Genomic DNA, 115,343 nt, shown 5'->3' with positions numbered 1-115,343 from the left:
TCGGCTACAACGTTGCCCTCCCCGGCGACCGTAACCGCGACCGCGAGCCCATCTGGTTCGCAGGCTCCACCCTGGCCCCCGACCTCTCACTCCCGAAGATCCGCAGCCGCCTGTCCAACGGCACCCTCGATCAGACGGCGCCCTCGATCGCCACCGGCGGCCGACCGGAATGGTCCCCGCCTGCCCGAGAACGACGCAACGCCACCGGCATTGCCGAGCGCGCCGCTACCCTGCTCGACAGCGACGACGACCAAGCCGCCGCTCAACTCGTAGGGGTCGGAGAACTCCTGGACGCGGTCGCACAGACCTCTTCGGCCGTCACCCGCGCTGAGCTGGGTGCCGCCGCCCGTGCCTTCGAGCGCGCCACTCGCAGCCACGTCCGAGCGGAGCGTGCTGACACCCGGGCGGTCCGCTCGGCGGCCCGGGGCATCATCCAGGCCGGCAGTGCCCTCGGCCGTGGCGAGGATGGCGGCACCACCGCCATGCTCGTCTCCACCCTGGTCCTCGTCGCCCTGGCCGCCGCCCGCTGGCACTCCGCCCGTGGCCATGCCCAGCAGGCCCATGCCTCCCGACAGGCCGCCGAGCACCTGCGAGCCGCTTACCGCCTGGCCGCCGCCACGCCCATGCAGGCACTGCGCGACCAAGGCCGCGCCCTGCCGGAAGCCGAACGACGAACCCACGAGGCCACCATCCGCGCAGCCCTGCCCGAAGAGGGGCTGCGAGCAGACCACTCGTCGACGAAGACCGATGCCCTGACCGCCACCCTTGCCCAGGCCGAGAAGGCAGGTCATGACCCCAAGGCCCTTCTGCAGCAAGCCATCGACATGCGCGAACTCGACACCGCCGAGGACGTGAACGACGTCCTGGTCTGGCGACTACGCCGTCTCGCCCAGCTCCCCGCTCACCCGGGCGCGACCCATCGACCGCAGGCCGGCGCCGGCCAGTCCAAGTCCCCGGCGAAGCACACCAGCAACCGGACGACACCCACGGCAGCAGCTCGACCCGCTGCCTCCGATCCGCGTAACCGCACACCGCGCCGCTGACCGGCGTCCGGCAGGCCATCCGCCGGACTTGGCGAAACCCCTGGACACCGGTGACACCGGTTGTTACGGATGGAAAACAGAAGGACCTCGACCGGGAGATGACGCTCGTGCTCAGAACCACCGACCGCCCCGCAGAGTCGACCATACTGCCCGTCCTCTCCATCGGTACCGATCCGCTGCTGCAACTCGCATACGAGACACAGCCGCCCAGCGGCCCCGGCACGCCGCGCTGCCTCAGCCACCCGCGCGAGTTGGCCCTCCGCGGGATCCCGGTGATGTGCACGGCCTGCCGTGCACGGCGCGACTGGCTGCTCATCAACCACGGCCGCAACGTCTGGATCGTCTGCCGTTGCAGCAACCAGTGGCTCGAACCCGAAATCAGGCGGGCTGACTTCGACGCCCTGATCGCCATCCCGGACGGGACGACGTACCCCAGCGTCGAGCAGGGGCTCACCGCGCTCGGCTTCGACGGGGCCTTTGCCGGCACCTACCTGGACTAGCGGGTCGAATTCCTGCTGTTGCAGCCCCTTCGTAAACGGCGTGAGAACGGAGCGAACAACGGCGGCGTCATGATGCGGTCACGCTTCAAGTCAGCGGATGATGATGCCTGCCCCGTCCATATCTCTCTGGCCAGTCGAAGTCCTCGCCGATTTGCAGCATGACCTCTACCAGGGTGCCCAGCCGTCTGCTTACAGCCATAGAGAATTCCTCTAGCCAGTCATGGCCGTTGTAGTCCTCGCCTTGGCCATCGAGGATGAAGTAGGTCTCCACGTCGTAGACGGTGACGAAGAGATTTACCCAGTCTCCAGATGCCACCCTGGCCCCGTTGTAGGTCGCGCGTCCCATCGCTTCGATGACCTCGTCGAAGCCAAAGGGGTGCGGCCAGAATCCGTTGGAGAAATCCTCCCAAGTCTGCTGAACGGCTTCAGCGACGCGGTCGTGGTCAGGAGGTGCCGCTTCCTGCCGCGCCTTTTCCCAGAGTCTGGCTATCTGGCGGTCGATCCGGTCTTCCTGTTCATCGACGTCAACGTCTGCATCCCAGCGGATCCGCTCCGCGAGCGCCAGCGCGAGACGGACAGCTGTGTCCTTACTCGGGAGCTTGGCCTTGGTCATGGAGTCGCTGAGGGTGGTGGGTGAGACGCCCATGATGCGCGCAAGTGAGCGCATCGACGGGTAGTTAGCCCGGCTGTGCAACTCGTGCAGTTCGTCGTTGAGCTGACGGTGCGCGCCGGGCAGCAGGTCCGGCTTAGGGAGGGGGCTTCCCATCGGGGGCTCCAGACAAAAGATGGCGGACGTGACGAGGAACGCTCCATGTCGGTGCCACCACCTAACAAAGCAGCGTGCGCACCCCAGGAACAGGGCCACCAGGAGCCCTGCCACTACGTTCTCGACAAGGTTCATGCTTCGAGGGTTCCAGCGGCGTGGAGCTGAATGGACGGTTCTGGACACGGGGATACCGAAGGCTTGGCTCTGCCTCAGTGGTAGTGCACGTCGGCCATGTCCAACCCAAACGCCGAGGAGCGCCACCGACATGTTGGTGGCGCTCCTCGGCGTGCAGGATGGTCAGCCGTGGTTGCCGTTCTTCGGCAGCCCACCTCGGAAGTCGCAGCCGGGGCACTTGTCCTCGCCCTGGATATGACCCTCGTACCAGCCGTGGACGGCGGCGTGCAGGATCGCATCTTCCACCGAGGCTTCGCCGTTGCGGACTGATGCGATGGCGTTGCCGACAACCGTCCGGAGCGCAGCGTTGTCAGGCGAAGGGAACGGCGGAGACGGCGTCGGCGAGTCGGACGTCATGGCGGCAGCCCACGGGCGGGTATGAGCACCGGTCAGCCGGATGGCGTGTTCCCGCGCGAGGAGGAGCCGTGCAGATCGCTCCGGAATCCTCGGCCGACCGGCTTCCAGTCTTGGAACGTGGATGGTCTCCAGCGGGGCCGATCCGGCACGGTGGTGTCATCGGGCGCGGGCAGGCTGCCCCGGCTCTTGCGGCTGCGGGCGGCGCGGACGCTGATGCCCAGGTGGGCAGCGACCTCCGGGTACCCCCAGAGTTGCTGGTCGTCGGCCATCGTGTCCTCCTCGCTCGTCGGTGATGAGCGTACGCAACACGCGGCAGGGCGTACGGCAAGGCCGCCCCTTGCCTGATCGGCGTGGGGCGGCCTTCTGCGGTTTCCGTCAGACCTGGGCGAGGCGATTCGAGAGGTCGAGGGCGGCGGTCGCGACCGCGAGGGCGGCGCACAGGCCGAGCACCTCGTGGATGGTCGGGCGGATCAGGCGCGGCCAGTCGTCCGGGGCGGCAGGCCAGGAGGCGAGATGCACCTCGTTGGTGGCCAGGCCAAGGTGGGCGGTTACGTCCCAGCCTGCGAGGGAGCCTGGCTCCCAGTGAAGGCGAATGCGGCCAAGGGGGAGTCTTGGGGTTTCGACGGGGATCCAGGTGACGTCGAGCGGTCCGTCGGGCAGGGCGGAGACGCGCTGGACCAGTGCGCCGCGTACGTCGCTCGGCATGGGGTGTACGGCGAGGCTATGCAGCGGAAGGAGGTGCGAAGGGCGGGATCGCGACGAGATAAGAGCCTCCGGGGAGTGTCGGTGGGACGGGTCAGGCCCAGGCGAGGGCGTCGCTGACCGCCCTCGGGAGGTAGTCCTCCTGGCCGTCGTCGGCGATGAACGCCTTGCCGTCCCGGACGACGACCTCTGCCCCCAGGTAGTGGGTGAAGGGGAAGTCAGGGTTGATGGCGAGGCGGATCGGCAGGTTGGGGTCAAGGTCCTGGAGCTGGCGGAGCAGGTGGCCGACGGTCAGGTAGCGGGGCACGGGAACCTCCGAGAGCGGTACGGGATGACAAGGGCGAGCTGGTGGTGGAGAGTCAGGGACCGTCGATGCGGGGCAGATCGCAAAGGACCTTCGGCCCCTGGGTGTGGCTGGCGAGATGCCGCTTGAGGCTCTCGTTGACGTAGCCCTTGCCGGACTGCTTCATCTCCCAGTCGCCGCACGAGCAGATGGCCTGCGTGTACGCGCGACCGGGGCAGTCGGGGTTGAGCGGCTTACCGGAGCTGGTGTGCTTATGGTCCACCGGGCAGAGAGTCCCGTCGGCGTGGTGGTTGGTGAGCGGGGCGCGGTGTGCCATGAGGTCCTCCGAGACAGGGGTCGGTAGCGAGGTCAGCGGCTGGGAGTGGCGATGAGCGCAGCGAGGAAACCGGCAACGGCCTCGGAGGGGGTGTAGAGGCCGAACTCCTGGACCCACGGGTCACCCTCGGTGGGCTGCACCCGGACATGCCAGACGATGCCGCGCTTCCAGGCGGCGGTGTCTTCGGGAAGCCAGCCGACGTAGACACGGCCGTCCGGGCTCGTCGCGTGGACGTTGGCCTCCGGGGTGTCGACGATTGCCCAGCCGAGCGCGTCGAGGAGGTCGAGCACCGGGCCCGCGCAGTGGTCCGAGGAGAGCCAGCAGCGGTCTTCCACGGCCGGGCGGACGGCGGCGGGCAGGAGGGTGGCGGAGGCGTTCACGGTTGGACGATACCTTCGTTGACCTGCGGTTTTTCTCAACACCCGTACGTTGACATGCGGTGTGCCGAAGTACGTAGTCGTTTGCCGGGAAGCGGCGTCTGCCGTGGGCGAACTGGCGGTCGTCAGCAGATGGTCTGCGGCCAGGGAATGGATCGGCGGACGCGGTTGTCCTAACTGGGTTGCGGCAACGGGCCGTACGGGACCGAAGGGGGAGCAGGGATGGCGGAGCCGGGCAGACACTGGGACGGAGCCGGGCTGGAGCGCAAGATCCGCGCCGCTGGGCGGCCGTGGACGGTGGGCGACATCGCGATGATCGCCGACGGCCAGTGGGCTGTCGGTGCGCAGTCCGACGGGCGGCGGGACGAGGGGGCGGTGGTGGAGGACCGTATCGCGGATGAGCGTCGCGTCGAGTTGACGGTGGAGGAACTGGCCCGCGCGGTGGGCTCCCGCATCGGGGATGCCCACCGCGACGAGGATCTCGCCTGATCGATCACCGGTGCGGCCCTGGTCCGGCCCCGGCGGGCCGACAGCGGCCGAAGGAGCGGGCTGATCGGGTGGCTGGCCCAGGGTGCGTGGGGCGTGCCCGGAGCGGGTGACAGCGGCCTGGGCCAGCCGGACTGCCGGGGCCCGGTCCGCGGTCGCGGCGGCCTCACGTGCTTCGATCACGTGGCTGATGGCCTGCAGGAAAGTACGGCTCTCCGCCTGAGCGACGCGAAGGTCCGCCGCTGAGCTGGTAATCCGTTCGAGGTCGTAGAAGGCCGGCACATAGCCGGGCCGGGTAAGGGCGTGCAAACGGTCCTGGTGCACGACCACGGCGTTGTCGGTGATGACCAGGGCCGAGCGGATGTGCATGGCCGAGCGCAGTAGCGGGTCGTCGTTCGGGCGGCGGACCGCGAGGGATTCCAGAGCTTCGATAGGGCGGCCCCAGGCTTTCTCGATCATGGCCGTGGCTTGATCGAGTGCGGTGGCGCCGGGCATGGCGGAACTCCTGGCATTCGGAGATGGTGCTTCGGTCAGGGGGACGTCCCGGAAGGGCCGGAGCCGGGGGTCAGCGGCTACGGCGTGGGGCCGTCGGGCTGGCCAGCGGCTTGGCCCCGAGGGCGGGAGCGGGATTGCTCGACCGGTTCTGTGCCGAAGGCGCCGTGCGGCTGCGGGCGGCCATGACTCGGAGGTCGGCGGCTGTCTGAGGGAAGCGTGTGGCGCGTTGGACGGCCTGGACGACAGCAGTGCGGCGCACGTCGAGCGGGGTCGGAGCCCGAGGAATCTGGGGCGCGGTCGGGCCAACGGGAGTGAGCGTGACCAGGTTTTCCATCTTGCGATCGAGTTGGTGCCGCTCACGCATCACCGGGGCTGGATCGGTCATGGCGGCTGCCGTCGCGGCGATCAGGTGGGACGGGGTGCGGGCTGTGAAGAACGCCTCCGCGCGAGTGCGCCAGCCCGGTGGACCGGCCCACAGCGTGACGGTTTCGTCGTCCCAGTTAGAGAGACGGTTGTCGATCAGGATGCCTGCTTGTCCGTCAGGGGCGATGATTTCGACGGTGCCGCGCTCGGCCCCGCCATCGCGGGTCCAGCCGGCATCGGTCAGTGGCCGGACTGCGTCAGCCCAGTACATCGACGGGTTCGCTAGATAGCGCCCGTCGCCGTCGTAGGCGTCGGCTTCGGCGTAGTCGTGTTCCAGGGCGTTGGTGAGACCGGCGACGATCTCGGCCGGGGTGACGTGGTTGAAGGTTGCCGTCCAGCGGGGTGCGGAGACAGCGTCCTCGGCTGCGGTGATCTTCCAGAGCGCGAAGTCGTCGCCGAACCAGCCGATACGGATCCTCTGGTCGGGTGAGGTGACGAGGAGCTGGCAGGGGCCCTCGTCGAGGTAGTGGTGCGGCCAGTGAGCGACGGGGGCGAAGCCAGCGTCTGCGGTCCCGTTGGAGCCGGCCAGGTACATGGGGCTGACCAGTACCTCTTGGTATGGATCCTGGTCGTAGGACTGCTGGGTGTTCATAGTCGAGGCTCCGGGGGCGTAGGAGGGGGACGCGCCCACGTGCGCGGAACGAGCTGCTCAAGTGCACGCGGGCGCCGTGGCAACGGGGAGACGCGGCTGGCTCTCAGCGGCACCCGGATCACCGGCCTCGCGAGGGGGCAGACTGGGCGGTGATGGCCGCCGGTACCCGCGGTTGAGGCCGCGGTGCGTGGCTGAACAGGGTGCTCGGCGCGGCGGCGCTCCGGCGCAGGGCCGCTGCGGTTCGGATGCCGTCCGACCCCGGCGGGACTCCGGTGTGGGTCCGGGTGGCTGCCGTGACGGGGGCTGCGGGTGCCGAGCGCCCCTGCGTGGCGACGGGGTTACTCCAGTGCTCGACGGCTGCGTAGACGGGGCCCAGCGCCCGCCCGGCATCGGTCAGGACGTAGGGGTCGCCGTGGCGCGGCCCGGTACGGGCGACCAGACCATCGACCTGAAGCCGGTTGAGCCGCTGCCGGGTGAAGCCGTTGTCCAAGCCGGCCTCCTCGGCGATGTGGACGAACCGCATGGGGCCGCCCGCGTCGAGGACCTGGATCACGGCGGTCGAATGCCGCAGGTGCAGACGGCGCACGGCGTCCTCGACGCGTTCGGCACCGGCTACCTTGCCGAGCGACAGGTTGGTCTGGGACCAGTCCGACAGGGCACGGTGCACCCGAGACAGCGATTCACCGAAGGCGCTGAGCTGGTACGGGGCCCCGTGGCGGCCGTCAGCTCGGGTGACCAGCCCATCAGCGTGCATCTGCGCCAGCCGCTTACCGACAAGCTGCTCGCTGACGAAGGGGAGCCTGGCGGCGACGTCACGAACACGCATGGGGCGACCCTGCTGCGCCAGGGTCTGCGCCGACCAGGTGGTCCACTTCGGTGCTATCAGGGAAAGCGCGTCCTCGACACGCTGGGCATCGACCGAGCCGATCGAGGCAGCGGAGGATTGTACAGGGATGGACATGGGGCGAACTCCGTTAGGGGAAAGAGGGGTTGCGGATATGTGGAGAGACCGAGTGGTCAGTGGGAGGCGCTCTCGGCTCGGAGCTTCTGGAGCACCGCGCCAAGGCGGCGGTTGCTGACGTGGATGCCGCGGTCGCGCAGTCCCCGGCGCAGCGCCTCACGGTTGAGGCGGTGCAGGCCGGCGGCGACCTCCCGGGCACTGGTCAACAGGTCCTCATCGTCAGGAGCAGGGGCCGCTCGATGGGCCAAGGGCGGCTGATCAGAAGGACGGTCCAGCAGGAGGCGGACATCCAGCAGATCCCAGACGGCTTCCGCCTCGGTCTGCTCCTGGCGTTCGAGATCGACGACATCGGTCGCGTACAGCAGCACGAGGTCGTCGAGGACGTGTTCGCCGGAGCGGCACCGCTGCCAGGCCGCGTCGAGGTTGCGGCGAGCGGAACGGGCATCGGCGTCGGTCTGGGCGAGGCCGCCGAGCCGTCGCAGCAGGATCGGCAGGACAGGGTCGTCGGAGCGGCCGGAGGCGTTGCTCCGCCGCAGTTCTTCCAGCGGGCGGCCGTATCGGTGCTCGACCAGGCGGCGGGTGTAGATCGCGGTGGACATAGGGGACGTCCTTTCTGCAGGAATCAGCGGGAACGGGAAGGCTTGGTGGCCGGGTTTGTCGCGGGTGCGGTAGACGGATCGGCAGCGCCGGAGATCGCCGCGGAGTTGCTGCGGCTGAGGGCGGCGGACACGCGCGGCGTGGCCGTACGTGCGGCACGCAGGACCGTCTCGCCCTGTGGCGTGAGCGAGAGGAGCTGTCCAGGTCGGTACAGTCCCTCGCTGGTGTCCTGGTCCAGTAGCCCGTCGGCGACCAGCCGTTGGACGGTCTCGGGCCAAACCTCTGGGTTGGGGCGCATGCCCCGCCCGTCGGAGAGGTAGATGTAGCCGTAGACCCCGCTCTGGTGAAATCGCAGTCCGCCGGCCTCGACGGCTTCGAGGGCTCCGAGCTGGCGATCATCCGAGATGGCCCAGTCATCGTCCCGGCCAGGGGTTTGTTCGCTTTTCAGTCCGTGGACCGATGCCTTCGGGGGTTGGACAACATCCGACTCGGACAGGAGATGGCGGTACGCGGAAATGGACTGGGTGAGCTGCTCGTAGGCTGCATCCTGCCGTGCGACGAGTAGCCCGATCTGCGGGACTGCGGTCCGCAGCAGCGCGTACGAGACGCGCGTGCCGCTGAGTTCGCCGCGCTCGACGGGTTCGAGCAGCCCGATGGCGGACTGGGCAGCATGAGTTACCTGGCTTTGCAGCTCGTCGAGATCACGGGCGGCCTCGGCGACCACCGTCCCGGCGCGGCCGAGCGGTTCACTCGGGCGATGCCTACTGGTCAGCGCCCAGGGATCCTCGACGCCGAGCGCGTCGGCGACGAGGTGCGCGCCAGGCCGCTTGGCCGGGTCGTGGGGGTTCATTCAGCCGTCTCCATCCGGGCGAGCAGCGAACGGACCAGAGTGGGCAGGCTGTCGGGGCCATCGCCGATCCAGACGTGGTCGGTCGCGTCGCCGAGGACGTACGCGGAGTCTTCGAGGAGACCGCTGGAGATCTCCATGCAGGCGTCGGTGATCCGGGAGGCTGCGAGCAGGGACTCGGAGAGCACCTCGACGTAGTCGCCCGGTGTGAGACCGGCGGCCTTGGCCGCGGTCCGGATCGCCGCCAACTCCAGTGCGCTGAAGGCGAAGTCGAACTCGCTGTCCTGCTCCACGCTGGCGGGCGCGGCGAAGGCCGGGTCCGGCGGCTCCCTGGGGATGCCGACGCGTGTGCAGATCTGGTCCACCGAGGAGGTCAGCTCGGCGAGGGACTCGGTGAGCCATCCCAGCGCGGATGCGTAGGAGGCCAGGGTGAAGAGACCGGCCGGCGTCGCGGGGAGCGGCTCGTCGGCTACGAAGCCTTCGAGCCGTTCGTTCAGCTCGCAGACCACCCGAGGCCCGGCCGAGAGCGGACCAAGTACCGGGTGCAGGTAGGAACGGCTGGCGGCCGTCGGGTACTCGGCAGTGAGGATGCTGGAAACGCTCTGCGCGGCATTGGTGAGGAGGCCCGCCAGTTCGGCACGGGCCAGGGAGGCGCGGTTGGTGGTCATCGCTGGGGAGCCTTCCGGGAAGCGGCGGCAGTGGGCTGGGCTGCTGCTGGAGGAGTTGCCCGGACAGCCGCCGGCTGGTCGACCGCGCGGGGGGAGCGGGATCGAGCGGCCTGTACGCGCGCCTCGGTGGCAGAGGCTGTCTCGGTGTCCTCGCGGGGGCTGGTGCGGAGGTGTGCCGAACGGTAGACCGCGTAGTCCTTCCGGCTGCCGGCGGCGACGAGATAGATCTCGCGCTTGTGGTGCGAGGTGGGCGGGGCCGGGCGGAACTGGATGACCATTCGGTAGGAGACCGCTGGGTCGACGTAGACCTTGTGGAAGCCCGCGAGGCGGCCCTCCAGCGGCAGGCAGTCGTCGCTTCCGTGGACCAAGTTCTGCAGCTCAAGCAGCGCCAAGTCACGTATTTCGGCGGGAAGCTCCCGTAGATCCGCGATGGCGTCCGGGTGTGCGGCGAAGGCGAAGCGGGCGCGGCTCACAGTGACTTCCCCCGGTTCGGTCGCTGGTTCGTCCCCGTCGACAGCGAGTGGCAGGGGCCGGCCTTCGGGATCGCGGAGGTACCGGCCGACCGGTAGAGGGCGGCGCGTGCCAGCCGGGCGGCAGCCTCACCGCGGTAATCCGGCGGCTGTGGCAGTGGACTGCCGCGGTGGGCCAGCCAGTGCCGGGCGGCGGCCTCGTCGGCGAAGGCGCCCTCGCGGATCGTGTAGGTATGGGCCTCGTGGTCTCCCTCTTCGAGGAAGACACGAATCGGTGCCTGCGCGGCGCTGGAGTCGCGGGTCAACGTCCACGTCTCACGTGGGTCGAAGTCCGAGGTCCAACTGTCGATGACCTCGTACCGAGCCCCCGACTCCCGGATCTGCCGGTCCAGCCACAGAGTGAGGTCGTCGGTGGGCGTCATGAAGTCCCCGCGGACCAGGGTGATCCGCTTGTGCGGGCAGCCGTGCTCAATCAGCCAGTTCTGGGCGAAGGACACGGTGGAGTGATAGGTCGACTCGAACGTGAAGGTGTTCTGGTTGAGGTCCCGTGCGACCTTGATCGCGACTATCTGCGGTGCGCCGGGTATGCCCAAGGTGGCCGACCTGTCGTGGGCGACGACGAAGCTGTGGGAGCCGTTGGGGGTGGTGTGGTGCTCGGCCAGGACGGTGAGGTCACTGGCCCAGAACCGCTGCTCCGCGTGCTCGGAGTCCGCGTCGGCAGGCTCGAAGTCGTCAAGATGGAAGTCGAGTTCGTCGCTCATGCCGCCAGCCCCAACTGATCGGGCGCGGGGGTGGCCAGCACGCGATGGTTGGGCCGGGTCGGGCTCGTCGTGCACGCGGCGAAGGGGCCGTCGGGAGCACGGAGATGAACCAGGGCTTGGTCCAGGTGGTCGCGGTGCCACGTTGAAGGACCGGACAGGCCGGCCTCGGCGTCGGTGAGCTGCTGCCACGCGAGCCAGAGGGCGTGCAGCCGGGCGACGGCCTCGGGGTGTTCATGCCATTGCGCGCACCACGGGCGGGTCGTGCTGATCTCTCGGCCGTACACCGGCAGGAAGAGGTTGTTCACCCAGTCGCTGAGGGCGGCGAGTTCGACGGCGTATGCCTCGCCGCCCAAGGCGAGGATGAACACCGAGGTGGGGCCATCCTCCTGCGCGGAGTCGGTCGCCGCTGCGGCCGGAACGTCGTCGGTCGGCTGGAGTGCGGCGGAGGCGGCAGCGGGCTCGGAGCCGAGGCGGTCGAGGATGACGCCGTGCTGCCTGACCTCGGCCATGGTCTTGGCGAGAGTGCTTGCGAGGTCGTCGAGGTCCCCGTCGGGGACGCGGAACGGCTCGGAGTCGGGGGCGGTCTTGCTGGTGTCGGACATGGGGGCGTGCTCCATCTGTGAGACGGCGACATGGGGGAGAGGATCCGGAGAAACCGCGATTTGGCCCGGCCGGGAAAACCCGGTAGTGAGGCGCTACGCCGCCGTGCAGCGAGGGCAACGTGGGAAGGGCGGAGCCAACAACTGCACGGCCCTGGCGGCTTGTTGAGGCACGACGCCGTTGCCGAGCGTGGTGAGCTGAGCCGGTCGGCCGAGCCCCGGAGTGGCGGTGACCCAGCCGGGCTCCAGGCCCTGCATCCACTCCACGAAGTCGGCACGGAGCCGCCCGGCCGCGTCGGTGGGCGGCGGCGCGGGGCGGGTGAGCGTCTCCCATCGGGTGATGGCGGCTGCGTACGCACCCCATCGCCGGTCTGCTCCCCGGCTTCCGGAGCCGATTCCGTCCAGAGCGGTAGAACCACTGCTGACAGGGGAGGACGCGACGCCTTGCACGGTCGGCGTCCCGGGGTGCCCGTGTCGCTGGTCCGCAATGTGGGCAGCAGCGAGGCCGCCGCACTCGGCAAGGTCATGTCCCCGTTGACGTGTCGCTGGTTGGGCGAGCCCTTGATTCCGTCCGACGCCTTCGGGGTAGGCAGGAGCCACTCCACCTCGTCGGCCAGGTTCGGACCGTGGCCCCCGCTCTTCCTCTTGGCGGGGTGTTGAGAGCCACCGTTCTTCGCGATGTTGCTGGTCGGCGTCTTGAGCAGGGTGTTCGGCTGGCCAGGCGGCGAGGAAGGTCCGCTCGCGGCGGTGCGGTGCTCCGATATCGGAGGCACGAAGCACGAGCCACCTCGCGTCGTACCGGAGGTCGGCCAGGGATCCGAGTACGGCACCAAGTGCTCGCAGAGGAGGCTGGGTTGGTTCGTCTCCCAGACACCACGGGCAGAGTTCCAGGTCGCCAGGGGAGCCGGCGGGTGAGGTGAGGAGGCCGCGCACATTCTCGATCACCACCAAACAGGGTCGGAGGGCCTCGACCGCACGGGCGACGTGCAGCCACAGCCCGGAACGGGTCTGGGAGTTGAGTCCGGCCCGTCGGCCGGCGACCGAGACGTCTTTGACAGGGGAAGCCCGCCGTCAGGACGCACACCCGGGGGACGGTGGACCAGTCGACGGTCGTGATGTCGCCCAGGTTGGGCACCCCGGGCCAGTGCCGGGCGAGGATGCGCGAAGCGTCGGCATTGACCTCTGCGTGCCAGGCCAGAGTGCCGCCGAGGGCGCACTGCACCCCCAGGTCGAGGCCGCCGTACCCCGAGCAGAGCGAGCCGATCAGTGGAGGGCGCGCGATGGTGGTCTGCATGTCACCGGCTCCGAGTGATTCGGTCCGCAGGAGCTGCTCGGAGATGGGGGTGTTGTTCACGGTGAATTCCATTGGAGAGAACACGTGGCGGGCTGGGGGAGGTTTCAGCTGTGGCCGCGGGAGGGCGGTCGCGCGGCGGTCGAGGTGGGCGCAGAGCTGGGCCGGGACGAGGGCGGTGAGACTGGGCGCGGCGTGCTGCGGGCGAGGGCGGCGTGCACCCGCCCAGCGGGAGGCCCGTTCGGCGAAGGAGCCGGGGCCGTCGGCGTCGGAGCGGGGTGGCCGTTCGCGGACTGCCAACGGGTCCGTACTTCGTCGAGTGGACCGAGCGCGTGCAGGGCGTGATTGATGAGCCGCCCGGGGGCCAGAGCCTCGTTCTCCGCCAGGGCTCGGATGGCACGCGCAGAGGTGGCCGCTGTGCGGGTGACAGAGGAACGCATCACCAGCTCGCCGAGCCATTCGGCGCTGCCAGGACCCACGCCGTCGCAGATAGCGGTGAGCTGGTTGCTAGACAGCGTGCCGTCGGCCAGCAGGCCGCGCCGCTGGGCCTCCCAGAGCAGGGTGATCCGGTCGATGGGCTCGCCCCGGTGGTGCAGCGCGCCGAGGCAGCGGTAGAGCTGCCCGTGGGCGGGGTCGGCGAAGTCGCCCGGCCGCAGCCAGCCCACCACCTCGTCCATGGCCTTCGGCTGCTCAGCTAGGACGGCCAGAAGGAACCGCTCGTCCTCTGCTACCTGGTCGGCCCGGACCGGCGGCGGCGCGGCCGGGGCGGTGGCCGGCGGAGTAGCAGGCGCGACCGGGCGCGGTTCGGTTCCCCACCGCTGTGCGAGATCGTTGAGCACTCCGGTCAGAACGTCCGCGTAGCGCAGGGCTCCCTCGACTTCGCCCTGCAGGGCGTCGGCGCGAGCCGCTTGGTGAAGACGGATCGCGTGTTCCGTGATGCTGCGATGGATCGCACCCTCCAGCACCATGCGGCCGTACACCGGAGCGTGCGCGGGACGCGGGCAGGCCGAGATCAGGGTGTGGGCGTACATCGCGGTCAGCCCTCGTACGTGGCGGCTGGTCTCGTTGACAGCATCGGTCACCCAGGACAGCGGTACGGACTTCTCGACCAGCGCGGGGTGGCCGTCGTTTCGGAGCTTGCGCAGTGCGGCGAACAGCGCTTGGTGGACCGGCCGGTAGAAGTGATCCGGCGCGAGCCAGTCAAGATGTGAGAGTTGGCCCGGGTCAAGCAGAACGGAACCGAGTACCGCCTGCTCGGCTCCCAGCAGCGGGTTCATCGCTGACCCCCTGCGTCGGAAGCGGGAGGTTCGCTCTGCCGGGAGCGAAGGTCGGCGACCGCCTGGTCGGCAGCGGCCATCGCCTGGGCGAAGCCGTCCAGCACGCTGGTGAACGTGGGATCGGTGGCGAGAATCGAGCCGGCCCCGCTGACCAACCACCACTGGCCGCCGTGCAGAACGACCGGCGAGCGTACGAGCCGCCCGGAACGCGGCGTGGGCGTGCTCATGCCGACAGCCCGAAGTCATCGCGGCCGAGGGTCTTCGCGAGGGCCCGTTCGGTGATGGCCTTCGTCGCGCGGGCGGATGCCGGGCCGACCACCTTGGCGGAGGGCTCCTTGTACCAGGGCCGGAGGTCGAGCATGGCAACCCGGATGCCGGTGGCCAGGAGCAACGCCTTGCCCTTGGGCAGGGCACGGATCGCATCGGGCGGCAGGATCCGCTCGGTGCGCATGCTGACCGAGGTGGACTTGCCACCGTCGCTGGTCGACACCGAGGTGGTCTGGACGTCGTGGTCACCGACCTGCCTGCTGAGTCGGTCCGCGAAGTCGGCGTCGTCAATGCCGCTACCGACGATCTTGATGGTGGCGGCGGACCAGAGGGCGTCCATGCCTGCTTCGCCCCAGCACCGCTGGCCCTGCCGGTACGACTGCAGAATCGTCATCGGGATGACGCCGCGGCTGCCCAAATGGCTGTACAGGTCCGGGAGATCCGAGATTTTGCAGACGTTCGCGGCCTCGTCGAGGACGCACAGGGCGGGCGGATCGAGCCGTCCGCCGGAGCGCTCGGCGACGACCACGGCCGCGCGCATCACGGCGTCGGCCGCTGCGGCGATGATCGCGCTCGCGCTGCCGCCGCCGTCCTTGCTGAGGAGGTACAAGGTGTCGCGGGACGTGGCGAAGGTGAAGGGCTTGAACTCGGGGAGGTCCTTGCTGGGCGTGACCCAGGCTGCGACGTCGGGGTCGAGCAGGCAGCTCGCGTACTGCCTCGCCGTCTCGTAAATGCCGTCGCGGGTCTCGGTCGCGCCGGAGACGGTGCCCTGGAGCTGGGCGGCGACCGCGTCGTGGCCTGCATCGGTGAGCAGGTCGACCGGGGTCCGGTCGGCGGGGGAGGCGAGCCAGGCCAGGACATCGGTGACCGGCCGCCGGTGGCTGGCAGCAGCGAGGAACAGCGCACCGAGCGTGTTGCTCGCGGCGGTGGACCAGAAGTCGGAGCCATTCGACTCGTCCACGCTGGCGGCGACGAAGTGTCCGGCCAAACGTTTCGCCCCGGCCAGGTCGCGGGCGTCGGCCAGGATGTCCCACCACATCTCGCGCGGGTGGTGGGCGATCTGCTGGGGGTCCAGGGTCCAGATCGTGCCGACCTCGGCACGAGCGTCCACCGTGGCGGTGAAGGCGTCGTTGGCCGCCTTGTTCGAGGTCAGCAGTACCGGGCCGGGCGCCGCGAGAATCGCGGGGATCGCCAGTCCGGAAGTCTTGCCGCTTCGCGGAGCCATGATCGCGACGATCACGTCCTCCCAGGACGCGCGGACATTGGCTCGCCCCGGGGAGAGGGTGCCGAGCAGGATGCCGCGGTCAGCAGGAGCGACCTCTTTTACACTCCCGGCCGCTCAGGGACGGCCGCAGGCTCCTGGCCTTGGCGGTGATCTCCTTGTCCAGCAGCGGGGCGAGGTCGGCCTTCCGGGCGAGGCCGTTCTTCGCGCCGCCGCGCAGCCGCATCCACAGCACCAGGCCGAGGACGGTGAGGCAGGCGGACAGCAGGCCGGGGATGATCCGTGCGCCGACCAGCAGGGCGGTGGGGCTCAGGTGCGGCCACAGCACATTGGGGTGAAGCAGCGCGTCAGTGGCCCTGAAGGGTGCCCAAGGTCCGGCGCCGAAGAGGGAGTTGCTGACATTGCCGGTCAGCCACGCCAGCGAACCGAAGGCGAGCGCGATGCCGAGTATGCCGAAGAGGAGGTAGAGGAGCGCGTCCGACCCGGTGGTGGTCGAGGGCGCGCTGGTACGCGGTGCGGGCATGGTGGGTCCTGGGAATGAGCGCAGGTGAGTGATGGGGCGGGGCGCGGGGCCCTCTTCTGCTGGTCATCGGGGCAGCTCCCGTTCGGGAAGGGAGTTGGTGGTCGGGGCTATCGGGTGCGGGGGGCGCGGGGCGGCGGAGTGCCCGTCGACGTCTCTGCGGAATTGGCCGTGGACGTCGTGCGTTGGGCGGCGGCATTCGGGGAGGAGGCATGGGCAGCGCGCTGCCGGTTCGCATCCGGTTCGCCATCGGCGGGTGTCGGGGCTGCGGCGATCGCGCCGGTACCGAGGATGTCGCTGAGCAGTTCCCTGGTACGCAGGACGTTGACCATCTCGTGGTGCCTGGGGTCGGTAAGTTCGGCAGGGCACGCGGCGATCCCGTCCTCGGCGATCTCCAACTGCTCCTGGACGTCCCGGAGCATGCGGTGGGCGGCGGCAAGCCGCGTCCAGGTTTCGAAGGTGGGGTTGTGGCGCGGGTCGTCGAACGCCAGGCGGACGCGGGTCCAGTCGGCGGCAGCGGCGACGAGTTCGGTCAGCTGCGGCAGGGTCCCGACCAGTGCACCGTTGACCTCCTCGATGATTCCGGCAACCTCGTCGGGCGTTGCGGTCTCGGTGAGCCGGGCGATCATCCCGGGGACGGAGTACGGGTCGGAGGAAGGATGGGGCAGGTAGCGGACCTGCAGCGGTTTGCCGGAGCCCGACGTCTCGCTGCTTTGGGCGAGCCGGATGTTGTGCTGCATCGCGGCGCCGACGGCCTCGCCGATGCTCGGGTAGAACTCGGGCACGCTTGCTCCTTGGTCGTTGTGCTGGATTTCCGGGCTGGGTGGGGGCACGCGGCAGCGGTGCTCCCCAACCCGATGGACAGACTCGGGTCCGGGGAACGGTCTGGTGGTGGCGGAAGGCGGCGGCAGGTTCACGGTGTGACCGACAGGGTCAGACCGTTGGCGAGGGACGAGATCCAGTCCCGGGCTGCTTCGGGGCTGTCGGCGGTGACGATGAGGAAGCCGACCCGACCGGTGTCGAGTTTGCCCGTCGGCGGCAGCACGACCCGCTCTCCGACGTCGCGGAGCCAGGTCACCTGGTGCAGCCACGGATACTTCGGGCCAGGGACGATCGCCAGGTCCTGTGCGGAGAGGATGCCGGTGGCCGGGGGATACAGCATCTTGATCGCGGCGGTGGCGTGCGCTGTGGGCGTCAGGTCGGGAATCTGTCCGCAGGCGATGTCGGCAGCGATCCGGGGCAGGTCGAGGCCGGTGGCGAGGCGGACGAGCTTACCGATCAGGTCGCCGCCGATCCGGGCGTTGACCTCAATGATCCGCGGGCCGGACGCGGTGAGTCGCATCTCCACGTGCTGGACGCCGTCGGTGACGCCCAGTGCCTGGACGGCCTGGACGGCGAGGGGGGGGCGACCTCGAGCAGGAGCGGGTCGCCGGCATCCACGGTATGGCCGACCTCTTCGAAGTACGGAGGAAAGGCGACCTCCTTGCGGGTGACGGCCAGAGCGGTGGTGACGCCGTGCTGGGTGACGCACTCCACCGATATCTCCGGGCCGGACAGGTACTCCTCGACCAGCACGCCGCTGCCTTCCGGGCCCTGCTCACCGGCTCCGGCGGCAGCGAACTCCCAGGCGGCGGGCAGCCCCTCGGGGGTATCGACACGGACCACACCGATGCTGGCCGCGTGGGAGGAAGGCTTGAGGACGACCGGGAAGCCGGTGCGGAGCGCGGCGACTGTCGCCTCGGCCAGCGTGCCGACGCGGGTCGACGTGGCCGAGGGCACGCTGTGCTCGGCGAACAGGCGGCGGCTGGTCGCCTTGTCCCGGCAGGCGGTCATCGCCGCCGCGCTGTTGCCGGGCACGCCGAGACGGGCGGCGAGTTCAGCGGTCGGCACGAGCGTGTACTCGTCCCAGGTGACGACTCCGGCGATGGGGTGGCGAGTGGCCAGGGCCAGGCCGGCAGCGACCACGGCCTCCGGATCGTAGGTGTCGGCTACCTCATGGTCGACAACCAGGTGCTGCTGCCAGGACGGCGGCTTGGTGTCGATCAACGCAATCGGGTACGCGGCGGCGGCCTGCTTGACGCAGTAGCCGCGATAGACACGATCGGTTCCCCCGACGACGATCAGCAGCGGGCGAGTGGATTGGGACATGAGAAAGCCTCCATAGTGCGGTGGCGGGTAGAAGAGGAGAAAGGGCAAAGTGCCGGGCCGTTCAACGGCCCTTCAGAGGGCATCCGCTGGCCGGGCGGGCTCCTTGTGGAGTGCAGGAACCTGCTGGGGGCAGTTCGCAGGCGGTCCGGTTCCGCCGCAGACCGGCGAAACATGCGCTCAGCGCCAGGCCCTGAAGAGCGGCGCACGCCAGCAGAAGGTGCGGAATCTCAGCGGTGGAAGCGATCGCGATCAGGGCTCCGGCCAGCGGAAACGGCAGCAGCACCAGGATGATCGTCACCGCCAGCGTGGAGCCGAACGCCTGCACCGGGATGAGACGGGACCGCAGCGTGCGCAGGACGACGGTCATCGCGCCTTCGCCAGCCATGACCACCGCCACCGCCACGGTGTACGCGGTGAAGCTCGGAGCCAGGGCGGTCGCCAGGCACGCCGCGGTTGAGACAGCGGCCGTCACCGCGCCGACCGACCAGATGCCGAAGCGGTCAATCGCACGGCGGCTGGCCCACACGGCAATCAGGGAGGCTACGGCAGCCGTGCTCCAGACCGAACCCACGGCTGCGGTGGAGTAGCGGAAGTGGTGGATGACCGTGATCGGGGCGGCGGCCTGCAGGACGCCGGTGGCCAAGTTAGAGGCGATCAGACCGCCGACCAACCAGACGAGCGCCGGGGTCCGGCGAAGGGTTGCCCACCCGGTCAGAAGACTGCTGGGCACCGGGCGGTGGTCCGTGGCGTCTACACCGCCAGATGCGGTCGCGGCAGCGGTCAGAGCCAACAGCGCGACCACGGCCAGCAGCACGGGGGGACCGGCCAGCAACAGCAGGCCGCCCAGGAGCGGACCGACGAGCATCGCGCCCTGGTCGATCCCGGTCTGCGCGGCCTGCACACGGTGGGCCGCATTGCCCAACCGGCGGCTCGCCTCAGCTCCGAGAGTCTCCACCGCGACGAAGGAGACCTCAGCGAGCAGCCCGGAGGCAGCGCCGAAGCTCAGGACAGCACATGTTGTCATCGTCCCGGCGCTAGGCAAGACGAGCAGCGTCGCACCGGCCAGCACGACCACGGCGGTACGGACCAGATTGGACATCCGGAACACACGGCTGGCACCCCACCGGTCGACCATTGATCCGGCGAAAGCGAAGGCAGCCAGACGAGGTGCCCATTCGAGAAGGAACGCAAGGCCGGTCAGGGCGGTGGAGCCGGTGGTGACCAAGACCAGGAGCGGGACAGCGTAGGTGGCAGTCGCACTGGCCAGAGCGTCGGCGGCCCGTATGAGGTACGTGTGCGACAGAGCGGCGGTGGGAGCGTGTGAAGAGATCATCTGGGTCACCGCGTCCGAGGGGCAGGGGCCTGCGACGGACGTACGGCCGCGCTGACGTCCGCCGCCCCGGCGCCGAAGGTCGAGGAGACCTTGGCCTTGGCCGCTGCAGGCGATGCGGCGAGAGCAGCGCTTCGGGACTCGGGGAGCCTCGGAGCGTGCGTCCTCGTCTCGGCCGGGGGCTGCAGCGCGTGGCCGACACGGCGCAACTCAGCCTCCGAGTCGACGAGTTCCGACTGCGCCGAGCTGACGAACTCCGCAGCGAAGCCGAACCGGTCGGCGAGCTGGTGTGCATCGTCGTCGAGGTCGTTGATCTGCGCGCCTGCCGCCTCCAGGGCTTCTCGGACACGCTCCAGTGCGCCGTGTTCGGGATGAAGGAGGTGGTTGACCGCCCGCCCAAGGTCGGCACCGTTCCCGGCGGACCTGATCTGGTCGGTGATCCGGAGGAGTTCCGCTCCGGCGGTGTAGGGCCCGAGCGGATTTGCCGGGGTGGCCGTCCGGGCGGTGTCGAGGGAGGGATCGAGGTCGACACCGTAGCGGGCGGCGCGGAGCATCTCGGCTGCGTGGGTGGCGACGGCGGCCTTGTCGGCGACCGGCATGGTGGTGGGAAGGCGATGGCGTCGGCCGTACCAGTCCTCGATCTGCTGAAAGCCAGCGTGCTTGAGGAGCGTGGCGGAAAGGTCGTCGCTGGCGCCCTTCGCCGAGACGCTGCCGCTGGGCTCGGCGGTGATGGTGATGGAAGGGGCAGGCACGTGGGTCTCCTGGACGCGGGGTATCGGGTGTGCACTGGTGGGCAGGTGGCCCAGCTCAACGGCGAGGCGGTGGCATTCGGTTTGGAGGCGGAAGGCGTCGCGGTAGGCGTTGTGGAGGCTGCCGTCCTCACGAGCGAGAGTGGCCACGACGTGCACCTGCCGGGGCTGGTTACGCAGGGCGATCCACCGGCAGGCGTCCGGATCGCCATCCGGGGCGATACCGGTGGCGGCCACCAGGCGGCGGGCGACCGTGGCCCACTGAGTGTCGGTGAGGTCCGGTCGGCGAGGGTCGGAGCGGACCGAGCAGATCCATACCGGCCGTTCCGGTGCGCGGGCCCCGAGGCGTTCGACGGGCGCGTCGAGGGCGCGGGCCAGGTAGGGCAGCGAGCCAGACTCGGCGAGCAGTTCGATCGGGGCACCGTGGCCGTCGCCCGCGATCAGCCGGGGGATGGTGTGGCTACCGCGTTCGCCCGGCCCGTAGAGATACGAGAGCAGGCCGGCGGTGTTGCTGGCGCGCTGCAGGTGGGCGATCACGGCGTCTACCTCGAAGGGGAGTGGTGAACAGGAGCCCGGTCTTCGGGCTGCCAGGGGGAGAGGATCCGCAGAATCCGCGATTTGGCCCGGCCGGAGATCGCTGGTAGACGCCGCTGTTCACCCCGGGGCGTCGAGGCCGTGGTCGTAGGCGAAGTTCGCGCAGGCAGCGCGGGCGAAGTAAGCGTCGTTGTGCAACCGGGCCCAACGGCCGTCCTGGCGGATGACGGTCGCGACGATGTCGAGCCCGCTGGCCTGGTTGCGCAGGGCCACCCACCGGCAGGCCGCCGGGTCGGCGTCCGGCTCTATGCCTGTGGCGTCGAGGACCTCGCGCGTCAGCTCGAACCAGTCGTCGTCTCCGAGTTCCACGCCGGTGGTGTTGCGGATGGCACAGTGCCAGGTGAGCCGGCGGGACGCGGTGTGACCGGTCCGCGGTTTTCGCAGCGCGATCGGTTCATCGAGCAGCAATGCCAGGTGCGGCAGGACGACGGACTCCTGGGCGGTCAGCTCCGGGGACCAGGCGGTGAGCAGGTAGGGGTCGAAGCCTGGCTCGCTGCGGTGGAGGTGGCCGAGGAGGTCTGTGGTGCTCTCGGTGCGCCGCACATCGCAGCGCAGGGGGTACTTGGGCATGGGGTATCTGGGTCGTTGGTAGGGGGAGCCGGTGCCCCGCCGATGTGGGGCACCGGGCGGTTAGAAGTGGGGGTTCTCGGTGGGCCGGTCGGCCTCGGTGGCGGCCTGGAGCAGCTCGGTGAGGTCGTTGGGTTCGGAGGAGCGCTGGTCGATCCACCACCCGGCGCGGGTGATGGTGCGAGCGGCCTCCTCGATGTCCTCCCACTCCGTCTCGCTGGTCTCGCCTTCGAGGACCAGGGCGGCGAAGGCGGCGGCCAGGACCTGATGGCGACAGCGCACACTCCAGGCGACGGCTCGCTCAGTCCCCTCAAGGGGCGGCATCCGGTACTGCTCCGACCAGGCTTCGGATTCGGCCTGCTCTTCGGCCCGCTTGGCCTTCAGCCAGGCGGCCTTGTCCTGCTCGTCGCCCTCCTTGGCGGCCCGCCAGCAGTCGGTGCACTCTTGCTTGGCGAGCCACTCGGCGAAGCCCGCGCGGCGGTCGGCCGCCCGGTCGGACAGATCGCGGTCGGCCTGGTGGCCGCACGAGTGGGTGATCTGCCAAATCGTCTTTGACCGCGGGGAATTGCGTTGGATGCGTGATCCGGAGTCGGTTGAGCTGGTGGTCTGCGGCTTCATGCCAAGTACCTCTCTTCGAAGTTGAGGCCAGTGGCCTGGGGGTGTTGCGCACATGAGTGCATCTGATGCATGATTCGCGCGGCTAATGGAGGGGGCAGAGGGATGCCCGGAGCGGAACTGCGGGAGGCTTCAGCACAGCTCGTGCTGCTTCAGGGCGTGTCTCTGCTGCATCCCGAGGACGCGGTCTTTGAGGCGATGCTCGAAGGTTGGGGACGTCAGCAGCGCGGCGGGCGCCGGCTGCAGCCGGACACGATCAGCGACCGGCAGAGCGCGGTGCGGCGCTTCGCCGAGTACACCAACGCCTATCCGTGGCAGTGGTCGGCGTCCGACCTGGACGAGTGGATGACGTACCTGATCGCCGAGTTGAAGCGGGCGGAGTCGACGATCCGCGGGTACCAGGGTGCGATCCGGATGTTCTGTGACTACGTCACCTCGCCGCACTACCAGTGGCCGTCCGAGTGCGAGACCCGCTTCGGGGTCCACCCGGTGCAGATCTGCCACGAGTGGAACACCGTCGCGCACTTGGCCGACTACGAGGGCGGTCCCCAGCGGCGGCCGATGACGCGCGAGGAGATCCAGATCTTCCTCGACCACGCGGATGCCCAGGTCGACCGGGCGATCCGGCTGGGGCGCAAGGGAGCGCTCGCGGCCTACCGGGACGCCACGGTGTTCAAGCTGATGTACGGCTGGGGCACGCGGTGCACCGAGACATCCCGGCTAGACGTCACCGACTTCTACCGCAACTCGAAAGCTCCGGAGCTGGGCAACTTCGGGTCGCTGCACGTGCGTTACGGCAAGCGGACCAAGGGATCGCCGCCGCGCCGACGCACGACGCTGAGCGTGATGCCCTGGGCGGTGGAAGCGGTCGAGGACTACGTGATCAACGCCCGGCCCCGCTACGCGACGGCCCCCGAGCAGTCGGCGCTGTGGCTGACCGAACGAGGCGGACGCCTGCAGGCCCGCGAGATTGAGGACCGGTTCGCGGCCTACCGCGATGCGCTGGGCCTGGACAAGTCCCTTGTCCCGCACTGCCTGCGGCACAGCCACGTGACCCACCAGATCGAGGACGGCGCGGACCCGGTTTTCGTCCAGCGGCAGGTCGGCCACCGCTACGCCTCCACGACCGCCCTCTATACCGGAGTGAGCGGGGACTTCATGAACACGATGATGCGCAAGATCTTGGACCGCGCCCTCCAGGGCGGACAGTAGGGAGACGATGTGACGCCGAAGCTGGACTACCGCTGGCATCTGCGGGAGGTGATGGCCACACGCGGCATGTTCTCCACCACCGACCTGCGTCCCCTGCTTTCCGAACGCGGCATCGACCTCTCGCCCAGTCAGACCTACCGCCTGGTGGTGGAACGGCCTGAGCGGCTGAGCCTGAAGACCCTGATGGCCCTGCTCGACATCCTGGGCTGCAGCATGGACGAGCTCATCGAACCCGTTGCCGCGGCTGGTTCGCGGCGCCGTCACAGCGCCGCGGCCGGCGGCGGACCGGCGCCGGGGAAGGATGCCGGACTCGGCGACTTGCGGCCCAAGCGGGCCCGGATCGTGCCCGAGTAGGTGCAGGTCGTGCCCGATCCTGAGCTGCCGCGCTCCGCTACCGAGCCCGAGGCCGTGATCAGCGGGATCGTCCGGTCGGCCGACCCCGCATGCGAGCGGATCGATGTCGCCGCCGTGCTCCAGACGGTCTTCCGCCAGCGACCCCAGCTGCGGACGCTCGCCGAGGTCCTCCAGGCCAGGCCGGAGCTGCTGACGTCCGGTCGTCCCGAGGGACCGCGCGCGATCGAACGGCTCGTCCGGGCGCTGCGCGAGGCCGGCGCCGAACAGCTGGTGCTGCCCCGCTGCGGCGACTGCGGGCGCGAGCGTCCGCTGACCGCCCTTGGCGACGGCGCGCGCATCTGCGGCGCCTGCAGCAACCGCCGTGTCGCGCGCGCCAACCCCTGCGTGATCTGCGGAAGCACCACCCTTGCCGGACGCGACCGCTCCGGCCGGCCCCGCTGCCGGGCCCATCCGCCCTGGGGCGCCACAGACCCGGCCGAGGAACTGGCCAAGCTGATCGCCGACAGCCCCTTCGGTGTCTCGCCCGCGACCGCACAACAGGCCATCCGCTCGGTCGAACGCACCCGCCCTGGCCAACTTCAGCTGCTGTGGGCGCTGGAAGACACCCCTGGCCTGCTGACCGGAAGGGGCGCCGAGGGGCCACCCAGGATCTCCGCCCTGGCCAAGGCGTTGATCGATCGCGGCGCCCAAGGCGTAGTCGTCCCCTCGTGCCCGTTCTGCCAGCGCACCACCGACCTGAAGGAGCGCCGTGGCGGTCTACGTTGCTGCGGGTCGTGCTGGCGGAAATCCAAGATCGCGACGTGCGCGGACTGCGAACGCGCGCGACCGATCGGTGGCCGTAGGTTCGACGGCAAGCCTGTGTGCGGCACCTGCCGTCAGCGCGACACCTTCAACCACAGGCCGTGCGGTGTCTGCGGCGAGATGCGGCTGAGGAAGTCGCGCACCGGTGACGGCGGAGTCTGCGCCGCCTGCCGGAGGTTCCCCACCGCCCTCTGCGCGACCTGCGGTGCACGCGGACCGTGCTATTTCGCGTCTACCGATGCACCCAAGTGCCTGCCCTGCAGCGCCAAGGAACGCGAGGAGGCTGCGTGCGTCAGCTGTGGTAAGCACCGACGCGTCAACAACCGCACCGCCACCGGCGAGCCGCTGTGCGGAAACTGCGGCAACAGGTCCAAGCCGTGCGCCGGCTGCGGAGGGATCTTCCGTACCAGCGGCCGGACCCCCGAGGGCGAGCCCTTGTGTCAGACCTGTTGGGCCAAGCATCCCGCCGCCCGCCGTCCCTGCGCCCACTGCGGGTCCGTCGAACGGCTCTATCGGCACGGACGGTGCGCCGCCTGCGCGCGCTCCGCTGACCTGCGCGACGTGCTCAGCCCGCCGGGCGGTCCCGTGCGCCCGGAACTGGAACCGGTCTTCCAGGCGCTGCTGAAGCCGCCGCCCCGCATTGTGTTGCACTGGATCCACAAGGTTCCCGCCCGTCGTGCCGTTCTCCAGGCCCTGGCGAAGGAGCACGGGCCACTCACCCACGAGGTCCTTGACCGCTTCGCCGGCGCGCCGACTGTGGAGCACCTGCGTGCCGCCCTGGTCGCCGCGGGAGCCCTGCCCGCCCGGGACGAGCAACTGGCGAGGCTGGAACGGTGGTTGGCCAAGACGATCGCCCGTGTCTCGTCCGCCGAGGAGCGCAGGATCCTGCGCAACTACACGAACTGGCAGCCCCTGCGCAGACTCCGCCGCCTGCCCGCCGGACAGCCGGTCACCCACGGTCGGGCCGAGACCGTCCGGGTCGAAATCCGTAACGTGGCCCGCCTGCTGGAATGGCTCCATGACGGCGGCACCACCCTGGCCGCCTGCACCCAGGACCAGGTGGACGCCTGGCTCAGCGAGGGCCCTACCACCCGCGCCGCAGTCCGCGCATTCCTGCTCTGGACCAGCAGACGCGGCCACAGCCGACCGCTGACGGCACCAGTCATCAGCCATTACATCACCGCGCGCACCATCGGCAAGGACCAACGCTGGGCCCTGGTCCGCCACCTCGTCCACGACGAGCAACTCCAGGTCGCCGACCGGGCCGCCGGCCTGCTCCTGCTGTTGTTTGCCCAGCCCGTGGGCCGCATCAGCCGCCTCACCACCGAGCACATCGTCGACCGCGGCGACACCCTCGCTCTGAAGCTCGGGCGAGTCCCCGTCGAGATCCCCGCGCCTCTGGACGACCTGATCCGCCAGCTCGCCAAGCGACGGAACGGTCGCGCCGCCACCGTCCCGCTCGAGGAACCCAAGTGGCTGTTCCACAGCATCTACCCCGGCCAGCCGATGGACCCGCACACCCTCGGCCGGCGCCTGAAGGCGATCGGTGTCCCTTCTCAACTTGCGCGCCACGCAGCGCTGATGGACAGCGCTTCGGAGCTGCCCGCCTTCGTCATCAGCCGACTGCTCGGCTTCCACCAGTCCACCGGCGACAACTGGACCCGCAAGAGCCAGGGCTTCGGCGCCGACTACGCCGCAGACATCAGCCGCCGGTGACTCGACATTCCACAGCTTGTCATAACCGGGCGGACCCGAAGGTCCCGCGAAACGTTCAGTTGAGCCCAAACCCGATTGCAATCCCAGGGCAAGAACCATGGCCCACAATCGAGAGTCACCAACCTTGCCTGATTGGCTTCGTGTTCGGCTCCACTTGGTCTGGGAGCAGGCTCGGGTCTGCTGAGAAGCTGTTCCATGCGGAATCGCCACCACCACCAACAACTACCAGCCGTTCCTTGCCGGTGCTGAGGTCCTTGGCCGTAACGTGCATGATGCCGTTGGCGTCGATGTCGAAGGACACCTCGATCTGCGGGACACCGCGCGGGGCCGGCGGCAGACCGATCAGCTCGAACATGCCGAGCTTCTTGTTGTACGCCGCGATCGGGCGCTCGCCCTCGTAGACCTGGATCTGCACGGACGGCTGGTTGTCCTTGACCGTGGTGAAGACCTCCGACCGCTTGGTCGGGATGGTGGTGTTCCGATCGATCAGCTTGGTCATGATGCCGCCCTTGGTCTCGATACCGAGGGACAGTGGGATCACGTCGAGGAGCAGGCGGTCCTTGACCTCACCATTGAGGAGACCGGCCTGGAGCGAGGCGCCGATGGCGACGACCTCGTCCGGGTTCACACTCTTGTCGGGCTCCTTGCCGCCGGTCAGCTCCTTGACGAGCTCGGCGACGGCGGGCATACGGGTCGATCCACCCACGAGAACGACGTGGTCAATCTCGGACAGCTGGGTACCGGCGTCCTTGATGACGCTGCGTAGCGACGTCTTGCAGCGCTCCAGCAGGTCCGAGGTGAGTTGCTGGAACTGGGCGCGGGTGAGCTTGTTGTCGAGGTGCAGGTGGCCCTCGGCGGAGCGGGTGATGTAGGGCAGATTGATTGAGGTCTCGGTGGAGGAGGACAGCTTGATCTTCGCCTCCTCGGCGGCCTCACGTAGGCGCTGGAGTGCCATCTTGTCCTGGGACAGGTCCACGCCATGGCTGTACTGGAACTGCTTGACCAGAAAGTCGACGATGCGCTGGTCCCAGTCGTCACCGCCGAGCTGGTTGTCGCCGTTGGTGGTCATGACGTCCGCCACTCCGTCCCCGACGATCACCAGCGACACACTGAGAGTGCCGCCTCCCAGGTCGAAGATGAGAACGGTCTCGTTGTCCTTCTCAAGGTCGTAGGCGAGCGCAGTCGTGCTCGGCTCGCGGACGATACGGAGCACGTTCAGGCCGGCGATCTCAGCGGCTTCCTTGGTTGCCTGCCGCGCGGCGTAGTTAAAGTACGCCGGGACGGTGATGACCGCGTCGGTCACCTTCTCACCGAGGTGCGACTCGGCGTCCCGCTTCAGTTTCTGCAGGACAAATGCGCAGATTTGCGGCGGGTTGAAGTCTTTGCCGTCAATCTGGATCTTCCAGTCAGTGCCCATGTGACGCTTCACGGACCGGATGGTCCGGTCCGCGTTGGTGGCCGCCTGACGCCTCGCCACCTCGCCGACGAGTATCTCGCCGTTCTTGGCGAAGGCGACGAGGGACGGCGTGGTCCTGGCGCCCTCGGCGTTTTTGATGACGGTAGGTTCACCGCCCTCCAGAACGCTGACGACGGAGTTTGTCGTGCCCAGGTCTATGCCCACCGCACGCCTACCGAGGGCGCCTGCCGGACGTGAGGATGCTTTGGTGGCTCCCCATTCGGCCCAGAACGCACGGCTGGCCTCCGCAGCTTTAGCCTCGGGCCAGTCAGTCCCGTAGAGCCGCACTAGAACACTTCCGACCTCCCCGTACTTGCGGGCCGCCTCGGTGGGATTTCCAGCGCGCCCGATGCGCTCTTCTTCGTCTAGAAACAGGCGTGGCTCACCGCTACGTTCACCATCTGCCGCCGACCGGCGTTGGTGTCCGGATGGCGGGCGGTAGCCCACGTTACGGGCGACGATCAGGTCCGCAACTGTGTCAGTGCCCTGCCGTCGTGGCTTGGGCAGCCCTCGGCTTCTCAGGTTTCGGTAGAGAGAGCGGTAGAGGTCGTCGAGCGTCAGTTCTGCTGGTGCTTCTGGGTCGCCCTGCCTGAGTATCCTCAGCAACTCTGCAGTGAAGGCGGTGTTTCGGTCACCGGCTGGGGCAAGGGCAGTCATGCCGGCGGGAGTAGCGGTCAGCGTGTAGGTGCCGGTGATCTCGATCTGATCCAGCACAAGGTGGTCGAGGGAGGCCATCACATCGACCGCACGCCCGGAGAAGCAACAGTCCAGGATGAGGACGCGATTGCGTGCGGGGCTGCTGATGACGAGGTCCCTCACCCCGTCAAAGGGCATCGCCGTGTAGCGCAACAGGTCGCCCCGTAGGGTTTCCGACAGCCCCAGATATAGCTGACCACGGCTGTCGAGCAGACCGTGTCCCGCGTAATAGATCAGGAGCAGATCTTCCGCCTGCCCAACGAGTTCGGCCAGCCGACCTCCCAGCGCGGACGGGGTGTCCGGGTCAGCGATGAGCTGACACGTGTGTGGGGTGAACCAGCCATGCACGGGCTCACCCAGTGCATCGGCTACGTCTGTGAGGTTGTTGAGTACCGACGGCAGGGCCGGCAGGCCCGGATCCGCTGCGTAGTTCGCCGTGCCAATCAGAACGACACGGGAACGTTCGCCGTCAGGCAGTCTCATCGGGGTCCGGGCCCGACTGTTCCGGGCTCAGGAACTTGCAAAGCTCGGCAACAAGAGCTTCGGGAGCGGTGACACGGCGGAGATCGATCTCGAAGGTCTCCCCATCCGGCTTGACAGCTTTCACAGTTACGTCACTCTTGCGCTGCCTGACCCATTCGACGACGGCTCGAGCCAATACGGTGGCTGCCCCGCCTGTGGAGAGCGTGGCTACCAAAGCCTCAGGGAGGCCGCCCATCTGACCAGGCGTGATCTCGCCGTGCTCCAGCTGAGTCTTCCCTCGCAGATCCTCTTCGTAGCGCAGCCAGTCAGCGAGGGAACGGAGGTACGTCGAAGCCCGTTCGGCATCAGCATCCTCGATGAAAAACTTCGACTCCAACGCTGCCCCCTGGTCTACAACAGTTGATGCGGTCATCCTACGCAGGGCCCTGAGCTGGCCGTGTCGTGGATGACCGAAGAGGACGGCGAGCCGCTCAAGGTGTGGCCGCCAGCAGGAGAGCAAAGGGACACGCCCCATTACGCAGGTTGTGATAGCCCGGCTTACCGACAACGGCCATGGGGACTGCTCCTTAGGAGAGTTGGTTCAGCGGTTGCGTGAGAACGCGATGCGCGGGTCGACCGGCCGGGCTGCCGGAGTGGAGGCGGCGGGAGCGGGATCCGGCGCCTTGCCGGGGAGGCCAGCGCGGGCTGGGCTGGCGGCGACTGCGGCGCCGCTGATGGGGAACTTCTGGGTGGTGAAGCCCTGACTGCGCTCCAGGCGCGCGGCCGTCGTGGGTCCAGGAGCGCGGCGCGCTGCTACGTCGTGGGCGAGGCGGGGTTGCACTGCGACCTGGAGATCGGATCGGTGCATCGACACCGTGGCGTTGGCGACCTTCTCCAGGGCCTCGCTGCGGTCGGTGGTGATGGGCAGCGTGTAGATATCCAGGTTCGGGTTATGCCGCCAGCCGTGTTCTTCCAGGATGAGTGGGCCGCCGAGCGCGGAGGAGTGGTCCCTGGTGGCCGCGACGATGCCGAGTTGCGGGTGCTCGGCGAACGCGACGTCGGGTTCTGTGCGCGAGGGCCGGTCGCGGGCGGAAGCCGGACCGGAGGCCAGGGAGGGGTCGAACGCGGCGTCCACGTCGACCTGGTAGCCGGCCTTGCGCAGCAGCGCGATGGCCCGGGTAGCGCGGCCCTGTCCGTCACGCTGCTGGTTGGCCAGTGCGTACAACGTCGGCTGGTCCGGGATGGGGTGGAAGTCGAAGCCTTTCAACATCCATGTGCTGGCGGCGAGTTGTTTCGGGTTCGCGGCGACGATGCCGTATGCGGGGTGGCGGCCGACTGCGATGTCGGGAAGCGAGTCGTAGTGGGTGGGCATGGCTGATCCATCCGGTGCGGGTTCGGTGAGAGGGGCGGTCGAGGGCTGGGATGGTTCTGCTGGTGCGGGACATGGCGCACTCCGAGGCGGGAAGCGGTCAGCGACCGGATACGGACGAGGGACGGGCGGGCGGCAGCGCGGGGCGTACAGCCGGAGCCGCTGACAGTTGTGCTGGAGCCGCGTGCTGGGCGGTCGGCGAGAGCGCGAGAGCAGCACTCACTCGCGGCGAGGCAGAGGCTGGCCGTGGAGGCACGTCGAGCTGATCCAGACGCGCGTCGATGACGACGAGCAGACTTGGGACACTGCCGCCGTGCCGGGCGTGGGGTCCGTCTGGCTCCGAGTCGTAGATCACTTCGTGGACTGCGGAGTCGTCGGGATGCCCGCGGGTCACCAACCAGCTCTCGGGATGCCCGGGTGGGTGGTCGGTCGACGGTTCCTGAGGTGGCGAGATGATCAGTGAACTGCCGTCGGGGAGTACGGCGTGGACGATGTAGTCGCTGAGGCCGTACTCGACGGTGCACTCCAGGCCGCGCTGCCGAAGGGGAACGGTGAGGTGTCCGTACCCGTGCTCCCGGTCCAGGTTGCTGGCAGTGGCTTGCAGAGGAAGAGGATCGCTGGTGCGCGCGGTGATACGTATACCCTCCCGTCGAAGGGGGACCCAGGACTGATCGGGGCGCATGGGACTTCTCCGCGGCCGGGTGCCCCAGCAGCCGACGACGCGAGCCGCAGGCGGTGGGGCGGTAGGGGTTGTGGCGTTCCATGAGGATCCGGGGATCGGCCGGTTTGGTCCCGCTGGAACTCGGTGCTAGAGGCGTCAGCGGGAACGACGCGGTGCCGTCGGATTCGACGCGGACGGTGCAAGGGGCGAAGCGGGTGGAGCGCCGCGGTTGCCGGAGGTGGACCGAGCAAGGGCCACCTGGGCACGTTCGCTCTGCGAGGGCTGATCGGGATCCACCCGGTTGGCGAGGTAGTCAGCAGCCCGAGCAAGCGCCGGGCCCTGGAATGACAACTCGTCCGCGGAGTTCCAGCCTTCGGAGTTGCGGATCTCCTGCGCCTGGCTCGCGTAGATCTCCCGTGAGCCGGGGAGTGAGGCGTCCATGAGCGCCATGACCTGATCCCACTCGTGCCTGATCTGGCCTGCTCGTTCCAGGGTGGTGTCGATTCCGCGCAACCGCCGGAGGTCCTCGTTGATCGGCCCCTCGACGTAGTCGGCACCGCTGGCGGCGGCACGGACACCGGCCAGCACCTCGGGGCCGTGGGCGAGAAAGACCTCGACGTGTTTCCACGCTTCGGCGTCGCGTTTCACTTTGCCGTCGGCATAGCCCTTCTCATCGATGGGCCTGCCGTAGTGGTCGCAGAAGGAGTCCGAGACCGCGTCCCAGGCATCGGACGCCTGCTTGATGCCGGCGGCGGCGGAAGCCAGCGCCGGGACGTGCTGCCGCCATGCAAGGTGATCGGTGGTCGCCGCTGGCTGGCCTTCATGGGAAGCGGGAGATGTGGGCACGGTTGGTCCTCGTTCCTGTGTCGGTGCTTACCGCGAACGCGGCAGCAAACGGATGGTGGGTGGTGGGAGCGGGACAGAAGCGTCGCTCGGCTGGCTGACGGAAGTCCCCTGGACCGACACGGCTGAGGAGATGCGGACCGCTGCTGCCGTTCGATGCGCGTGGGCGTGGATCTCGTGGCCCACGTCCTCCCGCACAAGATGCAGCTCCTCGCCGAGGTCGGTCAGGCGATCGGCGAGAGCGCCCAGGTCGGAGGCACTGCTTCGGGCGCCGTGGGCGCGACACCACTCCGAGGCGGTTTCGAGCATCTGGTGCAGCCGGGCCACCGCACCGAAGTCGTCCGTGAGTGCCTCGTGGAACAGCTCGGCGAAATCCTCGGGTCGGGCAGCAGCGAGACGGTCGTTCCAGTCGACCGCCGGTGCGGCAGTGCCCGCACTCACGGCCGGGGCGGGGGCTCCTCCGTCGACTCGGTGGTCTGCTCGCCGTACGGTTGACGGCATGGCTCAACTCCCTTTGGTATAGGTCTAGTTGAGCTAGACCGACATGCGGGCGTCGGTGTCGAACAGCTCGCGCTCGGCCGGGTGCAGGATGTGCTGGGTGATGAAGCTGCGGCCCGCGACCTTCCACAGGCCCCGGCCCTTGGTCAGGGCGGACACCGCTTGGGTCTCGACGCCGGTCAGGCCGAGCAGCGAAGCGGCAGCAGCGAGCTGGTCGGGCTCCTGGCGGTAGATGATGCGGGTGGAGCAGTCGGCCAGGAGGCCCTCGGCCAGCACCCGGCCGCGCGAGCCGGCATCGCCTGCGCTGAGCAGGTCGCTGAGGCGGTGGATGACCATCAAATTGGCGATGCCGAGGCCGCGGGATAGCTTCCACTGGGACTGCATGCGCTCCAGCAGGCCGACGTGCCGCATGACGCGCCACGCCTCGTCGTAGATCACCCAGCGTCGGCCGCCGTCTGGGTCGGCGAGCGCGCTCTCCATCCACGCCGAGGCGCAGGTCATGGCCAAGACCAGGGCGGTGTCATCGCCGGAGCCGCCGAGGCGGGAGAGGTCGATGGACAGCATCGGGGTGGTCGGGTCGAAGGCCACTGTCGAGGGAGCGTCGAACATGCCGCTCAGATCGCCGTGCACAAGACGGCGAAGGGCGTGCGCGAGATCCTGCGCAGCGGGCCCCATGTGGCCGGCCTGGTCGCCGAGGGCTCGGTCGAGGCGCTCGGGCGAACCGAGGGTATGCGCGATCTCGCCGAGCAGCGGCACCGTGCCGCTGGCGTCGGCCTCGGCGACGACCAGGTCGAGCGCAAGGTCCAGAGCTGTGTGCTCCATCGGCAGGAGATCGCGCTTGAGCACGGTGCGAGCCAGGCCCGCCAGGAGCAGGAGGCGGCGCTTTCGGACCTCGGTCGACCAGTCACTCTCGCTCACCGAGGCGGGCTGGGCCGGAGCATCCAGGGGGTTCAGCCTGCCCGGGAGCCCTGGTCCCAGCGCGATGCTGTAGCCGCCGAGAGCCTGTGCGACGGCAGTCCACTCTCCCTTGGGGTCGCAGGGAACGTAGACCCGATATCCGTGCGCAATCGCCCTGGTCGCGATGGACTTGGCCAGCGCGGACTTGCCCATGCCGATGATCCCGGCCAGGACCGCGTTGGGGTTGGTGAAGCCCTCGATCCGGCCGCTGCTGTACAGCGCGAAAGGGTCGTAGCAGAACGCCGCTTCGGCATGCACGTCCCGTCCGATGAAGATCCCTTCGGCGCCCAGGCCGCCCTCCGCGAGAAACGGGTAGGCGCCGCTGACGGTGGCTGTGGTCATCCGGTGGGCGGGAAGGCTGAGCTTGCCGCCCCGAGCTGAGGAGGGGCCGGGGCGTCCGGACGGCGGGTAGGTCGGCCGGAGTTCCGGGTCGAGGGTCTCCTCGGCGCGGTGCTTCGGCGGTGCTCCGGCAAGGCGGGCTTGGCGGCGGGCCTCGGCGAAGCCGGCGCGGGCGGCGCGCTGCTCGGCGCGTGATGTCTTGTGGGGGACGAACAGGTGGGAGGCGCTGGCGCGAGTGCGGGGCATGAACGTTTCTCCAGATGGAAGGTGGGTCAGCGGCGAACGAGTCCGGTGAACGGCGCGTGCAGGTCGGCCGGGGTGGTGCGGCGGCGCACTATGTGCGCGGTGCGTTGATGGCGCTGGCAGATGGTCAGCTCCGGCGTCCCTTCGGGCAGGCCGGTCTGGCACGCCTCACGTTCGGGCACCTCGCCGGAGTCCGACCGGGGCGCCGCGTGGTAGGCGGCATGGACGAGGTCGGCGGCCTGCCAGATTCGCGTGCGGGCCGCGCGGAGTTGGTCGCCTTCGACCGGCATGAGCTGTCCGGTGCGGTTGGCATGGGCGTCGAGCAGGCCGTACAGCGAGACGAGGTGGGAGTGCAGGGCGTCCAGCTCGGCGCGGGTGGTGACGAGAGGACCGCCCGGAATGTTGAGCGCACGATGGAAGTCGAGCGCGGCGGTGGCGAAGGGCACGAAGTCCTGCGCGGTCGGACTGGCGGTGCGGGACATGGAGGTGCTCTTTCGGAGGGAGGTACGGCCGGCATCAGGCGGCGAGGGCGAGCGGCATGGCGGCGGCGGTGAACGCTTCGGCCTGCTGCCAGGTGAGCGGCCTAAGGTCGAGCTGGGCACTGACGGCCGCGGTTTCCACGACTGCGCAGGCGGAACGGAGTTCCTCCTCGGAGTCGGCCGAGACGGTCAGCAGGCCGGTCAGGGCGACATCCGCATGGCCCGCGATGAGCTGGCGCTCACGGGACTTGATGTCCTGGTACTCGATCGAGTCAGCCTCGGAGTCGACCTGACCCCGTCGGGCTCGCTCGGCGGCGTCGGCGATCACGCTGGCCTTCTTGCGCTGGACGTCGCGGAGGGCGGCGTCCAGGCCCTTCGGCTCGTACGACAGCGACAGCGTGCGCCGGACCCCGGCGGTGAACAGGAGCTGGTGCAGGAAGCCCGCTGAGGTCTCGATGCGGGGCCAGTTCTCCACCCAGTACGTGGCGTGGACGGCCGAGTCGGTCGCGATGTGGTCCGACTTCTCGACGACCACGACGGGCCCGGCAGCGGCGGGCTCAGCCTCAGGACGCCCGGCAGTGGACCAACGGTCCAGCGCCGCAAGGGCCTTGGGGTCGTACGCCGTGCGCACGACGACCGCGATTTCCTGGGCGGTGAGCCAGCCGGTGGGGTTGAGCCCGGCGGTGCGGGCGGCCTGATCGAAGGTCGAGGTCAGCTGTGCCAGGACGCTGAAGGCCCCGGTGAGACCGCCTCCGGCCTGGTTGATCAGACGTCGTGCGGCCTTGGCGTCCAGCGACACCGCGACGTATGCCTCGTGCGGCGCCGCCGCCGGGCCGGCACTTTGGATCAGCTCGCTGTAGATCGCGCCAGCTACGGGGGCATTGGGCTGGCCGTGCTCCTCCCAGTACCGGCGCAGCGCGTCGCCGGAGTCCGGGACGGTGCGCTCGATCACCTGGATGCGGGCGACCTGGCCGGTGCGGGCGAGCGCGGCCAGCGCGCGTCCCCAGCCGTTGACGTTGGCGTTCTGGGTGCCGGGGTCGAGCAGCGCGTAGGCGCGGGAGGAGACCTTGACGACGGCGGTCAGGGTGCCGGTGTGGGGGTTGTGGACCGCGCCGTATCGGCGGTCTGGGGCGGTGACCACACGCAGGCTGGCTGCGGTGCCGGGCAGGTGGAGGAGTCCTTCGCGGATGGGGCGGCGGGAAGGCCGGGCGAGCCAGATCAGCTGGCCCCGCATCCGGCGGAGCACGTACCGGGTGACGATCGGAGCCCAGTCGGCCAGGGCGCGGCCTCGATAACGGACGAAGACGAGCAGGGCGATGGCGGCCCAGAAGGGGACGAGTTCGAGAGCGCCGACCACGCCCCGGGTGAGGATCACGGCGAGCAGGAGCAGGCCGGTGAGACTTACGACGATCAGTTGCGGGGCGGTCAGGCCGAGCAGGATGCCGCGCCTGCTGCGGTGCGGGAACTTCACGGTGGCCGTGATGGCTTCGGCCTGGGGCTTGTCAGACATGGTGGTTCCAGACGGTGGGAGCTGGCGGAGGGCGAGGTGCGCGGCGCTCTTCTGGAGGTCATGGCAGAGCTCCGTTTCTGGTGATCGGCGGCGCGGGGTACGGGGGGCGGGCTGCGGGATGCAGCCCGCCCCCGGCTGTGGTTACTCAGGACCCCGAAGGCGGCTGGTTGGGGTACACCCAGCTCGTCGGCGTCGGGGAACCGGTTGCCGATGGCCCGGTCGAGGACGGCGGTGCGGCAGGGCTGCTCTCGCCCCCGGGTGCAGGGCTGGCAGCCGACGCGGCACCAGCGCGGGTCATGCTGCCGCCCGGAGCCGACGGGCCAGCGAACTGACCACCCGGGGCGCCTCCTTCGGAACCCCCCGATTCGCCCTCGCTGAGCCGGGTGATGAGCGGCGGGATGCCGGGGCGCTGGATCAGGGCCCGACCCTTGTCGCCGGAGGCGTTCGGGTCTTCGCCGTACCGGAACCGTGTCTGCGGCTTGGGCGGCCCGGCGTCGATGCCCTCCTTGCTGAGGTTGCTGCCGGAGGGGTTGATGCCAGAGGCGACACCGTCGCTGCCTGCGCCGGGGACTTGGCTCGGACCCTGCGGTGCACGTGTACCGGTGCTGGCCTGCATCGCCAGGCTGCCTGCGGTCTTCGCGGCCCCTGCGGCGACCGCCATGCCAGCAACGCCGGTGCGATGCAGGTCGTCGTGGCCGCCGGCGTCGCTGGCCCAGTGGACGAACTTATAGGTGGCGTACGGGCACAGCAGGACCAGCACCATCACGACGACGCCTGCCAGCGCGTCGGACAGTGCGGCCATGCCGTCGTGGGCATCCGACTTGCCCATCGCCGAGACGCCGATCAGGAAGACCACGGTCATCAGCAGTTTCGACACGACAAGCGTGGCGGTGGCCTCGGTCCAGCCGCGCCGCCAGCGCTTGGCGACTTCCCAGCCGCCGCCGGATCCGGCGAAGACGGCGAGGGCGACCATGATCAGGACGCCGACCTTTCGGGCGACCATAACGCCCCAGTACATGAACGCGCCGATCGCGCATCCGAGGGCGACCAGGGTTGGGACGCCCCAGCCGAGGCCGTACATCGCCCCCAGTTCGTTGACCTTCACCACACGGCGGATTGCGGCGTCGACCGAGCTGTTGGCTGCTTTGAACAGGCCGTCGGACAAGGCGTCGACCACGGTGATGGCGACGGAGGTGAAGGCGACGGCGCAGAAGCTGAAGAGGACGCCGGTCATGGTGCCGATGGCGGCCTGAGCCAGGGCGCGTTCGTCCCGTCGCCAGGCCGCGAACATCAACTGGATGCAGAACGTCCCGACGGTCAGCGCGAGCCCGATGGGCAGCAGGAGTTCGTAATTGTCCCGGAACCATCCGGCGTTGAGATCGATGGCGGTAGTTTCGTTGACGGCCTTCGCGGCGAGATCCGCAGCGCTGGCGGCCAGTTCGCCCGCCGACTTCGCGATCCATGCTCCGATGCCGTCGGTGACGGACCCGGCGGGGTTGGTGACGAAGTCAACAGCGCCGCACACCTTGTCCATCAGCGGAAAGTCGCAGACTCCCATGGCGATACCTCCTTTCTGGATGGGGGGTCAGGGCGCGACGGACGGCATGACGCCGGCCAGGGCGCAGGAATGGGAGGGGCGGCACTGGACCGCGAGGGTGGTGACGCGGTTCTCCGCGCCGCCGGCGCGCAAGCCGTTCCAGGCGATCGACTGCTTGCCGGAGACTGTCACGGCGTAGACGTACGCCTGCGTGATCGTTCCGGGATTCGCCTGAAGGGCCTGGGTGAACGAGTCCGGGAAGTGCCCCTCGTTCACGGTCGTGGTGGCGAACTGGCCGTTCGCGGCCATTTCCTTCCACAGCACACGCGAGGGAACGACCGCGTCGACCGAAGCAGGGTCGGCGTACTTGGTCTCGGTGGTCAGCCACCCGTGGAGGGCAGTCAGCAGTTCCGCCTGTGAGTACGCGCGGGTGTCGTAGGACCACAGTGCTGCGGCGGCTGCCTTCCCGAACGCGATCGGGTCGTGGGTCTTCGGTGGGACCGGGAGCGCGTGAGGGCGTGCGCGCGGTGAGGGCGATCCGGACAGCGAAGCGGTCGAGGACGAGGGAGCGGCCGAACTCTTCAGCGGTTCGTGGGTTTTGGGGGCATCCCTGCCATCGCGAGTGAGGTAGGCGGCCAGGCCGGCGAGGGCGACGAGCACCACTAGGACGGCAGTGCCGAGCAGCGCCCGTCGGCGCACACGTGATGCGCCGCCGGGGTTCGAGGAGCGGCGAGACATCAGTGGACCCTCGTCCCCAGCGTGCTGAAGAAGGCCACCACACCGTTCGCGGCACCCAGCAGGAGGGCCGCGCCAGCGCTGACCAGCACACCCTTCTTGCCGTTGGCCTCGGCCTGATGGCCGCCGGAGTGATGGCCCCAGGCCCATACGCCCGCGCTGACGGCGAGCGCGCCGACCACGGCGATGATCCCGAAGAGGTTGATGGAGCCCATCACCTGCTTGAGGACGGCGAGGCCCGGCAGTCCGCCCTCGTTCGGCTTGATCCCGGGGTCGTAGGCGAGCTGGACGACCTTGTCGGCGAGGTACATTACGAACTCCAGTTTGATTTAGCACGCGCCAAAGCCCGAGAGGGCGCAGCGGCGGTGCGAGAAGAAGAGGGGAGGGGGAAGGCGCCGGTCAGACGACTCGGCGGGCCGCGAGAATCTGCGGCTTCCAGGACGCGAGGGTCGCGAGGCGGACCACGTCGCCGCTGTGCGGGGCGTTCACGATCAAGCCCTGGCCGATGACCATCCCGACGTGTTCCGGGACTTCGGCAGTCCCCTCGGTGAAGACGAGATCACCGGGCTGGAGAGCGTCGATCGATACCGGCTTGCCCTCCTTGACCTGCGTGTACGTCGTCCGTGTCAGGGTGACCCCGGCGGCCTTGTACGACTGCTGCATCAGCGAGGAGCAGTCGCAGCGACCCATGGGGTCGGGCCCGTGGGAGTCGGTGCAGCTCCCGCCCCACTGATACGGGGTGTCGAGCTGGCCGAGCGCCCAGCGGATCGCCGTCTGGACCTTCGGCGGAGCGTCTGCCGGAATCTTGTATCCGGCCGGCGCCGCGCCGGGCGGGATGGTTCCGAAGTCGGTTCCGTCCCCGCCGCTTGTGCAGCCACCTGCGGTACTCGCGGGAGGACTGCCCGCGCTGCCCGAACCGGACGGCGAAGGGCTCGGTGACGCGCCGCCAGCCTTCGACAGCAACGGTGCGATCGCCTTCTGCAAGGCGGTGGCCAGGGGCTCCCACTTCGCGTAAGCCTCGGGAAAGCCAGACCCCTGCACCGCCTGGGCGGCCTGGGTAACGGACAGGGACTGCCAACCCGAGACCTTCTCCAGCGCCTCGTAGAACATCGTCGAGGCGTGCACCGGGTCGAGGACCTCGTTCGCGGTGCCCCAGCCCTGCGACGGACGCTGCTGGAACAAACCCAGCGAATCACGATCGCCGTAGGTCAGGTTCCGCAGACCGCTCTCCTGCAGGGCGGTCGCCAGGGCCACGATCTGGCCCCGGGCCGGGATGTTCATCGCGACACCAGTGGCCTGGATGGCCTTGGCGTTGGGGATCTGCTCGGCCGGGTCGGCCAGGCCCGGCACGGAGACCGTGCCCTTGCCGCCGCCGTCCAGGACCGCCTTTACCTGAGCGGCAACGGCTGAGGTATTCACAGCCTGCATACCGCCAGTCGAGCAGGAGGCCGAAGCAGTCCCGGCACTGAAAGCGAGGATCGGAACGGCCAGCAGCATCGGACCGGATGCGCAGAGGCCGACGACGGCTCCGGTGGTCTTCTTCATCGCCGCCGCCGTTCGCAGGGGCGGACAGCCCGGACGGACAACGGGGCTGGGTCAGGGCGTGGGTGTATCAGGGCGTGCTGCATGGCAGCGGCTCCTCGCGGTTCGTAGAAGGCGCGGTGCCGACTTCTCGTGCAAAGCCGTCGGCACCGCACCGATGTGAATCCGCCTCTCAGGGCGGGCCCGGGTCAGGGGAGTTGGTAGCTCCCGGACGCCGGTCTCAGGTCATGCGCGGCAGCCAGCCGCGCTCGTAATCTCAGGCAGTACACCGGGTCTCCTCCGGGCTGCGGGAACGGGGGTCAACGTGCCTGCCGGGTCACGTTCTCGGACGCGGCAACAGGAATCAGCACAGGTCAGCGGGGGTGGAGCTGGGCTCTGCCTCGGTGACGTGGCGAGACAGTAGACCGGGATTCCGGCCGCGCCAAACGGCCGCCGAACCCGGGCCCGGAGTACGGGACTGGCTTGTTAGGTGCGGCCGGAAATCGCGGCTAACCTCCGGCGCAACCCCGCTCCGAAGGACTGCCGTTGAGTGCCGTCCGGAGCTGGCTCAGTCCCGTCGTGCCCTGAAAGAGGCCCCGCACATGAGCTACACGCTGCACCGAGGCGACGCCCTTACCGTGCTGAAGACCCTCCCGGACGAGAGCGTCAACGCCGTCATCACCGATCCCCCGTACAACTCCGGTGGACGCACCAGCTCGGACCGCACCAGCCGCACCGCCCGTGCCAAGTACGTCACGGCCGGATCGGCGCACGACCTGCAGAACTTCCCCGGCGAGAACCGCGACCAGCGGAGCTATCGAAGCTGGCTGACCGCGCTGCTCACCGAGGCGTACCGGGCCGCGACGGAGCACTCCGTCGCCATGGTCTTCTCCGACTGGCGCCAGGAGCCGACCACCAGCGACGCCCTGCAGATGGCGGGCTGGACCTGGAGCGGCACGATCCCCTGGATCAAGCCCGCCAGCCGGCCCCGCAAGGGCGGGTTCAAGCAGTCGGCCGAGTTCATCATCTGGGGCGTCAAGGGCAGCCTCGACAAGAACCGGGACCTCTACCTGCCCGGCCACTTCATCGCTTCCCAGCCCCGCAAGGACCGCGTCCACATCACACAGAAGCCGGTCGAGATCATGCAGCAGCTCGTGCAGATCTGCCCCGAAGGCGGCACCGTCCTCGACCCGTTCACTGGCAGCGGCTCCACGGGTGTCGCGGCCCTACGCGAGGGTCGGCAGTTCGTCGGCGTTGAGCTGTCCTCGCACTACGCCGACGTGGCAGAACAGCGACTGTTGCGGGCAACGCAACACACTCTGGCCCAGGACGCCTTCGTCCTGGCCGGGCCGGAGGCATGAGCATGAGAACGATCAGACCAGGGGTGAGACGGACCGCAGACGCCAGAGGGCGGCTGGAGCATCGAGACACCGATGTGCCGGCCGCCCTTCCTCTTGCGTCACGCAGCCTCGAACGCCCGCCGGATCAGCGGCTCCGCTTTCTCCAGGTCGGCCGCCGAGGCGATCCGCACCTCCAGGTCGCCCGTCCCGAGGTGACCGATGTGACGCATGTCGCGGGAGAAACCGTCCTCCAGCTCGACCGTGTCCGGGTCGATCTTGAGGTAGACCAGGATCGCTTCGTGCTTCGGGCGGAAGATGACGGAGGCGACGTTCACCAGCCGGCGGTAGGCGATGTAGTGCCGAAGCTGAGCCACCTCGACCTCGCCCCAGGCGGTGAGGGCCTCGTCCAGCTCGGCGTACAGGTCCTGCAGGCAGCCAGGAATCGCACCCTCGGTAGCGGTCGCCTGAGCGGACGTCTTCCCGCCTTTGCTGGCGGCACCAGCCGTGACCTCCCGCTCGCGGCGCTGGCGCCGATCCGATATCGGTCTCGTAGATCCGGGCGTGGACTCGATCAGTAGCAGGCTCAGCAGCCCACCCTCGAAGACGCGGTAGCGCACCAGGTCGATCCGCTCGCGCAGACGGCGCACCGCGACTCGGTCGTGGTGCGAGAAGCCAGCGGCGATGCAGACCATCCGAGGGTTCCGCCAGTCGATCGACTGGGCGACCTCTGAGCCCAGCTTCTCCTTGACCAAGGCCTCGAACTCGTGACGCGCGGAGTCCAACCAAGATAGGTAGGAGACAGCCTGCGACAGGACACCGCTGTCGGAGCCCTTTTTGTATTCGATCAGCGCAGGTGTGCCGTTCTCGTCCAGACCGAGCGAGTCGATCCGGCCCCGGTGCCAAGGCCCCGTCGGGTACTCCGACGCCAGGAAGCGGATGCCGAGCATGGCCTCCATGCCTGCCTCGATCCGCCGCTGCAGCTCTACCTCCAGCGCCACCGTCGAGCCCCGCAGCTCGACGTCCTGGCCATCGGCATCCAGCCGGAACAGCTTCAGGTCGGTCACCAGCGTCCCCCTCCGCGCGATCCCTACAGGAGAAGCAATGGAAACCGGGCCCGTGGCTATTCCGATCAGGCTGTGAGCTTGCATCGTCCGCTGGGCCTGCTCTCAGGACAGCCACGCGTAGGTCTGTGGGGCCTGCTGCTGAATCTGGACGGACCGGGGTGACATTCCCTGAGATCACCGAGCCGCACACATAGTGTCCTAATTCAGGACATAGAGCCCGGAGGCTGCTCCCGGTCCGATGTGATCACTTCCTCCCGTGGGATGCCGATCAGTAGGCTGTAGCGGTGATTCGTCGGTGTCCATGCCCCTCGTGCTTTGCTTCTTCTATGGCGGAGCGGGGGCATGCGCCGAGCGAGGGTGTGCTTTCGCTGCGGGAGTCAGGGGGTGTGCGGTGAGCGGCGCGTCTCTGCCGTCGCGTATCGGTCCGTACCTTGTCGAGCGGCGGCTCGGCGCGGGCGGGATGGGGGAGGTATACCTCGGCTACTCGGTCGCGGGTGAACCGGTCGCCGTGAAGGTGATCCGGCCCGACCGTACGGATCCGCACACGCGCGCCCGGTTCGAACGCGAGGCGACGATCGCGCGTACGATCTCGGGTACGGGTCGTGTGGCCCGTTTCATTGAGGCGGACCCGTTCGCCGAGCTGCCCTGGCTGGCCATGGACTACGTTCCTGGTCGCCCGCTCTCCGATGTCGTGAAGGACCAAGGTCCGCTGTCTACGCCACTCGTGGCGAGCCTTGGCGCGCTGTTGGCCGAAGGGCTTGCCGCCGTGCATGCCGCGGGCCTGGTACACCGTGACCTGAAGGCGCAGAACGTCATTCTCGGAGACTTCGGTCCGGTGATTATCGACTTCGGTCTCGGTGCCTTCGTCGGGGCGTCCAAGGGGTCGCTCACCCAGGCCGGTGTGGTCATCGGCACAGTTCGCTGCATGCCGCCTGAGCAGGCCCTGGGTGAACTGGAGGTGACACAGGCTGCTGACGTGTACGGCCTGGGCACCGTACTTCTATACGCAGCGACCGGGCACTACCCGTACGACGGAGCCCGGTGGGAGGCGGTCGCCGCGCAGGTGGTCAACGCCGAGATCGGCCCCGATCTGTCCGGGCTGCCCGATGAACTGGCCCCCGTCGTGTCGGCCATGCTGGCACACAAGGCGGAGGACCGCCCCTCCCTGGAGGAGGTCACCCGGCAATGTGCCGATCTGATGCGCCTGCTGGGTACGAGTCCGGCCCGGGCACGGCGCGCTCTGATCCAGGAGACGACGCCGAAGGATCATCCTACGATGGTGCTGCCCCAGCCTGACACGCCCATGCTGGACCGGCTCGACTCACTTGAGAGGCTGCTGCGCGAAGAGTCGGCATCGCCGGCGGAGAACATCCCCGTCCCGCCGTCCGGCGGTGAATCCGGTCCGGACACCGAGAGCGATGTCGAGAACGGTGTGGAGAACTCGCCCCCGCCCGTGCAGAAGCCCGAGCCCGGGAGCGGAATCCCGGCTGAACCCACGCCGCAAAGGGGCCGTCCCCCCGCTTCCCGGCGGGTCGCCGACGAGCTGCGCAAGCGCTACGCGATGGGGCCGGCACTCGCCTGGTCGAAGCGCTGAACCACTCTCCCTTCCTTTCGCCGACAGGGCCGGTCCGAGGCGATGCAAAGTGCGGGCACCCGCACACCGCACATTACGAGTACATAGTCCAAGAGGAGCACCACGTGACCACGGCGATGCAGCCCGAGGTTCCTGAGGCGCGCGACGCCGATGCGGCGTCGGCGTATCCGGCCGGTGCGAAGCCGACCTTCGCGCCTGGCGCCCAGGTGCGCATCCGCCACGAGCAGTGGCTCGTGAAGTCCGTCGACGAGTCCCGCGACGGACTGATGGTCGAGGTCAGCGGGGTGTCCTCGTTCGTCCGGGGCACGGACGCGGTGTTCTACTCCGGCCTTGACCAGATCGACGTACTCGATCCTCGCAAGACCCGGCTCGTACCCGACGACACCTCCAGGCACGCCAAGGCCCGCCTGTACCTGGAGGCGGTGATCCGCAAGACCGCGCTGCCGCAGACCGAGCACGGCATCGCACTCGCCGACTCCTTCCTCATGGACCGGCAGGAGCACCAGCTACGCCCCGCCGAGCTGGCGCTGTCCATGCGCAACCCGCAGCCCCGGCTGCTGATCGCTGACGTGGTTGGGCTGGGCAAGACGCTGGAGATCGGCATCACGCTCTCGGAGCTGATCCGGCGCGGGCGCGGCGAGCGCATCCTCGTGGTCACGCCGGCCCATGTGCTGGAGCAGTTCCAGCGTGAGCTGTGGACGCGCTTCGCTCTGCCGCTGGTGCGCCTGGACTCCACCGGCATCCAGCGCATCCAGCAGGAGATCCCGGCGGGCCGGAACCCGTTCGCCCACTTCAAGCGCGTCATCGTCTCCGTCGACACCCTCAAGTCGGCGACGTACGCCCATCACCTGGAGAACATCACCTGGGACGCGGTGGTCATCGACGAGTCGCACAACCTCGTGAACAAGGGCACCCGCAACAACCTCCTCGCCCGCCGTCTCGCCGAGCAGACCGATGCGCTGATCCTGGCCTCCGCCACTCCGCACAACGGCGACGCCGAATCCTTCGCCGAGCTGATTCGGATGCTCGACCCGGCGGCGATCGCCGACCCCAAGAACTACAAGGTCGCCGATCTCGACCACCTCTACATCAGGCGCACCAAGTCCGACCGTGAGGTGCGTGACGGCCTCAAGGACAAGCCTTGGGCCGAACGCGGCGACTCCCTGCCGGTGCCGGCTCCGGCGACTCGGAGGGAGGTCGCCGTCCTGGAGAAGCTCGCGAGCGAATGGACGCCGGGCGACCCGAACCGTTCGTCGGTCTGCGCCGATCCCCTGGTCGGCTACAACTTCCTGAAGGCGTTCCTCTCCTCCCACGTCGCTCTGCGTGAATCCCTGGCCAACCGGCGTGCCTACCTGGACAACCCGAAGAGCGTCACGGCGAAGGGCAAGGCCAAGACCGCGCCGGACACCCCCGAGCGCCGCGCCGCTCTCGCTGCCGAGAGCAAGGCCCTCGCGGAGCTGGAGGCGCTGGTCGCGGACTTCACCGACCAGGACTCCGCCAAGCTCGACGCACTCGTCCGCACGCTGAAGGACGACCTCGGCGTCGGCCCGCACTCTGAGCGCCGCGTCGTGATCTTCTCCGAGCGGGTCCACACCCTGGACTGGCTGGCCCAGGAGGTCCCGGCCCGGCTTGGCTTCAAGAAGAAGAACCTGGCCAAGCCGGACAAGATGCGTCCCTGGAAGGCGTACGACGGCGCCGTCGAGGTCATGCACGGCGACACCACCAACGACCAGCAACAGCGGGAGATCGTCGACCGCTTCGGCCGGCGCGAGGAGCCGGTGCGGCTGCTGTTCACCGGTGACATCGCCTCCGAGGGCGTCAACCTGCACCACCAGTGCCACGACCTCATCCACTACGACCTGCCCTGGTCCCTCATCCGTATCGAACAGCGCAACGGACGTATCGACCGTTACGGGCAGGCGGTCAGCCCCGAGTTCCGTGCGCTCACCCTCACCGCCGACGTGCCCTGGCGGCGCGACGAGGAGAGCGGCGAGATGCTCACGCTCGACGACCGGCTCGTCGGCACCCGCCTGCTGCGCCGCGAGGCCCAGGCGCACGAGATCGAGACCGGCGAGGGCAGCGCCGAGGCCGTCACCGGTCTCTACAACGACAAGAAGGAAGAGGACCGCCTCACCCGCGACCTCATCAAGGGCGGCACCGTCGAGCGTTCCATCAAGCAGTCCCAGCAGGAGTCCGGCGGGGTCCTCGCGGGGCTCCTCGCCGGCGCCAACGCCCGGCTCGCTGACCCGACGGCCGCTCCGGCCACCCTCGGCACGGCCGCGGTGCCCGAGGCCGACGTACCCCACGTCTTCGCCGACACCAAGGCGTACTTCCACACCGCCGTGGACCTCATCTACCCCCAGGCCGAGCGCGAAGCACTCGACTGGAAGCCCGAGACGGCAGGCGGCCGCATCGAGTTCACCCCGCCCGACGACCTGCAGTACCGCTTCCGGGAGCTGCCGAAGTCGTACCTGGAGCAGGAGAAGATCCTCACGACACCCAAGTACGACGGCACGCTACGCATCACCTTCGACAAGCAGTACGCCGCCGACCGGCTGGAAGCCGCCCGCAACGCCAAGCAGGGCAAGACCGACGAGCCCACCTCCCAGTGGCCCAATGTCTCCTACGTCTCCGACATCCACCCCGTGCTCGACTGGGTGACGGACAAGGTCCTCGCCAAGCTCAAGTACGACGAGGCGTTCGTCCTCGCCTACCAGCCAGACGTAGCCAAGGCCAAGCGGATCGACGCAGCTCTGCCTTCGGCCCTGACCGGCCCGGTTTATCTCCTCCAGGGCGTCTACTCCAACGAGGCGGGCAAGCCGACGGTCGTGGAGTGGATGGCCGTCACCGGCCTCGCCGAGGCCACTCCTCGCGTGTGGCGCATGGACTCGGCGTTCCTCGCCGCTTGCGGCGTGGGCCCTGATATGCCCGGCCGCGCCCAGCCCGTCGACCGCGACCTCCTCCAGGAACTCGTCCCCGCGGCCGTCGATGCGGCCGAGACCCACCTGCGCGAGCGTCGCGCCGACTACGACAAGCAGGTCGACTCCTACCTGGCGCCGTACGAGGACCGGGTGCAGGTCTGGGAGCAAGGTGCCCTGATCGCCGTCGGTAACCAGGAGCGTCGCCGCAAGCAGGTGTACGACACCGCCAAGCGCCGCCGTGCCCTCGTACGCCGTCTGCGGACCGACGGCGACCCGATGCTGCGGGTCCTCGCCGTCCTCGAACCCCTCCACCCCACCACTGTCTCCACCGCGCACGCCGAGGAGTCCGCACGATGAGCTACACCTACGACTCCTTCGCCAACCGCGGCGAGTATCTCTCCGCCCACTACTTCAGCGAGGAGCTGGAGAACACCCTCAAGAAGAGCAAGGCGGGCGACGAGGGCCTGTTCACCCTGTGGACCAGCCGCGAGACCGACCCCCACGACCCGCATCCCACTCCGCGCGAACTCCTCCCTCGGCTCCGCGGTGAGTACCTGGCCACCGTGCGCCCCTTCCTGGCCTCCCGCGCCCAGCAGGAAGAACTCGGCAGCACCTACGACGACCCCACGGGCGAGTGGGCCGAGCGCCTCACCACCTGGCACAGCGCCGTCCTCAAGGCCCTCGGCTACGGCGGTGACCGGCCGGAGCCGATCACTGTGCACAACGCGGGCAAGGAGTACGAACTCCAGGTCGCCTGGCACGGAGACGGCATCCTCGCGGTCGACTGCGGCTGGACCGCCAAGCTCGACGACGCCCTCGACCCCGACGAGGCCGGACAGCTCCTCCACCCGCTCAAGACCGCCGACGGCCTCCTCGAAGTCGGTGAGAAGCTGGCGGGCTGGCTCTTTCAGAGCGAACTGCACGAGCTTGGCGGCGATGCGCCCCGCTTTATCCTGCTGCTCTGCGGCGGCGTACTCGTCCTCGCCGACCGGGGAGCTTGGGCTGAAGGCCGCTATCTCGCCGCCAGCCTGGACGCGGCCCTCGCCCGAAACGACACGGCGAAGGCCGGCGAACTCGCCCTCCTCGCCGCTCTCTTCTCCCATGACATGCTCGCGCCCCGCCCCGACGGAAAGGGCCGACGCCTCGACGACTTGCTCAAGGCCTCCCGTGACAACGCCGTTGGCGTCAACTCCGAGCTGCGCAAGGGACTGCAGCACTCGGTCGAGATCATCGCGAACGAGGTACTCGCCCGCCTGCGCGAGGCGGAGGTCGAGCCGCGGGAGATCGAGGACCTCAAGAAGGGCCCGTTCGCCAAGCAACTCACCCGCGAATCGCTGCGCTATCTCTACCGCATCCTCTTCCTCCTCTACGCGGAGGCCCGCCCGGAGCTGGGCATCCTGCCCGCCGACGACTCGACGTACCAGACCGGGTACTCGATCGCCCGGCTGCGCGAACTGGTGGCGCGGGAGCGAAAGTTGGTCGAGGAGGACAGCAGGAATGGCTTCCACCTTTACGCCTCCCTCGACGTTCTGTTCAACAAGGTCAACTACGGCCACCGCCCGCACGGCACCGAAGCAGACGACGACAAGCTGGCCGAGGAGCGCAGCCAGCTTCGCGGACTGCGCTTCGAGCCGCTGCGCAGCGAGCTGTTCGACCCCAAGGCGATCACCCTCATCGGCCGCCGCATCCTCCACCCTCACTGGGACGAGGACGGCGACGAGCAGCCGCGATGGCTGGACCTGCGGCTACGCAACGCAGCGTTGCACCAGGTGCTGCGCCTGCTGACCATGAAGGAGGCTGGCCAGAAGGGCAGACAGGGCGGCTTCATCTCCTACCGCAACCTCGGCATCAACCAGCTCGGCGCTGTCTACGAGGGCCTGATGTCCTACACCGGCATCATCGCCAAGGACGAGCTGGCCGAGGTCGCCAAGCCTGGTGCGAAGAGGGGCGACAAGCAGCACGGCGACCCCGAGAAGGGGTCCTGGCTCATCCCTGCGGACCGGCTGAAGGACTACCGGGAGAACACGCACGTCGTGTACTCCGCCCAAGACGCCGAGCAGTACGGCCTGCGCGGCCCGAAGAAGTACGCACCAGGCACGTTCGTCTACCGTCTGGCCGGCCGTGACCGCGAGACGTCCGCCTCGTACTACACCCCTGAGTCTCTTACGAAGGTCACCGTCGAGCTTGCCCTCAAGCACCGTCTCGACCAGAAGAAGGATGCTGACGGCAACACAGTCAAGACCCGCGCGAGCGAGCTGCTGCGCTACACGATCTGCGAACCGGCCCTGGGATCCGGAGCGTTCCTCAATGAGGCAATCAACCAGGTGGCCAAGGAGTACCTGAAGCGTCGTCAGGATGAGCTGCGTGTCAGCCTGGACACGTCGAAGACGCTCGATGCCGAGCAGAAGGTGAAGGCGTACATCGCCCTTCACAACGCGTACGGGATCGACCTGAACGCCACGGGTGTGGAGCTGGCGGAGGTGTCGCTGTGGCTGAACACCATGCACCCCGGCATGCGTGCGCCGTGGTTCGGTCTGCATCTGCGGCGAGGTAACTCCCTCATCGGTGCGAGGCGTTGGGTGTACGACGCCGAGCGCATCAAGAAGGAGCGGACTATCGGCGCCCAGACGCCGACCAAGCTGCCGTTCCGGGCTGCTGGGGATGGTGCGAAGCAGTTGCTGCCGGACGGGGCTGTGCACCAGTTCCTGCTGCCCACGCCTGGTTGGGGTGCGGTCGCAGGGGCGAGCGGGGACGCGAAGAAGTTGGTGGAGCAGCTCGCCGGCACACAGGTGGAGCAGCTGAAGGCGTGGAAGAACAGCATCAAGGCCAAGCCCAAGACGACGGGCGGCAAGGGCAGCCAGCTCGCCCGGTTGCAGGCTGCGGCCCTTCGCGTCGAGTTCCTGTGGAAGCTGGTCGCCAAGCGCATGGAGCTGAGCGAGCAGGAGATCGCCCGCACCATCGATGTGTGGGGGACGGATCGCGAGGAGGACGCGGAAGAGTACGCCTTCCTCCGCCGCGACAAGCAGAACCCGGACCAGAGCCTGCCGCTGACCAAGGAGCAGGTCTTCAATGACCTCTTCGAGGCGGAGGGCTCCCCGTACTGGCGGCTCAAGCAGGTCATGGATGCGTGGTGCGCGCTGTGGTTCTGGCCTCTGGAGAAGGTGGGGCTGCTGGACGGAACGGACGCGGAGTACGAGACGGCTCCGGTGGTGACGGCGCAGGCGGGGGCCGACCTGGATGCGTTGCTGTCGTCGGTGGCCGGCCCGGCGGTGGAGGTCGAGGAGCGCGCGCCCGAGCCCACGCCTGTGCCGCGATTCCTTGAGCCCGGCCTGCTGTTCACCGTGTACGGCGACCAGATTTCCTTGGGTGAGGCTGAGAGCGACGACGCGGCTGGGAAGAAGAAGGCGGCCAAGAAGGCACGTACCTCCTCTGCCCCCAGGAAGCCCAGTGGACCGGCACGCCGCCGCGATGTCATTCCGCTGGCGGGCCTGGACGACTGGATCGCCTTCCTGGAATCCATGCTCGGCACGGGACCGGTTCCGGAGGACACCTTCGCCACGACGGTCGACTCCCTGAAGGAGTTGAAGAAGCTCGAAGACCTGATTCAGGCCGAGATGGGCATGGACGACGCCCGTAAGGCGGTTGAGACGCGGTATCCGTGGATGCGGGTCGTCCGTGATATCGCGGAGGAGCAGGGTTTCCTTCACTGGGAGTTGGACTTCGCTGGTGTCTTCACCGGCGAAGCGGGGGGCTTCGACCTTCAGGTGGGTAACCCGCCATGGGTGCGCCCGGAGTGGAAAGAGGATCCGGTCCTGGCGGAGTACGAGCCTTGGTTCATGCTCACCGATAAGCCGAAGGCGGAGGACAAGAAGCGGAAGCGGGATGCCGAACTCGCACGCGAGGAGGTGCAGGAGTACCTGCTCGGTGAGGTGACGAATACGGTGACGACGGCGTCGTACCTGGCGGCGTCACCGGTGTACCCACTCGTGGCAGGCACTCGGCCCGATCTATATCGGGCGTTCATGTGTGAGATTTGGGACCACGCCGGGCGCGGCGGGACGGCTGGGATGGTGCACCCGGACACCCACTTCGCAGGAGACAGGGAGGCTGCGCTGCGGGCGGCGGCGTACCGGCGGCTACGCGTGCACGGTGACTTCGTCAATGCGGGCAACCGCTTTTTCCCGCCCCCGGTGGGGCGGTCCAGCCACTTCGGCGTGCACATCTACGGGGCCGAAGGGGACATCTCCTTCGACTCGTTGTCATGGCTCTTTACGGTGGACGCGCTTCGGTTGTCCGCCTCCGCCGAGAGCGTCGGCGACGACCCCGGCGTGAAGTACAACGGAGACTGGGACGAGCGCCCCCACCCGAAGCGGGTCGTTCGTGTGTCCCCCGACACCCTCAAGCGGTGGCAGAAGCTTGCCGGCGATGAAGGGCCCCTGGAGCACACACGCCTGCTCACACCGGTGAGCACAGCGGAGGACACGGCGATCGACGCGCTGGGGGCCTATCCCCTACGCCTCGGTACGCCCAAGCTAAGAGTCTCCGTCGGATTCGATGAAGGCGCTTCTAAGAAGGCACAGTTCGGCCCGGGGAAGGACCAGCGACTCATCGACTACAACACCGGGATCAACGGCCAGGACGACTACCAGGCGACAGCTTGGAGCGACGTCATCCTCAAGGGGCCGCAAATCGGCGTTGCGAATCCGATGTTCAAGCAGCCCAGCCAGGGCAGCGGAGAGGTATGCGGCCTCGACCCGAAGGGGCTCGTGGACGACGCGGTACCGGAGTCCGAGTACCGGCGCGTGGCCCCGCAGGACGTGTTCGTCGGCGAACAAGATAGGTGGACTGACTGGGAGAAGTACGAGGCGCTGCTGGCGTCGCCGGAGGAGTGGGAGCAGGTCCGGCAGCAGCTCGCGGAGGGGCACGAGGTGCAGCCGGAGGACATAGAAGACGAGCGGGTCGAGAAGCTCCTGTTGGCCAAGGCCAGTAGGCCATACACCCATTACTACCGAATTGCTTGGCGAAGGATGATCGCGCCTGATACCGAACGCTCTCTCTACGTCGCATTGCTACCTCCTGGCGTATCGCACATCGACGGCATGTGTAGCGCTTCGGTTAATGACCGTCGTAGAGATGTCTTGAACGCTGGTCTGTGGGCAGGCATCCCCAGCGATTACTTGCTACGCACAAGTGGTGACAGCCACCTCAATCCCGCTCGGGCTGCAGGCATGCCTGCAGCCCATGTTGACCACCCCCTAGCCTCCGCCCTCCTCCTCCGCACCCTCCGCCTGAACGCCCTTACCACCGCCTACGCCGATCTCTGGTCAGAGCTCTACGACCCCAAGTGGCCCGGCTACGAGTCCTGGGCGATCAACTGGCCGAACCTCAAGACCGAGCTGCACAACGTCACTCCCACTTGGCAGCGCGACACCCCCCTCCGCACCGAATACGCCCGCCGGGCCGCTCTCGTCGAGATCGACGCCCTCGTCGCCGTATGGCTCGGCATCGACGCGAAAACGCTCATCGCCATGTACCGGGCCCGTTTCCCGATCATGCAGGACTTCGACCGGGTGACCTGGTTCGACGCCGAGGAGCGGAAGATCGCTGGGGATCGCTACACCTACGGCTTCGACCAGACCAAGGACCACTGGACCCAGTTCCAGGAATACCGCGAGGCCTACGAGAAGGATCCGAACACCGACGCCCCCGTCCCCGACGGGTACACCGCCCCCTTCTACAAGGCCAACCGTGAACGCGAAATGCGCCAAGCCCACGCCTACTTCAAGCAGCGCCTCGACCAAGCCGTAGCGAAGGGTCTGTGGGACCCGGAGAAGATGGAGGTCCCGACCCCGTGAGGCCCACCCTCGAAGCACAGGGACTCAAGGAGAGCCTGCTCCAGTACCTGTCCACGACGTACGGCCTCGCGGACGAAGGCGCCCGAAAAGCCCTGAACGCCTTCCTCGGGGACGAGACGACGGGCATGTTCCGCGGTCCGTACCTCCGCCTGCGTACCCCTTTCACCCCGGCCGACGACGGCTGGCAGCAGCACCTGGACTGGGTACGAACCGACGGCTGGACGCCGTACGCACACCAGGCCCGCGCCTTCGCCCGGCTCACCTCGAAGAACGGTCACACACCCCAGCCCACCCTCGTCACCACAGGCACCGGCTCCGGCAAGACGGAGTCGTTCCTTTACCCCGTGCTTGATCACTGCGCCCGAGAACGCGCGGCCGGGAACAACGGGGTCAAGGCGGTCTTCCTCTATCCGATGAACGCCCTGGCCACCGACCAGGCGGCCCGCATCAACGGACTCCTCACCGACTACGACGAGCTGAGCGGCGTGCGCGCCGGCCTGTATATCGGAGAGAAGGCGGCGACGCACTACGACCGGGTCTACACCCGCCGCCAGGACATGCAGCTGTCCCCGCCGGACATCCTGATCACCAATTACAAGATGCTCGACCTGCTCCTGCAGCGTGCCGCAGACGCGCCGCTGTGGGACGCCAGCGACATCCGCTATGTGGTCGTCGACGAGTTCCACACGTACGATGGCGCGCAGGGCACCGACGTCGCCATGCTGCTGCGCCGCCTCGCTATCGCCGTCGATGCCAACCAGCCTGGCAAGCCGCTCGGCTCGATCACCCCCGTCGCCACCTCCGCGACCCTCGCCTCCGGCACCGATGAGGATGGGGTACGCCAACTCCTCTCCGTGGCCACCAACATCTTCGGCACGGAGTTCACCGAGGACGCGATCGTCGGCGAGGACCGACTGTCGGTCGACGAATTCATCCTCGGCGAGGACGAGTCGATCCCGGACGCGCGATTCCTCCCTGGCCAGGCCACGCCCCCCGAGACACTTACCGCCCTGTCGGACCCGGCGTCCGGCCTGAAACAGCTCGCGGACCTCGCCGAGGCCGTGACCGGAAGCCGGATCACCGACCCGGTCGCCCTCGGTGCCGCGCTCAAGCGCAACCGGCTCACCTACGCCGTCCTGAACGCCTTTGACGGCACGGTGCGCACTTACGACGAGGTGCTCGATGTGATGCGCCGCAGTGGGGCGAAGAGCTGGGACGAGGCGATCACGACGCGGCCGCAGATCGCCGCGCTGGCACTCGCCCGCTTCGTGGCCCTACTGTCCGTGGCGCGCGACCCGGACGCGCCGGCCGAGCTCGGCCGCCCCTTCGTCCAGGTCGAGGTTCACCAGTGGGCACGGTCCGTCACCCGCATGCTGCGTGGCGTACTGCCGTGGCCGAAGGCCGAGTTCGCGTGGGATACGGCCGGGGCGCAGAACCAGTCGCGTACGACGCCCAACACCACCACCTCCCGCGACACCAAGGTCTTCCTGCCTGCGGTGTACTGCCGCGAGTGCGGGCGTTCCGGGTGGTCGGTCCTCGCCCCCGAGTCGGACTTCGAGGAGCTGAACTTCGAGGCCCACAAGATCCGCCGAGCCACCGTCACCGCCGAGAAGGCCAAGGTGCGCACTCTGGTGGCGGCCACCGACAACGAGGCTCGTGAGGGCAATGGCCGTACCGCGATGGACCCGGCGGCGCAGAGGTCGCTGACCACCGGCGGCGCGGGCGTGCTCATGGTGCTCGATGGTCTATCCCAGCGTCTGCGTCTTCCCGATCCGCAGGGCGACTATGACGACGAGGGTAACCCGGCTCCCGCCAGCCCTGACTCTGCCTTCGTCCTCGTCCAGCTCGGTGACACGGCGGAGCGTGCCGCCAAGGACGACTGGTGCCCGGCCTGTGGCACGCACAACGCGATCCGCTTCGTCGGTACGGGTGCCGCCGCTCTCGCCGCTGCCTCCGTCACCCAGCTGTTCACCAGCGGGGAGATGGACAAGAAGCAGCGTGAGACGAAGACGCTGATGTTCAACGACTCGGTGCAGGACGCCGCGCACCGGGCCGGATTCGTCGCCTCCCGCTCGTACACCTTCTCCTTGCGGGCCCTGTTTACCAAGCACCTGAGCGAGCAGCGGCCCAGCGCGCTCAACGACCTCGTCGCCGACGTCGTCGCGGCCACCACCGACCGTGAGACACTCGCCGCCGTCGTCCCGCCGGACCTGCACGACGACACGGGTGTGGCGCGTCTGCTGTCGGGCGCGGGGCGGGGCGGGGACCGGAAGACCTGGGATCTGATCGGTGAACGGTTCGCGTTCGAGGCCGTGATGGAGTTCGGCCACCGCTCCCGCAACGGCCGTACCCTCGAACTGACCCGTACCGCAGCCGCATGGGTGGACATCCCCGACGAGCAGGCGGCCGTGGCGCTCGTGCGCGCTGCTCATGAGGATGCCGCCCACCGCGGGTTGACGCTCACCGAACACGATGACGCCCGCTATATGGCGTTCCTACGCGGCCTGTTGGAGCGGCTGCGTACGCGGGGGGCGGTCGGGCACCGGTGGCTGGAGAAGTTCCTCGACGAGGCGGGCACCAGCCGTTACTTCATCTGGGGCGGTCGCCCACGCGGCATGAAGGCCTTCCCCAAGGGGGTGTCCGCGCCGACCTTCCTGCTCGCGCGGCCCAAGCCGAGCAGCGAGTTCGACTTCGCCGCGGGACGTCTGTCCTGGTACCAGACCTGGGCCCAGCGCTGCCTCGACATGACGCGCGAACAGGCCGACGAGTTCTGGGTACGGTTGCTGCCGCAGCTCACCGATGCCGGGCTGCTCGCCGCGCGCACCCCGAGCGACTCGGCCGCCTGCCTGTACGGCCTTCAACCAGGCGCCATCCGGCTGCAGTTGCTGACCAACGCCCAGGTCAACGAGGCGTATGTGCGCTGCCCGAAGTGTTTCTGGGAGCAGACCGTCCATCCCTCGCTGCTGGCGCAGTATCACGGGCAGCCTTGCCAGGCGTATCGCTGTGCGAAGGGGCGGCTGGTCGCTGGTGATAGGTGGCTGGAGACCGTGGACCGGCACGACCGGGACCGAGACTACCGTGACGATTACTACCGCAGCCTGTACCGGCGAGCCGGCACCTACCAGGTCATCACTGCCGAGCACACCGGTCTGCTCTCCCGCGGCAAGCGCGAACGCGTCGAGGACGCCTTCCGCAACGGCGAGGGATTCAATGACCCCAATGTGCTGTCCTGCACGCCCACCCTGGAGATGGGCATCGACATCGGCGACCTGTCTGCCGTCGTCCTCGGCGCCCTGCCACGCCGCCCGGCCAATTACGCCCAGCAGGCGGGCCGGGCCGGACGCCGCACCGGCAACGCCTTCCTGCTGACCATCCCCGACCGCAAGCGCCGCGACCTGTACTTCCTCGACCGGCCACGGGACATGATCGACGGGCGGATCGTGCCGCCGGGCTCGTATCTGTCGGCCATCGAGATCCTGCGTCGCCAGTACACCGCCCACCTTCTCGATCTCGCGGCGCGTGGCCGGCTGCTGCGCGAGGACGGCAGGCCGCTGGCCGCGCTGTCACGCCGGGTCGACGAGCTCTTCGGCCCCTCCGGCTACCTCGCCGACTTCACCGGCGCCGCCCTCGCCCACGGCGAGGAACTCGTCGCCGACTTCCTCGCCCTGTTCCCGACCGGCGTGAGCGACACCGCCAAGGCGGAGCTGGAGAAGTACGCGGTCCGCGGCATCCGGAGCGCGATCGAGAAGGCCGAGCGGGAGTGGGAGCGCGAGAACCAGAAGCTACGTACCCGTATCCGTACGATCCGTTCCGCGATCGACGAGCTCAAGGACGGAGACGAAGAACAGGCGAGTACGAAGGCGGAGTTGGAGGCCGAGCTCGGCGCCATTTCCAAGCAGGGTGCTACGCGCCAGCGTCAGCCCTCGCAGAGCGTGCTGTGCGACCTCGGCCTGTTGCCGAACTACGCCCTCATCGACGCCACGACCACCCTCGACGCCACCGTCTTCTGGCCCGAGGGCACCACACCGGAAGGCCGGCCCCGCTACAAGTCGAAGTCGTTCTCCTACGGGCGACCGCGCGGCTTCGCCCTGTCCGAACTCGCCCCTGGCAACACTTTCTATGCCGAGGGCTACAAGCACCGGATCACCGGTATCGACATCGTCACCGGCCGGGACCAGGACTGGCGCCACTGGCGCTTCTGCCCTTCGTGCGGCTACGTCCGCACCGAGAACGCCGAGAACGACATCACGCCCTGCCCGCGCTGCGGGGAGGCGGGCATCGCCGACTCCGGCAGCCTGTGGCAGATCGTCCAGCCCAGTGTCGTGACGGCCCGTGACAAGCGGGAGGACGCCAGGATCGGCGACGAGAGCGACGATCGCGACCGCCGCTTCTACACCGTCGTCGACATGGTCGACATCGCCCCCAAGGACTTCGCGGTGGGCAAGTCCTGGCGGCACACCAAAGAGATCTTCGGCGTCGACTACACCCGCCGTGCCGTCATCCGCCGCATCAACGCCGGACCGCTCAGCATCGGCGCCCAGGAGAACGAGCAGCTCGCCGGGAAGCCAGTGCGCATCGCCCCCTTCCACGTGTGCACCGCCTGCGGAGCCGCGAGCGCCGACGGCCGACCGGTCTTCGACGACGACCGGGACGCCGTCGACAACTCCGCCAACCGCCAGCGCGAACTCAAGCACCACACCCCCTGGTGCCCGCTGCGGCGCGGCAAGAAGGGCGTACCCCAGGAACCGGTCCTGCTCGCCCACGAGCTGGAGACCGAAGCGTTGCGCATCCTGCTGCCGGCCGCGACCGTCCTCGTCGAGGAGAAGGTCCACTCCTTCCAGGCGGCCCTGCGCCTGGGCGTGGACGGCGCCTTCGGCGGCGACCCGCAGCATCTCGCCACCACGCTCGCCACCATGCCGGACCGCGACACCGCGGAGAAACGGCACTTCCTGGTCCTGTACGACCGTCTCCCGCACGGCACTGGCTACCTCGACAGGCTCACCGACCCTGCCGCCTTCCGTCAGGTGCTGGAGGGCGCACGCCGGCTGCTCGTGGAGTGCCCCTGCAACGAGGAGGGCGGGCCGGCCTGCCACCGCTGTCTGTACCTCTACGCCGACGAGCAGTACATCGAGCGCGTCTCCCGCCAGGCCGCCCTGGAGATCCTCGATGAACTCCTGGGCACGGACACCGACGCCTGGGACACCAAGAAGGTCGGCAACACCGATCAGATCGGTCTGGACGGGCAGGTCGAGTCCGATCTGGAGGCACGCTTCCTCAAGGCCCTGCGCGGGTGGGCCGGACAGCGCGGCGACGCCGTGCTGGAGGAGAGCGGCGACAACAGCGCCTATCTGCGCCTGGACGAGGTCGGCACCGTGCACGGCTGGCGGCTCACCGCCCAGCGCAACGAGGGTTACACCCGTACCGACTTCACCTTCGAACGCGTCGACGGCCCCAAGCAGAAGATCACCGTCTACCTCGACGGACACCGCTTCCACGCCACCCGCCAGCACAACCGGCTCGCCGGCGACGCCGACAAGCGCAACCGGCTCCGGGCCGAGGGGCGAATCGTCTTCCAGCTCACCTGGGACGACCTCGACGCCTTCGAGCGGCAGACGAACACGGCCGAGTCCGCCGCGGGGCGCGAGGCGGCCGAGCCGGTGTGGCCGCCGTACCCCCGCAGCGCCCAGGACATCGCCAAGCAGCTCTACGCCGACCGTGGCGGCGACGACCTCGCGACCACCGCCTTCACCGACCCGATGACCATGCTCCTCGCCTACCTGCGCAGCCCGGACGACGCGGCCTGGGGCAAGCGGGCATCAGCCATGGTCGGCGGGCTCCTCGGGACCAGCCAGGAAATCCTCGTCGGCAACGGCACGCCCGACCAGACGCGTCAGACGCTCAGCGGGCTCCTCGATGCCTGGGGCCGCACCGACGGCATCGACCCGGCGCCCGTCCAGGGCACTGGCACACTCAACCTGTTCCAGACCTGCGACCAGTCCGGTCTCCCCGTCGCCTTCCTCGTCGATGCGGTCACCGGCCACTGGTCCGCACTGGCCTGCCTCGACGACACCGCACACGACCAGCTCGGCACGCCCGAACACAAGGCGCGCTGGCGCTCCTGGCTCCAGTGGTCCAACATCCTGCAGTTCCTTGCCCACGACGGCGGCGACGGCATTCAACTCACCACAGCCACCGCAGCCGGATTCGACATCTCGGTCCTCAAGGCCTTCGGCGGCCTCGGTGAACTCGAATCCCTCGTGGTTAGGTACGGCACCGGCACACCCGCACCGCGGCCCGTACCCGCGGATGCCTCCAACGAGACTCCTCTCGAAGCAGCAGTGCGGGATCTGCTGTGGGACCGGGAGATCCTCGAATACCTCGACGAGGACGAACCCGACGCCCCCCTCACCCGCCTCGCCCACGCCTTGGCCGACGGCGGCAAGAAAGCCCCCGCTTACGGCTACGAACTCGGCGAACGCCGTTGGCTCGCCGACTTCGTCTGGGACCACGGCGATCCGCGCATCGCCGTCATGGCCGAGCCGTACGACCAGGAGGACGAGGAGAACGACAAGACCTGGAGCGCCTACCGCGACGCTGGGTTCACCATCCGCTCGGCCGGCGACTGGCTGGCCGATCTCGACGCTCTGCTGACCGTGCTCCCCGACGCCACCGCCCGTCCCGACTCCGAAGAACAGAGTGCCGCACGATGACCGCACGCCTGAGCCTCTACCAGAAGGCTGAAAACGAGCTCTACAAGATGGACTCGTCGGTCAAGACGAAGTTCTACGACTTCTGCCACCAGTTCCGCCTCGACCCCGATCATCCCAGCCTCGACCTCATCCCTCTCAAGGGCGACGGCCGGATCTTCCGCGCCAAGATCGACCGTTCGTACCGGGCGCTCCTGGCTCGGGCGGGCGTCGGCGCCGATGGCGTCCAGCAGTGGTTGATCGTCGCCGTCCGCCACCGTAAGGACGTCTACGAAGAACTCACCGTCGCCATCAACCGGATCACCGGCGAGATCGAGTTCGTTGACCTCGGCGTCGTCGGTCAGAGTGTCCTCCAGCGCGCGGGGCTCCAGCTCACGCCGGCCCCGGATGAGCCCACCGCACCGGCCGAGTCCACGCCGGCCCCCGGCGTGACACAGCAACCCGCCGCCCCCGCCGAACCGCTCCTCGTCGGCTGCACGCCCGAGGACCTGCGTCGGCTCGGCGTCGCCGACGCCCTCATCGGCCCCGCCCTCGCTGTCACGACCGACGAGGAACTCGACCAGCTCATCGCCGGCGCTCCGCGCCTGACCGCCGAGGTCCTCACCGGCCTCGGCTCCGGCATGTCTGTCGACGAGGTCGAGCGTGAGATCACCCAGCCTGCCTCCACCGAGCTCGAACCGGGCTTCGAGAACGACATGGCAGCGGCCCTCACCCGTACCGCGGTCACCACAGTCGATGACGACATCCGCAACGTGCTGGCCGAGGGCGACTTCCGTGCCTGGAAGGTCTATCTCCACCCCACGCAGCGCAAGATCGTCGAACGGAACTACAGCGGTCCCGGCCGGGTCAGCGGCGGCCCCGGCACTGGCAAGACCATCGTCGCCCTGCACCGGGTCGCCCGCCTCGCCGCAGCTCTGCCGCCCGGCCACGGTAAGCCGATCCTGCTGACCACGTACACCAAGAACCTCACTGCCGACCTGCGCTCCCGGCTCACCTCGCTCATGGACCCGGCGCTGCTCGGCCGGATCGACATCAAGCACATCGATCAGCTCGCCCAGAGCGTCCTGAACGAGAACACCGCGCCCGGCGCGCAGCGGAGTCTGATCACTGACGACCGGGCCCTGGACGTGCTGCGAGAAGTCCTCTTCGAACATGATGAGCAGCGCTGGGATGCCGAATTCCTCTTCGACGAATGGGAGCAGATCGTCCTGGGCCAGTCACTAGGCACCCGTCAGGACTACTTCAAGGCCCGTCGTGCCGGTATGGGCCGCGCCCTCAACCGCCCCGAACGCGCCGCCATCTGGAAGCTGCTCGACCAGTTCACCCTGCGCCTCAACGGCATGGGCCGGGAGACCTGGGCCCAGGCCGCCGAGCGCGCGGCCCGCTACGAGATGGAACGCGCCCGCAAGATCCAGATCCGGGCCGAGCGCAAGGCGGACATCGGCGGCGGTGACCTGGCCCACCTCGATGACAACAGCTCCGCGATGCGCTACCTGCGTCACCGCTACCGGCACATCGTCGTCGACGAGGCCCAGGACCTCAGCCCCGCCCACTGGAAGATGCTGCGCGCCATGGTCGCGGCCGGCCCGGACGACCTGTTCATCGCCAGTGACACCCACCAGCGGATCTACGACCGGCAAGTCACCCTTTCCACTGTCGGCATCAACATCCGTGGCCGCTCCTCGAAGCTGACGCTGAGCTACCGCACCACCCAGGAGATCCTCGACCAGGCTGCCAAGGTCGTCCGCGGGGGCACCTATGACGACCTCGACGACGGAACCGACACCCTCGACGGCTACCACTCCCTGCTGCACGGGCCAGCCCCCGAGTATGTCGCCTGCGCCGACTGGACCGACGAGATCACTCAGCTTGCCGAGGCCCTCAAGCAGTGGCGCGCGGACATCACCCAGCCGGGTAAAGACGGCACCGTACGCGACCCGAGCGGCACCATGGCCGTCTGCGTCGCCGACGGTGACATGGCAGGCCGGGTCGCCGCCGACCTGGAGACGAAGCACGGCATCACCACAGCGACCCTCACCAAGGAAGGCCCGCAGGGCGGCGGCGAGGTCCACATCGGAACGATGCACCGCTTCAAGGGACTTGAGTACCAGAAGCTCGCGGTCATCGGCGCGAGCGACGGCATCCTGCCCCGCACCGCCCTCATCGAGCAGCACGCAACCACCGACCCCAACCGCTACGAACGCGAGCTCAAGAAGAGCCGCAACCAGCTCTTCGTCGCCACCACCCGAGCCCGCGACGCGCTGCGTATCTCCTGGCACGGCAGGCCCAGCCCGTTCCTGCCGTTGTAGGCCTGGTCGGAGTCTGTGCCGCTGCGACCACCGCCATGGGGCAGCGCCGCTGTGGACGCTTCCCGTGGGTCGAGGGCGGTTACGTACAGCAGCGCGGAACCAGATGCCCACACCACTCTGGGGAGATCTCCGCGACGGACACTGAAGCGAACGAGAGACGAATCCGGAGGATGCTCGTCTCAGGCGATAGAGCCACAGCGATGCGGAGGGTGTGGCACCCTCGATGCCAGCTGGGCCTGTCGCTCCCCCCGTGGCGGCAGGCCGGCCCTCAGATAGCCTGCAGTACCTCCCGGACTGTCGAGACCGAGAGTGTGCCTGTGTTCGGCCCGTTGTTCTGGCAGTCATCTGAGGGGACGACGAGGCTTGTCGCGTGCCTGATTCCCCGCAGGCCCCGATCTGCGTGGAAGAAGCACGTCTCCCTTAGCAGGGGCAGAACAGGAGAGTGGGGGAGCGAGTCGAACTCGCTCCCCCACTCTCTACCGCTTGTCAGTCCTGGGCGCGGGCCCTCAGCCAGCGCTCGGCAGTCGTCGCGTTCATCGTGTAGAAGAACTCCGACTTGAGATCCGGCTCGCTGGTCGGTGCCTCAGCCCATGTCATAGGCCAGTTACGACGCTTGTAGTGCTTGCGCACGGCGCGAGTGAAGGCCGCGAGATTGCCCTGCAGGCTCTTCTTCTCCATGCCCAGGTGATGAGCGAGCGAGGTGTAGCTCACTCGCGTGTCGGGCTCCTTCGCCAGAAGGTCGAGGACACGGGTGATCGCCTGCACCGAGCTCAGCGGTTCGATTACGAGCCGACGGAAGTCCTCCACGGTCCACTCGACCACCGGGAGCGGATCGCCGTCCGACGAATCTGCCGACGGAGTCGTTGGCGGCCCCAGAGGGGGCTCCACGGGCGGAACCGTGGAGACGGGGGAAGTAGCAGCAGTGGCTCCAGTCAGCTCAGCGAGATAGGCGTACACCTGCGTGACGTACTGGCTCGGCACGGGCACCGAGATGAACTGCGGCTGGGGTTCCTGCGACATGAATCCTCCCCGGGGCTGTCAGCCAGTCCTGTTGTCTGGCGGCAGAAGCGACTCTGGCATACCAACAACCGTCACGTCTACTTGTTACTGTCATGCACTATCCGATAGTCCAGGATACTAACTCTCCTTACTGTCGGATACCGGTCCTAGGGTCAGGCGAGCGATGGCGTGCGTGACGCGACGTCAAAGTCATCGGGACGACCCTCTGGTACTGGACGCGAGCCGGCCGGGTCCTCGGTGGCTCAGACCTCCCGCTTACGCAAGTGGGCCAGGACCTCCGCCACTGGCAGTACGGTGCCGTGATGACGTACACATCGCTGCACCGGGCCCTCGGACTCCCAGCAGGCCCGGTAACGGAGGAGATGATCGCCGCTGCGGTCATCGCACAAGTAGCGGAAGCCGAGGACCTGGACTGGAAGGCAACTGTCGACGAGGTCAAAGACGGCAGGGAGTTTGCCAAGGACGTTGCGGCGATGGCGAACACGGCTGGCGGGGTCATCGTCTTCGGCGTAAGGGAGGACGGCCACGACCAGGCGGACGAACTCGTCGGGATCGCCGACCCGCGGCCTCTTGTCCAGAGTCTTCGGGGTAAGGCAGGCATGGTCCGCCCCTTTATCCCCGCGCTGCGCGTTCGGTCGGTGCCCCTGGTCAGTAAGCCGGGCCGTCATTTGATCGTGGTGGAGGTGCCGCGTAGTCCGGAAGCGCCGCATCTGGTCCCCCTGGCGAAGGACTTGAAGGACTCGTGGGGCTACCCCCGTCGTCGCGGCAGCGATACGGACTGGCTGGGGGAGAGCGACCTAGCGGTGGCCTACGCGGACCGGTTCAGCCGTCGGCGGGCCGCGGAGGACCATCTGACTACTTTGTCGACTCACCTGTCAGAGCGCCTGCTCCATCTCCCGTCGAGCATCTGGGTCGCCGTCACCACGGCGTGTTCCGTGCCCTCGGTTGCCGACACAGCCAACGCCGTTGATCCGAACACCGTGGAGCCGAGCCTCCAGGAAGCGCTGCCATTGCTCCCAGAGGCCGTCGTGCGTGAATACCTCGACGGCGGCACGGGACGGCCACGGATCGGCCTTCGCCGTGCTGTGGTAAGCACCGACATCACCTACACCGGGCAGAGCCGCAGGGGGCATCTGGAGTTGCTGCACGATGGGGCGTTTGCCGGCGCGCTGAACATGGCCCATCTCGACGAGACGGTGAACGGTCTGCGCTATCTGGTGCAGGTAAGGCTTCAGAGAGCTGTGCGGGACATGGTGACGGTCGCCGCCCTGCATGCCCAGCGGCGCCAGGCTGATGGTGTGCTGGAGGCGCGTGTCGGTATCGCCGTGCCCGGCCCGGAGACCGTAGGTCACGCCCCTGCCGTCGCCCTCACCCACCAGCGGTACATGATGGGCGACCCGCAGCCAGTGTCCGGAAGCATCACCTTGGCCACGGTCCTCCCCGTTATGAGCGAGGCGCCGCTGGCCGACCTGGTGTCATCGGAGGAGAGTCGACGCCAGTTCATCGAGCAGCTCACCCTTGATCTCGTTCATCAGTTCGCCGTAGCGTCACTCGTTCCCGGTAGCTGATCTTTGGCCGTCAGGACCACCCCAGGGCCTCCTGGCCGGGAATCTCTGTACTGCGGTTCCTGGTGCCATGGGCGAGTTTTTCGCATGGTCAGGCTCTACGGTCACGTTGGTTTGCTGCCTTGCACGTCTGGTACAAGTCGCGGTAGACCCCCGTGGAGGGCAGTGGCCTTTCTACCAGCTGTATGTAATCTTCCAATCCGCTGCCGGGGCGCAGATGCACATGGCTGAAGGCGGCGCGCACCTGCCAGGCATTGAATTCGCGAACCTCGTCCTCGTCAATTTCGACGTAGCGACTTGGTCCGTCAATAACGCGGAGTGCATACTTCGGCGAAATTGGAAGAACAATCGCGTCGGCGAAGACGTAGCCGATTCCGCCATTGACTCCGGCGTTGGGCATCCCTTTCTTGATCGTCAGGGCTGGGATGTCGCCTACGATGAATTCGCTGCCATGGGATGGCGTGAGGATCTCAATACCGTGGCCCTTCATCCAGTAACGTGTGCGCCAGTAACGGGATTCCAACATGGCACGAAACAGGATCCCCGTTTCAACCCACTTGGCGATGGGGGCGTGCAGGTCCTGAAAGGCACGTTCGCGGCTGTGACTGTCACCGCCAGGAAGGCCGAGTTGTGAGGTGGCGATGGCGTCGAGCACTGCCGGGTAACCTTGCCAGAAGCGTCTCGCCTGCTCGGCGGCGTGGAGCCAGTTGTCCTGAAACAGCGTGTAGTACTGAATGCTCCTAGCGTGATGGATGGCCACGAGGTTGCGCAGTCGATCAAGATGCACCGGATCCAGTCCATGGCCGTCGCGAACTGCGGCGAACGTTCCGCCTGCCGCGTTCTCGACTCGCCCCCAGACCGTCTCCATGGATCCCGACTCGAACTTTACGAAATCGACTATTGGAGCCTGCCCACACTCCTCAAGTCCTCGTCCCCGGATTTTGGCATGCGGGTATTCCAGATTGAGCGAATAGACCTGTGGGGCGCCGCCCTGGCCAATCGGGGCAGAAAACTGCCGGAGCATGACTCCTGACACCAGGTGTTGGGCATGCACGGAAACGCTTGCCTTCGCCCTCAATATCTCTATTCGCCTTTGGATGACGTCAGGTGTGGGTAGGGGTGGCAGCGGTCCTCGGAGCATGCGGACAGCATAGGCAACCGTGCACCTACGGAGCAGACGGAGCGGCTCCAGTCAGATACCCGCTGACCGGAGCCGCTCGTTGCCCGTCATCGTCAAGCAGTGCTCTTCTTGTCTTCCGTGCCGGCCGCTTGGGCGACTGCATATTCGGCAGGGTGAGGACCCCGGTCATTTTGGGTTATCCGGGACTGTCGCCGGATGGGGGCCGTGAGTGCGGGGCGCGAGCTGCACGACCAGTTCGGCTGCGTCGCGGGCCAGGGTCGTCCAGGACCGCCTGGTAGATGTCGCGAGTGTCCGAGCGTCTCGCTGACGACCTTGACGTCCACGCCTGCCGCCAGCATGAGTGCGGCGGCGGCATAGCGCAGATCGTGGAGTCGGCCGGTGTCTTGCCAGCCTTCTCCCCACTCCTCGCGGTCGCGTTCCTGGCGGAGCCTGTGGGCCTGGAGGACCTCGAAGGTCTCGTCGTCCAGGGCGATGAGACGGACGCCCGAATCGGTCTTGGGAGCGCCTTCGTGGATCTTTCATCCGTCCTGGACGATCTGGGTGGCGATGGCCAGGGCCTGCGCGGCGGCCGACAGGTGGAGTGCCACCGCTGAACAAGCTGTGGAGAAAGGCTGATCAGCGGCCCGGTCTCGGTGTGCGTAGGTGCCGCGAAGACCATCCCTGCAAGCACGGGGACCACTGTGCCATCTGAGCCATGAGGTAGTAGAACGGGGGCCCCGCGCGGGGAGCAGTTGACCACGACACCAGGACGGAATCCCAGACGGGGCCATCCCTGCGCCTGCGGGGATGGCCCCGGCGCGAGACGGCGGCTAGCGATGCCCTCACACTGCTCTGCGCGCCTGCGAGGGATGGCCCCACGTCGTACAGGTGCTCGTTCAGCTCGAAGTGCTCTCGGCGCCTGCGGGAGATGCTCCCAACCAGGTCGGGGCGGTCGCAGGAGGCACTGTGGGAGGCCTCACAACCCGGGTGGCCTCTCTTCTCGTCGTCAGCAGTGCCCCTCCTGGCCGGACGCCTTTGGACGACGTAATACGAGGTGGCACAGAACAACCAGCTGCACGCGCTCTGATCAGGTAAAACATCACTCAGCAGCGCGACCAGGCACCAGGTGGCGCGAACGCTCACGGTCTGGTACTGCGCAGGTCCCGGGTTCGAATGCAGTTGCCCGCGACCCCCGCGCGGGGCTCGCAAGCGCTGGACGGCCCGCTCTGAACCAGGGACTTTTCAGGGACTTTCAGCTCTGTCCCAGGGACTTTCCAGGGATTTTCCGCTGAGCAAGCGGGAAAGACCCTGACAGCTTCGAAAGACATAAAGCCCCAGTTCAGGGCCGGTTTGGTGTCGGTCGATGCCGCTCACCAGGCCGTGTCCCCGTGCAGTCCGCATGGACTGGGCGAGGAGGCGCGGATGAGGACTTGGCGGGCGCCGCGAGAGGCACCCCACGGCAGCGCCGCCATGGGTGCTGGTCCGGGTGAACTCGCCTTGGAACAGCGCCACTTGGCGGCGTCGCCGCACTCGCTAGTACGTGTAGAACCCCGACCCGGTCTTCCGGCCCAGCCGGCCCGCCTCGACCATGCGCTGCAGCAGCGGGGGAGCGGCGTACAGGGGCTCCTTGTACTCGGCGTACATCGAGCCCGCGATCGAGACGATGGTGTCCAGACCGATCAGGTCGGACAGCCGCAGCGGGCCCATGGGGTGGGCGCAGCCCATCTCCATGCCGTTGTCGATGTCCTCGCGGCTCGCGATGCCCGACTCGAACATCCGGATCGCGGACAGCAGATAGGGCACGAGCAGCGCGTTGACCACGAAGCCGGAGCGGTCCTGGGCCCGGATGGCGTGCTTGCCGAGCACCTTCTCGGCGAAGAGCTGGGCGCGGCCGAGCGTGCCCTCCGAGGTGGTCAGCGCCGGGATCAGCTCGACCAGTTTCTGCACCGGGGCCGGGTTGAAGAAGTGGATGCCGACCACGTGGTCCGGGCGGGAGGTGGCGACCGCCAGCTTCACCAGCGGGATCGAGGAGGTGTTGGAGGCCAGGATCGCGTCCGGGCGGGTCACCACCTGGTCGAGCACCTGGAAGATCTCCGTCTTCACCTGCTCGCTCTCCACCACGGCCTCGATCACCAGGTCGCGGTCGGCGAACTCGCCGAGGTCCGTGGTGAAGCTCAGGCGCGCCTGGGTGTCGTCCCGCTCCTGCTCGCTGATCTTGCCGCGCTCGGCCGCCCTGGCCAGGGAGTTGAACAGCCGGGTGCGGCCGATCTCCAGGGCCTCGCCCGTCGTCTCGGCGACCTTCACGTCCAGTCCGGCGCGGGCGCACACCTCGGCGATGCCCGCGCCCATCTGGCCGCAGCCCACGACTCCGACGCGTGCGATGTCTCCCGCTGGGATGCCCGTCACATCGACCCCTTCGCTGATCTACGGCACTCGCAGGACCCCCGGGTTTCGGTGCCTGCTCCGATCGTGCACGTTACCGCCAAGTATCGATGATCGATCGCGCGGGTGGGGGCATCCTGGAGCGCGGGACGATCCGTGACGCCGCGGATCCGGAGCGTATGGGGGTGTGCGGATGGGGCACGTGTCACGCCGGGCCTTCGCCCTGGCGGCGCTGTCGACCCTGGCCACGGCGCCCGGCGCGGCCGCTCTGCCGCGCGCCGGGGGGCCCGGGCGCCGGCCGCGGGGGAGCGCCGGGATGCGCGGCGTGTGGCTCGCGACCGTCGCCAACCGGGACTGGCCCTCACGGCCCGGTCTGCCGGCCGCCGACCAGCGCAGGGAGCTGATCGCGTATCTCGACACGGCGGCCCGGGACCGGCTCAACACCGTGATGTTCCAGGTGCGGCCCACCGCCGACGCCCTGTGGCCGTCGCCGTACGAGCCCTGGTCCGCGTATCTCACGGGCACCCAGGGGCGCGATCCCGGCTGGGACCCGCTGGGCACGGCGGTGCGCGAGGCCCACGCCCGGGGTCTGGAGCTGCACGCCTGGTGCAACCCGTACCGGATCGCGCTCGACACCGACCTGGACCGGCTCGCCCCCTCGCACCCGGCCCGCCGTCACCCCGACTGGGTGGTGGCCTACGGCGGCCGGCTCTACTACAACCCCGGTCTGCCCGAGGTCCGCGCCTTCGTCCGGCGGGCGATGCTCGACGCGGTCGCGAAGTACCCGGTGGACGCCGTCCACTTCGACGACTACTTCTACCCGTACCCGGTCGCCGGTCAGCCCTTCGACGACGACGCGGCCTTCGACCGCTACGGCGGCGCCTTCGGCAGCCGGGCCGAGTGGCGGCGGGACAACATCAACCGGCTGGTGCGGGAGACGGCCACCGGCATCAGGCGGGTGCGGCCCGGCACCCGGTTCGGCATCAGCCCCTTCGGGGTGTGGCGCAACGCCTCGACCGATCCCCGCGGCTCGGACACCCGGGCGGGCACGCAGACGTACGACGACCTGTACGCGGACACCCGCCGCTGGGTGCGCGAGCACTGGATCGACCACATCGTCCCGCAGATCTACTGGAACATCGGCTTCGCCGCCGCCGACTACGCGAAGCTGGTCGACTGGTGGGCGTCTGTCGCCGAGGGCTCCGGGACCCGGCTCTACATCGGCGAGGCCCTCTACAAGGCCGGCGCCGCCGGACAGCCCGCGGCCTGGCAGGATCCCGTCGAGCTGTCCCGGCACCTCACCCTCGCCGCGCGCCACCCGCAGGTCCGCGGGCATGTGTTCTTCGCCGCCAAGGACATGGCGGACGACCCGATCGGCGCGATGGCGCGCGTGGTCGCCGACCACTACGGGCGATCGGCGAGACCACCGCGGTGAGTCACTGCTGTCGCGCGTTCTTCTGGTGCTTGACCTGGCAGTCCGGTCCCGGCGACATGATCGCCTCGTGTCCGTCCGGGAACCGGACGCGATAGGGCGGCTCGCCCTTCTCGCCCATCACTTCGACGACTTCGGACTCCTGGTCGTGCTGGCCGACCACTCTGCCGTGCTGGACCAGCTTGTCGCCCTTGGAAGCACGCATATCGGGCCCTCCTCACGTTCACGACCGCTGGGTGACGGCGATGCACACGAGCACGGCGACAGCAGTCAGGGGAGCGGCGGCCGTGAAGTGCTCGCCCAGCAGCAGCGCCGACCACACCAGTGTGAGCAGCGGCTGCGCCAACTGCAACTGGCTGGCCCGCGGGACGCCGATGACCGCCATGCCCCGGTACCAGACGACCAGGCCGAGGAACTGCGAGCCCAGCGCCACCCACAGCAGGCCGGCGATCCCGTGCCAGGCGAGGTGCACGGGCTCGTACGCCAGCGCCACCGCGGCGGCCGGGACGGTCAGCGGTGCGCACAGCACCAGCGCCCATCCGATGACCTGCCAGCCCGGCATCACCCGGGCCAGCCGCCCGCCCTCGGTGTATCCCGCCGCGCACACCAGCAGGGCCCCGAAGAGATAGCCGTCGGCGGCGGTGAGCGAGCCGCCGCTCTGGGCGACGGTGAAGGCGACCACGGCCGCGGCGCCCGCGAGCGCGGCGAGCCAGAAGCGGCGCGAGGGGCGGCTGCCCGTGCGCAGCGCCGAGAACACGGCGGTGGTCAGCGGCAGCAGCCCCACCACGACGGCGGCGTGCGCGGTGGTGGAGGTCCGCAGGGCGAGCGTGGTCAGCATCGGGAAGCCCAGCACGACACCGGCCGCGACGACGGCGAGCCCGGGCAGATGCCGCCGCTCCGGCAGGGGGACGCGCAGAGCGAGCAGACAGCCGCCCGCGACGAGCGCCGCGAGGACGCAGCGCGCGGCCACCAGCGACCAGGGGCCGAACCCCTCCAGGCCCCAGGCGGTGGCCGGGAAGGTGAGGGAGAAGGAGGCGACGCCGAGGAAGGCCAGGGCGGTGCCGACGCCACCCCGCTCCTGCGGGGCGGTCACCGCTATCGGGGCGGATGCAGTAGCGCTACTCTGTGTCTTCATGTACCAGCGTAGCAGCGTCAATGAACTGGCAGAAGCGCTCCGACGGGACCTCGATCGCTACCCTCCGAATGGAAAGCTCCCGTCGAGCCGGGCCCTGGTCGAGCGGTTCCGGGTGAGCCCGGTGACCGTCTCGCGGGCCCTCGCTCAGCTCGCCGCGGAGGGGCTGGTGGTCACCCGGCCCGGCGCCGGTGCCTTCCGCGCCCGGCCCCGCGCGGCCGTGACCCCGGCCGGGGACACCTCCTGGCAGGAGGTCGCGCTGAGCGCCGACAACGCCCCCGAACTCGTCCCGCGCACGGTGGACGCCTCCGGGGTCACGGTCTCGCTGGCCGCTCCGCCGCCCGGGGTGCTGGAGTTCAGCGGCGGCTATCTGCACCCCTCCCTCCAGCCGGAGCGCGCCATGGCGGCGGCCCTGGCCCGGGCCGGGCGCCGGCCGGGTGCCTGGGGGCGGCCGCCGCTGGAGGGGCTGCCGGAGCTGCGGGAGTGGTTCGCGCGCGGCATCGGCGGGGCGGTCACCGCGGCCGAGGTGCTGATCGCGGCCGGCGGCCAGTCCGCGCTGGCCACCGCCCTGCGCGCGCTCGCTCCGCCCGGCGCCCCCGTCCTCGTGGAGTCACCGACCTACCCCGGCATGCTGGCCATCGCCCGCGCCGCCGGACTGCGCCCGGTCCCGGTGCCGGTCGACCCCGACGGCGTACGGCCCGAACTGCTCGCGGACGCCTTCCGGGCGAGCGGTGCCCGGGTGTTCGTCTGCCAGCCCCTGTTCCAGAACCCGACCGGTGCCGTGCTCGCCCCCGAGCGCCGCGCCGAGGTGCTGCGCATCGCCCGTGAGACGGGCGCGTTCGTCGTCGAGGACGACTTCGTCCGGCGCCTCGTGCACGCCGACGCGGGCCCGCTGCCCCGCCCGCTGGCCGCCGACGACCCGGACGGTGTCGTCGTGCACGTCGGCTCGCTGACCAAGGCGACCTCGCCCAGCTTCCGGGTCAGCGCCCTGGCCGCGCACGGGCCCGTGCTGGAGCGGCTGCGCGCCATCCAGGTCGTGGACAGCTTCTTCGTGCCCCGGCCGCTCCAGGAGGCGGCCCTGGAACTCGTCGGCTCCCCGGCCTGGCCCCGCCATCTGCGGTTCATCTCAGCCGAGTTGAAGGAGCGCCGCGACGCCATGACCGCCGAGCTGGCCCTGCGGCTGCCCGAACTCGCCCTGCCGCACATCCCGTCCGGCGGCTACCACCTCTGGCTGCGCCTGCCCGACGGCACCGACGAGACCGCCCTCACCGCGGCCGCCCTGCGCGCGGGCGTCGCCCTCACCCCCGGCCGCCCGTACTTCAGTGCCGAACCCCCCGCCGCCCACCTCCGGTTGAGCTTCGCGGCCGTCGCCGGCACCGGAGAGATCACGGAGGGCGTACGGCGGCTGCGGGCGGCGTGTGCCGAGGTGCTCTGAGCGCTCCGCTGGACGTGCCGCGATGTGCCGTCGGTCATCCGCGGGTCCGTCGTGGCCGGTCGCGCCCACGCGGCGGAGCCGCATATCGAGGGAGCCCCGCGCCCCTTCGGGACGCCGCCGAACCGCACCGGACCGGCCGCCACGGACAACTCTGCGATGATCACCCGATGAACGACACTCCCGCCCTCCCTGGCGGCTACGAGTTCTGCGCCGACACCGCCCGCGTCGACGTCGACCGCGTCCACCGGTGGCTGTCGACCGACGCCTACTGGGCGGTCGGCCGCCCCCGCGAGAAGCACGAGCAGGCGATGGCGGGTTCGCTGAACTTCGGCGTGTACGAGCGGACCTCGGGGGAACAGGTGGCGTACGCGCGCGTGGTCACCGATCAGGCGCTGTTCGCGTGGCTCGCCGATGTGTACGTCGACCCGTCGGTGCGCGGCAAGGGCGTCGGCACGGCGTTCGTCTGCCGCATCCGCGACCACCTGAAGCCGTACGGCCTGCGCCGCATGCTGCTCGCCACCGAGGACGCCCACGGGGTCTACGAGAAGGCGGGCTTCCGGCCGCTGGACCACCCCGACAGGTGGATGCTCCACCCCCTCGGGTGAGGACGGGCGCGGCGAGGTTCTCGTGAAGAAGTCCGGCGTCGGCATCCACACGGTCGTCGTATCTCACAGGGGACACCCCTTGACCCGTTCTCCCCGACGGCACACCATCACCGCATGCCACTGAGGGTGACGTTCGTCGCCGCCGCGCGCAGCGCCCCGCTGCTCGCGGAGCGGTTCGACGACGACCGGCCGCTGGACCGGTCCGGCTGGGACGAGGTGCAGCGCGCCGCCGGGGAGCTGCTGCCGCTGGCCGGTGCCGAGCTGCGCTACTGCTCGCCGACCCCGCGCAGCCGGGCCACGGGCGACGTGCTCGGGTACACGCCCCTGGTCCAGCCCGCGCTGCGGGACTGCGACATGGGCCGCTGGCGCGGGCTGACCCTGGGTGAGGCGATGGCCCGCGAGCCGGCGGCGGTGGACGCCTGGCTGGCCGATCCGCGCGCCACCCCGCACGGCGGGGAGTCCCTGCTGGCCTTCATCTCCCGCGTCGGCGGCTGGCTCGACACCCGGCCGGCGCAGGACGGCGGCCGGATCGTCGCCGTCGCCGAACCCGGCGTCGTCCGCGCGGCCCTGGTCTACGCCCTGAAGGCGCCGCCCGCGAGCTACTGGAACATCGACGTGCGCCCGCTGTCCACGACCACCGTCACCGGCCGCGCGGGCCGCTGGAACCTCCGCTTCGACGGCGTGTCCGCTCAGCCCTCCCGCGCGTAGTCGGTGGTCAGCAGCAGGTCCTTCGCGGGGCCGCCGACCCGCCACACCGTGCGCCAGTGGTCCGCGTCCCGCACGGTGAACTCGCCCCGGTAGAGGTCGGCCGCGCACGGGTGGTCGGCGACGAACCGCCCGGTCGTGAGGTCCAGCTCGTGGAACGGGCGCCCGTCGGCGAAGCGCACGTCCGCCGTGCCCGGCGCCGCCCCCGGCAGGAAGCGCAGCGTCCGGGTCGCGGACCGGGTCGTGCCCCGCCAGGTGAATTCCCCGGACTCCTCGTGCAGCAGCCCGCCGGCGCCGTCCAGTGTGCTGAAGACGGTCACCCCGGAGAAGTGCCCCGCGTCACCGCTCGTCAGATCCCGCACGCTCCGCTCGACGCGCCAGCGCCCGGCCAGATGGGCCAGCACGTCGGCGACCGGCCAGTACCGCTGCTGCACGTCCATGCGTCGAGCCTACGGGGCACGGTGCCCGCCCATTGACGTGTTCACACCCCTCCTCTTGCGGTGTGTTCGAAGTGTGTTCACCCCCCGAAGTACTTCTGGGCCGCCCGGACGCCCTCCGCCAGCGCGTCCACCTCGGCCGGGGTGTTGTAGACGTAGAAGCTCGCCCGGGTCGTCGCGGGGATGCCGTAGCGCCGCACGATCGGGCGGGCGCAGTGGTGGCCGACGCGGACGGCCACGCCCCGCTCGTCCAGCACCTGGCCGACGTCGTGCGGGTGGATGCCGTCGACCGTGAAGGAGACGGCCGAGCCCCGGTCGGTGACCTCGGCGGGGCCGACGATCCGCACACCCGGGATCTCGGCGAGCAGGGCCAGGGCGCGGGCGGTGAGCACCTCTTCGTACGCCGCCACCTCCGCCATGCCGAGGCGCTCCAGGTACTCCACCGCCGCCGCGAGCCCCACCGCCTGGGTGGTCATCGGCACGCCGGCCTCGAAGCGCTGGGGCGGCGGCAGGAAGGTGCTGCGGTCCATCTCCACGATCTCGATCATCGAGCCCCCGGTGAGGAACGGCGGCAGGTCCGCGAGCAGTTCCGCCCGGCCCCAGAGCACGCCGACCCCGCTCGGGCCGAGCATCTTGTGCCCGGAGAAGGCGAGGAGGTCCGCGCCCAGCTCCGTGACGTCGACCGGGCGGTGCGGCACCGACTGGGCGCCGTCCACGACCACCAGCGTGCCGAACGCGTGGGCGCGGTCGGCCAGTTCACGCACCGGGTTGAGCGTGCCGAGGACGTTGGACTGGTGGGTGAGGGCGAGCACCGTGGTGCGCTCGTCGAGCAGCTCGTCGGCCCGGGACAGATCGAGCCGCCCCTCGTCGGTCAGCCCGAACCAGTCGAGCCGCGCCCCGGTCCGCTCGGCGAGCTGCTGCCAGGGGACCAGGTTCGCGTGGTGCTCCATCTCGGTCACCACGATCCGGTCGCCCGGGCCGAGCCGGCCGGAGTTGCCCAGCGCGTAGGCGACGAGATTGATGCCCTCGGTGGTGTTCCGGGTGAAGACCACCTCGTCGGCGGCGGCCCCGATGAACCGGGCGACGGTCGCCCGGGCCTGCTCGTACGCCTCCGTCGCCTCGCCCGCCAGCTGGTGCGCGCCGCGGTGCACGGCCGCGTTGCGGGTCAGGGCGAAGTCCCGCTCGGCGTCGAGGACCTGGAGGGGCTTCTGGGTGGTGGCCCCGGAGTCCAGGTAGACGAGCGGGACGCCGCCGTCCAGGGTCCGCTCCAGGATCGGGAAGTCCTTGCGCAGCGCGTCCACGTCGAAGGCCACGACGGTTCACCTCTCACGGTTTTTGATTCGATTCTCCGTGAGGCACGCTAACCGCATCTCACGGAGAATCGCAAGGATTGCCATGAGAGGCGGCTAGCATGGGGACCGTGGATCACGAGGCCCCCGTCTATCTGCACCAGCTCCCGGTCCCGGGCGAGGACCGGTACGTCTCGCTGGCGCTCGTCAACACCCGGTTCACCGTCAGCCACGGCCGCGTCGACCTGCTCGACGACGCCGATGCCGCCCGTCTGTGGCTCGTCCGGCACGCGCTGCTGTCCGACCGGGTGGAGCTGAACGGCAGGCAGTCCGGCCGGCTGCGCGCCCTCCGTGAGGCGCTGCGCACCCTGTTCGAGGCCCGCGCCGCCGCAGCGCCTCCGGCCCCCGACGCCCTCGACGCCCTGAACACCGCTCTCGCGGCCGCCCCCGCCACCCCGCGGCTCGTCTGGACCGCCGACGGCCCCCACCGCGCCGACGTCCCCGACACCGGCAACCCGGCCGCCGCCGCCCTCTCGCTCCTCGCCGAGGACGCCACCGACCTGCTCACCGGCGCCGACGCGGGCCAGCTCACCGAGTGCGCCGCCCAGGGCTGCGCCCGCTGGTTCCTGCGCTCCCACGGCGCCCGCCGCTGGTGCACCACCAAATGCGGCAACCGCGTCCGCGCGGCCCGCGCCTACGCGGCCCGCAAGGGTGCGGCTCCGTGACACGGCCGCTCGGGCATGGTGCCGCGAACCGGGCAGGTCCCGCGCGGGCGGCGAAAGTAATTGCATAAAACTGCGGCGCTACGTATAGTCATGCCATCACGAGGAGGATGGACATGGCGGTACGTGCGGCGGTGGCCGGAGCGAGCGGGTACGCGGGCGGAGAGGTCCTGCGGCTGCTCCTCGCGCACCCCGAGGTCGAGATCGGTGCCCTGACCGGAAACTCCAACGCCGGCCAGCGGCTCGGCGCGCTCCAGCCACACCTGCTGCCGCTGGCCGACCGCGTCCTGACCGAGACCACGGCCGAGGCGCTCGCCGGACACGACGTCGTCTTCCTGGCGCTGCCGCACGGGCAGTCCGCCGCGGTCGCCGAGCAGCTCGGCCCCGATGTCCTCGTGGTCGACATGGGCGCCGACTTCCGGCTGAAGGACCCGGCCGACTGGGAGCGGTTCTACGGCTCCGCGCACGCCGGCACCTGGCCCTACGGCCTGCCCGAACTGCCGGGTGCCCGCGCCGCGTTGGAGGGGTCCAAGCGCATCGCGGTGCCCGGTTGCTACCCCACCGCCGTCTCCCTCGCCCTGTTCCCGGCCTACGCGGCCTCACTCGCCGAGCCCGAGGCGGTGATCGTCGCCGCGTCCGGCACCTCCGGCGCGGGCAAGGCCCCCAAGCCGCACCTGCTCGGCAGCGAGGTCATGGGCTCCATGACGCCGTACGGCGTCGGCGGCGGCCACCGGCACACCCCCGAGATGATCCAGAACCTCAGCGGCGTGGCGGGCGAGCGGGTCGCGGTGTCCTTCACGCCGACCCTCGCCCCGATGCCCCGCGGCATCCTCGCCACCTGCAACGCAGCGGCGAAGCCCGGTGTCACCGCGGAGTCCGTGCGGGCCGCCTACGAGAAGGCCTACGCCGACGAGACGTTCGTCCACCTGCTCCCCGAGGGCCAGTGGCCCGCGACGTCGTCCGTCCACGGTTCCAACGCCGTTCAGGTGCAGGTCGCGTACGACGAGGCCATGGGCCGCATCATCGCGATCAGCGCCATCGACAACCTCACCAAGGGCACCGCGGGCGGTGCCGTCCAGAGCATGAACATCGCCCTGGGTCTCGACGAGACCACCGGGCTGACGACGATCGGAGTCGCGCCGTGAGCGACGCACGTGCAGCCGCCGGGCGGCAGACGACTGGGGGCACCTTCCAGGCCCTTGAGGCACTGGGGGAGAAGGCCGCACCGCTGCGCTGCACGGGCGGAGAAGCGAACAAGGAGACACAGTGAGTGTGACGGCAGCCAAGGGATTCGCGGCGGCGGGCGTCGCCGCCGGGATCAAGGAGAACGGCAACCCCGACCTGGCCCTCGTGGTCAACGACGGACCGCGCCGCGCCGCCGCCGGTGTCTTCACCTCCAACCGCGTGAAGGCCGCGCCGGTGCTGTGGTCCGAGCAGGTCCTCAAGGCGGGCGAGCTGACCGCGGTCGTCCTCAACTCAGGCGGCGCCAACGCCTGTACGGGCCCCAAGGGCTTCCAGGACACCCACGCCACCGCCGAGAAGGTCGCCGAGTCCCTCAACACCGCGGGGCACGACCGGACCGGCGGCCACGCCCCCGGCCAGGTCGCCGTCTGCTCCACCGGCCTGATCGGCGTCCTGCTGCCGATGGACAAGCTGCTGCCCGGCGTCGACAAGGCCGTCGCCCAGCTCAGCCCGCACGGCGGCGAGAAGGCCGCGATCGCCATCAAGACCACCGACACCGTCCACAAGACCTCCGTCGTCACGAAGGACGGATGGACCGTCGGCGGCATGGCCAAGGGCGCCGGCATGCTCGCGCCCGGCCTCGCCACCATGCTCGTCGTCCTCACCACCGACGCCGACCTCGACAGCGCGACCCTGGACCGCGCCCTGCGCGCCGCCACCAGGGTCACCTTCGACCGCGTCGACTCCGACGGCTGCATGTCCACCAACGACACCGTGCTGCTGCTCGCCTCCGGCGCCTCCGGCGTCACCCCGCAGTACGAGGAGTTCGCCGAGGCCGTACGGACCGTCTGCGACGACCTCGGCCGGCAGCTCATCGGCGACGCCGAGGGCGCCAGCAAGGACATCAAGGTCGAGGTGATCAACGCGGCCAGCGAGGCGGACGCCGTCGAGGTGGGCCGCTCCATCGCCCGCAACAACCTCCTCAAGTGCGCGATCCACGGCGAGGACCCCAACTGGGGCCGCGTCCTCTCCGCGATCGGTACCACCGGCGCCGCCTTCGAACCGGACCGGCTGAACGTCGCCATCAACGGCGTCTGGGTGTGCAAGAACGGTTCCGTCGGCGAGGACCGCGACCTGGTCGACATGCGTTACCGCGAGGTGCGCGTCACCGCCGACCTCGCCGCGGGCACCGAGACCGCGACCATCTGGACCAACGACCTGACCGCCGACTACGTCCACGAGAACAGCGCCTACTCCTCATGACCTCGACGCGCAAACACACCGCGCTCCCCAAGGCCCAGATCCTCATCGAGGCCCTGCCCTGGCTCACCCGGCACAACGGCAGGACCGTCGTCATCAAATTCGGCGGCAACGCCATGGTCGACGAGGAGCTGAAGGCCGCGTTCGCCCAGGACGTCGTCTTCCTCCACCACGCCGGCCTCAAGCCCGTCGTCGTGCACGGCGGCGGCCCGCAGATCAGCGCCGCCCTCGACCGGCACGGCATCGTCAGCGAGTTCAAGGCGGGCCTGCGCGTCACCACCGAGGACGCCATGGACGTCGTACGGATGGTGCTGGCGGGGCAGGTGCAGCGGGAGCTGGTCGGCCTGCTCAACCAGCACGGCCCGCTGGCCGTCGGCCTGACCGGCGAGGACGCCCACACCATCACCGCGACCAGGCACATCCCCGAGATCGACGGCGAACCGGTCGACATCGGCCGGGTCGGCGAGATCACCGACATCGACACGGGCGCGATCGACGCCCTGCTGGCGGACGGCCGTATCCCGGTCGTCTCCTCCATCGCCCGCAGTCAGGACGACGGACATGTCTACAACGTCAATGCTGATACGGCGGCTGCGGCACTCGCTGCTGCTCTGGGCGCCGAAACCCTCATGGTCCTCACCGACGTCGAGGGACTCTACGAGGACTGGCCGAACTCCGACGAGGTGATCAGCCGTCTCACCGCTTCCCAACTGGAGAAGCTGCTGCCGGAGTTGAGCTCCGGCATGGTGCCGAAGATGGAGGGCTGCCTGCACGCGGTACGCAACGGCGTGCGGACCGCCCGCGTCATCGACGGCCGGGTCCAGCACTCGATCCTGCTGGAGATCTTCACCGACGAAGGCATCGGCACCATGGTCGTGCCGGACGGACAGGGGGAGCCATGAGCAACCAGGAGCTGACCGCGCGCTGGCAGGGCGCGCTCATGAACAACTACGGCACGCCCCGGCTGCCCCTGGTGCGCGGTGCGGGCCTGAAGGTGTGGGACGCCGAGGGCCGCGAGTACCTCGACTTCGTCGGCGGCATCGCCACCAACGCCCTCGGCCACGCCCATCCGGCGATCGTGGAGGCGGTGAGCCGGCAGATCGGCTCCCTCGGCCACATCTCCAACTTCTTCATGGCCGAGCCCACCGTCGCGCTCGCCGAGCGGCTGCTGCAGCTCTTCGGCCGCGAGGGCAGGGTCTTCTTCTGCAACTCCGGCGCCGAGGCCAACGAGGCCGCCTTCAAGATCGGCCGGCTCACCGGGCGGACCCACGTCGTCGCCACCGAGGGCGGCTTCCACGGCCGTACGATGGGCGCCCTCGCGCTCACCGGACAGCCCGCCAAGCAGGACCCGTTCCGGCCGCTGCCCGGCGACGTCACCCACGTCCCCTACGGCGACGCGCAGGCGCTGGCCGCCGCGGTCACCGAGGAGACCGCCCTGGTGGTCATCGAGCCGATCCAGGGCGAGAACGGCGTGGTCGTCCCCCCGGCCGGCTACCTCAAGGCCGCCCGCGCGATCACGGCCGCCACCGGCGCCCTGCTGGTCCTCGACGAGGTGCAGACCGGCATCGGCCGCACCGGCACCTGGTTCGAGTACCAGGCCCACGAGGGCGTGCTCCCCGACGTCGTCACCCTGGCCAAGCAGCTCGGCGGCGGACTCCCGCTCGGTGCCACGGTGGCCTTCGGCCGGGCCGCCGAACTGCTCCGCCCCGGCCACCACGGCACGACCTTCGGCGGCAACCCGGTCGCCTGCGCCGCCGGACTGGCCGTCCTCGACACCATCGCGGGCGAGGGCCTGCTGGAGAACGTCAAGCGGCAGAGCGCCGCGCTGCGCGAGGGAATCGAGGCGCTCGGCCACCCGTTGATCGATTGTGTTCGGGGTGCCGGCCTGCTGCTGGGTATCGTGCTCACCGGGCCGCGCGCACCGCAGGTGCAGCAGGCGGCCCAGGAGGCCGGGTTCCTGGTGAACGCGCCCGCCCCGGACGTCGTACGGCTCATGCCGCCGTTGAACCTCCGCGACGACGAGGTGGGTGCGCTGCTCCAGGCGCTGCCCGGCATCCTCGACGCAGCGGACCCGAAGCACGGGGACGGACGATCCGGAGAATGAGACGACGATGAGCGAGGCGCAGGACCACGAGCAGACGGCGGGCGCCGGGCCCGCCGTACCGCAGACCCGCACCGCACGGCACCGCCGGATCGTGGACATCCTCAACCGGCAGCCGGTGCGGTCGCAGAGCCAGCTGGCCAAGCTGCTCGCCGACGACGGGCTGAGCGTCACCCAGGCGACGCTCTCCCGGGATCTCGACGAGCTGAACGCGGTGAAGATCCGCAACACCGACGGCGACCTGATCTACGCGGTGCCGAGCGAGGGCGGATTCCGCACGCCGCGCGCGCCGCTGGGCGAGTCGGCCAAGGAGGAGCGGATGCGGCGCCTGTCCCAGGAGCTGCTGATCTCCGCCGAGGCCTCCGCCAACCTCGTGGTCCTGCGCACCCCGCCGGGCGCCGCCCAGTTCCTCGCCTCGGCCATCGACCAGGCCGAACTGCACGACATCCTCGGCACCATCGCCGGTGACGACACCCTGATGCTGATCAGTCGGCACCCGACCGGCGGTCAGGCGCTGGCGGACCACATGCTGCAACTGGCGCAGAACGGGCACTGAGCCGGGGAGCGGCGGGCGGGGCGAGCACGGCCGGTGAAGCGGACAGGCGGGAGCAGCCGTCGTCGTCAGCCCAGTCTCGCCGCCAGTCCTGCGGTGCAGCGCACCTCGTCGCCGGCTGTGATCAGCAGGGCCTCGATGTCCGGCAGGGACTCCAGCCAGGCCAGACCGGCCCGCGAGCCCATCGCGAACGCCGCCGTGGCCCAGCAGTCCACCCAGGTCAGACGGGGTCCCACGACCGTCACCGCCACCAGGTCCGTCACCGCCGGCCGTCCGGTGCGCGGATCCACGATGTGGGCGCCCCGCTCGGCCGTCCCCGACGTCGCCACGGACAGTTCGTCCACCCCCGTCGTCGAGATCACCGCCGCGAGCCCGCCCGGCCGGAGCGGATCGGCCACCCCGACCCGCCACGGGCGCTCCCGCTCCGGAGCGCCGAGCAGCTGTACGTCACCGCCGCCGTTCACGCTGACCCCGCACACCCCCTCCACCTCCGCCAGCAGCCGCGCCGCCCGTTCGGCGGACCAGCCCTTGACGATGCCGGTGGGGTCGAGCGAGCCCTGGTAGCGAGGGCTGAACCAGCCCTCGCTCACCCGCTCCGCCTCGGCCGCGAGGTCCAGCACCTCGGCCATCTCGGGAGCGCAGTCCGCGAGGGTCAGCTCGCCCCGGGCCAGCCGGCAGACCTCGCTGTCCTCGCGGTAGGTGGAGAACAGCGCGTCGACCCGGTGCAGGCCCGCGACCGCCTCGGCGAGCGCGGCCCGCACCGCGTCGGGTTCCCCGCCGCGGACGTCGACGGAGAAGACGGTCCCCATGACCTCCTCCGCGTGACGCACCGCGGCGGGAGCCTCGGCCGGCCCGGTCATCGCCTCAGCCACCGGCCTGGTCCAGCGCCGACTGGAGCGACTGCCGGTAGCCGGTGCTGGTGTAGGTCGCGCCCGACACCGTGTCGATGTGCGCGGTCCCGGCCGCGACCGCCTCCTGGTTCAGCTTCGGGACGGCCATCGCGGTCTTCTGGTCGCTGAGGCCGCCCTTGGGCGCCTGCACCGCCGACGCCTGCGTGATCCTGCCGCCGCTCATCGTGATCCGCACCTGCACGGGGCCGTACTGGGTCTGCGCGACCTTCCCGGTGACGGTGACCGAACGGGCCTGCGCGGCACCGGAACCGGACCTGGCCCCGGATGCGGCGGGGGACGACGCCGAGGGCGCGGGCGCCGCAGCGGACTTCATCCTGTCCAGCGCCGACTGGAGCGACTTCTTGTAGCCGTTGCTCGTGTACGTCGCCCCGGACACCGCGTCGATCTGCGCGCTCTGCGCCGCCACGGCCTCCTGGTTCAGCTTCGGGACGGCCATCGCGGTCTTCTGGTCGCTGAGCCCGCCCTTGGGCGCCTGCACCGCCTCCGCCTTGGCGATCTTCCCGCCCGCGACGGTCAGCCGCACCTGCACGGTGCCGTACTGCGTCTGCGTCGCGTCCCCCGTCACGGTGCCGCCGGCCGCACCGGCCGGCCGGGTGGCGCCCTGGGGCGACTGCCGCGCCCCGGCGGCCTGCTGCGGCGCCGTACCCGCCGCGGCCGCCGTCGGATCCGACGACGGTTTCAGCGACAGCAGCAGCACGACACCGGACACGGTCGCGGCGGTGGCCAGGACGACCCGTCGGACCGGGTGGCTCTTCCTCATGTCTCCGTAGCTCCCGCTCACATCTCGAAGGACTCGTGATGGATGCGGCGGGCGGGAACCCCCGCACCGCGCAGTGCCTCGTACACCGACTGCGCGAACCCGGCCGGTCCGCACATGAAGACATCGTGCCGCTCGATGTCCGGGATCTTCCGCTCCAGGCTCTCCGCGGAGATGTCCGGGCGCTCGCCCTCCGGGCTGTTCACCGCGTACATCAGCCGGGCGCCCCGCTCGTCGGCGATCTTCGCCAGCTCGTCCCACAGGGCCAGATCCTGGGTCGTGTTGGCCCGGTACAGCAGGGTGATGTCACCCGCCGCGCCCGGCAGCGTCTCGAACAGCGCCCGCATCGGCGTGATCCCGACCCCGCCCGCGACCAGCAGCACCTTGCCCCGGCTGCGGCGCTGCGCGGTCATCGCCCCGTACGGCCCCTCGGCCCACACCCGGGTGCCGGGCGTCAGCTCGCGCAGCCGCTCGCTGTGGTCGCCGATCGCCTTCACGGTGATCCGCAGCATGTCCGGACGGGGCGCCGCCGACAGGGAGTACGGGTGCGAGCTGAAGCGCATCCCGGGCGCCAGGAACCGCCAGCGGAAGAACTGGCCCGCCTCCGCGCCCATCCGGTGCAGCTTGCGCCCGCCGATCAGCACCGACACGATGCCCGGCGTCTCCTCGATGACCGCCTCGACCCGCATCCGGTGCTTCAGGTTCAGCCGGATCGGGGTGAGCACCCGGTACCAGAGCACCAGCGCGGTGACCGTGCCGTACAGGCCGTACCAGAAGGTCTTGGCCATCGGCTGGACCGCGAAGTCGTTGCCGGTGGTGAGCTGGTGCCAGTACGTCAGGAACACCGCCGCGTACGTCAGCAGATGGACGTGGTACCAGGTGTCGTACGGCATCCGGCGGCGCACCGGGCCGATCGAGGTCAGCCCGATCAGCACGAACAGGCCGGTGCCGATGGCCGCCTTGCCGACATCGGGCAGCTGGTTGATCGAGTCGATCGTCTGCTGGACGATGTCGTTCAGCGACTTGCCCGCCTGGCGCGCGTACCCCCACATCGTGAGGAAGACGTGCGCGACGATCAGGCAGAGCGTGTAGCGGCCGCTCATCGCGTGCCAGCGGGAGACCCGGTCCGAGCCGACCCGCCGCTCCAGCGCCGGGACGCGCGCCATCTGGAGCACGACCAGCGCCATCAGATAGCCGGCGAGCAGGCCGGTGATCCGGCCCGCGTTCAGGATGCGGCCGGTGTCGTCGGCGACGGACGGCGTGTTGTGCCACCACAGCCACAGCACCGCCGCCGCGCCGGCCCACACCGCGAGCAGCAACGGGACGGCCGGCGAGCGGCGCGGGCGGATGCGGCGCATCGTCTGACGGCGGGCGGCACGGCCGCCGGCGAGGGTGGTGCTCACGGTTCCTCCGTGGGGACTCGGGGGAGTCGGCCCTTGGCCCTCAGATACGTGCCGCATGCGCCGCGTGTTCAGCGGCCCGCCGAGTCCAGCGCGGACTGGAGGGACTGCCGGTAGCCGGTGCTGGTGTACGAGGCGCCCGACACCATGTCGATCTGCGCGCTCTGCGCGGCCAGCGCCTCGCGCCGCAGCTGGGGGAGCGCGTAGCTGTTGATCTCCTGGTCGCGCGGGTTGTCCTGCGGGTACTGCACGGCCGTCACGTCCGTGATCCTGCCGCTCTTGATCGTGACCCGCACCTGGACCGGACCCCAGCGGGTCTGGACGGTCTCACCGGTCACGGTCCTGTCGCCGGTGCTCCTGCCCGAGGCGGCGCCGCCGCCCGAACCGGTACCGCTCGAAGACGCCGAGGGGGCCGAACCGCTGGACACCGCGGGCGATTTGGCGCCGGTCGAGGCCAGTGTGGGACTCGTGTGCGGCTTCAGCGCCAGCAGCAGCACCATCCCGGACACCGTCGCGGCACCGGCCAGCACGATCCGGCGCAGCGGACGGTTCTTCTTCAAGGCGTGCACGTCAGGGTCCTCACAGCTCGAACGACTCGTGGTGGATACGGCGGTCCGGCACCCCGGCCGCCCGCAGCGCCTCGTACACGTCCTGCATGAAGCGATGCGGGCCGCAGAGGTAGACGTCGTGGCCGGCGATCCCGGGGAACGTCGCGCGCAGCGACCCGGCCGAGATGTCCGGCCGCTCCCCGCCCGCCCCGTTCAGCGCGTACAGCACCTGCGCGCCGCGCCAGCGGGCGATCGCCTCCAGCTCGCCGCCCAGCGCCAGGTCCTCGGACCCGCGCGCCCGGTACAGCAGCGTGACCTCGCCGGGCAGCGTCTCGAACAGCGCCCGCAGCGGGGTGACACCGACCCCGGCCGCGATCAGCAGCGAACGGTGGCTGGTGGCGCGGTCGGCGGTCAGGGAGCCGTAGGGACCCTCGGCCCACACCCGGGTACCGGGCCGCAGCAGGGCGACGCCCGCGCTGTGGTCGCCGAGCGCCTTGACGGTGATCCGCAGCCGGTCCGGGCGCGCCGGCGCCGACAGGGAGTACGGCGTCGACGTCCAGCTCAGGCCCTCGGCGAGGAACCGCCAGCGGAAGAACTGCCCCGGCCGCGCGCCGAGCTCGTCCAGATGCCGCCCGCGCACGACGACCGAGTACACACCCGGTGACTCCGTGTGGACCGAGTCCACACGCAGCTGGTGTCGCCGGTTGAGCCGCACCGGGGCGAGGATCCGGAACCACAGCACCAGGGCCGCGACGCCCAGGTACAGCGCGTACCAGAGCGCCGTCGGCACCGGCTGCCCGTTGAACTCGTTCCCCAGCGACACCTGGTGGAAGAAGACCAGGAAGACGGCCGCGTAGGTCAGGAGGTGGACGTAGTACCAGAACTCGTGGCTCGTCCGGCGGCGCACCGCGCGGGCCGAGGTGATGCCGACCGCGAAGAGGACCAGCGTGCCGGCCGTGGCCTTGAGCATGTCCGGGTAGTCCAGGACGACGCTCACCGTCTCGTGCCACAGCGAGGCGTGGTCCTGGGCCGCGTACCCGGCGAGGATCAGCCCGATGTGCACGGTGAGCAGGCACACCGTGTAGCGGCCCGCCATGGCGTGCCAGCGGGCCACCCGGTCCGAGCCGACCCGCTTCTCCAGCAGCGGCACCCGCGCCATCAGACCGACCAGCACCGCGCAGGCGTACCCGCACAGCAGCCCGGCGAGCCGCCCGGCGCCGGTCAGCCAGCCGGCCGAGCCGACCACGGACCCGGTTCCGGTCCACCAGAGCGCCGCCGCGCCCGCCGCGCCGGCCCACAGCACGGCCAGCACGGGTCCCGCGGGGGAGCGCCGGGCGGCCACGGGCACGGGCGGGGCCGTCCGTCGCGTATCGACCGAGGTCATAGGTTCAACGCCCTTTCGTCCGTCATGCCCGGCCACTGTGCCCGCCGAATCTCTGAGCCACCTCTGAGCCACCCCTCTGACCAGGGCTTTCGACAGCAGACTCAGAGGGGTTTCTCATCCGGCGTTCAGCGGGGCGGGGCGGGCGGCGCCGGGGCGGCGGTGAGCGCACTCACAGAAAACTCAGAGGTCAGGCGGTACACCGCAGCCGCCGGCAGGGGTGATGCTGGGAGGCGCGATGAACACGACCCGTTCCGGCCGCCCGGCCCTCACCCGCCCCGACGGCACTCCGCTGCGCGTCCTCGTCGTCGACGACGACCCCGACCTCGCGGAGGTGCTCACCGGCGCCCTGCGCTACGAGGGCTGGGAGGTGCGCGCCGCCGGCGACGGCGTCTCGGCCCTCAGCACCGCACATGACCTGCTGCCGGACGCCGTCGTCCTCGACGTGATGCTCCCCGACACCGACGGCTTCACCGTGCTGCGCGGGCTGCACGAGGTGAAGCCCGACGTCTGTGTGCTCTTCCTCACGGCACGGGACGCGGTGGAGGACCGGATCGCCGGCATCACCGCGGGCGGCGACGACTACGTCACCAAGCCCTTCAGCCTGGAGGAGGTCGTCGCCCGGCTGCGCGGACTGCTGCGCCGCGCGGGCATGGCCCGCCAGCTGGAGGACGGGCCGCGACTGGTCGTCGGCGACCTGGTGATGGACGAGGAGGCCCGCGAGGTGACCCGGGCCGGCGAGCTGGTCGAACTGTCGCCGACCGAGTTCGAACTCCTCCGCTTCCTCATGCGCAACCCGCGCCGCGTGCTCAGCAAGGCGCAGATCCTCGACCGGGTCTGGTCCTACGACTTCGGCGGCCGGGCCCATGTGGTCGAGCTGTACATCTCCTACCTGCGCAAGAAGGTCGACGCGGGCCGCGAGCCCATGATCCACACCGTCCGCGGCGCGGGCTATGTCCTCAGACCGGCGACCCGCTGATGTCGTCGCTGCCACGGTTCCTGCGCCGCCTGCCCCGCCCCCGTACCCTGCGCGCCCGGCTCACCGCCGGGCTGGTCGTGCTGCTCGCGATCAGCTGCGCCGCGGTCGGCGTGGCCGCCGTCGTCGAACTGAACGGCTTCCTCACCCGCCGGCTCGACCAGCAGCTCCAGCAGACCGGCACGGCCTTCCCGCAGAGCCTGGAGCACGGCACCTACACACCCTCGAAGCCCTCGGACCACGACGGCGACGAGCACGGCGACACCCGCCGCCAGGCCGCCGAGACGTTCGGCGCCCGTCTGCTGGCCGGCCGGGTCACCAGCGCGGCCGTCGTACCGGCCAGCGACAGGCAGGACCTCAGCATCACGCTGACCACGCACGACCGCGCGGCCCTGGCCCGGATCCCGGTGGACGGCGCGGGCCACACCGTGTGCCTGTCGCGCCTGCGCGACTACCGCATGATGGCGTGGCGCGGCCGGGACGGCGACGTGCTGATCACGGGGCTGCCGACGGAGCCGGTGCGGGCCGTGGTCCAGCGCCTCGAACTGGTCGCGGTGGTCGTCTTCGGCCTGGCCCTGACCGCCGCCGGGGTGGCCGGGGCGCTCTGGGTCCGCTGGTCGCTGCGCCCGCTGAGCCGGGTCGCCGCGACCGCCACCCGGGTCAGCGAGCTGCCGCTGGCCACCGGCGAGGTGGTGCTGCCGCCGCGCGCCCCCGACCACGACCCGCGCAGCGAGGTCGGCCGGGTCGCCGCGGCGTTCAACCGCATGCTGCGCCACGTCGAGGACGCCCTGACGAAACGGCACGCCAGCGAGGAACGGCTGCGCCGCTTCGCCGCCGACGCCAGCCACGAGCTGCGCACCCCGGTCGCCTCGGTCCGCGGCCATGCCGAACTGGCCCTTCTCCACCCCGGCCCGGTGCCGCCCGAGGTCACCCGGGCCCTGGAGCGGATCAAGGCCGAGTCCTCACGCATGGGCGAGATGGTCGACGACCTGCTCCTGCTGGCCCGCCTGGACGCGGGCCGCCCGCTGGAGCGGCAGCCGGTGGACCTGACGCACCTGGTCCTGGACGCCGTCACCGACGCCCGCGCCGCCGGTCCCGACCACCGCTGGTCCATGGACCTCCCCGAGGACCCGGTCACGGTCCCGGGCGACGCCCACCGCCTCCACCAGGTGTTGGCCAACCTGTTGGCCAACGCGCGTTTGCACACACCTGTGGGCACCAAGGTGACGGTCATCCTGCAGCGCGACCCGGACGCCGCCGTCCTCTCCGTCCACGACGACGGCCCCGGCGTCCCCGAGGACGTCCAGCCGGGCGTCTTCGAACGCTTCACCCGGGCAGAACACCGCCGCCGCCCCGGCGCCTCCGGCGGCGGCGCGGGCCTGGGCCTGTCGATCGTGGCGGCCGTGGCGGAGGCGCACGGGGGAAGCGTGGGGCTGGAGAGCAGACCGGGGAGTACGACGTTCAGGGTGGTTCTGCCGGCCTGACGGTGCGCGAGGCGCTCAGTACCGGGTCACCGCGGTGGCGCCGCTGTCGGTCCCCACGGCGATGTGCGGCGACTTCTCGGGCCTGGCCCACTGAAGAATCCGCTGCATCGCATCCTCCGGCACCGACACACAACCGGCCGTGGCGCCCTGCCCGTTGACGTGCAGGAAGATGCCGGCGCCGCGTCCGCGCACCGGGCGGTCGTAGTTGAAGCCGATGACGAGGCCGTACGCGTACTGCGCGGTGTAGGAGACCAGGTGCTCGGACTCGGACGCCCGGCAGTCGGCCGGCAGGGGGTCGACCCACCGGTTGTACGACGACGAGTCGTTGTCCTGGCACCACCATGAACTGTCCTGCACCGCACGGTACGTGACGGCCGTGCCGCTCGGCGCCGCCTTGATGCCGAAGCCGAAGGGGAGGCCGTACAGCCCGGTCGGGGTCGTGTTCGTGCCCTGCTCGCGGGTGGCGCCCTCCGCCAGTCCGCTCGCGCCGAACCGTGCCGGTGCCGAGCCCGCCCGCACCCACTGCCCGTCCCGCAGGTCCCACCAGGTGACCGTGCCCGACGTCGAGTCGGTGCGCGGTGCCTGAGCGGTGATCAGCTGGGTGCCGCCGCCCGTGTCCGCCATCCGCGCGGGCAGCGGATCGGACTCGGATCCGGATCGGGCACCGGGGGCCGGGCCGGATCCGAGCAGGGCGAGCGAGGACGCGGAGACGAGGGCGAGGACGACACCGGGGCGCATGGCTCAGACGGTAGACGGGGGCAGCGGCAACGGCAGTCCGGGTAGGCCGTCCAGGCTAGTCGCCACGTGTTCCTTCTTCTCGAAGTACCGGCCCAGGGAGTCGTCGTCCTCGCGTGCGAAGCGCTTCTCGTGCAGGTCGCGGTCCTGCTCGTACGCCATGAAGGGGACGGCGTAACCGCAGGTGTCCCGCACCAGCTCGGCGTGGACGACGATGACGGCGCGCAGTCCGTGCGGGGTCGGGTCGATGCCCGGGAAATGGGCGAGCAGCTCGGGGAAGCGCGGGTCGTCGCGGAAGACCGGCTCGCCCCGGCCGTGGACGCGCACGATGTTCGGCGGGCCCTGGAAGGCACACCACATCAGGGTGATCCGCCCGTTCTCCCGCAGGTGGGCGATCGTCTCGGCGTTGGACCCGGCGAAGTCCAGGTAGGCCACGGTCAGTTCGTCGAGTACGGCGAAGGAGCCCCGGAGCCCCTTGGGGGAGAGGTTGACGGTGCCGTCGCCGGAGAGCGGGGCGGTCGCGGTGAAGAACAGGGGCTGCTCCTCGATGAACGTGCGGAGCCGGCCGTCGATGTGTTCATAGGTCTTTCCCATGTCTAACGATTATCGGGGAAACTCCTTCGCCTGTCTAAGGAATTGCGAGGATGCGGAGAGGTGAGGATGCGGAGAGGTGAGGACGTGGAGCCGTGAGGGCCCGGGGACCTGGGGAAGTGCGGGCATCTCGGGGCCGCCCCGGCCGGCGCTTGTCGGGGCGGCCCCGGGTGCCTGCTACCTCACTTCGTGAGTGTGCAGGCGGCGAGGGAGTCGAGGCCGGTGGGCTTGGTGCCCTTGCGGCCGATGGCGATGGCGATGCGGTCGATGGTGGAGACGCGTTTGTCCTTGAGGGGGCCGAGGATGGCGTTGTTGACGAAGTTGGGTCCGCCTTGGCCGACGGTTGTTTGCAAACGGTTGTTGGCTTCCTGGATCTGGGTCTGGAGGAGGGCGAGGTTGCGGGTGACCTCGGCCTGTGCGGAGGCGGGGACGGCCGGGAGCTTCGAGGCGACGTCCGGGCAGGTGATCGTCCCGGCCGCCGTGTTGCCGGTCGTCGCCGAGCCGCCGGACTGTCGGCTCGCCGAGACGCTCGGCGCGGCGTCGGCGCCGGCGTTCACGCCGCCCGCGTTGGCGTTGCCGCTGTTCGCGCTGCCCTTGTTCGTGCCGCCCCCGTTGAGTGTGCAGGCGGCGAGGGAGTCGAGGCCGGTGGGCTTGGTGCCCTTGCGGCCGATGGCGATGGCGATGCGGTCGATGGTGGAGACGCGTTTGTCCTTGAGGGGGCCGAGGATGGCGTTGTTGACGAAGTTGGGTCCGCCTTGGCCGACGGTTGTTTGCAAACGGTTGTTGGCTTCCTGGATCTGGGTCTGGAGGAGGGCGAGGTTGCGGGTGACCTCGGCCTGTGCGGAGGCGGGGACGGCCGGGAGCTTCGAGGCGACGTCCGGGCAGGTGATCGTCCCGGGGCTCGCCAGTGTGCGGGCGTTCGTCGCGCCGTCGTTCCCGCCGGGCGTCCCGGCGAGGGCCGAGCCCGCGATCACGGCGCCGGACAGCACCACGGCGGCAGTGCCGCCGATGAAGGCCACGCGACGCTTGTTGTACTTCGGGAGAGCCCTGGACATGCGGATGCCTCACTTGGTCAAGGGTGGGTTCAGCGGTGTGTGAGACGCGGCGCCTGCGTTCGGGTGGAAGTACGGGAAAGCGGTTGCCCGCGTTCACGACTCCCCTCAATTGACGAAACATGCAGAGCTCTGCATACTCATGCATGACAGGGGAATGGCCGTGTGAGGAGTAACCCGTGACCGAGCGCGTCGTACTCGCCTATTCGGGTGCTCTGGACACCTCCGTCGCCATCGGCTGGATCGCCGAGGAGACGGGCGCCGAGGTCATCGCCGTGGCGGTGGACGTCGGCCAGGGCGGCGAGGACCTGGACGTCATCCGCAAGCGCGCCCTCGCCTGCGGGGCCGTCGAGGCCGAGGTCGCCGACGCCAAGGACGAGTTCGCCGACGAGTACTGCCTCCCGGCGATCAAGGCCAACGCCCTCTACATGGACCGCTACCCGCTGGTCTCGGCACTCTCCCGGCCCGTCATCGTCAAGCACCTGGTCGCCGCCGCGCAGGAGCACGGCGCCACCACCGTCGCCCACGGCTGCACCGGCAAGGGCAACGACCAGGTCCGCTTCGAGGCCGGCATCGTCGCCCTCGCCCCCGGCCTGAAGTGCATCGCGCCGGTCCGCGACTACGCGATGACCCGGGACAAGGCGATCGCCTTCTGCGAGGCCAGGCGGCTCCCGATCGCCACCACGAGGAAGTCCCCGTACTCCATCGACCAGAACGTCTTCGGCCGCGCCGTCGAGACGGGCTTCCTGGAGGACATCTGGAACGCCCCGATCGAGGACGTCTACGACTACACCGCCGACCCCGCCGTCCCCCGCGAGGCCGACGAGGTGGTCATCACCTTCGAGGCGGGCGCCCCGGTCGCGATCGACGGCGAGGCCGTCACCGTCCTCCAGGCGATCCAGCGGCTCAACGAGCGCGCCGGCGCCCAGGGCGTCGGCCGGATCGACATGGTCGAGGACCGGCTCGTCGGCATCAAGTCCCGCGAGGTGTACGAGGCGCCGGGCGCGATCGCGCTGATCACCGCCCACCAGGAGCTGGAGAACGTCACCGTCGAGCGCGAACTCGCCCGCTACAAGCGGCAGGTGGAGCAGCGCTGGGGCGAACTGGTCTACGACGGCCAGTGGTTCTCCCCGCTCAAGCGCGCCCTGGACGGCTTCGTCGACGAGGCGAGCACGCATGTGTCCGGCGACATCCGGATGACCCTGCACGGCGGCCGCGCCGTCGTCACCGGCCGCCGCTCCGCGACCTCGCTCTACGACTTCGACCTCGCCACCTACGACACGGGCGACACCTTCGACCAGGCCGCGGCCAAGGGCTTCATCGACATCCACGGCCTGTCCTCGCGGATCGCCGCACGGCGGGACCTGCGGGCATAGCCTGGCGCCCGACCCGCACCACAACCGACCCACCCACCTTCTCTAGGAGCAGCGCAAGTGAGCAGCAACAGCGGTGACGTCCGGCTCTGGGGCGGCCGTTTCGCCGACGGTCCCGCCGAGGCCCTGGCCAAGCTGTCCGCGTCCGTCCACTTCGACTGGCGGCTCGCGCCCTACGACATCGCCGGTTCGCGTGCCCACGCGCGTGTCCTGAACAAGGCGGGGCTGCTCACCGAGGACGAGCTGACCCGCATGATCGACGGGCTCGACCGGCTGGAGGCCGACGTCGCCGCCGGCACCTTCACCGGCACCATCGCCGACGAGGACGTGCACACCGCCCTGGAGCGCGGCCTGCTGGAGCGTCTCGGCCCGGACCTGGGCGGCAAGCTGCGCGCCGGCCGGTCGCGCAACGACCAGGTGGCGACCCTCTTCCGGATGTACCTCAGGGACCACGCCCGCATCATCGGCGGCCTGATCGCCGACCTCCAGGACGCCCTGGTCGGCCTCGCCGAGGCCCACCCCGACGTCGCGATGCCGGGCCGCACCCACCTCCAGCACGCCCAGCCCGTGCTCTTCGCCCACCACGTCCTGGCCCATGTGCAGTCCCTGTCCCGGGACGCCGAGCGGCTGCGCCAGTGGGACGAGCGCACGGCCGTGTCGCCGTACGGCTCCGGCGCCCTCGCCGGCTCCTCGCTCGGCCTGGACCCGGAGGCGGTGGCGAAGGACCTGGGCTTCGAGCACGGCAGCGCCGGCAACTCGATCGACGGCACGGCCTCCCGCGACTTCGTCGCCGAGTTCGCCTTCATCACCGCGATGATCGGCGTGAACCTCTCCCGGATCGCGGAGGAGATCATCATCTGGAACACGAAGGAGTTCTCCTTCGTGACCCTGCACGACGCGTTCTCCACCGGCTCGTCGATCATGCCGCAGAAGAAGAACCCGGACATCGCCGAGCTGGCGCGCGGCAAGTCCGGCCGTCTGATCGGCAACCTGTCCGGCCTGATGGCGACGCTCAAGGCCCTGCCGCTCGCCTACAACCGCGACCTCCAGGAGGACAAGGAGCCGGTCTTCGACTCCTGCGACCAGCTGGAGGTGCTGCTGCCCGCCTTCACCGGCATGATGGCCACCCTCACGGTCAACCGCGAACGGATGGAGGAGCTGGCCCCGGCCGGCTTCTCGCTCGCCACCGACATCGCCGAGTGGCTGGTCAAGCAGGGCGTGCCGTTCCGCGTGGCGCACGAGGTCGCGGGGGAGTGCGTGAAGGTCGCCGAGGCCGAGGGCAAGGAGCTGGACGGACTCACGGACGAGCAGTTCGCGAAGATCTCCGCGCATCTCACGCCGGAGGTGCGCTCCGTGCTCAACGTCCCGGGCGCCCTCGCCTCCCGCAGCGGCCGCGGCGGTACGGCGCCCGGCGCGGTCGCCGTCCAGCTGGCGGAGCTCAAGGCGGACGTGGCGACGCAGCACGCGTGGGCCGAGGCAAAGAAGTGACGCGCGGGCGTCGCGGGTTACGTTGGTCGTCAGTCAGCCGACCGAACGGAGCCCGCGATGCCCTTCGCCCGCCTCGCCACCGCCACCACGCCGACGTGCCACATCGGCCTCGGCCTGGCCGCCGTCGGCCGTCCCGGCTACATCAACCTGGGCCGGGACGAGGACCTCGGGGAGAACCACAGCGTCGACGCCCTGCGCGACCGCACCCATGAACTCCTCGACGCCGCCTACGCGCAGGGCGTGCGCTACTTCGACGTGGCCCGCTCCTACGGCCGTTCCGAGGAGTTCCTCGCCGACTGGCTGAACGCCCGCCCCGACGTCGACGACGTGGTCGTCGGCAGCAAGTGGGGCTACACCTACACCGCCGCCTGGGCCACGGACGCCGAGAAGCACGAGGTCAAGGACCACGGCCTGGCGACCTACGAACGCCAGCGCGCCGAGACCGACGTGCTGCTCGGCGACCGGCTCGACCTCTACCAGATCCACTCCCTGACCCCGGACAGCCCGGCCCTCACCGACAAGGACCTGCACGTCAAACTGGCCGAGGCGGCCGCCCAGGGCGTGAGCGTCGGCTTCTCCACCAGCGGCCCCGCCCAGGCCGACACCATCCGCGCCGCCCTCGCGATCACCGTCGACGGCAAGCCCCTCTTCCGTACCGTCCAGTCGACGTACAACCTCCTGGAGCACTCCGCCGCCCCCGCGCTCGCCGAGGCGCACGACGCCGGGCTCACCGTGATCGTCAAGGAGGGCATGGCCAACGGCCGGCTCGCCGCGCCGCATGCCCCGGAGATGCTGAGGGCCGTCGCCGAGGAGACCTCCCTCGGCTGTGACGCCGTGGCGCTCGCCTGGATCCTGCGCCGGCCCTGGGCGGGCGTCGTCCTCTCCGGCGCGGCGACCGTCCCGCAGCTCTTCTCGAATCTGCACGCCCCCGCCGTCGACCTCGACGCGGATCAGATGACCCGCCTGGCCACGCTCGCCGAGGACCCGCGCGCCTACTGGGAGCGTCGCGGACAGCTGCCCTGGCACTGATCCGACACCCTCTTTGACCAGCACCTATGAGCCGCACACGCCCAGTGTGAGACAAATATGTCTCATGTGGGCTACTCTTGTCTCATGGCCTTGGATCGTGACCACGTGCTGCGCAGCGCAGCCGCCCTGCTGACCCGTAAGTCCACCGCGACCATGGACGAGGTCGCCAAGGCCGCCGGGATCAGCCGGGCCACGCTGCACCGCCACTTCGCCGGGCGCGACGCGCTCGTCCGGGCGCTGGAGGCGCTCGGCATCGCGGAGTGCGAGGGGGCCGTGAGCCGCGCCCGGCTGGACGACGGGCCCGCCGGCGAGGCCGTCCGCAGACTCGTCCGCGAGATCCAGCCCGCCGCCGGACTCCTCGCCTTCCTCTACGGCGAGAGCCAGCTGTGGGAGGGCGACCGGCAGAACGACGGCTGGCAGCGACTCGACGCCCGCATCGGCGCGGTCTTCCAGCGCGGCCAGCGCACCGGCGAGTTCCGCATCGACCTCACCCCGGTCTGGCTCACCGAGGCCCTGTACGGGCTGATCGCCTCGTGTGCCTGGGCCACCCTGGACGGCCGCGTGGCCGCCCGTGACTTCCCGACCATGGTCGCCGAGCTGTTGCTCGGCGGCGCCGTACGAAGAGAGGAATCATGACCAGCACCCTGCAGCCGGCCGGTGCGACGGAGCTGGAGAAGCGCCCGGGCCGCTGGCTCGCGCTCTCCGTCCTCGTCCTGGCCGTGCTGCTGGTGGCCGTCGACGCCACCGTCCTCGGCCTGGCGACCCCCTACATCAGCGAGGACCTGAACCCCTCCGGCACCCAGCTCCTCTGGATCGGCGACGTCTACTCCTTCGTCATCGCGGGTCTGCTGGTCTCCATGGGCAGCCTCGGCGACCGCATCGGCCGCAAGCGCATCCTGCTCCTCGGCGCCACCGCGTTCGGCGCGATCTCCGTCCTCAACGCCTATGCGACGACACCGGAGCTGATGATCCTGGCGCGGGCGCTGCTCGGTGTCGCGGGCGCGACCCTGATGCCCGCCACCCTCGCCCTGATCCGCAACCTCTTCCACGACCCGCGCGAGCGCAGCCTCGCCGTCGGCATCTGGGGCGCGACCGCCTCGGCCGGTACGGCGGTCGGCCCGATCGCCGGCGGGTTCCTGCTCGAACACTTCTGGTGGGGCTCGGTCTTCCTCATCAACCTGCCGGTGATGGCCGTCCTCGTCCTCGTCGGCATCCGCACGCTGCCCGAGTCCCGCAACCCCCACCCCGGCCCCTGGGACCTGGCCAGCGTCCTGCTGTCCCTGGTCGGCATGATCGGCGTCGTCTACGCGGTCAAGGAGGCGGCGACCCACGGCTTCACCTGGCCCACGCTCGCCGCGGGCCTGCTGGGCGCGGCCGCGCTCCACGGCTTCGTACGCCGCCAACTCACCATGCCGGTCCCGCTCTTGGACATGCGGCTGTTTCGGCGGCGCGGCTTCAGCGGGGCGGTCCTCGCCGACCTGCTGACCGTGCTCGGCATGTCCGGCCTGGTGTTCTTCCTCTCCCAGTACCTGCAACTCGTCCAGGGCAGGCGTCCGTTCGAGGCAGGCCTGGCCGAACTGCCCGCCGCCGTCGGCGCGGTGGTGGCCGGCCTGCTGGCGGGCCGCGCCGCCCGCCGCTTCTCGGTACGGACCGTGGTCTCGGGCGGTCTCGCCGCCGTGGGCCTCGCCCTGGCCGCGCTGACGACGCTGGGGGTGTCGACGGGCTACCCGGTCCTCGGCGCCGCACTGCTGGTCGTCGGCGTCGGGGCCGGCTTCTCCTTCACGGTGACGGCCGACGTGATCCTCTCCAGCGTGCCCAAGGAACAGGCGGGCGCCGCCTCGGCGGTCTCCGAGACGGCGTACGAACTGGGCGCGGCCCTGGGCATCGCCCTGCTGGGCTCGATCGTGACAGGCGTCTACCGCGACTTCACGGGCCCGGCGGGAACTCCGGCAGCGGCTCACGAATCACTCGGCGCCGCGGCGGATTCAGCGACGAAGATGCCCGCGCACACGGCCGAGCAGATGCTGGACGCCGCCCGCGAATCCTTCGTCCACGGCCTCCAGCTGGCCTCGGGCGCGGGAGCGGCGGTCCTGCTGACGGCATCACTGGCGGCGTGGTTCCTGCTGAAGGGGCAGAACTTGGAAAGCGCCGGATGAGGTGAGGTACCTGGGGGCGCGGGGCTGTGTCTGGCATGCGGCCCCGCCGTGTGGGCGCGAACAGCGACCACGAACCCGCACCCGAGGACCGGCCCGACTGCCGGCGGCGCTACGCGGCTTTGGCCTTCGTGGCGTACATGTCCACGTACTCCTGTCCACCCAGCCGCATGACCTCGGCCATCACCGAGTCGGTCACGGCCCGCAGCACATAGCGGTCCCGGTCCATCCCGTCGTACCGCGAGAACTCCATCGCCTCGCCGAAGCGAACGGTGACCCGGCCGGGCCGCGGAATGCCGGAGCCCCCCGGCTGCAGCTTGTCCGTGCCGATCATGGCGAAGGGGACCACCGGCGCACCGGTCATCAGCGTCAGCCGCGCGATGCCGGTGCGCCCCCGGTACAGCCGGCCGTCGGGCGAGCGGGTGCCCTCGGGGTAGATCCCGAAGATCTTGCCCTCCTCCAGCACCCGGCGCCCGGTCATCAGCGCGGCCACGCCGCCGTTCGCCCCGTCCCGGTCCACCGGGATCATGCCGACGCCGGTGAAGAACCACGCCATCAGGCGGCCCTTGAAGCCCTTGCCGGTGACGTACTCGTCCTTGCCGATGAAGTGCACCTGGCGCTTGGTGACGATCGGCAGCACGATCGAGTCGATGAACGTGAGGTGATTGCCCGCCAGGATCACCGGCCCGTCCCCGGGGATGTGCTCCACGCCCTCCACCTGTGGGCGGAACATCAGGCGCATGATCGGTCCGAGCACTGCCTTGATGAGCCGGAAGCGGGACAACGGGTCCTCCGATGCCGAGAGGCGTTATGAGTCTGTGCAGGTGAGGACATTACTCGCGGGGCCCTGCCGAACGCACATCGGGGACGCCCGGTTCACTCAGGTCTTACGAAGTGTTGACGTGGGTTTACCGACGGTGTCCGCCCGGCGACGCCCCGGCGGCCGGCTGCCACAGGTCACACGGTGTCACCCCGGCGTTCGGACACAGGTCTCCCCTCGGTCATGACCACGCCCCTACGATCGGCCGGACCTCACGAGTTGACACGTGCCCCGGAGTCACACGGGCTCCATGGGCGGACGAAGACGGCAGGAGACGCCCATGGGCAGCGACCAGGCGAACGAGCGGACTCAGGACACCCGGACCCGGACCACCGGACGGCGGGCGATCCTCGGCGCGGCGGTGTTCGGAGCGGGCGGGTCGGTCCTCGGACTGCCGGACGCCGCGGCCGCGGCGGAGGCCCGCGGCGCGCGGCCCGCGGCCCGGGGCCTGAAGAGCCTGCCGGTGCCGACGATCATCGGCCACCGGGGCACCAGCGGCTACCGCCCCGAGCACACCTTCGGCTCCTACGACCTGGCGCTGGACCTGGGCGCCGACGTGGTCGAGGCCGGTGACCTGGTGCCCACCAAGGACGGACACCTCGTCTGCCGGCACGAGCCGGAGATCGGCGGCACGACCGACGTGGCCGACCATCCCGAGTTCGCCGACCGCCGGACCACCAAGACGCTGGACGGGGTCGCCACCACCGGCTGGTTCACCGAGGACTTCACCCTCGCCGAGCTGAAGACGCTCCGCGCGATCGAGCGCATCCCGGCCAACCGGCCGCACAACACCCTCTACAACGGGCGCTGGGAGATCCCCACGTTCGAAGAGGTCCTGAAGTGGCAGGACGAGCAGACCCGCAAGCGCGGCAAGCAGGTCTGGATCTACCCCGAGACCAAGCACCCCACCTACTTCCGCCGGCTGGGCCTCGGCCTGGAGGAGCGGGTGGCGAAGCTGCTCGCCAAGTACGGCAAGGACGGCCGTGACGCGCCGGTCATCCTGCAGTCCTTCGAACCCACCAGCATCCAGCGGCTGAACCAGCTCGTCGACAACCCGCTCGTCGTGCTGCTGTCCTCGGCCGACAGCCGCCCCTACGACCTCGTCGAGGCGGGCGACCCGCGCACGGTCGCCGATCTGATCACGCCCAAGGGGCTGCGCGAGCTCGCCGGTTACGCGCAGGGCATCGGCCCGACCCTGGACCTGGTGATACCGAAGAAGGCCGACGGCACCCTGGGCGAGCCGACCACCCTGGTCCGCGACGCGCACCGGGTGGGCCTGGTCCTGCACCCCTACACCATGCGCAACGAGAACCCGTTCCTGCCGGCGGAGTACCGCAAGGGCAGCGCGGCCGACGCCTACGGCGACCCCTTCGGCGCGTTCAGGACGTACTTCGCGACCGGCATCGACGGCGTCTTCACCGACAACGCCGACACCGGCCTGCTCGCCCGCGCCGACTTCCTGGCCGGCTGAGCCGAGCGCCGGCCGGGAGTCGCCTGAGTCCCCGTCAACCGTTCGGCCCGCCGCACCCCGTTCGGGCTGACTCCGCGCCGCCCCGGAAACCTGCTCCCGGGGCGACGCGTCGTTCCGCATATGACGTACGACCTCGTAGCCACCCTGAGCCCGCTGCTCACCGCCGAGGCCTCGGCCGAGGCATATGCCGCCGGGAGCGAGCCGGGCGACCTGGAGCAGGCCGTCTGGCTCCGGCTGCTGGAGCGGCTGGAGCGCGACGGGCCGCCGCCGGACCCCGAGGGCTGGCTGCGCAAGGCCGTCCGCGCCGAGGCCCGGCGCAGCCGCCGTACCACCCGGCGCGAACACCCCTACGGCATCGAGCCGGCCGACGACACCCGCCCCGGTCCCGAGCAGCTCGCCGTCACCGCCGCCCGGCACCGTGCCCTGCGCGAGGCGGTCCGCCGGCTGCCCGGCCGCTGCCCCCGGCTGATCGAGGCCCTGCTCTCCCCGCAGGACCTGACATACCGGGAGATCGCGGGGGAGTTGGGTATCTCACAGGGCAGCCTTGGCCCGGAACGCTCCAGATGTCTGGGATGTCTACGGCGTTTGCTCGCACCGGAGGTTGCGGCGCGCGAAGCGCGGGGATAGGAGTGGGAACGACAGGTGATCAGGTGAGCGGGAGGCGTGCGCACATGGGCATGAGCGTGACCATCTCGGTGGCGACCGAGCAGGATGCGGAGCAGATCTTCAGGCTCCAGTACCTGTGCTTCCAGAGCGAGGCGGCGCTGTACGGCAATTACCGCATCGACCCGCTCGTCCAAACCCTGGACTCGGTCCGGGCGGAAGTCGCCTCCGACTGCGTCTTCGTCGCCCGGCTCGGTGACGAGGTGGTCGGCTCCGTGCGCGGCAAGGTCACCGAGGACGGCTCGGCCGCCATCGCCAAGCTCTGCGTCCACCCCCGCCTGCAGGGACACGGCATCGGCGCGCGGCTGCTGCGCTCGGCCGAGGCAGCGCTGGTGGAGGAGCGGGGCGCCACCCGCTTCCGTCTCTTCACGGGCCACCGCAGCGAGGGCAACCTCCGTCTCTACCGCCGCTCCGGCTACGAGACGGTCGGCCGCTCCAAGGGCGCGGACGGCGTCGAGCTGCTCATTCTCGAGAAGCAGGCGGGGGCGTACGCCGCTACGGCGTGACGGTGCTCCGCGACTTCCGCAGCCAGTACATCGCGGAGATCGGCAGCAGCACGGGAATGAAGACGTACCCCATCCCGAAGTCGGACCAGACGGTCGCGTCCGGGAAGGCCGAGCTGTCGACCACGGTCCACGTGCCGACCAGGAGCACACCCGCGAGTTCGGCGGCGCAGCACACCAGCGCCGCCTTGCGGGCGGTCTCCCCGCCCCGGACGAGTGAGTACGTGATGAACCCGTACACGACTCCCGCCACGGCCGACAGGGAGTAGGCCAGCGGCGCCCGCTGGAAGTCCGTCGCGATCTGGAACACCGAACGCGACACCGCGCCGACGACCATCACGCCGTAGAACCAGACGAGCAGCATGCCCGGCCCGCTGATCAGCCGGGCCGGCTTCTCCTGCACCGCCGTCACGTCAGCCTCCCCAGATGTCATAGAGCCGCACCTCCAGCACGGCCAGCACCACACCGCCGGCGGCCGCCGTCACCGAGCCCCACCGGGTCCGCTCGGCCAGCGACATCATCCCCGCCGCCGGCACACAGGCGAACGCTCCCAGCAGATACGCCACGAAGATCGTCGTACCCTGTTCCGGCTTCTCGCCCCGCACCAGCTGCACGATCCCGATCACCAGCTGGAGCACGGCCAGGACCGACACCACGGCCATGCCGATGAAGTGCCAGTCCTTGGTCGGCTGGTCGCGGTACGCGGCCCAGCCGCACCACGCGGCGAGCAGCAGCGCGGCGATCCCGGTCACCAGCGTCAGGGCATTGAGCATGCGGAGACCTTATTACGGCCGAAACGGGCGCCGGCCGCCGACCCCGCCGTACGCCGTAGGGTCTAGACCATGACGATCCACGCACAGGCCCTCCTCTTCGACAACGACGGCACCCTCGTCTCCTCCCTCGACTCCGTCGAGCGCTGCTGGGCCCGGTGGGCCCGGGAGTACGGGATCACGGCCGAGGACTTCGGGCGCGTGGAGCTGCACGGGCGGCCCGCCGCCGAGATAGTCGCCGACCTGCTGCCCGCCCACGTCGTGCCCGAAGCGGTCGCCAGGGTCGAGCAGTTGGAGGTCGAGGACGTGCCGAACGGAGGCGTCCGGCTGCTGCCCGGCACGAGCGAGTTTCTGGCGGGTCTGCCCGCCGAGCGCTGGGCCGTCGTCACCTCGGCCACCCGGCGGCTGGCCGAGGCCCGGCTCGACGCCGTCGGCATCCTGCCCAAGACGCTGATCGCCGCCGACGACATCACGCGGGGCAAGCCCGACCCCGAGCCCTACCTCCTCGCCGCCCGGCAGCTGGGCGTCGACCCCGCCCGCTGCGTCGTCTTCGAGGACGCCCCGGCCGGGCTCCAGGCGGGCCGCGCCGCCGGGATGACCACCGTGGCGTTGGCCACAACCCACCGGGCCGAAGAGCTGGCCGCCGACCTCGTCGTGCGCGACCTGTCGGCCTTGTCCGCACTGGTCACCGACGCGGGCCTGGAGATCTCCGTCCGCGACTGAGGCCCGGTCCCGCACTGTCCGCCGCTGTCCACTATGCGGACAGCGGCGACCGGTCAGGAGTGACCGTCTGCTTTACTTGCCGCATGACCACGACGAGCTGCCGCACCCTTGCGACCGAGGCGACCATGACGCCCGGTGCTCGTTGTATGTGTCGCCTGATGTGTCGAATGTGCGCCTTCTAGAGGGCCCCCGCATCAGCTGAGCCTCGCGCCCCGAAGCGAGAGCCGTGGCATGTCCGTGCGCCGTAGGCCGTACGAGACGCACGACCACCCGCCATGCCGAAACCGCATGCACCCGTGCCCGGGCACACCCACGCCCGCGCACTCGACAGTGACGGAAATCCTGTGATCACCACCTCGGGCCTGACCAAGGTCTACCGCTCCCGCGGCCGAGAGGTCACCGCCCTCGACGGCGTCGATCTCCACGTCCGCGAAGGCGAGGTCTACGGCGTCATCGGCCAGTCAGGCGCCGGCAAGTCCTCCCTCATCCGCTGCGTCAACCTGCTGGAGCGCCCCACCTCCGGCACCGTGACCGTCGCCGGACAGGACCTCACCGCCCTGGCCGGCCGCGGCCCGCGCGCCGGCCGGGAACTGCGCCAGGCGCGCAGCCGTGTCGGCATGGTCTTCCAGCACTTCAACCTGCTGTCCACACGCACCGTGCAGGACAACGTCGAGCTGCCGCTGGAGATCCTCGGCACCTCCGGCAAGGAGCGCTCCCGCAGGGCGCTCGAACTCCTCGACCTGGTCGGCCTCGCCGACAAGGCCAAGGCCTTCCCCGCCCAGCTCTCCGGCGGCCAGAAGCAGCGCGTCGGCATCGCCCGCGCCCTGGCCGGCGACCCCAAGGTGCTGCTCTCCGACGAGGCCACCAGCGCCCTCGACCCGGAGACCACCCGCTCCATCCTCCAGCTGCTGCGCGACCTCAACCGCCAGCTCGGCCTGACCGTCCTGCTCATCACCCACGAGATGGACGTCGTGAAGTCCATCTGCGACTCCGCCGCCCTCATGGAGCGGGGCCGGATCGTGGAACACGGCACGGTCAGCGAACTGCTGGCCACCCCGGGCTCCGAACTGGCCGCCGCGCTGTTCCCGGTGAGCGGCGAGCGCACGGGCGACGACCGCACCGTCCTCGACGTCACCTTCCACGGCGAGGCCGCCACCCAGCCGGTCATCTCCCAGCTGGCGCGCACCTACAACGTCGACATCTCGATCCTCGGCGCCGCCATCGACACCGTCGGCGGCCTCCAGATCGGCCGCATGCGCATCGAACTGCCCGGCCGCTACGAGGACAACGTGGTTCCGATCGGCTTCCTGCGCGAGCGGGGCCTGCAGATCGACGTCGTCGGCGACGAGGGCCGGGGCCCGGAGTCCGTGCTGGTGAAGGAAGGTGCCAAGTGACCTGGTCCGAGATGCAGCCGCTGCTGTCGCAGGCCTGTACCGACACGCTCACGATGGTGGTCTGGTCCACCCTGATAGCCGTCGCCGTGGGCCTGCCGCTCGGCGTCCTCCTCGTCCTCACGGACCGGGGCGGTCTGGTGCAGAACGTCGTCGTCAACAAGGTGATCGGCCAGATCGTGAACGTCGGCCGGTCGATGCCGTTCATCATCCTGATGGTCGCGCTGATGACCTTCACGCGCTGGGTCACCGGGACGACGATCGGGACGACCGCCGCGATCGTGCCGCTCGCCATCGGCGGCATCCCCTTCTTCGCGCGCCTGGTCGAGACGGCTGTCCGCGAGGTGGACAACGGACTCGTCGAGGCCGTGCAGTCCATGGGCGGCAGCACCTGGACGATCGTCCGCAAGGTCCTCGTCCCCGAGGCCCTGCCGTCGCTGATCGCCAGCACCACCACCACGATCATCGCCCTCATCGGCTACTCCGCCATGGCCGGCACCGTCGGCGGCGGCGGGCTCGGCGACCTCGCCGTCCGCTACGGCTACCAGCGCTTCGAGACCCAGATGATGTGGATCACCGTCGCGATCCTCGCCGTCGCCATCTCCCTCATCCAGTTCGCGGGCGACTTCGCGGCCCGTTCCCTGCACAGCCGCGGCGCCCGCTCCGGCCCCGCGCCGAGGCTCCGCCTGCTGAAGGCGAAGGAGTCGGCCGCGGCCGACGTCAGCAAGGCCGCCTGACACCCCCTCAGTCCCCCCGTTCACCCGTACACGGGGTCGCACCACCCATAAGGAAAGGCACTTTTCGTGCGTAACACCGCCAAGCTCACCACCGCCGTCCTCGCCGCCGGAGCCCTCACCTTCGGACTCTCCGCCTGCGGCTCCGGCAACTCCTCCGGCTCCCACGACTACAGCGGCCCGCTGGTCGTCGCCGCCAGCCCGACCCCGCACGCCGAGATCCTCGACTTCGTCAAGAAGAACCTGGCGAAGAAGGCGGGCCTCGACCTGGAGGTCAAGGAGTTCACCGACTACATCGCGCCGAACACGGCGACCGAGGACGGCTCGGTGGACGCCAACTACTTCCAGAACCAGCCGTACCTGGACGACTTCAACAAGAAGCGCGGCACCCACATCGTGCCCGTCGTCACGGTGCACCTGGAGCCGCTCGGCCTGTACTCCCACAAGGTCAAGAAGGCCGACGCGCTGAAGAGCGGTGCGACCGTCGCCGTCCCGAACGACGCCGTCAACGAGGGCCGCGCCCTCAAGCTGCTCGCCGACAACGGGCTCATCACCCTCAAGTCCGGCACCGGCGACGAGGCCACCCCCCAGGACATCGCCAAGAACCCCAAGCACCTCCAGTTCAAGGAGGTCGAGGCGGCCCAGACCCCGCGCTCCCTGGACGACGTCGACGCCGCCGTGGTGAACGGCAACTACGCCATCTCCGCCGGTCTCAAGCCCGCCAAGGACGCGATCCTGCTGGAGTCGACGAAGAACAACCCGTACGCCAACTTCCTCGCCGTGAAGAAGGGCAACGAGAACGACCCGCGCGTCAAGAAGCTCGCCAAGCTCCTCGTCTCGCCCGAGGTCAGGAAGTTCATCGAGGACAAGTACCAGGGCTCCGTCCTGCCGGTGACCCAGGGCTGACGGTCCGTCCGCGCCGCCGCGACCCGCACGGGGTCCGCTCCCGCAGCACCGCGGGAGTGGACCCCGTCGTGCGGTCGAGTGGTTTCATGCTGCATGCTGGGCAGTTCAGCGGGCCCGGCCCTGACGGCCTCTCAAGTCTTCCGAAGGTTACGGAGTGGCGCATGACTAGCACCTTCCCCAACATCTCCATCAGCACGGAGCGGTTGGTGCTGCGTCCCCTCGACGTGGACGACGCGCCCGCCCTGGCCGAGATGATGAACGACGAGCAGGTCGGCGCCTGGACCGCCGTCCCGCAGCCGTACGGCGAGGACCGGGCCCGCCACTGGATCACCCGCTACGCCCCCGCCGAACGCATCGCCGGCCGCGGCCTCGACCTCGCCGTCACCGAGTTCCTCACCCAGCGCCTGGTCGGCATCGTCCAGCTCGCCAGGACCAACTGGCAGGTACGCTCCACCGAGATGTCGTACATCATCGCGCCCTGGGCCCGCGGCGAGGGCTACGCGTCCGAGGCCGCGCTCGCCACCGCGCACTGGCTCTTCGACGACCAGAAGTTCGAGCGCATCGAGCTGCGCACCGCCGCCGACAACACCGCCGCCCAGCAGGTCGCCCAGAAGATCGGCTCCATCAGCGAGGGCGTCCTGCGCAACGCCTGCATAGTCCACGTCCGCGGCGACGACGACACCTGGAGCGACGTGCGCAGCGACTACATCGTCTGGAGCCTCCTCCCGGAGGACCTCGAGGGCGCCGACGAGCAGCTCGCCGACACCGGCGGATTCGCCACGTACGCCGACTGGAACTGACGTCCGGGCGGTGTGCGGGCTCGCCCCGGCGCGCGTCCGACAGCTCCACCGGGTAGTCTCAACCAGCCCCACCATGGGCCCGTACCCCTGACGACCTGCGAAAACCTGGAGACTGACGACCATGGCCGACCGGGTGACGGTGATCGGCTGGGACGGCTCGCCGCTGACCGCGACGGCACGCGCCGCGCTCGGCGCCGCCACGCTCGTGGCGGGCGCCGCCCACCATCTGGCCCTGCCCGAGGTCCCGCTCGCCGCCGAACGCATCCGCCTGGGAAGCGTCGCACTCGCCGCCCGCCGCATCGCCGCGCACCGCGGCACCGCCGTCGTGCTCGCCGACGGCGACCCCGGTTTCTTCGGCGTGGTGCGCACCCTGCGCGCGCCGGAGTACGGCCTGGAGGTCGAGGTCGTCCCCGCCGTCTCCTCCGTCGCCGCCGCCTTCGCACGCGCCGGCATGCCCTGGGACGACGCCCAGGTCGTCGTCGCCCACCGGCGCACCCTGCGCCGCGCGGTGAACGTCTGCCGCGCCCACACCAAGGTCGCGGTCCTCACCTCGCCCGGCGCCGGCCCCGCCGAACTCGGCCTGCTGCTCGACGGCGTCCACCGCACCTTCGTCATCTGCGAGGAACTCGGCACCGAACGCGAGCAGGTCAGCGTCGTCACTTCCGACAAGGCCGCCGACCACACCTGGCGCGACCCCAACGTCGTCATCGTCATCGGCGGGCCCGCCGCGGGAGGTGTCCCGGGGGAGGGCGGCGGCTGGATCGCCGGCCGCGACCCCGGCATCGGCCCGCGCGGCTGGGTCCAGCCCGACGAGTTCTACGTCGCCGGGCCCGAGGGCGGCCCCGGTGGCGAGCCCGGTCGCGGTCCCGCCGGTGGTCTCGGCGAGGGCGAGACGGAACTGCTGCGCGCCGCCCAACTCGCCCGGCTCGGGCCCCGGGTCGGCGACCTCGTCTGGGACATCGGCTGCGGCTCCGGTGCCTTCGCCGCCGAGGCCGCGCGCGCCGGAGCCGCCGTCATCGCCGTCGACCGGGACCAGGAGGCCTGCGTCCGCACCGACGCGGCCGCCCGCCGCTGCGGCGTGCAGCTCCAGGTGGTCCGGGGTACCGCCCCGCACGTGCTGGAGAACCTGCCCGAGCCCGATGTCGTACGCGTCGGCGGGGGCGGCGCGGCTGTCGTCTCCGCGGTCGCCGACCGGCGCCCACAGCGCATCGTCACCCATGCCGCGACCCGGGACGCCGCCGAACTCGTCGGCCGCGACCTGACCGAGCACGGCTACCGGGTCGAGTGCGCCCTGCTCCAGTCGGTTGCCCTCGACACCCGCGCCTGGACCGAGACCGAGCGCAGCGTCGCCTTCCTGCTCACCGGAGAACTGCTGCGGCGCGAAGCGCCTCGTTGAGGGGTGGTGGTCGGGAGGCGGGCGGGCCCTCCCGGAACGCGCCCCGTGATCGTGTTGTCGTACCGCGCGCGGTAGGCTGGCCGATCGTTGTACCGCACCGGGCGGCCCGGAACTTCGTTCGCCAATGTCCGGAAAGCGCGCCCGTTTTGGGGTGGGTGTGGTACTGCGGAACCGGAGGACGCGCAACGTGGCGCAGTCCACAGCGGACTGCGGCGGATCATGCTGTCGCGACGGCGCAACGGCCGGGACAATGCCACTGAATGGCTTTGTCGCCTTTTCCGGCGGGTCGTTCGTGCCGCTGGGCACGGACGCTCGTTCTTCACTGCGGGCGGTCGGTGCGCCGTTCCGCATGAGCTGGTCGTAGGAGAGCACTAACCGATGGGCGAGGGGTACGCATGACCGACACCGGCCAGGTCCCGGGCGAGGGACAGCCGGAGAGCGCAGGCATGGTGGAGCAGCCGGGCGTCGCCGCGCACGGTGCGTACACCTACCTCTCCGAAGCGCCCGCCGAGGACGAAGAGCTGCTGCTGCCCGGCGCCCAGGGCGCGTGGGGCAACGAGGTACCGCCGCCCGCTCCGGAGCCGGTCCTGGAAGCCGTGCACGAGCCGGGTCCGCACGAGACGGCCGGCCGTGACAGCGGTTCCGTGGACCTCGGCGGCGTCCGGCTGCCCGACCCGGCCCCGGTGTCCGCGCCGGCGGCCCCCGTCTTCTCCGCGCCGCAGGATCCGCAGGCCGCCGCGCAGCCGCCGCGCCGCCCGCTGCACCTCGGCCCGCCGATCCCGGACGCCTCCGCCAGCCCGGTCCGCTCCCTCGCCGACCGCGGCCCGGCCGGCGCACCGGTGCGCCAGCCCGCCCCGGCACCGGTCGGCCCCGAGTATCTCGACGCCCAGCCGCTGGGCGAGACGGGCCCGCAGAACGCGGTCCCCTGGGGTACGGCGCCCGCGCCGGTGGCCGAGGCGCCCGCATCGGCCCCGGCTGCGGAAACGGTTGATCCGGCGGTCGTCACACCGGACGCCGGTGTCGCGGCGGATGCCGCCCTCGCGGTGGACGCGGCGGAGGCCGGGACCGCGGTTCCGGTCGAGTCCGTGGCTCCGGCGAACGACGCCGTGCCCGCGGGTGTCGCGGTTCCGGCAGAGGGTGTGATCCCGGCGGAAGCGGCGGTTCCGATGGAGGCCGCCGCCGTGCCCGCGGAGGCCGCGGTCGCCGCCGTGGACGCCGCGGATCCCTCGGCCGGCGCCGACCAGGCCGCCGTCGCCCCGGTCGCGAGGCAGACGGCCGGCGACGCGCTCGCCGCCGCGCCGGTCGTGCACGGTCACGACGGTGTGCAGCCCGCGGCCGCCCACGACGGGGTCTACGTGGCTCCGGCCGTCGTCGCGGCTCCCGAGAAGGTCGAGGTGGCCGTGGTGGCACCGGAGAGCGGCGCGGCCGAGCAGGCCCCCGCCGAGGCAGCACCCGTCGTCGCCGAGGCCGCGCAGCCCGCCGCCCCGGTCGACGCCGTGGTGGTGCAACCGCCCGAGGAGGCTCAGGCCGTCGAGGGCGCCGAGCCCGTGCAGGCCGCCGGTGCGGCCCAGCAGGCCGCGGCCCCCGAGCAGGGTGCAGAGGCGCAGGCCGTGCCGGTCGCCGAGGCCCCCGTTGCCGCTGCCGTGCCCGCCGCGCCCGTCGCGCCTGCCGAGGCGGAGGCGGCTGCGGCCGTCGCCCCGGAGGCCGTCACCCCGGCGCGGCCCGAACCGAGCACCCCCGCCGCCGACGTCGTACCGCCCGTCGAGGCCGTGCCGGCGCCCGAGCAGCCGGCCGCGCACGCTCCGGAGGCGGCGCAAGCGGCGGAAGCCGCGGAAGTCGAGGCCGCGGTGCCGACCGCGCCCGCCGCCGAGGCCCCCGCGCCCGCCGCCGACGTTCCCGCGGCGCCCGAGCCGCAGCCCTACCCGGCCCAGGGCCCGCAACTGGCCGAACCCGTCCCGCCCCTCGTGTCCGCCGCGCCCGAGGCCCAGGCGGTGCCCGAGGCAGCACAGCCGGCCGCGGAGCAGCAGGCCCAGCCCGCCGCCGTCGAGTCGCAGCCGCAGCCCGAGGCGGCCGCACAGGACATCGTCGCTCCCGGGCCGGTCGCCACCCCCGAAGCGCCCGCCGCCCCGGCCGGCGCGGAGCCCGAGCCCATCGGAAACGTCGCCGAGCCGCAGGCCCAGGTCCCGGCCGCCGCCGAGGCCGAGCAGGCCGAGCCGCTGCCCTCGCACGTAGCGGCGGAGCCGCGGCCGGAGCAGCCGCTCGGACAGTTCGTGGCCGTCGACGGGCAGGTGCCCACCACCCCGCACCTGGCGCCGACCCCGCCGTACCCCCTCGTCCTGCCCACGGAGGAGCCGCAGCAGGCGGTGCCCACGGTGCCCGCACCGCGCGAGGGGGACCAGGCCCTCGCATCCGCGGCGCCGGACGCGGGGCACGCGCCCGATGTCGTACAGCACGCGGAGGACCTCCGGACCAGGGCCGCCGACCAGGAAGAAGAGGACACGGCCGCAGTGGCGGAAGCACGACAGCCCGCCGGCCCGGCCGCGCCCGGCTACGACGACGCCGAGCGCGAGGCCGTCCTGAAGGTGATGCGCGAACGCCGCGACATCCGCAACGGCTTCCGCAGCGACCCCATCCCGCACGAGGTGCTGCTGCGCGTCCTGGAGGCCGCCCACACGGCGCCCTCCGTGGGCCACTCGCAGCCCTGGGACTTCGTCGTCATCCGCTCCGCCGACACCCGGCGGACGATGCACGAACTGGCGATGCGGCAGCGCGACGCGTACGCCAAGTCGCTGCCGAAGGGCCGGGCCAAGCAGTTCAAGGAACTGAAGATCGAGGCCATCCTCGACACCCCGGTCAACATCGTCGTCACCGCGGACCCCACCCGGGGCGGCCGCCACACCCTCGGCCGTCACACGCAGCCGCAGATGGCGCCCTACTCCTCGGCGCTCGCGGTGGAGAACCTCTGGCTCGCCGCCCGCGCCGAAGGCCTCGGCGTCGGCTGGGTCAGCTTCTTCGACGAGCGGGAGATGGTCCGCGCGCTCGGCCTGCCCGAGCACCTGGAGGTCGTCGCGTACCTGTGCGTCGGGTACGTCGACGAGTTCCCGGACGAGCCCGAGCTGATGCAGGCCGGCTGGTCCAAGCGACGCCCGCTGTCCTGGGTGGTGCACGAGGAGACGTACGGCCGCCGCGCCCTGCCCGGAGAGGAACCCCACGACCTGCTTGCCGAGACCGTCGCCCAGATCCGCCCGCTCGACGCCAAGGCCCTCGGCGAGGCCTGGGAGCGCCAGAAGCGCATGACCAAGCCGGCCGGCGCGCTCGGCATGCTGGAGATCATCTCCGCGCAGCTGTCCGGGCTGTCCCGGCAGTGCCCGCCGCCGATCCCGGAGCCTGCCGCCGTCGCCATCTTCGCAGGCGACCACGGGGTGCACGCCCAGGGCGTCACCCCCTGGCCGCAGGAGGTCACGGCCCAGATGGTGGCCAACTTCCTCGGCGGGGGAGCGGTCTGCAACGCCTTCGCCGCGCAGGTCGGCGCCGAGGTGTGCGTCGTGGACGTCGGTGTCGCCGCCGACCTGCCCGCCACGCCCGGCCTGCTGCCCCGCAAGATCCGGGGCGGCACGTCCGACATGACCACCGGCCCCGCGATGACCCGCGAGGAGGCCAAGGCGGCCATCGAGGTCGGTATCGAGACCGCTCGCGACCTGGTCGCGGCCGGCAACAAGGCGCTGCTCACCGGCGAGATGGGCATCGCGAACACGACCGCGTCCGCCGCGCTGATCTCGGTCTACACCGGCGCCGATCCGGCGGAGGTCACGGGTCGTGGCACGGGCATCAACGACGAGACGCTGGCCCGCAAGACCGAGGTCGTGCGCCGGGCGCTGGAACTCCACCAGCCGGACCCGGCCGACCCGCTCGGCGTCCTCGCGGCCCTCGGCGGCTTCGAGCACGCGGCCATGGTCGGCCTCCTCCTCGGCGGCGCCTCGCTGCGTACGCCGGTGATCCTGGACGGTGTCAGCGCCGGTGCCGCGGCCCTGGTCGCCCGCGCCATCGCCCCCGAGGTGCTCGCGGCCTGCATCGCGGGCCACCGCAGCGCCGAACCGGGCCACGTGGCCGCCCTCAACAAGCTGGGCCTGCGCCCCCTGGTGGACCTGGACCTGCGCCTCGGCGAGGGTACGGGCGCCCTCCTGGCCCTCCCGCTGGTCCAGAGCACGGCCCGGGCGATGCACGAGGTGGCGACGTTCGACTCGGCAGGGGTCACCGAGAAGTAGGCGGCACGGCACGGGCGGTCCGGTGTTCACCTGCCGGACCGCCCGTGCCCTGTGTCCCACGCACAGCTAAAATCGCACGTCAGGGCCGCTCCGAAGGTGCAGCGGGCCCCCACCGCACAGCTGCACGAGGAGCCGCCCCTCATGGCCGAACACCCCGCCTACCCCGTAGGCCTCCGCCTTTCCGGCCGCCGCGTGGTCGTCCTGGGTGGCGGGCAGGTGGCCCAGCGCCGTCTGCCCGCGCTCATCGCGGCGGGCGCGGACATCACCGTCGTCTCCCCGCGGGCGACCCCCTCGGTCGAGGCCATGGCGGACGCGGGCGAGATCACCTGGGAGCGGCGGCCCTACGCCGACGGCGACCTCGCCGAGGCCTGGTACGCCCTCATCGCCACGAGCGACCCGGAGGCCAACTCGGCCGCCTCCGCCGAGGCCGAGCGCCACCGCGTCTGGTGCGTGCGCTCCGACGACGCCGACCGGGCGACCGCCTGGACCCCGGCGACCGGTCACAGCGAGGGCGTCACGGTCGCGGTACTCACCACGGACGCGCGCGGCCGCGACCCCCGGCACACCGCCGCCATCCGCGACGCGGTGGTCGAAGGCCTGCGCGACGGAACCCTGGTGGCACCGCACCACCGCACCCGTACGCCCGGCGTCGCCCTGGTCGGCGGCGGCCCCGGCGACCCCGACCTGATCACGGTCCGCGGGCGCCGCCTGCTCGCCGAGGCGGACGTCGTCATCGCCGACCGGCTCGGCCCGCGCGACCTGCTCGCCGAACTGCCGCCGCACGTCGAGGTGATCGACGCGGCGAAGATCCCGTACGGCCGTTACATGGCCCAGGAGGCCATCAACGACGCGCTGATCGAGCACGCCAAGCAGGGCAAGTCGGTCGTCCGGCTCAAGGGCGGCGACCCGTTCGTCTTCGGCCGGGGCATGGAGGAGGTCCAGGCGCTCGCCGAGGCCGGGATCCCGTGCACGGTCGTCCCCGGCATCTCCAGCTCGATCTCGGTGCCCGGCGCGGCCGGCATCCCGGTCACCCACCGGGGCGTCGCCCACGAGTTCACGGTCGTCAGCGGTCATGTGGCTCCCGACGACGAGCGCTCCCTGGCCGACTGGCCGTCGCTGGCGAAGCTCACCGGCACGCTCGTGATCCTGATGGGCGTCGACAAGATCGGGAAGATCGCCGAGACGCTCGTCGCGCACGGCAAGTCCCCCGACACCCCCGTCGCGCTGGTCCAGGAAGGCACGACGGCCGCGCAGCGCCGCGTCGACGCCACCCTCGCCACGGTCGCCGAGACCGTGCGCGCCGAGGAGGTGAAGCCGCCGGCGGTCATCGTCATCGGCGAGGTCGTGACGGTCGGCCCCTCGCCGGCCCGCTGACCATGCGTGGCTCGATCACGCGTAACCCGGGGTAACACACCCCCGCCCCAGCCGTTGGCAGCACCTCCAGGACAAGGCAGTATCACCCTGTGGCCTCTCTCATCACCGTCGAGGATCCCGACGACCCGCGTCTCGCCGACTACACCGGACTGACCGACGTCGAACTGCGCCGCAAGCGCGAGCCCGCCGAAGGCCTGTTCATCGCCGAGGGCGAGAAGGTCATCCGCCGGGCCAAGGAAGCGGGCTACGAGATGCGCTCCATGCTGCTCTCGGCCAAGTGGATCGACGTCATGCGCGACGTCATCGACGAACTGCCCGCCCCCGTCTACGCCGTGAGCCCCGAACTCGCCGAACAGGTCACCGGCTACCACGTGCACCGCGGCGCCCTCGCCTCCATGCAGCGCAAGCCGCTGCCCACGGCCGGCGAACTGCTGCGCTCCGCACGCCGGGTCGTGGTCATGGAGTCGGTGAACGACCACACGAACATCGGCGCGATCTTCCGATCGGCCGCGGCGCTCGGCATGGACGCCGTCCTGCTGTCGCCCGACTGCGCCGACCCGCTGTACCGGCGCAGCGTCAAGGTCTCGATGGGCGCGGTGTTCTCGGTGCCGTACGCCCGCCTGGAGACCTGGCCCAAGGGCCTGGAGTCGGTCCGCGAGGCCGGCTTCACGCTCCTCGCGCTCACCCCGGACGACAAGGCCCGCTCCCTCGACGAGGCGGCCCCCCACACGATGGACCGGGTGGCCCTGATGCTCGGCGCCGAGGGGGACGGGCTCTCCACCCAGGCCCTGGTCGCCGCCGACGAATGGGTGCGCATCCCCATGTCCCACGGCGTCGACTCGCTGAACGTGGGCGCGGCCGCGGCGGTGGCGTTCTACGCGGTGGCGACCGGCCGCCCGCGGTCCTGACGGCCGCCCCGGCCGACGCTCACCGCCGGGCGCCTACGGCCGGGCGCTCACCGACCGGCGTCCGGGTCCGGAGCCGCTCCGTACCGCGGAGCCGCCGCGTCCCGGTCCGCCGCCGGGCCCCCGGCCTGCGGCTGCTGCTGCCGTAGCTGCTGGGCGCGCTGCCCGTCGCCGTCGCCGCCGAGTCCGCGCGCCGGACCCTGGCAGCCCTGCGCCAGCGCGATCCCGAGCGCCACGAGCAGCGTCACCACGACGAACACGAACAGCCGCTGCCGCAGCAGACGCGGATTGGCCGGCCGCCGTCCGGTCCCCGTCGCACGCGGCCCCGGCCGCCCGGTACCGCCGCGCGGAGCGGGCCGGCCGCCGCCGCGCGGGACGCCGCCGCGCGGTGCGGGTGTCGGACGAGCCGTACCCGGCCGCGCGCCGGCCCCCGCACCGCGCGCGCTGCTGCCGCCGCGCGCGGGCGCCCCGTTCCGGGGCGGCACACCGCCGCCCCGGGAGGGGACACCGCCGCGCGGCGCCGGGGTGCCGGCGGCCGGGCGCCGCTGGGTCTGCTGCTGCTCGGGGTAGGTGTTGACGAGCCGGCCCGTGGGCCGGTCCGCCTCCGCGGCGCGCGGCGCGGGCGGCCGTACGCCGGCCTCCATGCCGTGCGCCTCACGGGCGGCGATCTCCTTCAGCCGCAGCGACAGCTGGAGCGTGCTCGGCCGGTCCTCGGGGTCCTTCGCCAGACAGGCCCGCACCAGCGGCGCGAGCGCGTCCGGCACGCCGAACAGCTGCGGCTCCTCGTGCACGACCCGGTACAGCATCACCTCGGAACTGCCCTGTCCGAAGGGGGAGTCACCGGTGGAGGCGTAGGCGAGCGTCGCGCCCAGCGAGAAGACGTCGGTGGCCGGGGTGACGGCCGCGCCGCGCACCTGCTCGGGCGCGAGGAAGCCGGGGGAGCCGACCGCCGTGCCGACGTGCGTGAGGGTGGAGGCACCGGTGGCCCAGGCGATGCCGAAGTCGATGATCCGCGGCCCCTTCGGGGACAGCAGGATGTTGGAGGGTTTCAGATCCCGGTGCACGACCCCGGCCTCGTGCACCGCGACCAGGCCCTCGGACAGGGCCGCGCCGATCGCGGCGGCGTCGGCCGCGACGAGCGGGCCCTCGTCGGCGACCTTGTCGTGCAGGGAGGGGCCGGGCACGTACTGGGTGGCGAACCAGGGACGCTCGGCCTCCAGGTCGGCCGCGACCAGCCGGGCCGTACAGCCGCCCCGGATGCGCCGGGCCGCCGAGACCTCACGGGCGAACCGCGACCGGAACTCCTGGTCCTCCGCCAGATCGGGCCGGATCACCTTCAGCGCGACGCGCTGCCCCTTCTTGTCGGAGCCGAGGTAGACCACGCCCATGCCGCCGGCGCCGAGCCGTCGGTGCAGCCTGAACGAGCCGACGACGCGCGGGTCCTCGCGCCTCAGGCGCATCATCGCCATGTTCATCCCCGCTGCCCGGCCTCTGTGACGTGGCACAGCTTACGTTTCCACGGCCGTCGGCGCGCAGAGGCCGCGCCCTCCGGCCCGAACGGATTGTGCCGACCGTCCGCCTGATGTGAGACAGGGTCAGCACCCTGGACCGGACAGCACCCTTGAGCGGCCCGTGCTGTCAACCGGCAATCAGGACAAGGGGGTTGAAGCGGCGTCAGGGCGGTCGGCACCGTTCGGTGAACCCGCCGGACGCCCGCCGTGCGCCGACCGGTCAACCGCCGACCGGGCGGACGGCGGGACGGGCGCGGCAGCCCTCCCGCCCGTCGTCCGAGTGATCGAAGTCACTCCTTCTGCACCCGGATGCTCCGGAAATGACGGGATACGGCGGACGTCCCCTCAGGGAAGACCCCGAGACCCGCTCCGCTGTCTCCACCCTGGGGAGTACTCCCCAGCTCACGGCTCATCCTCCGGGAGGCCCGGCAATCGGTACGAGGGCATGACGCCCCCAGGGGGCCGCGCGCCTAGATTTGTGGACAAGCGGCGGGTGCAGCACTCGTCCCCCGAGGTCAGACACCCGCCGCTCCGAGAACACAAGACGGTCAGGAGAGGGACCATGGCCCACACGGCACCGCGGCGCACGTCGTTCGCACCCCGTCGTACGGGCCGTCGCCACCCGCTGGTGGCGACGCTCATGGCCCTTCCCCTGGCGGCCCTGCTCCTGCTCGTCTTCGACGGCTGGGAGACGGTGGCCACACAGGCGTCGTCCGTGGGTGCGATGCTGGGGCGCTGAGCGGCGACCCCAGGCCCGGAAGAGCGGTCCGGGCGGGGACATCCATCCAGGAAACCCCGTGGGGACGGGGGTGCGGCGGACGGCACGAATGCCGGCGCAGCTGGGGAGCTGCGCCGGCATTGCGCCGTTCCGGGGCCGGTCTCGCACACGCGCCCACGGTCCGCCCACCGCAGGAGTCGGCCGGGCCCGCACACGCCTGCGGCTCCGATCCCGGCCGGTCGCGCGGTGTCCCGCGCCCATGTCATCAGGGCAGGGAGGACGGCGGCGACGGCACGCGCCGCGCGTCCCGGCCCCTGCCCGCCTCCAGTCCCCCCGCCCCCCCGCCGGCGCAACCGTCGTACGCTCACCCCTCACCCC

100 protein-coding genes and 5 pseudogenes (1 of these 105 running past the window's edge) are annotated in these 115,343 nt (G+C 70.3%); 45 read left to right on the top strand and 60 right to left on the bottom strand.

Annotated features, from left to right (window positions below):
- Both BIV23_RS01080 and BIV23_RS01075 read left to right on the top strand, forming a co-directional pair.
- On the top strand, positions 1-1,043 hold the 3' portion of the coding sequence (locus BIV23_RS01080; RefSeq protein ID WP_071378772.1) for a relaxase/mobilization nuclease domain-containing protein. 721 nt of this gene lie to the left of the window's left edge; 1,043 of the gene's 1,764 nt are visible here — the last part of the coding sequence; its start codon lies beyond the left edge, outside the window; its stop codon occupies positions 1,041-1,043.
- A gap of 98 nt (positions 1,044-1,141) precedes the next feature.
- A complete protein-coding gene (locus BIV23_RS01075; protein WP_071378771.1) occupies positions 1,142-1,543 on the top strand; it encodes a hypothetical protein in 402 nt (133 codons plus the stop codon).
- Positions 1,544-1,628: 85 nt separating this feature from the next.
- Here BIV23_RS01075 and BIV23_RS01070 read toward each other — a convergent pair whose 3' ends face one another.
- The 7 genes from BIV23_RS01070 to BIV23_RS01045 all read right to left on the bottom strand — a co-directional run bounded on the left by BIV23_RS01070 (position 1,629) and on the right by BIV23_RS01045 (position 4,542).
- Entirely contained in the window at positions 1,629-2,444 is an 816-nt protein-coding gene (locus BIV23_RS01070; protein ID WP_071378770.1) for a helix-turn-helix domain-containing protein, read from the bottom strand.
- A gap of 162 nt (positions 2,445-2,606) precedes the next feature.
- Positions 2,607-2,840: a hypothetical protein gene (locus tag BIV23_RS45465; protein WP_079172844.1), complete on the bottom strand. Its 234-nt coding sequence runs from the start codon at positions 2,838-2,840 to the stop codon at positions 2,607-2,609.
- A gap of 32 nt (positions 2,841-2,872) precedes the next feature.
- Positions 2,873-3,109 carry a MarR family transcriptional regulator gene (locus BIV23_RS01065; protein ID WP_071378769.1) on the bottom strand — a complete coding sequence of 79 codons (237 nt, stop codon included), beginning with the start codon at positions 3,107-3,109 and terminating at the stop codon, positions 2,873-2,875.
- Between the two features lie 106 nt (positions 3,110-3,215).
- The gene (locus BIV23_RS01060) at positions 3,216-3,545 is read right to left on the bottom strand and encodes an esterase (protein WP_071378768.1); all 330 of its coding nucleotides are present in this window, start codon (positions 3,543-3,545) and stop codon (positions 3,216-3,218) included.
- Positions 3,546-3,636: 91 nt separating this feature from the next.
- A complete protein-coding gene (locus BIV23_RS01055; protein WP_071378767.1) occupies positions 3,637-3,849 on the bottom strand; it encodes a hypothetical protein in 213 nt (70 codons plus the stop codon).
- A gap of 52 nt (positions 3,850-3,901) precedes the next feature.
- Positions 3,902-4,162, bottom strand: a complete 261-nt coding sequence (locus BIV23_RS01050) for a hypothetical protein (protein ID WP_071378766.1) — start codon at positions 4,160-4,162, stop codon at positions 3,902-3,904.
- Between the two features lie 32 nt (positions 4,163-4,194).
- On the bottom strand, positions 4,195-4,542 hold the full coding sequence (locus BIV23_RS01045) for an SPDY domain-containing protein (protein ID WP_071378765.1): 348 nt from the start codon (positions 4,540-4,542) through the stop codon (positions 4,195-4,197).
- Positions 4,543-4,761: 219 nt separating this feature from the next.
- Here BIV23_RS01045 and BIV23_RS01040 point away from each other — a divergent pair, with 219 nt between their 5' ends.
- Positions 4,762-5,028, top strand: coding sequence for a hypothetical protein (locus tag BIV23_RS01040; protein WP_071378764.1), 267 nt, complete (start codon positions 4,762-4,764; stop codon positions 5,026-5,028).
- A gap of 562 nt (positions 5,029-5,590) precedes the next feature.
- Here the strand turns inward: BIV23_RS01040 and BIV23_RS01035 are convergent.
- The 20 genes and pseudogenes from BIV23_RS01035 to BIV23_RS00945 all read right to left on the bottom strand — a co-directional run bounded on the left by BIV23_RS01035 (position 5,591) and on the right by BIV23_RS00945 (position 22,021).
- Positions 5,591-6,535, bottom strand: coding sequence for an SPDY domain-containing protein (locus tag BIV23_RS01035; RefSeq protein WP_071378763.1), 945 nt, complete (start codon positions 6,533-6,535; stop codon positions 5,591-5,593).
- 118 nt (positions 6,536-6,653) lie between these two features.
- Positions 6,654-7,496 (bottom strand): winged helix-turn-helix transcriptional regulator, encoded by an 843-nt coding sequence (locus tag BIV23_RS01030; protein WP_071378762.1) that lies wholly within the window; start codon positions 7,494-7,496, stop codon positions 6,654-6,656.
- Between the two features lie 56 nt (positions 7,497-7,552).
- A complete protein-coding gene (locus BIV23_RS01025) occupies positions 7,553-8,095 on the bottom strand; it encodes a hypothetical protein (protein ID WP_071378761.1) in 543 nt (180 codons plus the stop codon).
- A 23-nt stretch (positions 8,096-8,118) separates the two neighbouring features.
- Positions 8,119-8,943: a hypothetical protein gene (locus tag BIV23_RS01020; RefSeq protein WP_071378760.1), complete on the bottom strand. Its 825-nt coding sequence runs from the start codon at positions 8,941-8,943 to the stop codon at positions 8,119-8,121.
- Positions 8,940-9,608 carry a hypothetical protein gene (locus tag BIV23_RS01015; protein ID WP_071378759.1) on the bottom strand — a complete coding sequence of 223 codons (669 nt, stop codon included), beginning with the start codon at positions 9,606-9,608 and terminating at the stop codon, positions 8,940-8,942. Before BIV23_RS01015 ends, BIV23_RS01020 begins: the two co-directional genes overlap by 4 nt.
- A complete protein-coding gene (locus BIV23_RS01010) occupies positions 9,605-10,081 on the bottom strand; it encodes a hypothetical protein (RefSeq protein ID WP_071378758.1) in 477 nt (158 codons plus the stop codon). The genes BIV23_RS01015 and BIV23_RS01010 overlap by 4 nt, the downstream gene beginning before the upstream one ends.
- Complete coding sequence (locus BIV23_RS01005; RefSeq protein ID WP_071378757.1) at positions 10,078-10,839, bottom strand: glycosyl hydrolase; 762 nt, start codon at positions 10,837-10,839, stop codon at positions 10,078-10,080. The genes BIV23_RS01010 and BIV23_RS01005 overlap by 4 nt, the downstream gene beginning before the upstream one ends.
- Positions 10,836-11,441 carry a DUF4913 domain-containing protein gene (locus tag BIV23_RS01000; protein WP_071378756.1) on the bottom strand — a complete coding sequence of 202 codons (606 nt, stop codon included), beginning with the start codon at positions 11,439-11,441 and terminating at the stop codon, positions 10,836-10,838. The genes BIV23_RS01005 and BIV23_RS01000 overlap by 4 nt, the downstream gene beginning before the upstream one ends.
- 93 nt (positions 11,442-11,534) lie before the next feature.
- Positions 11,535-12,437 (bottom strand): annotated as a pseudogene (locus BIV23_RS53785) (DNA cytosine methyltransferase); the annotation flags it as partial.
- Between the two features lie 121 nt (positions 12,438-12,558).
- A pseudogene (locus BIV23_RS53780) lies at positions 12,559-12,732 on the bottom strand (DNA cytosine methyltransferase); the annotation flags it as partial.
- Positions 12,733-12,836: 104 nt separating this feature from the next.
- A complete protein-coding gene (locus BIV23_RS00990) occupies positions 12,837-14,006 on the bottom strand; it encodes a DnaB-like helicase N-terminal domain-containing protein (protein ID WP_071378755.1) in 1,170 nt (389 codons plus the stop codon).
- Positions 14,003-14,233: a hypothetical protein gene (locus tag BIV23_RS00985; RefSeq protein ID WP_071378754.1), complete on the bottom strand. Its 231-nt coding sequence runs from the start codon at positions 14,231-14,233 to the stop codon at positions 14,003-14,005. Before BIV23_RS00985 ends, BIV23_RS00990 begins: the two co-directional genes overlap by 4 nt.
- Positions 14,230-16,018: pseudogene (locus tag BIV23_RS00980) on the bottom strand (type IV secretory system conjugative DNA transfer family protein). Before BIV23_RS00980 ends, BIV23_RS00985 begins: the two are co-directional and overlap by 4 nt.
- Positions 16,019-16,125: 107 nt before the next feature.
- Positions 16,126-16,800, bottom strand: coding sequence for a hypothetical protein (locus BIV23_RS00970; RefSeq protein ID WP_071378751.1), 675 nt, complete (start codon positions 16,798-16,800; stop codon positions 16,126-16,128).
- Between the two features lie 128 nt (positions 16,801-16,928).
- Entirely contained in the window at positions 16,929-17,357 is a 429-nt protein-coding gene (locus tag BIV23_RS53485) for a hypothetical protein (RefSeq protein ID WP_342746340.1), read from the bottom strand.
- Positions 17,294-18,163, bottom strand: a complete 870-nt coding sequence (locus BIV23_RS00965) for an ATP-grasp domain-containing protein (protein ID WP_342746339.1) — start codon at positions 18,161-18,163, stop codon at positions 17,294-17,296. Before BIV23_RS00965 ends, BIV23_RS53485 begins: the two co-directional genes overlap by 64 nt.
- A 61-nt stretch (positions 18,164-18,224) precedes the next feature.
- Positions 18,225-19,496 carry an MFS transporter gene (locus BIV23_RS00960; RefSeq protein WP_107471023.1) on the bottom strand — a complete coding sequence of 424 codons (1,272 nt, stop codon included), beginning with the start codon at positions 19,494-19,496 and terminating at the stop codon, positions 18,225-18,227.
- Positions 19,497-19,501: 5 nt separating this feature from the next.
- Positions 19,502-20,779 carry a hypothetical protein gene (locus tag BIV23_RS51385; protein ID WP_245790276.1) on the bottom strand — a complete coding sequence of 426 codons (1,278 nt, stop codon included), beginning with the start codon at positions 20,777-20,779 and terminating at the stop codon, positions 19,502-19,504.
- 117 nt (positions 20,780-20,896) lie between these two features.
- Positions 20,897-21,406, bottom strand: coding sequence for a hypothetical protein (locus BIV23_RS00950; protein ID WP_071378750.1), 510 nt, complete (start codon positions 21,404-21,406; stop codon positions 20,897-20,899).
- A gap of 60 nt (positions 21,407-21,466) precedes the next feature.
- The gene (locus BIV23_RS00945; RefSeq protein WP_245790274.1) at positions 21,467-22,021 is read right to left on the bottom strand and encodes a hypothetical protein; all 555 of its coding nucleotides are present in this window, start codon (positions 22,019-22,021) and stop codon (positions 21,467-21,469) included.
- 102 nt (positions 22,022-22,123) lie between these two features.
- Between BIV23_RS00945 and BIV23_RS00940 the strand changes: the two genes are divergently transcribed.
- The 3 genes from BIV23_RS00940 to BIV23_RS00930 are packed head-to-tail and all read left to right on the top strand — an operon-like array spanning position 22,124 to position 26,101.
- Positions 22,124-23,230, top strand: a complete 1,107-nt coding sequence (locus BIV23_RS00940) for a tyrosine-type recombinase/integrase (protein ID WP_071378749.1) — start codon at positions 22,124-22,126, stop codon at positions 23,228-23,230.
- Between the two features lie 9 nt (positions 23,231-23,239).
- Positions 23,240-23,584, top strand: coding sequence for a helix-turn-helix domain-containing protein (locus BIV23_RS00935; protein ID WP_107471018.1), 345 nt, complete (start codon positions 23,240-23,242; stop codon positions 23,582-23,584).
- Between the two features lie 9 nt (positions 23,585-23,593).
- Complete coding sequence (locus tag BIV23_RS00930) at positions 23,594-26,101, top strand: hypothetical protein (RefSeq protein WP_245790272.1); 2,508 nt, start codon at positions 23,594-23,596, stop codon at positions 26,099-26,101.
- Between the two features lie 208 nt (positions 26,102-26,309).
- Here BIV23_RS00930 and dnaK read toward each other — a convergent pair.
- The 13 genes and pseudogenes from dnaK to BIV23_RS00870 form a co-directional block, all read right to left on the bottom strand.
- Positions 26,310-27,722: pseudogene (gene dnaK, locus BIV23_RS00925) on the bottom strand (molecular chaperone DnaK); the annotation flags it as partial.
- Positions 27,723-28,082: 360 nt separating this feature from the next.
- Positions 28,083-28,736 (bottom strand): annotated as a pseudogene (locus BIV23_RS51380) (caspase family protein); the annotation flags it as partial.
- On the bottom strand, positions 28,723-29,148 hold the full coding sequence (locus tag BIV23_RS00920; protein ID WP_143079020.1) for an effector-associated constant component EACC1: 426 nt from the start codon (positions 29,146-29,148) through the stop codon (positions 28,723-28,725). The pseudogene BIV23_RS51380 and the gene BIV23_RS00920, both read right to left, overlap by 14 nt.
- Before the next feature lie 168 nt (positions 29,149-29,316).
- On the bottom strand, positions 29,317-30,087 hold the full coding sequence (locus BIV23_RS00915) for a hypothetical protein (RefSeq protein WP_071378748.1): 771 nt from the start codon (positions 30,085-30,087) through the stop codon (positions 29,317-29,319).
- An 814-nt stretch (positions 30,088-30,901) separates the two neighbouring features.
- A complete protein-coding gene (locus BIV23_RS00910; protein ID WP_071378747.1) occupies positions 30,902-31,591 on the bottom strand; it encodes a hypothetical protein in 690 nt (229 codons plus the stop codon).
- A 27-nt stretch (positions 31,592-31,618) separates the two neighbouring features.
- Positions 31,619-32,029 carry a hypothetical protein gene (locus BIV23_RS45445; protein ID WP_245790270.1) on the bottom strand — a complete coding sequence of 137 codons (411 nt, stop codon included), beginning with the start codon at positions 32,027-32,029 and terminating at the stop codon, positions 31,619-31,621.
- A 93-nt stretch (positions 32,030-32,122) separates the two neighbouring features.
- On the bottom strand, positions 32,123-33,628 hold the full coding sequence (locus tag BIV23_RS00900) for an ATP-binding protein (protein WP_071378745.1): 1,506 nt from the start codon (positions 33,626-33,628) through the stop codon (positions 32,123-32,125).
- A gap of 26 nt (positions 33,629-33,654) precedes the next feature.
- Positions 33,655-34,107, bottom strand: a complete 453-nt coding sequence (locus BIV23_RS00895; RefSeq protein WP_071378744.1) for a DUF6238 family protein — start codon at positions 34,105-34,107, stop codon at positions 33,655-33,657.
- 34 nt (positions 34,108-34,141) lie between these two features.
- Positions 34,142-35,614 carry an SCO6880 family protein gene (locus BIV23_RS00890; RefSeq protein WP_071378743.1) on the bottom strand — a complete coding sequence of 491 codons (1,473 nt, stop codon included), beginning with the start codon at positions 35,612-35,614 and terminating at the stop codon, positions 34,142-34,144.
- Between the two features lie 145 nt (positions 35,615-35,759).
- A complete protein-coding gene (locus BIV23_RS00885; RefSeq protein ID WP_071378742.1) occupies positions 35,760-37,172 on the bottom strand; it encodes an SCO6881 family protein in 1,413 nt (470 codons plus the stop codon).
- Between the two features lie 27 nt (positions 37,173-37,199).
- Positions 37,200-37,889: a hypothetical protein gene (locus BIV23_RS00880; protein WP_071378741.1), complete on the bottom strand. Its 690-nt coding sequence runs from the start codon at positions 37,887-37,889 to the stop codon at positions 37,200-37,202.
- The gene (locus BIV23_RS00875) at positions 37,889-38,197 is read right to left on the bottom strand and encodes a DUF6112 family protein (RefSeq protein WP_071378740.1); all 309 of its coding nucleotides are present in this window, start codon (positions 38,195-38,197) and stop codon (positions 37,889-37,891) included. The genes BIV23_RS00880 and BIV23_RS00875 overlap by 1 nt, the downstream gene beginning before the upstream one ends.
- A gap of 88 nt (positions 38,198-38,285) precedes the next feature.
- On the bottom strand, positions 38,286-39,431 hold the full coding sequence (locus BIV23_RS00870; protein WP_071378739.1) for a C40 family peptidase: 1,146 nt from the start codon (positions 39,429-39,431) through the stop codon (positions 38,286-38,288).
- A 578-nt stretch (positions 39,432-40,009) separates the two neighbouring features.
- Between BIV23_RS00870 and BIV23_RS00865 the strand changes: the two genes are divergently transcribed.
- On the top strand, positions 40,010-40,768 hold the full coding sequence (locus tag BIV23_RS00865) for a DNA-methyltransferase (protein ID WP_071378738.1): 759 nt from the start codon (positions 40,010-40,012) through the stop codon (positions 40,766-40,768).
- 98 nt (positions 40,769-40,866) lie between these two features.
- On the opposite strand, the gene BIV23_RS00860 is transcribed toward BIV23_RS00865, so the two are convergent.
- Entirely contained in the window at positions 40,867-41,811 is a 945-nt protein-coding gene (locus tag BIV23_RS00860) for a DUF5655 domain-containing protein (protein WP_071378737.1), read from the bottom strand.
- Between the two features lie 391 nt (positions 41,812-42,202).
- Here BIV23_RS00860 and BIV23_RS00855 point away from each other — a divergent pair, with 391 nt between their 5' ends.
- From BIV23_RS00855 to BIV23_RS00835, 5 genes are all read left to right on the top strand, one after another.
- Positions 42,203-43,405: a serine/threonine-protein kinase gene (locus BIV23_RS00855; protein WP_071378736.1), complete on the top strand. Its 1,203-nt coding sequence runs from the start codon at positions 42,203-42,205 to the stop codon at positions 43,403-43,405.
- Between the two features lie 104 nt (positions 43,406-43,509).
- Positions 43,510-46,683 (top strand): DEAD/DEAH box helicase, encoded by a 3,174-nt coding sequence (locus tag BIV23_RS00850; RefSeq protein ID WP_071378735.1) that lies wholly within the window; start codon positions 43,510-43,512, stop codon positions 46,681-46,683.
- Positions 46,684-46,889: 206 nt separating this feature from the next.
- Positions 46,890-52,181, top strand: a complete 5,292-nt coding sequence (locus BIV23_RS00845) for a hypothetical protein (protein ID WP_245790268.1) — start codon at positions 46,890-46,892, stop codon at positions 52,179-52,181.
- On the top strand, positions 52,178-58,891 hold the full coding sequence (locus BIV23_RS00840) for a DEAD/DEAH box helicase (RefSeq protein ID WP_071378733.1): 6,714 nt from the start codon (positions 52,178-52,180) through the stop codon (positions 58,889-58,891). The genes BIV23_RS00845 and BIV23_RS00840 overlap by 4 nt, the downstream gene beginning before the upstream one ends.
- Complete coding sequence (locus tag BIV23_RS00835) at positions 58,888-61,197, top strand: UvrD-helicase domain-containing protein (protein WP_071378732.1); 2,310 nt, start codon at positions 58,888-58,890, stop codon at positions 61,195-61,197. Before BIV23_RS00840 ends, BIV23_RS00835 begins: the two co-directional genes overlap by 4 nt.
- Before the next feature lie 486 nt (positions 61,198-61,683).
- On the opposite strand, the gene BIV23_RS00830 is transcribed toward BIV23_RS00835, so the two are convergent.
- Positions 61,684-62,217, bottom strand: coding sequence for a hypothetical protein (locus BIV23_RS00830; RefSeq protein WP_071378731.1), 534 nt, complete (start codon positions 62,215-62,217; stop codon positions 61,684-61,686).
- A gap of 302 nt (positions 62,218-62,519) precedes the next feature.
- Here BIV23_RS00830 and BIV23_RS00825 point away from each other — a divergent pair, with 302 nt between their 5' ends.
- A complete protein-coding gene (locus BIV23_RS00825) occupies positions 62,520-63,785 on the top strand; it encodes an AlbA family DNA-binding domain-containing protein (RefSeq protein WP_143079019.1) in 1,266 nt (421 codons plus the stop codon).
- Between the two features lie 88 nt (positions 63,786-63,873).
- Here BIV23_RS00825 and BIV23_RS45440 read toward each other — a convergent pair whose 3' ends face one another.
- Positions 63,874-64,923, bottom strand: coding sequence for a DUF4238 domain-containing protein (locus tag BIV23_RS45440; protein WP_079172839.1), 1,050 nt, complete (start codon positions 64,921-64,923; stop codon positions 63,874-63,876).
- Positions 64,924-65,210: 287 nt separating this feature from the next.
- Here BIV23_RS45440 and BIV23_RS53775 point away from each other — a divergent pair, with 287 nt between their 5' ends.
- Entirely contained in the window at positions 65,211-65,516 is a 306-nt protein-coding gene (locus BIV23_RS53775) for a hypothetical protein (RefSeq protein ID WP_177239631.1), read from the top strand.
- Positions 65,517-66,435: 919 nt separating this feature from the next.
- Here the strand turns inward: BIV23_RS53775 and BIV23_RS00810 are convergent.
- A complete protein-coding gene (locus tag BIV23_RS00810; protein WP_079172838.1) occupies positions 66,436-67,308 on the bottom strand; it encodes a 3-hydroxybutyryl-CoA dehydrogenase in 873 nt (290 codons plus the stop codon).
- 169 nt (positions 67,309-67,477) lie between these two features.
- Here BIV23_RS00810 and BIV23_RS00805 point away from each other — a divergent pair, with 169 nt between their 5' ends.
- Positions 67,478-68,719, top strand: a complete 1,242-nt coding sequence (locus BIV23_RS00805) for a glycoside hydrolase family 10-like protein (protein ID WP_177239629.1) — start codon at positions 67,478-67,480, stop codon at positions 68,717-68,719.
- 1 nt (position 68,720) lies between these two features.
- On the opposite strand, the gene BIV23_RS00800 is transcribed toward BIV23_RS00805, so the two are convergent.
- A complete protein-coding gene (locus tag BIV23_RS00800; protein WP_071378726.1) occupies positions 68,721-68,921 on the bottom strand; it encodes a DUF1918 domain-containing protein in 201 nt (66 codons plus the stop codon).
- An 18-nt stretch (positions 68,922-68,939) separates the two neighbouring features.
- Positions 68,940-69,851, bottom strand: coding sequence for a DMT family transporter (locus tag BIV23_RS00795; protein WP_079172837.1), 912 nt, complete (start codon positions 69,849-69,851; stop codon positions 68,940-68,942).
- Between BIV23_RS00795 and BIV23_RS00790 the strand changes: the two genes are divergently transcribed.
- The 3 genes from BIV23_RS00790 to BIV23_RS00780 all read left to right on the top strand — a co-directional run bounded on the left by BIV23_RS00790 (position 69,850) and on the right by BIV23_RS00780 (position 72,596).
- Positions 69,850-71,283 (top strand): aminotransferase-like domain-containing protein, encoded by a 1,434-nt coding sequence (locus BIV23_RS00790; protein ID WP_071378725.1) that lies wholly within the window; start codon positions 69,850-69,852, stop codon positions 71,281-71,283. The genes BIV23_RS00795 and BIV23_RS00790 overlap by 2 nt on opposite strands.
- A gap of 167 nt (positions 71,284-71,450) precedes the next feature.
- A complete protein-coding gene (locus BIV23_RS00785; RefSeq protein ID WP_071378724.1) occupies positions 71,451-71,888 on the top strand; it encodes a GNAT family N-acetyltransferase in 438 nt (145 codons plus the stop codon).
- Between the two features lie 114 nt (positions 71,889-72,002).
- The gene (locus tag BIV23_RS00780) at positions 72,003-72,596 is read left to right on the top strand and encodes a histidine phosphatase family protein (RefSeq protein ID WP_071378723.1); all 594 of its coding nucleotides are present in this window, start codon (positions 72,003-72,005) and stop codon (positions 72,594-72,596) included.
- Here BIV23_RS00780 and BIV23_RS00775 read toward each other — a convergent pair.
- Positions 72,578-73,033: a DUF6314 family protein gene (locus BIV23_RS00775; protein ID WP_071378722.1), complete on the bottom strand. Its 456-nt coding sequence runs from the start codon at positions 73,031-73,033 to the stop codon at positions 72,578-72,580. The genes BIV23_RS00780 and BIV23_RS00775 overlap by 19 nt on opposite strands.
- A gap of 77 nt (positions 73,034-73,110) precedes the next feature.
- Complete coding sequence (locus tag BIV23_RS00770) at positions 73,111-74,343, bottom strand: cysteine desulfurase (protein ID WP_071378721.1); 1,233 nt, start codon at positions 74,341-74,343, stop codon at positions 73,111-73,113.
- A 98-nt stretch (positions 74,344-74,441) separates the two neighbouring features.
- On the opposite strand from BIV23_RS00770, the gene BIV23_RS00765 reads away from it, so the two are divergent.
- From BIV23_RS00765 to BIV23_RS00740, 7 genes are all read left to right on the top strand, one after another.
- Positions 74,442-75,044, top strand: coding sequence for an ABATE domain-containing protein (locus BIV23_RS00765; protein ID WP_245790267.1), 603 nt, complete (start codon positions 74,442-74,444; stop codon positions 75,042-75,044).
- A 113-nt stretch (positions 75,045-75,157) separates the two neighbouring features.
- Positions 75,158-76,186 carry an N-acetyl-gamma-glutamyl-phosphate reductase gene (gene argC, locus BIV23_RS00760; RefSeq protein ID WP_071378720.1) on the top strand — a complete coding sequence of 343 codons (1,029 nt, stop codon included), beginning with the start codon at positions 75,158-75,160 and terminating at the stop codon, positions 76,184-76,186.
- A complete protein-coding gene (locus tag BIV23_RS53045; protein ID WP_281250069.1) occupies positions 76,183-76,311 on the top strand; it encodes a hypothetical protein in 129 nt (42 codons plus the stop codon). The genes argC and BIV23_RS53045 overlap by 4 nt, the downstream gene beginning before the upstream one ends.
- Positions 76,308-77,486 (top strand): bifunctional glutamate N-acetyltransferase/amino-acid acetyltransferase ArgJ, encoded by a 1,179-nt coding sequence (argJ, locus tag BIV23_RS00755; protein ID WP_071378719.1) that lies wholly within the window; start codon positions 76,308-76,310, stop codon positions 77,484-77,486. The genes BIV23_RS53045 and argJ overlap by 4 nt, the downstream gene beginning before the upstream one ends.
- Entirely contained in the window at positions 77,483-78,385 is a 903-nt protein-coding gene (gene argB, locus BIV23_RS00750) for an acetylglutamate kinase (protein WP_071378718.1), read from the top strand. The genes argJ and argB overlap by 4 nt, the downstream gene beginning before the upstream one ends.
- On the top strand, positions 78,382-79,587 hold the full coding sequence (locus BIV23_RS00745; RefSeq protein WP_071378717.1) for an acetylornithine transaminase: 1,206 nt from the start codon (positions 78,382-78,384) through the stop codon (positions 79,585-79,587). The genes argB and BIV23_RS00745 overlap by 4 nt, the downstream gene beginning before the upstream one ends.
- Positions 79,588-79,594: 7 nt before the next feature.
- Positions 79,595-80,140, top strand: a complete 546-nt coding sequence (locus BIV23_RS00740) for an arginine repressor (RefSeq protein ID WP_071378716.1) — start codon at positions 79,595-79,597, stop codon at positions 80,138-80,140.
- A 65-nt stretch (positions 80,141-80,205) separates the two neighbouring features.
- On the opposite strand, the gene BIV23_RS00735 is transcribed toward BIV23_RS00740, so the two are convergent.
- The 5 genes from BIV23_RS00735 to BIV23_RS00715 form a co-directional block, all read right to left on the bottom strand.
- Positions 80,206-80,997, bottom strand: coding sequence for an FAD:protein FMN transferase (locus BIV23_RS00735; protein WP_071378807.1), 792 nt, complete (start codon positions 80,995-80,997; stop codon positions 80,206-80,208).
- 4 nt (positions 80,998-81,001) lie between these two features.
- Positions 81,002-81,808, bottom strand: coding sequence for an FMN-binding protein (locus BIV23_RS00730; RefSeq protein ID WP_071378715.1), 807 nt, complete (start codon positions 81,806-81,808; stop codon positions 81,002-81,004).
- A 17-nt stretch (positions 81,809-81,825) separates the two neighbouring features.
- Positions 81,826-83,208, bottom strand: coding sequence for a ferredoxin reductase family protein (locus BIV23_RS00725; protein ID WP_071378714.1), 1,383 nt, complete (start codon positions 83,206-83,208; stop codon positions 81,826-81,828).
- Positions 83,209-83,276: 68 nt separating this feature from the next.
- Complete coding sequence (locus tag BIV23_RS00720; protein ID WP_071378713.1) at positions 83,277-83,774, bottom strand: FMN-binding protein; 498 nt, start codon at positions 83,772-83,774, stop codon at positions 83,277-83,279.
- Between the two features lie 10 nt (positions 83,775-83,784).
- The gene (locus BIV23_RS00715) at positions 83,785-85,137 is read right to left on the bottom strand and encodes a ferredoxin reductase family protein (protein ID WP_071378712.1); all 1,353 of its coding nucleotides are present in this window, start codon (positions 85,135-85,137) and stop codon (positions 83,785-83,787) included.
- A 235-nt stretch (positions 85,138-85,372) separates the two neighbouring features.
- On the opposite strand from BIV23_RS00715, the gene BIV23_RS00710 reads away from it, so the two are divergent.
- Both BIV23_RS00710 and BIV23_RS00705 read left to right on the top strand, forming a co-directional pair.
- Entirely contained in the window at positions 85,373-86,113 is a 741-nt protein-coding gene (locus tag BIV23_RS00710) for a response regulator transcription factor (RefSeq protein WP_071378806.1), read from the top strand.
- Positions 86,113-87,594, top strand: coding sequence for a sensor histidine kinase (locus BIV23_RS00705; RefSeq protein WP_071378711.1), 1,482 nt, complete (start codon positions 86,113-86,115; stop codon positions 87,592-87,594). Before BIV23_RS00710 ends, BIV23_RS00705 begins: the two co-directional genes overlap by 1 nt.
- Positions 87,595-87,609: 15 nt before the next feature.
- Here the strand turns inward: BIV23_RS00705 and BIV23_RS00700 are convergent, their stop codons facing one another.
- The 3 genes from BIV23_RS00700 to BIV23_RS00690 all read right to left on the bottom strand — a co-directional run bounded on the left by BIV23_RS00700 (position 87,610) and on the right by BIV23_RS00690 (position 89,975).
- Complete coding sequence (locus BIV23_RS00700; RefSeq protein WP_071378710.1) at positions 87,610-88,332, bottom strand: L,D-transpeptidase family protein; 723 nt, start codon at positions 88,330-88,332, stop codon at positions 87,610-87,612.
- A 3-nt stretch (positions 88,333-88,335) separates the two neighbouring features.
- Complete coding sequence (locus BIV23_RS00695) at positions 88,336-88,923, bottom strand: pyridoxamine 5'-phosphate oxidase family protein (RefSeq protein ID WP_071378709.1); 588 nt, start codon at positions 88,921-88,923, stop codon at positions 88,336-88,338.
- 179 nt (positions 88,924-89,102) lie between these two features.
- A complete protein-coding gene (locus BIV23_RS00690) occupies positions 89,103-89,975 on the bottom strand; it encodes a hypothetical protein (protein WP_177239627.1) in 873 nt (290 codons plus the stop codon).
- Positions 89,976-90,151: 176 nt separating this feature from the next.
- On the opposite strand from BIV23_RS00690, the gene BIV23_RS00685 reads away from it, so the two are divergent.
- The 5 genes from BIV23_RS00685 to BIV23_RS00665 all read left to right on the top strand — a co-directional run bounded on the left by BIV23_RS00685 (position 90,152) and on the right by BIV23_RS00665 (position 96,018).
- Positions 90,152-91,348 (top strand): argininosuccinate synthase, encoded by a 1,197-nt coding sequence (locus BIV23_RS00685; protein WP_071378708.1) that lies wholly within the window; start codon positions 90,152-90,154, stop codon positions 91,346-91,348.
- A 57-nt stretch (positions 91,349-91,405) separates the two neighbouring features.
- Entirely contained in the window at positions 91,406-92,833 is a 1,428-nt protein-coding gene (gene argH / locus BIV23_RS00680) for an argininosuccinate lyase (RefSeq protein ID WP_071378707.1), read from the top strand.
- Positions 92,834-92,890: 57 nt separating this feature from the next.
- Complete coding sequence (locus BIV23_RS00675; protein WP_071378706.1) at positions 92,891-93,862, top strand: aldo/keto reductase; 972 nt, start codon at positions 92,891-92,893, stop codon at positions 93,860-93,862.
- 84 nt (positions 93,863-93,946) lie between these two features.
- Entirely contained in the window at positions 93,947-94,498 is a 552-nt protein-coding gene (locus BIV23_RS00670) for a TetR/AcrR family transcriptional regulator (RefSeq protein ID WP_071378705.1), read from the top strand.
- On the top strand, positions 94,495-96,018 hold the full coding sequence (locus BIV23_RS00665) for an MFS transporter (protein ID WP_071378704.1): 1,524 nt from the start codon (positions 94,495-94,497) through the stop codon (positions 96,016-96,018). The genes BIV23_RS00670 and BIV23_RS00665 overlap by 4 nt, the downstream gene beginning before the upstream one ends.
- Before the next feature lie 109 nt (positions 96,019-96,127).
- Here BIV23_RS00665 and BIV23_RS00660 read toward each other — a convergent pair whose 3' ends face one another.
- Positions 96,128-96,799 carry a lysophospholipid acyltransferase family protein gene (locus tag BIV23_RS00660; RefSeq protein ID WP_071378703.1) on the bottom strand — a complete coding sequence of 224 codons (672 nt, stop codon included), beginning with the start codon at positions 96,797-96,799 and terminating at the stop codon, positions 96,128-96,130.
- A 316-nt stretch (positions 96,800-97,115) separates the two neighbouring features.
- Here BIV23_RS00660 and BIV23_RS00655 point away from each other — a divergent pair, with 316 nt between their 5' ends.
- From BIV23_RS00655 to BIV23_RS00645, 3 genes are all read left to right on the top strand, one after another.
- Complete coding sequence (locus BIV23_RS00655; protein ID WP_071378702.1) at positions 97,116-98,306, top strand: glycerophosphodiester phosphodiesterase; 1,191 nt, start codon at positions 97,116-97,118, stop codon at positions 98,304-98,306.
- 120 nt (positions 98,307-98,426) lie between these two features.
- On the top strand, positions 98,427-98,933 hold the full coding sequence (locus BIV23_RS00650; RefSeq protein WP_071378701.1) for an RNA polymerase sigma factor: 507 nt from the start codon (positions 98,427-98,429) through the stop codon (positions 98,931-98,933).
- Positions 98,934-98,977: 44 nt separating this feature from the next.
- Entirely contained in the window at positions 98,978-99,475 is a 498-nt protein-coding gene (locus tag BIV23_RS00645; protein ID WP_071378700.1) for a GNAT family N-acetyltransferase, read from the top strand.
- Here the strand turns inward: BIV23_RS00645 and BIV23_RS00640 are convergent.
- A complete protein-coding gene (locus BIV23_RS00640; RefSeq protein WP_071378699.1) occupies positions 99,465-99,884 on the bottom strand; it encodes a hypothetical protein in 420 nt (139 codons plus the stop codon). The genes BIV23_RS00645 and BIV23_RS00640 overlap by 11 nt on opposite strands.
- 1 nt (position 99,885) lies before the next feature.
- Entirely contained in the window at positions 99,886-100,245 is a 360-nt protein-coding gene (locus BIV23_RS00635; protein WP_071378698.1) for a hypothetical protein, read from the bottom strand.
- A 69-nt stretch (positions 100,246-100,314) separates the two neighbouring features.
- Between BIV23_RS00635 and BIV23_RS00630 the strand changes: the two genes are divergently transcribed.
- From BIV23_RS00630 to BIV23_RS00590, 9 genes are all read left to right on the top strand, one after another.
- Positions 100,315-100,965, top strand: a complete 651-nt coding sequence (locus BIV23_RS00630) for an HAD family hydrolase (protein ID WP_071378697.1) — start codon at positions 100,315-100,317, stop codon at positions 100,963-100,965.
- A 344-nt stretch (positions 100,966-101,309) separates the two neighbouring features.
- Positions 101,310-102,359, top strand: a complete 1,050-nt coding sequence (locus BIV23_RS00625) for a methionine ABC transporter ATP-binding protein (RefSeq protein WP_071378696.1) — start codon at positions 101,310-101,312, stop codon at positions 102,357-102,359.
- Entirely contained in the window at positions 102,356-103,093 is a 738-nt protein-coding gene (locus BIV23_RS00620) for a methionine ABC transporter permease (RefSeq protein ID WP_071378695.1), read from the top strand. The genes BIV23_RS00625 and BIV23_RS00620 overlap by 4 nt, the downstream gene beginning before the upstream one ends.
- A gap of 66 nt (positions 103,094-103,159) precedes the next feature.
- Complete coding sequence (locus BIV23_RS00615) at positions 103,160-103,996, top strand: MetQ/NlpA family ABC transporter substrate-binding protein (RefSeq protein ID WP_071378694.1); 837 nt, start codon at positions 103,160-103,162, stop codon at positions 103,994-103,996.
- A 161-nt stretch (positions 103,997-104,157) separates the two neighbouring features.
- Positions 104,158-104,796: a GNAT family N-acetyltransferase gene (locus BIV23_RS00610; RefSeq protein WP_071378693.1), complete on the top strand. Its 639-nt coding sequence runs from the start codon at positions 104,158-104,160 to the stop codon at positions 104,794-104,796.
- 121 nt (positions 104,797-104,917) lie between these two features.
- A complete protein-coding gene (gene cbiE / locus BIV23_RS00605; protein ID WP_071378692.1) occupies positions 104,918-106,192 on the top strand; it encodes a precorrin-6y C5,15-methyltransferase (decarboxylating) subunit CbiE in 1,275 nt (424 codons plus the stop codon).
- 395 nt (positions 106,193-106,587) lie between these two features.
- On the top strand, positions 106,588-110,457 hold the full coding sequence (gene cobT, locus BIV23_RS00600) for a nicotinate-nucleotide--dimethylbenzimidazole phosphoribosyltransferase (RefSeq protein WP_071378691.1): 3,870 nt from the start codon (positions 106,588-106,590) through the stop codon (positions 110,455-110,457).
- Positions 110,458-110,598: 141 nt separating this feature from the next.
- Complete coding sequence (gene cobA, locus BIV23_RS00595; RefSeq protein ID WP_071378690.1) at positions 110,599-111,831, top strand: uroporphyrinogen-III C-methyltransferase; 1,233 nt, start codon at positions 110,599-110,601, stop codon at positions 111,829-111,831.
- Positions 111,832-111,920: 89 nt separating this feature from the next.
- Positions 111,921-112,739, top strand: a complete 819-nt coding sequence (locus BIV23_RS00590; RefSeq protein WP_071378689.1) for a TrmH family RNA methyltransferase — start codon at positions 111,921-111,923, stop codon at positions 112,737-112,739.
- A gap of 47 nt (positions 112,740-112,786) precedes the next feature.
- On the opposite strand, the gene BIV23_RS00585 is transcribed toward BIV23_RS00590, so the two are convergent.
- The gene (locus BIV23_RS00585) at positions 112,787-114,211 is read right to left on the bottom strand and encodes a serine/threonine-protein kinase (RefSeq protein WP_245790265.1); all 1,425 of its coding nucleotides are present in this window, start codon (positions 114,209-114,211) and stop codon (positions 112,787-112,789) included.
- Between the two features lie 598 nt (positions 114,212-114,809).
- Between BIV23_RS00585 and BIV23_RS50060 the strand changes: the two genes are divergently transcribed.
- Entirely contained in the window at positions 114,810-114,986 is a 177-nt protein-coding gene (locus BIV23_RS50060) for a hypothetical protein (protein ID WP_177235595.1), read from the top strand.
- The last annotated feature ends 357 nt before the right edge of the window (positions 114,987-115,343 follow it).

It is taken from the genome of Streptomyces monashensis, assembly GCF_001866665.1.
GTDB classification, from domain to species: Bacteria; Actinomycetota; Actinomycetes; order Streptomycetales; family Streptomycetaceae; genus Streptomyces; species Streptomyces monashensis.
The sequence above is the reverse complement of the archived record's forward strand: the minus strand, read 5'-3'. Positions and strand labels throughout refer to the sequence as shown.

Excerpts from the sequence above, each read along its gene's own strand:
- BIV23_RS01075 (WP_071378771.1), top strand. The coding sequence starts at position 1,142 with ATGACGCTCGTGCTCAGAACCACCGACCGCCCCGCAGAGTCGACCATA.
- BIV23_RS01070 (WP_071378770.1), bottom strand. The coding sequence starts at position 2,444 with ATGAACCTTGTCGAGAACGTAGTGGCAGGGCTCCTGGTGGCCCTGTTC.
- BIV23_RS45465 (WP_079172844.1), bottom strand. The coding sequence starts at position 2,840 with ATGACGTCCGACTCGCCGACGCCGTCTCCGCCGTTCCCTTCGCCTGAC.
- BIV23_RS01065 (WP_071378769.1), bottom strand. The coding sequence starts at position 3,109 with ATGGCCGACGACCAGCAACTCTGGGGGTACCCGGAGGTCGCTGCCCAC.
- BIV23_RS01060 (WP_071378768.1), bottom strand. The coding sequence starts at position 3,545 with ATGCCGAGCGACGTACGCGGCGCACTGGTCCAGCGCGTCTCCGCCCTG.
- BIV23_RS01050 (WP_071378766.1), bottom strand. The coding sequence starts at position 4,162 with ATGGCACACCGCGCCCCGCTCACCAACCACCACGCCGACGGGACTCTC.
- BIV23_RS01040 (WP_071378764.1), top strand. The coding sequence starts at position 4,762 with ATGGCGGAGCCGGGCAGACACTGGGACGGAGCCGGGCTGGAGCGCAAG.
- BIV23_RS01035 (WP_071378763.1), bottom strand. The coding sequence starts at position 6,535 with ATGAACACCCAGCAGTCCTACGACCAGGATCCATACCAAGAGGTACTG.
- BIV23_RS01030 (WP_071378762.1), bottom strand. The coding sequence starts at position 7,496 with ATGTCCATCCCTGTACAATCCTCCGCTGCCTCGATCGGCTCGGTCGAT.
- BIV23_RS01025 (WP_071378761.1), bottom strand. The coding sequence starts at position 8,095 with ATGTCCACCGCGATCTACACCCGCCGCCTGGTCGAGCACCGATACGGC.
- BIV23_RS01020 (WP_071378760.1), bottom strand. The coding sequence starts at position 8,943 with ATGAACCCCCACGACCCGGCCAAGCGGCCTGGCGCGCACCTCGTCGCC.
- BIV23_RS01015 (WP_071378759.1), bottom strand. The coding sequence starts at position 9,608 with ATGACCACCAACCGCGCCTCCCTGGCCCGTGCCGAACTGGCGGGCCTC.
- BIV23_RS01005 (WP_071378757.1), bottom strand. The coding sequence starts at position 10,839 with ATGAGCGACGAACTCGACTTCCATCTTGACGACTTCGAGCCTGCCGAC.
- BIV23_RS01000 (WP_071378756.1), bottom strand. The coding sequence starts at position 11,441 with ATGTCCGACACCAGCAAGACCGCCCCCGACTCCGAGCCGTTCCGCGTC.
- BIV23_RS00990 (WP_071378755.1), bottom strand. The coding sequence starts at position 14,006 with ATGAACCCGCTGCTGGGAGCCGAGCAGGCGGTACTCGGTTCCGTTCTG.
- BIV23_RS00985 (WP_071378754.1), bottom strand. The coding sequence starts at position 14,233 with ATGAGCACGCCCACGCCGCGTTCCGGGCGGCTCGTACGCTCGCCGGTC.
- BIV23_RS53485 (WP_342746340.1), bottom strand. The coding sequence starts at position 17,357 with ATGCGACTCACCGCGTCCGGCCCGCGGATCATTGAGGTCAACGCCCGG.
- BIV23_RS00965 (WP_342746339.1), bottom strand. The coding sequence starts at position 18,163 with ATGTCCCAATCCACTCGCCCGCTGCTGATCGTCGTCGGGGGAACCGAT.
- BIV23_RS00960 (WP_107471023.1), bottom strand. The coding sequence starts at position 19,496 with ATGATCTCTTCACACGCTCCCACCGCCGCTCTGTCGCACACGTACCTC.
- BIV23_RS00950 (WP_071378750.1), bottom strand. The coding sequence starts at position 21,406 with ATGCCCAAGTACCCCCTGCGCTGCGATGTGCGGCGCACCGAGAGCACC.
- BIV23_RS00945 (WP_245790274.1), bottom strand. The coding sequence starts at position 22,021 with ATGAAGCCGCAGACCACCAGCTCAACCGACTCCGGATCACGCATCCAA.
- BIV23_RS00940 (WP_071378749.1), top strand. The coding sequence starts at position 22,124 with ATGCCCGGAGCGGAACTGCGGGAGGCTTCAGCACAGCTCGTGCTGCTT.
- BIV23_RS00920 (WP_143079020.1), bottom strand. The coding sequence starts at position 29,148 with ATGACCGCATCAACTGTTGTAGACCAGGGGGCAGCGTTGGAGTCGAAG.
- BIV23_RS00915 (WP_071378748.1), bottom strand. The coding sequence starts at position 30,087 with ATGCCCACCCACTACGACTCGCTTCCCGACATCGCAGTCGGCCGCCAC.
- BIV23_RS00900 (WP_071378745.1), bottom strand. The coding sequence starts at position 33,628 with ATGCCCCGCACTCGCGCCAGCGCCTCCCACCTGTTCGTCCCCCACAAG.
- BIV23_RS00895 (WP_071378744.1), bottom strand. The coding sequence starts at position 34,107 with ATGTCCCGCACCGCCAGTCCGACCGCGCAGGACTTCGTGCCCTTCGCC.
- BIV23_RS00890 (WP_071378743.1), bottom strand. The coding sequence starts at position 35,614 with ATGTCTGACAAGCCCCAGGCCGAAGCCATCACGGCCACCGTGAAGTTC.
- BIV23_RS00885 (WP_071378742.1), bottom strand. The coding sequence starts at position 37,172 with ATGGGAGTCTGCGACTTTCCGCTGATGGACAAGGTGTGCGGCGCTGTT.
- BIV23_RS00880 (WP_071378741.1), bottom strand. The coding sequence starts at position 37,889 with ATGTCTCGCCGCTCCTCGAACCCCGGCGGCGCATCACGTGTGCGCCGA.
- BIV23_RS00875 (WP_071378740.1), bottom strand. The coding sequence starts at position 38,197 with ATGTACCTCGCCGACAAGGTCGTCCAGCTCGCCTACGACCCCGGGATC.
- BIV23_RS00870 (WP_071378739.1), bottom strand. The coding sequence starts at position 39,431 with ATGAAGAAGACCACCGGAGCCGTCGTCGGCCTCTGCGCATCCGGTCCG.
- BIV23_RS00865 (WP_071378738.1), top strand. The coding sequence starts at position 40,010 with ATGAGCTACACGCTGCACCGAGGCGACGCCCTTACCGTGCTGAAGACC.
- BIV23_RS00835 (WP_071378732.1), top strand. The coding sequence starts at position 58,888 with ATGACCGCACGCCTGAGCCTCTACCAGAAGGCTGAAAACGAGCTCTAC.
- BIV23_RS00830 (WP_071378731.1), bottom strand. The coding sequence starts at position 62,217 with ATGTCGCAGGAACCCCAGCCGCAGTTCATCTCGGTGCCCGTGCCGAGC.
- BIV23_RS00825 (WP_143079019.1), top strand. The coding sequence starts at position 62,520 with ATGACGTACACATCGCTGCACCGGGCCCTCGGACTCCCAGCAGGCCCG.
- BIV23_RS45440 (WP_079172839.1), bottom strand. The coding sequence starts at position 64,923 with ATGCTCCGAGGACCGCTGCCACCCCTACCCACACCTGACGTCATCCAA.
- BIV23_RS00805 (WP_177239629.1), top strand. The coding sequence starts at position 67,478 with ATGGGGCACGTGTCACGCCGGGCCTTCGCCCTGGCGGCGCTGTCGACC.
- BIV23_RS00800 (WP_071378726.1), bottom strand. The coding sequence starts at position 68,921 with ATGCGTGCTTCCAAGGGCGACAAGCTGGTCCAGCACGGCAGAGTGGTC.
- BIV23_RS00790 (WP_071378725.1), top strand. The coding sequence starts at position 69,850 with ATGTACCAGCGTAGCAGCGTCAATGAACTGGCAGAAGCGCTCCGACGG.
- BIV23_RS00795 (WP_079172837.1), bottom strand. The coding sequence starts at position 69,851 with ATGAAGACACAGAGTAGCGCTACTGCATCCGCCCCGATAGCGGTGACC.
- BIV23_RS00785 (WP_071378724.1), top strand. The coding sequence starts at position 71,451 with ATGAACGACACTCCCGCCCTCCCTGGCGGCTACGAGTTCTGCGCCGAC.
- BIV23_RS00780 (WP_071378723.1), top strand. The coding sequence starts at position 72,003 with ATGCCACTGAGGGTGACGTTCGTCGCCGCCGCGCGCAGCGCCCCGCTG.
- BIV23_RS00775 (WP_071378722.1), bottom strand. The coding sequence starts at position 73,033 with ATGGACGTGCAGCAGCGGTACTGGCCGGTCGCCGACGTGCTGGCCCAT.
- BIV23_RS00765 (WP_245790267.1), top strand. The coding sequence starts at position 74,442 with ATGGGGACCGTGGATCACGAGGCCCCCGTCTATCTGCACCAGCTCCCG.
- argC (WP_071378720.1), top strand. The coding sequence starts at position 75,158 with ATGGCGGTACGTGCGGCGGTGGCCGGAGCGAGCGGGTACGCGGGCGGA.
- argB (WP_071378718.1), top strand. The coding sequence starts at position 77,483 with ATGACCTCGACGCGCAAACACACCGCGCTCCCCAAGGCCCAGATCCTC.
- BIV23_RS00745 (WP_071378717.1), top strand. The coding sequence starts at position 78,382 with ATGAGCAACCAGGAGCTGACCGCGCGCTGGCAGGGCGCGCTCATGAAC.
- BIV23_RS00740 (WP_071378716.1), top strand. The coding sequence starts at position 79,595 with ATGAGCGAGGCGCAGGACCACGAGCAGACGGCGGGCGCCGGGCCCGCC.
- BIV23_RS00735 (WP_071378807.1), bottom strand. The coding sequence starts at position 80,997 with ATGACCGGGCCGGCCGAGGCTCCCGCCGCGGTGCGTCACGCGGAGGAG.
- BIV23_RS00730 (WP_071378715.1), bottom strand. The coding sequence starts at position 81,808 with ATGAGGAAGAGCCACCCGGTCCGACGGGTCGTCCTGGCCACCGCCGCG.
- BIV23_RS00715 (WP_071378712.1), bottom strand. The coding sequence starts at position 85,137 with ATGACCTCGGTCGATACGCGACGGACGGCCCCGCCCGTGCCCGTGGCC.
- BIV23_RS00710 (WP_071378806.1), top strand. The coding sequence starts at position 85,373 with ATGAACACGACCCGTTCCGGCCGCCCGGCCCTCACCCGCCCCGACGGC.
- BIV23_RS00705 (WP_071378711.1), top strand. The coding sequence starts at position 86,113 with ATGTCGTCGCTGCCACGGTTCCTGCGCCGCCTGCCCCGCCCCCGTACC.
- BIV23_RS00700 (WP_071378710.1), bottom strand. The coding sequence starts at position 88,332 with ATGCGCCCCGGTGTCGTCCTCGCCCTCGTCTCCGCGTCCTCGCTCGCC.
- BIV23_RS00695 (WP_071378709.1), bottom strand. The coding sequence starts at position 88,923 with ATGGGAAAGACCTATGAACACATCGACGGCCGGCTCCGCACGTTCATC.
- BIV23_RS00690 (WP_177239627.1), bottom strand. The coding sequence starts at position 89,975 with ATGTCCAGGGCTCTCCCGAAGTACAACAAGCGTCGCGTGGCCTTCATC.
- BIV23_RS00675 (WP_071378706.1), top strand. The coding sequence starts at position 92,891 with ATGCCCTTCGCCCGCCTCGCCACCGCCACCACGCCGACGTGCCACATC.
- BIV23_RS00670 (WP_071378705.1), top strand. The coding sequence starts at position 93,947 with ATGGCCTTGGATCGTGACCACGTGCTGCGCAGCGCAGCCGCCCTGCTG.
- BIV23_RS00665 (WP_071378704.1), top strand. The coding sequence starts at position 94,495 with ATGACCAGCACCCTGCAGCCGGCCGGTGCGACGGAGCTGGAGAAGCGC.
- BIV23_RS00655 (WP_071378702.1), top strand. The coding sequence starts at position 97,116 with ATGGGCAGCGACCAGGCGAACGAGCGGACTCAGGACACCCGGACCCGG.
- BIV23_RS00650 (WP_071378701.1), top strand. The coding sequence starts at position 98,427 with ATGACGTACGACCTCGTAGCCACCCTGAGCCCGCTGCTCACCGCCGAG.
- BIV23_RS00645 (WP_071378700.1), top strand. The coding sequence starts at position 98,978 with ATGGGCATGAGCGTGACCATCTCGGTGGCGACCGAGCAGGATGCGGAG.
- BIV23_RS00635 (WP_071378698.1), bottom strand. The coding sequence starts at position 100,245 with ATGCTCAATGCCCTGACGCTGGTGACCGGGATCGCCGCGCTGCTGCTC.
- BIV23_RS00630 (WP_071378697.1), top strand. The coding sequence starts at position 100,315 with ATGACGATCCACGCACAGGCCCTCCTCTTCGACAACGACGGCACCCTC.
- BIV23_RS00610 (WP_071378693.1), top strand. The coding sequence starts at position 104,158 with ATGACTAGCACCTTCCCCAACATCTCCATCAGCACGGAGCGGTTGGTG.
- cbiE (WP_071378692.1), top strand. The coding sequence starts at position 104,918 with ATGGCCGACCGGGTGACGGTGATCGGCTGGGACGGCTCGCCGCTGACC.
- cobT (WP_071378691.1), top strand. The coding sequence starts at position 106,588 with ATGACCGACACCGGCCAGGTCCCGGGCGAGGGACAGCCGGAGAGCGCA.
- cobA (WP_071378690.1), top strand. The coding sequence starts at position 110,599 with ATGGCCGAACACCCCGCCTACCCCGTAGGCCTCCGCCTTTCCGGCCGC.
- BIV23_RS00585 (WP_245790265.1), bottom strand. The coding sequence starts at position 114,211 with ATGAACATGGCGATGATGCGCCTGAGGCGCGAGGACCCGCGCGTCGTC.
- BIV23_RS50060 (WP_177235595.1), top strand. The coding sequence starts at position 114,810 with ATGGCCCACACGGCACCGCGGCGCACGTCGTTCGCACCCCGTCGTACG.